Here is a 106,645-nt window from a genome sequence, read left to right as displayed (position 1 = left end):
GACCGCTTGACGGTAACACCCCATGATCGATTACCAAAATATCCGTCGACATAGCCGTCCGGCAACTTCGCAAGCGCGTCTTCGAACGTCGCCGGAATTGATGGAGGTGTTTCTGTGCAGGCGGTCATAGTGCCAGGCATTCGTCGCAGATCCCGCAGCCATCGTAGCCCAATTTTCCCTTTTAAGTGCATGCCCGTCGAAGCTTGTGACGCATTGGCTATCAGTATTTTGAGGAAAAGCTATCAGGTGATCTTCCCCGTTCAACCGGCTGGCGTCCGAGACGTCGTGTTTAGCAAAGCCCCTGTGGCGGCACTTGCATAGGTGGGAACCGCGAGAACAAAGTTGCTGCTGAGAAACTGGTCAGCACCTCCGAACTCCGGCAACAGTCGCAGGTCTTCGTCTTTGATTGCAGCGCGGATCGCATCAAAAATCTTCACAGAGTCGATGAAACGATAGGGGCGGTCCTTTAGAGAACCTATTACCGGAGCAATCGCGCCGGGGATGCCTCTGGAGATTTGTAGTTCCGCCACGAAGCGACAAGCTTCCACCAGAGCGGATTCCCGCTCGCGCCAAGTACGGGCGGCCAGAACCTGCTCAAGTAATGGAGCGAGATCGGATGCGCAGGTTTATAATTTTGTTCGATCTCGTATATATGAGGAGAAGAGACCCTGTGGATGGCGTTTCAAACATGTCAGAATTTAATGCAATTTCTCAAAAACAGCGCAAGGTAGTTTTGCAGCGCAACATGCGTTAGTAGAAAACACCCCATTTGCCTGATCCCCGCTCTTGCGGGGCTTTCTTCTCCGAAGATTGAAAATTTGGGTGGAATGGAACTTTCTTGCATTCACCGTTTTTACTATCCGGATGTGCTGCGCACATTGCAGATCCGTCCTTTCCATACACGCACATTAGCCCCGCCACTGCGGGGCTTTTTTTCAACAGTGCGCTATCGCACGGGAACTAGTGCCACACAAACACCGTTACTTGGCTCGGATCGCGCAGACCCCTGTCTTCAACCGCAACCCCTTGCTTCTACGCGATCCTCCCTCCCCTTTGGCCAGGCCTCACCTAACGGTCGGTCCGGAACCGCGCAGGAACTTTTCCGACGCTTTCTTGTTGAGCGAACAGGATCGCATAGGTGGCCCCATACCGGGGCCGTCCGCTTCCCAAGCTTCTTGCCTGTGCGATCCGTCCTTTCCGATTGCTGCGTTTCGGCGGGGCTCCTCTTTCAGCGTGGAATGACGGAACCTAGCCGGTCCTCTTTTGTTATATCGGCAGGAAAGCACAGGCGTTCCTCCTGTGCGATCCATTAACTTGCCCTGCCTCTGCGGGGCATTTTTTTGATCTGCAGCGAGCACGGCGCTAGCAATCTGCTAATCTTCAGCCAATGCCTCATGGCTGGCAATCTGAACTGCTGGGCATGCCGGCGGCCGGCAGCATCATCGTCCGCCAAGTGATCAGCGATGGCCCTAAAAATAATGGTACGTCATGGAGACGGCTAAGCGAATCTAAGGCGGTATGCGAAGCTTGTGTGCATTGCGCCCCCTGGAGGAACCCCCAAGGAGTGCGCGTGGCGTGCTCATTCACATCAACCGAGTGATCGCCTTGAAAGGACTCGAACCTGTCGCGACGCGGTCAAACAGATTAGATATCTGATTTAGAGATGAAATTCTGAGCGGCTTCGATCAGACGCCAAATCCACCAACTCAATCTCTTCTCGCAACTTTCAGTTATTGCAGTTAACGGCGACGGGTACTATATTGGCGATCCAGGAGATATTGCCATGGCCAGCCAAATCGTTCACTTCGCCGGGCTGTCGGATCGCGATCGTAAGGCAGCTTCACCTCTGCCGAAACTGGGCGCGGGCGACAGGCTGGAACTTCATGTTCGCCATGAAGGCGGGAAGGAACAGACGCTCTCGATACCGCCGTCGGCCGCCGCGGCAGTTGAGGTGCTTTTGGCGCACATGCTACGCGGCGAACGTGTTGCCGTGCTGGCCGAAGACCAAGAACTGAGCCCGACCGAGGTGGCGGCTATTCTCGGCATCTCTCGTCCCCTCGTCGTCCTTCGCATGGATCGGGGCGATCTGCCATTCCGCTACGTAGGCAAACATCGCCGTGCTCTTCTAAAGGATGTACTCGGGCTGAAATCCAGGCTCGACGTCCGTCAAGCGGCGGTCGAGGCGTTTGCCGAAGATACCGAGGACTTGATCCAGACCCATGGCCTCTAAGCCGCCTGTCGCGGTCTATGATGCCTGCGTCCTTTATCCATTTCATCTTCGGAATGTCCTGATCCAGTGCGCCTTTGATGGCCTTGTCGAGGCGCGGTGGACCGACGATATCCATGGCGAATGGATGCGGAATCTCGCTGCCAACACGCCGGCTTTGTCCACGGAACGGCTGGAACTCACGCGTGACCGCATGAAGGCGGTCCTCCCGGAGGCGGACGTGGTGAACTATCGTCCGTTGATCGAAGATCTTAAACTGCCTGACCGCGACGATCGCCATGTACTCGCCGCTGCCATCGCTGGAAAAGCTTCTGTCATCGTCACCTGGAACCTCAAGGATTTCCCGAGGCGAGACCTGCGTCCTTACGGCATAACGGGCAAGTCGCCAGATGATTTCCTGGTTGACCTTCATATCGCGTTTCCCGAGGCGCTTCTTTCGAGTGCCAGACTTGCGCGGCTTAATCTGCGAAAGACAACTCCGACGATTGAGGGGTTCATTCACGCGCTTCAGCAAAATGGGCTGAAGAAATTCGCAACGTTGCTCGGCCAGAACATCAACCGCCTGGGCCGATAAGGATGAACCCGATCAACTTGCCGCAGTCGTCGCTTTCAGTGCTTGAAGCAGTTCTCTCGATGCCATTTCAGGAACTGGGAATGCGGCCGCTCATGCGAACCGCACCCATAATGTCGTCGGTGCGGCGTAACCCTTATTTATGGAACTAGCATGGTTCTCTGGAAGTAAGTTCGAAGCCTTAGCCAATGGCGACCCGCATTTAATGTTTGCGGGCCGCACATGACGACGCGTTATCTCTGGACGCTGGAACGCGAAAGCCGGTCGACCCGCAGCGGCCTCGACACGGTCGAGGAAATCATACCGGTCATTGTGGCCGAGGACGTTCCCGGCGCCATGCTGGCCGCGCAATGAAAAATCCATCACCGCCCTGCCCGTTCCCATCCCCCATCCGGAACGCGCGCTCGGTCTGCCGAAGCGTTCGGACGCACCTCGCACCCCCGCCGTCGATCACTTCGCCCGCCACATCCGCACTAGTTTCGAAAATCTCAAACATCTGATCAAGCGGCACGAACGATCTGTGGTCTGGGGAGCCTAGACGCTAGTTTCCCTGGATCCGCTGTAATATCAGGAAATCAATGAATACTGGAAGCAGTCTTCGGCCCGCTCCGCGATCACCGGATTAGCCCGAGCTCCTCTTCAATGTCGCAACCGGCTTCGCTCGGTTTGCGAATGGTCGAGGATATACCGGCGACGAGTGGCTCATCCCCGCCACGCATTCAAATCAGTCCCGGCTGTTGCAACCGCACGAAAACATCGGTTCAACCCAGAAGCCAAAGGTTTCAGCTGGCTGTTAGACCTCGGTACATCTGGCAGAGAACGGATTTGCGGCGTTGCAATAGTTGATAATGCAGCGCAATATAACTGTCATAATCTGGGCAGTTAGGCGCCATGCGATGAGGATTTGCATCCATAAATCGGATAGGGCACCTGAGCTTACCCTTTTGCTGCGAGAAAGCCTGCCTATACCCGCGGATACCAAGATAGACAAATGGACCACAATAAAGGTTGTCACCGACAGAGAGATGAGGGCAGACCTTTTAATTCAAATCGGCGGGATGGGGCATGTGTTAATTCGACTTAGCGCGAATAGACGAGCTAGCATGGCCGTTGCCGTCGCGTTGTCACGACACTACCGCCGCATAATCCGAACCGGTAAGCCAGCATCCGAGTGCTGAGTTGTACCGAACGAGCTAGAGCCTTCAAGACCGGTTGCGAAGTATCGTCAAACTAGCCTCCTGAGATCAACATGCAGTTCAAGCGCAATGAAATTCACGAGCTGTCGATCTTTCTCGCGATAGTCCAGTACCGTAGCTTTCGGAAAGCGGCGGATCACCTGGAAGTAACGGCTTCCGCCCTGAGCCACAGCATGAAGGCGCTTGAGCAAAGGCTGGGCGTTCGCCTCCTTAATCGAACCAGCCGCAGCGTTGCACCAACCGCCGCCGGAACAGCCCTCGCCGAGAAGATTTCTGCCGGGCTCGAGCTTATCAACTCCGGATTGGAGGACTTGAACGGACATTATCAAGGTGGCGCCGGCAGCATTCGCATCAATGTTCTGAAAGATGCCGCCGTTCTGCTTTTGCGGCCAGCCATCCCGGTGTTCCAGCAGCGCTTCCCGAATGTTGAACTCGAGGTCGCCGTGGATGACCAGTTCGTCGATGTCACCGCGGACGGCTTCGATGCCGGTATCCGGTACAGCGGCACCATCCCGGAAGACATGATCGCAGTTCCTCTCACTCCTCCTTTAAAGTGGGTCGCGGTCGCTGCCCCTGATTATCTCAGAAGTCATGGTCGCCCTGTCATGCCGGAGGACCTCAATTCCCACCACTGCATCCGGATACGGACGGGCCGCGGCCAGATCTACAAGTGGGAATTCGAACGCGGCGATGACCGGCGCGAGATCGACGTTCCCGGAGCGCTGATATCAGGCGAAACCGATCTTGCCATCAATGCGGCTCTGGAAGGCGCCGGGCTGTGCTATTGCCTGGAACGGTTGGCAAGCCCCTACGTTTCCGCAGGCCGTCTGGAAGTCGTTCTTCCCAAATGGGCATCGATAGGCCCGCCGTTTTCGATGTATTATTCCAGCCGGCGGCAGCTTCCCTTCGGCGTCGACGCGCTGATCAAGATCGTTCGCGGCTTGAACGGATTTTAGCGGCTGGTTCCAATCGATGAACCTGGTTCATCGGTTCAGTGATTTCCACTCTATTGATTCATCGCTCTCCCGCGTTGTACCGCTTCCATCGAACCTTCATCAGGAAGCGGACACATCACATGAGCAAGCGGATCATCTTTACCGGCGGCAGCGGCAAGGCCGGCCGCCATGCGGTTCCATATCTGGTGGAAAAGGGACACAAGGTCCGCAACCTCGACCTCGTTCCCTTGAACTGCCCCGGCGTGCAGACGTTGATCACCGATCTCAGCGATAGCGGCCAGACCTTCAATGCCCTGTCGATGCATTTCAGCGGCGAGGGTCTGCAAACGCCGGGCGGACCGGCCAAGGTCGACGCCGTCGTGCATTTCGCCGCTATACCGAGCCTGCTGCTCAAGCCCGACAACCAGACTTTTTCGGTCAATGCGATCTCGACCTACAACGTCATCGAAGCGGCGGTGAAGCTCGGCATTCCCAAGGTGATCATCGCGTCGAGCGAAACGACCTACGGCGTCTGTTTTGCCGAGGGAGACAAGGATTTCCATTCGTTTCCGCTCGAAGAAGACTATGACATCGACCCGATGGACAGCTATGGGCTTTCCAAGGTCGTCAACGAGAAGACGGCCCGCGCCTTTGCGATGCGCAGCGGCATCGACATCTACGCCCTGCGGATCGCCAACGTCATCGAACCGCATGAATACGAGCGTTTTCCGGGTTTCCTTGCCGATCCGCCATCGCGCAAGCGCAACGCCTGGAGCTACATCGATGCCCGCGATCTCGGGCAGATCGTCGATCTTTGCCTGCGGGCCGACGGCCTCGGTTTCCAGGTCTTCAATGCCGTCAACGACACGATCACGGCAAGCGAGCCAACGCGGGGTTTCCTCGGCAAATGGGCGCCGAACACGCCGATCCTCCGGGAGCTCGGCGAATTCGAAGCGCCGCTCTCGAACCGGAAGATCCGGGAGGTTCTCGGTTTCAAGGAAGAACACAACTGGCGGAAATACGTTTCCGGCGCATGATGCAGCGAGCCGCATTTGCGGCACCGCCGATCAACAACTCGGAGGAAAGACCATGAAGACCACAAGACTTGGCAAGACAGGGCTTGAAGTCAGCCGCATCTGCTTCGGCTGCATGTCCTTTGGCAAACAGACGGACGAACGCCCATGGGTTCTCGGGCTCGAAGAGGCGCGGCCACTCTATAAGCGCGCATGGGATGCCGGCATCAATTTCTTCGATACGGCCAATGTCTACGCGCAGGGCACGAGCGAAGAGATCACCGGCGTCCTGCTCAAGGAACTGGCGCCCCGCCAAGAGATCGTGCTGGCGACCAAGGTGTTCGGCCGCATGCGTCCCGGCCCGAACGGCCAGGGTCTTTCCCGCGCCGCGATCCTTACCGAGATCGACAACAGCCTGCGCCGCCTCGGCACCGACTATATCGATCTCTACCAGATCCACCGCTTCGACCCGTTCACCCCCGTCGAAGAAACCATGCAGGCGCTAAACGACGTCGTGCGCGCCTGCAAGGCCCGCTATATCGGCGCATCCTCGATGTGGGCCTGGCAGTTTTCCAAGCTCCAGCATGCAGCCGAGGTCAACGGCTGGACGAAGTTCGTTTCGATGCAGAACCAGGTCAGCCTCACCTATCGCGAGGAAGAACGCGAAATGCTGCCGCTCTGCAGCGATCAGGGTATCGCCGTCCTTCCGTGGAGCCCGCTTGCCGGCGGCAAGCTGACCCGTCCCTGGGGCACCGAGACCAAGCGCGCCACCACCGACCGCTACAACAAGAGCATGTACGAGAAGACCGGCGATCGGGACGTCGTCGAGGCCGTCGAAGCCGTCGCCAAGGCGCGCAAGACGTCCATGGCGCAGGTCGCGATGGCCTGGGTGCTGCAGAAGCCGGTCGTGACCTCGCCGATCGTCGGCGTCAGCAAGATGAGCCATCTCGAAGATGCGATCGCCGCGGTCGACTTCGAACTCACCGGTGATGACGTCAAAGCGCTTGAAGCCCCCTACAAATCGCTGCACGTCGCCGGTTTCTGACGATAGCTCCGCGCGGGTTTTCAGACGCACAGTAACGTTTTGGATTGCGGCATAGGAAGAGATCATGACGAAAGAAGCAATGGTCGCTGGCATCCCGCAGATGGGGTACGGCACATGGAACCGCTCGGCCGATGAAGCCCATCAGGGCGTCATCTGGGCGCTCGAAGCCGGATGCCGCCACATCGACACCGCCCAGGGCTACGGCAACGAGCAGGATGTCGCCCGCGGCATCAGGGACGCCGGCGTGGCGCGCAACGAAATCTTCATCACCACGAAGGTGAAGCCCGACAATTATGGCCCTGGAGCCGTCATGCCGTCGGTCAGGGAAAGCCTGGAAAAGCTCCGCGTCGACCAGGTCGACCTGTTGCTCCTGCACTGGCCGTCGCCGCATAACAAATATCCGCTTGCCGATTATCTCGGCCAGTTCGACGAGGTTTTCGATTCCGGCCTTGCCAGGCAGATTGGCGTCTCGAACTTTACCAAAGCGATGATCGACGAAAGCATCCGCCTGCTCGACAGCCGCACGATCACCACCAACCAGGTGGAGTGCCACGTCTATATGCAGAACCGGCCGATCATCGATTATTGCCAAAACCTCGGTATCGCGGTCACGGCCTATTCGCCGCTCGCGCGCGGCGCCGTCGTCGGCGACCCGGTTCTTGAAGAGATCGGCAAGGCCCGCGGCGCCACCAGCGACCAGATCGCGCTCGCCTTCCTGATCGCCAAGGGGCATGTCGTCATCCCGTCTTCCAGCAAGAGGGGCCGCATCATGCAGAATTTCGAAGCCCGCAAGATTACGCTGACGCCGGCCGAGATCAAACGGATCGAGGGCCTCGAGAAGGGCATGCGACTGGTAAACGGCGATTGGTGCCCCGTTTGGGACGTGTGAAGGCAGTTCGCTGCTCGTTCTTTCACCGCCGTCGACATCGAAATGACAGCCGCCGCTGATGCCGCAGTTGTGTTCAAAGAGGAGATGAATATGGATTATCGCAAGCTCGGTCCCAGCGGGACCGTCGTCACCGCCTATTGCCTCGGCACCATGACCTTCGGCGCGGAGGCCGATGAGGCCGCCTCCCACAAGCTGCTCGACGATTATTTCGCCTGGGGCGGCAATTTCATCGATACCGCCGATGTCTATAGCGCCGGCAAGTCGGAAGAGATCATCGGACGCTGGCTGAAGGCGCGCCCGACCGAGGCCCGCCAGGCGATCGTCGCCACCAAGGGGCGGTTCCCGATGGGCAACGGCCCCAACGATATCGGCCTGTCGCGCCGGCATCTTAGCCAGGCGCTCGACGATTCGCTCCGCCGCCTCGGCCTCGAGCAGATCGACCTTTACCAGATGCATGCCTGGGACGCGCTGACGCCGATCGAGGAAACGCTGCGTTTCCTCGACGATGCGGTTTCCTCCGGCAAGATCGGCTATTACGGCTTCTCCAATTATGTCGGCTGGCATATCGCCAAGGCCTCGGAGATCGCCAAGGCGCGCGGTTATACCCGCCCGGTGACGCTGCAGCCGCAATATAATCTGCTGGTGCGCGACATCGAACTCGAGATCGTCGCGGCCTGCCAGGATGCCGGCATGGGTCTGTTGCCGTGGTCGCCACTCGGCGGCGGCTGGCTGACCGGCAAATACAAGCGCGACGAGATGCCGACCGGAGCCACCCGCCTCGGCGAAAACCCCAATCGCGGCGGCGAATCCTATGCGCCGCGCAATGCGCTGGAGCGAACCTGGGAGATCATCGCTGTCGTCGAGGAGATCGCCAAGGCGCATGGCGTCAGCATGGCGCAGGTGGCGCTCGCCTGGACGGCGGCGCAGCCGGCAATCACCTCCGTCATCCTCGGCGCCCGCACGCCGGAACAGCTCGCCGACAATCTCGGCGCCATGAAGCTCAAACTCTCCGACGACGAGATGGCGAGATTGAACGAGGTGAGCGCTCCTCAGCCGTTCGACTATCCCTACGGCAAGGGCGGCATCAACCAGCGCCATCGCAAGATCGAGGGTGGGCGGTAGTTCGTGGACTGGGACGGTGGCCGAGCCGCCGTCCGGTTTGCCTCGTCACGGCGCCTGTCTCATCGGTCGTCCGCCAAGCCGGCATTTCGATGGAACTCCATCTCGCCGCCACCTTTGTCACGGTTCTTGTCATCGGCATCTGGGCAATCTCCGGCATGCGGAATGCGCCGGCGCGGATCGCGTTGCATGAAGGCAAGGCACCGCTGGTAGCGCTTCCCACCTGGGGCCTAATGCCGTTCTGCGTGATCGGCATCGCGGCCTTTCTCGTCGAAGGTGCCGGCATCGATTGGTCGGCGATCTATATGCGCGATGTGTTTTCGGTCGAGCCCTTCATTGGCGGACTGGGATTGACGCTTTTTACCTTCTGCATGGCGCTGACGCGCCTGTTCGTCGATCCGCTGGTCGATCGGTTTGGCGCGCGGGCCGTCACCACGATGTTGCTTGTTCTTTCGGCGATCGGCATCTGCGCCGTGTCGGGGGCGCCGCATCCCTATGTCGCGCTGGCGGGTTTTGCCTTGATGGGCGCCGGCTGCAGCGCGGTCTACCCTCTCGCCGTTTCGGCGGCGGCCCAACGCACAGATCGCGCGGCGCTCCGGGCTGCCGGCGGAGGTAGCGCTGCGACTGCTCGGAGCGCCGTTTCATCGCCCTCAGAGTTTCTGTTGCTCTATCGCGCTGAAGCGCAATGCCCTTCCATCGGCTTCTGCCAAAGCGTCCATTTCCTTTTCGAGTACATCTCGATCGTCGACGCCGCGCAAGAGGCGACCAGCAAGCACATCGAACCGGCCAGCGGCGATGTCCGCGATAAGAAGTGCAGCTCGAGAAGGGTGGATATCGATGCCGTCGTCGAAGAGCTGCTGGATGGCGGGCAGATAAGTTTTGCCTGCCTCCGAAAACAACTGCTTTTCCGTCATGTCGGTTCGTACGAGCCCGGGGTCGACGGCAAAAGCGCGTATGCCATGAGCGATGGTCGTATCATTGAGACACTCGGTCAGCCGCATGATCGCTGCTTTACTCGATGCGTATCCGGAACCGTGTGGAAAACTATTGCCCGTCCCTCCGCCAACCAGGTTGATGATCCGGCCTCTGCCGCGCGCCAACATTGTCGAACAAGCCGTGCGGGAGGTGTGAAACGTCCCTTGCAAGTTGATTTCCACATCCCGCCACCAGGCAACAGGGTCACACTCCCATATCGGTCCAAAAGCCTGGAAAGAACCGTGATTGTTGACTAACGTATCAACCGGACCGAACTCAGATGCGATCCGGGCAAAAGCGTTTTCGACGGCGCTGTATTGGGTAACGTCGGTCGTCACAGCGATCGCTTGCCCGCCTTCATCTTCAATCAGCGAGGCTGTTTCCTCGATCTCAGTGGCGGTTCGCGCAAGCACTGCGACCTTGGCGCCTTCTCGCGCCTGTCGGAGCGCGATCTCCCGACCGATTCCTCTACCGCCACCGGTGACGACCGCTACGCTGTCCTTAAGCCGGGTCATTTTGTGCTCCTATCTTGTTTAGTGCCGCCGCCACGCAACGGTTCGGCTCGTTGAGCACTATCAGACAAAACCCTTGCTAGTTTCAAGATAGATGATAACGTTTCAATTAAATTGAGTGCCAAGGGCAAAGTCAACGTTTGGGAGGATGTGACATGACCAACAGCAGTGGATTCACGCATGAGATACGTCGCCGCACCCTGCTTGCGGGTGCGGGAAGTGCCGCATTGATGGCTTTGGCGGGTAGCGCCAACGCGCAGGATAGCGTGAGCGGCGAACTTGTGGTGCTGAATTGGCTCGGTGGTTCCGAGCTCGACATGATGCACCAGATCCAGAATGCCTTTACGGCGAAATATCCGAAAGTGACGATCAGGGAAGTTGCCATTACCGGCCAAGGAGACATGCGCGGTGGCATCCGCACGGCACTCATGGGCGGCGAAGTGGTCGATGTTCTCTACAACACCTGGCCGGCCTTCCGGAAGGAACTGCTCGATGCCGGCATGCTGCGGCCGATCGACGACCAATGGAAGTCCTTCGGCTGGGACAGGCTCATCAGCCAATCCTGGAAGGATCTCGGCGCCATAGCTGGCAAGACCTATGGCCTGACCTACACCTTCGGCAACCGCTCCGGCATCTGGTACAAGAAGGAGCACCTTGCCAAGGCGGGCATCACCGAGCCGCCGAGGAGCTGGGACGAGTTCGTCGCCAGCTTTGCGAAGCTAACAAAGGCTGGGTTCGTGGCTCCCGTCGCCATTCCCGGCAAATACTGGGCGCATGCCGAATGGTTCGAAACGCTGCTACTGAGAACGGCAGGCGTCGAGACGGCTTCGAAGCTGGGCGCGCACGAAATTTCGTGGACCGATCCGGCCGTGAAGAATGCGCTTACAAAATATGCCGAAATGTTGACCGCGGGCTGCTGCGGTGCGCCGAACAGCATGCTCGCCAACGACTGGGACGGGGAAGCCGACCAAATCTTCCAGGCGAATTCCAAAAATTACCTGCTGATCGGCATGTGGATGAATAACCGCGCCAAGAACGATTACAAACTCACCGAAGGTAAGGATTACGGTCTCTTCCAGTTCCCCGCCCTCGGCATGGGTCATGACGACACGTCGAGCGTCGATACCAAGGAACTGCTCGTCACGGCAAACGGCCCCAATCCGAAGGCAGCAGACGCCTTCCTCGATTTCTGGACAAGCGCCGAGGCTGCCAACATTCTTGCCAAGAACGGCTATGCATCACCAAGCAGCAATACCGACACGTCGCTCTATGGCGAGACGCAGAAGGTGGCGACATCAGCGGTCGCAAGCTCGAAGCTGCAATTCGTGCTCGGAGATCTCCTGCCCGGCGATCTCGTCGATGAATATCGCGTGCAGCTGCAGAAATTTCTGCAGGATCCCTCGGATGCTAATATCGATAGCGTCCTTGCGGCAATCGAAACCAAGGCCCAGGGTTCCTACTGATGGCTGGCACCTCCGCTTCCCCGGTGCGGGAAGCGGCGGGCGTGATGCAGGTTTCTCCGCTGGCGGTTAGCATTGAAGGCCGCCGGCGTCTGCTCAGGGACACGCCCGCCGCATTGATCTTGATCGCACCTGTCATCGTGCTCTTTGCCGTCGCCGTGGTTTATCCGCTGGTGGAGACTATCCGCTTGAGCTTCTGGGACATACAGGGCCTGCGGAAACCTTCTTTCATCGGCTTTGGCAATTATGTGCGGCTGTTTTCGGACGCCGCCTTTCGCAGCACGCTGCTAACGACCCTGATATTCACGATCGGGACGACGGTGATTTCGGTCTCGATCGGCTGGGCTCTGGCAATGACGTGCGCGTTCGCGCCACGACAGACGCTGCCGTTCCGCGTGATGATCTTTGCCGCCTTCGGTATTTCGGAGGCAGTTTCGGGCTACATGTGGATCGGCATCTACAGGGCCGATGCCGGCGGCCTGCTCAATTCGCTGATCCAGCTTTTCGGGTTTTCCGGCTTCTCGCATGCTTGGCTCGGTGATGCCAATACGGCGCTGTGGGCACTCATCATAGCCGCATCGTGGAGCGGCGTAGGCTTGCCCCTAATGCTGATCTTCGCCGCCATCCAGGCAATCCCGAAATCCGTGCTCGAAGCAGCCTATATGGACGGCGCCAAGCCGCTCTCGACCATGCGCCATATCATGATGCCGCTGTCGATGCCCGGAGTACGTGTCGCGGTCTTCATCAATCTTCTGGGTGCGCTGCGCGCCTTCGACATCATCTACATCCTGACGGGCGGCGGGCCGGTGCGCTCAACCGAGACGGTCGGCTACTTCATGTACCGGGAATCCATGACCCAGTTCAAACTGGGCTATGGCGCCGCAGCGACCGTCATCCTGCTGCTGGCCGTGCTCATCGTCTCGATCCCCGCCATCATCCAGCGAACGGCAGGTGCGAAGTGATCGGCAAGGCTCCCCGCTGGATTGTCATCTTCGTCGGCATCATCGCCTGCATCTGGGTCATCCCGATCGTCGGCATCGTTGTCACTTCCCTGCGTCCTCCCGAGGGCGTTTCGCTTGGCTGGTGGCACTTCGAGCGCTTCGATCTGACCTTCGATGCGTGGCAGCGAGTGTGGGACAAATATCCGCTCTCCCAATCCATGTGGGTGACCATGAAAACGGCGGGGATTGCGACGGCGCTGACGATGCTTTTGACGCCGGCAGCGGCCTACGCCTTTCATTTCCTCATTTTCCCGTTCCGCCGCATCTTGCTGATCATCATCATCAACGCATTCGTGTTGCCGCAGCAGGTTGTCATCATTCCGCTCTTCACGCTGTGGCGCGATCTCGGGCTGATCGACAACGTTCTCTCCGTTCTCATTCCCTATGTCGGGATGTCCTTCGCGTGGTCGATCTTCCTCGTCAAAAATTTCTTCGAGGATTTCCCGCGCGAACTCGTGGAAGCAGCCAAGATTGACGGCTGCGGACCGATTGCGACTTTCCGTCACGTGGTACTGCCGAACAGCCTGTCGCCGATCTTCGCCGTCGGCATCCTGCAGTTCCTCTGGACCTGGAACGCCTTGCTACTGCCGATGCTTTTCCTGCGCAACGACGTACCCCTGCCCGTGCTGCTCGCCCGCATCTCCGGCAGCTACGAGATCAATTGGGACCTGCGCTCGGTGGCGGCGATCATCACGACAATCGTTCCCCTCGTCGTCTTTCTTGTCTTCCAACGTCAGTTCGCCGCCGGCTCTCAAACCCGCACCGGCGCAAAGGAATAGGACCATGCCGAACACCACAAACAAGCCGTTGCGCTACCGCCAGATCCATCTCGACTTCCATACGTCGGAACATATTCCCGGCATCGGCGTCGACTTCGATCCGGATATTTTCGTTTCAACGCTGAAGGCGGCGCATGTCGACTCGATCACGATCTTCGCCAAGTGCCATCACGGCTGGTCCTACTATCCGACCAAGGTCGGCAAGCCGCATCCGCGGCTGGCCCGCCCGGACCTCCTCGGCGACATGGTGAAGGCGCTGTCGGCGGCCGATATCGAAAGCCCGATTTATATATCGGTACAGTGGGACGAGCTGACGGCGCGCGAACATCCCGAATGGCGCGCCATGACCGCGTCGAACCAATACCATCACGACCGTCCGGACGACCCTTCGGCGGGCAAGCAGCTTAGCCCGGCGTGGCATACGCTCTGCCTCAACCATGCCGGCCTACGGAAATACATTCTCGACCAGGCGCGCGAAGTCGCGCAAAGCTATCCCACGCAGGGTCTGTTCTTCGATATCATCCTCACGCCGGATTGTGTATGCCCGGCTTGCATCGAGCGCATGCAGTGCGAGGGCCTCGATCCAGAAAATTCGGCGGACCGGCTGAAGAACGACGAGGCCGTCAACGAACAGTTCCGGCGTGAAACGAGCGAGGCGCTGTTCAAGGAGTTCCCTAATCTCCGCGTCTTCTACAATTGCGGACATATCCACAAGCAGGGCCCGAAGCGCTTTTCCACCTATTCTCATCTCGAGCTCGAAAGCCTGCCCACCGGCGGTTGGGGTTACGATCACTTTCCGTCCAGCGCGCGCTACGCGGCAACGCTCGGCATGGATTTCCTGGCTCATACAGGCAAGTTCCACACCTCGTGGGGCGAGTTCGGCGGTTTCAAGCACCCTGATGCGTTGGAATATGAATGTGCGCAAATGATCGCGCTCGGATCGAAGTGCCTGGTCGGCGACCAGTTGCATCCGAACGGCGCCATCAACCCGGATACTTACGCTTCGATCGCGCCGGCTTATCGACGCGTTGAAAAGCTGGAGCCGTTTCTGGATGGCGCGAAGCAGGTCTCCGAGATCGCTATATTGTCCGCCGAGCACATGAACCCCAAGGGCGCGCGCAATCACCCGAGCGACGATGGCGCGGCACAGATGCTGCAGGAGCTGAAGCGGCCCTTCGACGTGCTCGACAGTTCCGCTCGTTTCGAGGAGTACCGACTGCTGATCCTGCCGGATGAAATCCCGGTCGATGCTGCCCTTGCGGCGCGGCTGAAAGCCTATCTCGCCGGTGGCGGCAAGATCATCGCCTCCTGGCATTCGGGCATCGGCGAAGATGGTGCATTTGCTGTCGATTTCGGCATTGAGCGGCAGGCAACGCCGATCGCGTCCAGACCGAGCTATGTGAAGGCAGGCAAGGACCTTGATCCGTCCATGCCGAAAACGGCCTTCGTTTTCTACGATGAAGCCGAAACCGTCCGCGCGGTCGGCGCAACGGTGCTGGCCGGTATTTACCCCTCCTACTTCAACCGGTCTTACAAACATTTCTGCTCGCACCAGCATGCTCCGGACGATACAGCCGCTGATATGCTTGGCGCTGCCGTGACCGAGCATGGGGGCATCGCCTATATTGCCTACCCGATCTTTCGGCTTTACCGGGCCATTGGCCAGCCGCTTTACAAATATGTTGTTCGAGGGCTTCTCGACCGTCTCGTTCCCGATCCGGCGATGGTTACCGATCTTCCCTCATCCGGCCGGGCAACGCTGACCCGGCAGATTGGGCACAATCGCCACATCCTGCATCTTCTCTACGGACCGCCGCAGATCCGCGGCAAGGACGTTCGTGGCGATGACGGCTCGACACGGGTGATGGAAATGATCGAGGACATCCCGGCGATCGGCCCGGTAAACGCCAGCGTGCGGTTGCCGGCAAAACCGAGGCGCGTTTTCGATGCCATGACCGGAGAGGATCTGGCCTGGGAAGCCGGCGCAGACGGCGCCATTAGCATCACAGTGCCGCGACTGCATATCCACAGCGCCGTGGTGTTCGAAGGCGTCTGATGCAGGTTGAGGTAGGGGAACCGTCGGACATTGCTCTTGCCGCCCGCAACGCTGGTGGGCGGCAGAGCGCTGGGCTATACGACGGAAAAGCGCTTCCCCCGGCGCTATTTCCCCTCAATGAGTGCAGGAGCCCGCTCGACATGCGACAGACGGACCGGACGGCCGGAAAGAGACGCGGAGCCACGATTATCGACGTTGCCAGGGTGGCGGACGTCGCTGTCGGCACCGTGTCGCGCTATCTCAACGGCGAGACGATCCGCCGGTCGAACCGCGAACAGATCGAGCGCGCAATCCAGGATCTGGGCTACCGGCGCAATGCCGCAGCGGCCTCGATCCGTACCGACCTTACCCATATGATCGGCTTCCTGGTGCCGACCTTCGACGAATTCCATGCCCGGATGTTGGAACATCTGGCCAATTCCGTGCGGCAGACCGGACGAGCGCTCTTGACCTACTGTCATGGCGGCGATCCGCGCGTGGTCGCCGAGGCTCTCGATTTCTTTGCCGCGCAACGCGTCGATGCACTGGTCATGGACGGCACGGCTGAGGTCTATGATCGCGTCGACGACCTGATCCATCACGACATTCCGATCATCTTCTACAATAACGACGTGCGTGGGCTCGCGGCGGACCGGGTGATGGTCGAAAATCACCGCGCGAGCTACCGCCTAATCAGCCATTTGATCGATCTCGGCCATACGCGCATCGGCATGCTGACGGGTGACCCGCGCAATTCGTCGGGAATCGAACGCCTGGCCGGATACGAGCAGGCGCTGCGCGACCGGGGCATCGTGGTGGATGCTTCCCTGGCAGTGCGCGGCAACTGGCGCATGGATGGCGGCTACGAGGCGACCAAGCGACTGATGTCGCTGGAAAGCCCACCCACAGCTATTTTCTCCGCCAATTACGGCATGGCGGTCGGGGCGCTCAGCTGGCTGAAGGAGAACGGCCGTCACGTGCCCGACGATATCTCGCTGGCGAGCTTCGACGACGTGGCGATCTTCCGCCTCTATGAGGCCGGCATTACGGCGGTCGCCCAGCCAGTCGCCAGCATTGCCGAGACCATCACCGACATTCTCGTGGAACGCCTGACGGAACCATCAGGAGGGGCGACCCGCAGCGTCGTTCTTGAATGCGACATCATTTTGCGGGGCTCAACGCGACGGATCACCTGACGCGTTCTGCCCGCCAAGCGGTTAAAGGGAGGAAGCTTTGGCCAGCGTAGAATTACACGATATCGACAAGTCCTATGGCAGTTTCGAAGCAATCGAAGGGCTCAATCTAAGCGTTGATGACGGCTCCTTCACTGTCTTTGTCGGCCCTTCCGGCTGCGGGAAATCGACACTGCTGCGTATGATCGCCGGCCTTGAAAAGATCACCGCTGGCGATCTCAAGATTGATGGGCGGCGCATGAACGAGGCCGATCCGATCGAGCGCGGCGTCGCCATGGTCTTCCAGAACTATGCCCTCTATCCGCATATGACGGTCGAGCAGAATATCGGCTTCTCGCTGCGCATGGCCGGCATGAGCAAGGCCGATATCGACAGGAGCGTCGCCGCTGCGGCCGAAACCTTGCAAATCGAACCGCTGCTCAAGCGCAAGCCTGCTCAGCTCTCGGGCGGCCAGCGCCAGCGCGTCGCCATTGGCCGGGCGATCGTGCGCAATCCGGCTGTCTTTCTGTTCGACGAACCGCTGTCGAACCTGGATGCAGAGCTCCGCGTCTCCATGCGTGTCGAGATCGCCAGGCTGCATCGGCGCATCGGCGCCACGATGATCTACGTCACCCATGACCAGACCGAGGCGATGACACTCGCCGACAAGATCGTCGTCATGCGCGCCGGCAAGATCGAGCAGACAGGTACGCCCGATACGCTTTATGCCGACCCCGACAACCTCTTCGTCGCCGGTTTCATCGGCTCGCCGCGCATGAATTTCCTGGATGGCACGCTCGAGCCCAACGGCGTGGTTAGGCTCGATTGCGGCGCTGTCTTCAGGACCGCTCTCTTGCACGGCGCAGGCGACATTCCGATCAAGGCAGGCATTCGGCCCGAGCACTTTACCGGACGCGACGAGACCGGCGGTGCGATCGAGCTCAAGGTCGATGTGGTGGAAAATCTCGGCGGCACCCGTTTCATCTATGGCACGCTGAATTCCGGGCAGGCCGTGATCATAGAGGACCGCTCCGAGACCATCCGCCGTCCGGGGGAAATCGTCACTGCCGGCTTCCCCGCACGAAGGGCCTTGCTCTTCGGTGGGGACGGCGAGCGCATCCGCGGTTCGCGCCCGGAAAACACCCTTCCGGCGGCGTAGCCATGACCGCTCATCTTCTCTGGTACGATACGCCCGCACAGCTGTGGACCGACGCGCTGCCGCTCGGCAACGGCCGGCTCGGCGCCATGGTCTTCGGCGATCCCCTGCGCGAACACCTGCAGATCAACGAATCCACCTTCTGGGCCGGCGGCCCCTATCAGCCCGTCAATCCAGACGCTTTTGATCATCTGGAAACCGTGCGGCAGCTGATTTTCGACGGCCGCTATGCGGACGCCGAGACGCTGGCCGAGAAACATCTGATGGCACGGCCGATCAAGCAGATGTCCTACCAGCCGATCGGCGATCTCCACCTGGAATTCGATCACCGCGAGAGCGTCTCGGGGTATCGGCGTGCGCTCGATCTCGATACCGCCATCGCTACCTCGTCCTACACTGCCGACGGCATCGCCTACCTGCGCGAAGCCTTCGTGTCGCCGGTCGATGGTGTGCTGGTCCTACGCCTCTCGGCCGACCGGAAACGCGCGATCAACTGCCGGATCTCCATCGACAGTCCGCAGCAGGGAGAGATCCGCATAGGCGAGCGATCCCAGCTGAGCTTTTCGGGGAAGGGCAAAGCAGAATCCGGCATTGCCGCCGCTCTCCGGTTCGCCTTCGGCATCCGGCTTATCAACAGCGGTGGAACGGTGAACGCTTCGGGCGGAGGCCTGTCGGTGGAAGGCGCTGACGAGGTTCTGGTCTTTCTCGATGCGGCGACCAGCTTCAAGCGCTACGACGACGTCACGGGACATCCCGAGCGCGATATCGTCGATAGGCTCGAAAGAGCCGCTTCGCGCGACTTCGAATCGTTGCGCGACGACCATATCGAGGAGCATCGGCGGCTGTTTGGCGTATTCGCCATCAATCTCGGATCGACGCCTGCAGCGTCGCTTCCAACCGACCAACGTATCGCTGGATTCGCTGATGGCGATGATCCGGCGCTGGCGGCGCTTTATGTGCAGTTCGGCCGCTATCTGATGATTGCCTCCTCGCGTCCCGGGACACAACCGGCCAATCTGCAGGGCATCTGGAATGCGGAAACCGATCCGCCCTGGGGCAGCAAATACACAGCCAACATTAATCTCCAGATGAACTATTGGCTGCCGGCACCGGCCAATCTGCCCGAGTGCCTCGAGCCGCTCGTCGAAATGGCCGAAGAGCTTGCCGAGACCGGCAAGGCGGTGGCACATGTACACTATCGGGCCCGCGGCTGGGTCATGCATCACAATACCGACCTCTGGCGCGCAACGGGACCGATCGACGGCGCCAAATGGGGCCTCTGGCCAACGGGCGGTATCTGGTTGATGGCCCAGCTGCTGGACGCTTGCGACTACCTTGATGACGCCGAAGCGATGCGACGTCGACTGTTTCCGATCGCCCGGGAGGCGGCGCACTTCCTCTTCGACGTGCTCGTCCCGTTCCCAGGCACGAATTATCTGGTGACGAGCCCCTCGCTTTCACCCGAAAACGCACACCCGTACGGAGCTTCGATTTGCGCCGGTCCGGCGATGGATAGCCAACTCGTCCGTGATTTTTTGGGTCTCCTGCGCCCTCTCGCAGTCTCGATCGGTGGAGAGACCGATCTCGTCGCCGACATCGATCGTGTGCTGCCGCGCCTTGCGCCCGACAGGATCGGCGCGAACGGACAGTTGCAGGAATGGCTCGAAGACTGGGACATGCAGGCGCCGGAGATGCATCATCGCCATGTCTCGCATCTCTACGGCCTCTATCCGAGCTGGCAGATCGACATGGACAGAACCCCGGACCTCGCCGCCGCAGCCCGCCGTTCACTGGAGATCCGCGGGGACGACGCGACGGGGTGGGGCATTGGCTGGCGCATCAACCTTTGGGCGCGGCTGCGTGATGGCAACCATGCCCACAACGTACTGAAACTGCTTCTCACGCCGGAACGAAGCTATAAAAACCTCTTCGACGCTCATCCGCCCTTTCAGATCGACGGAAATTTCGGCGGTGCGGCAGGCATCGTGGAGATGCTCGTGCAGTCGCGCTCGGGGGAAATCCATTTACTCCCCGCGTTGCCGACGGCATGGCCGGCCGGCAGTATCCGTGGCTTGCGGCTGCGCGGCGGCATGCTGCTCGACCTTGACTGGGAGGATGGCAAACCGCTGACGATCAGGCTCACGGCTTCGCGCAATGTCAGTTCGATCCTTCGCTTCGGCCAAACGCGACGCAAAGTCGATCTCGCCGCCGGCGAAAGCTTTTTCGAGGGCGGAAGCGAATTGCGTTAAATCCGTGCGGACGACGGGCTGGCCTGGGCTCGTACGGCACACGGGTTGTCCGATCTGTCGGAGCCGGAGCTTGCGGCTACACGCCGGACGTCGAGATTGTCGAAGACGGTGCTTGCACTCGAGCGCAAGGACCCGAAGGCTGCAGGCGACGCTATGATCGCGTCACGCAGGCACGCGACGGGCTTTTAAGAAAGACGGCCGAGACCATCGTTTAGCGTCAGAAACACGCTTGCTTGAAAGTGATCAGAGCAAATCGCGCCGATGATGAGGTCATAGCTCGCGCGGCGCATCGTTCGCGACAATAGGCAATCGCAGGAGCGGCTTCTCGCCCGGCGAGCATGCGGCCAATCAAATTTGTTACCAGAAGTGAAGTCAGCCAGTTTGCAACCTGCATGAGGTTTTACTGAAATGAAAACATACACGCTTCCACAGACCGACCTCAAAGTGTCGAGTATCATTCTCGGAATGATGCGGATCGCCAATATGAGCAATGGCGAAATCCAGCGATTGGTTGGCAGCGCACGCGATGCCGGTGTGACTTATATCGACTATGCGGACGTTTATGGCGGTGCGCCGCATCGCTGCGAGGCTCGTTTCGGCGACGCGATCTCCCTCACAGCCGCCGAACGTGAGAAGCTTGTCATTCAGAGCAAGGTCGGAATCCGCAAGGGATTTTTCGATTTCTCCACCGAGCATATTCTGGCCTCGGTGGATCAGTCGCTCGCAGCGCTGAAGACCGACTATCTGGACGTGCTTCTGCTGCATCGTCCTGATACGCTTGTCGAACCCGAAGAGGTTGCTGCGGCCTTCGACAAACTTAAATCTGCCGGAAAGGTCCGCCATTTCGGCGTTTCAAACCATACACCTGGCCAGGTCGATCTGCTGAAAACCGCGGTCAAGCAACCGCTCATCGTCAATCAGGTACAGCTTAGCATCACGCATGCGCCGCTGATTGCATCGGGCGTTGCAGCCAATATGGCCGGGCTCGACCAATCGGTCGACCGCGACAACGGTCTCCTCGATTATTCTCGTATCAACGGGATAATGCTACAGGCCTGGTCGCCTTTCCAGAAGGGCTTCTTCAATGGAGTCTTCCTCGGCGATAACGAGAATTTCGCCGATCTGAACGGCGTAATCGACGAACTCGCCAAGGCTTACGGCGTAACGCCGACGGGTATCGCGGTTGCGTGGATCACCCGTCATCCGGCAAAAATCCAAGTCGTGCTCGGCACTACGAAGCCGGAACGTGTCGTCGAAGCCGCGGCCGGCTCTTCTATCTCGATGTCCCGCGAGGAATGGTATCGTCTCTTCCGAGCTGCGGGACATACTCTGCCCTAACCCGCATTCGATGGTGCCTGTCCATTGGAAATTCGATGGCTCCGCCCATGAGTGCGAGTTAAAGCCATAGCAAACATCGCTGGCCAACCGATGGCTTCTTCTCGCAGTCAAGGCAGTCGAAATTTCAGTCAAAGGCCCTGCTTTCCGAGAGAAATTGAAGGCAGGGCGCGATCACACGCTCGAGATTAGACCCCCGTCCACTCGGATCACCGATCCGGTCAGATAGGAGGCGCGGCTGCTTGCCATGAACGCGACAACGTCGGCATATTCCTGCGGTTCGCCATAGCGCCCGACGGGAATCGATGCAGTGCTTGCCGCTGAAATCGCTTCGACGGCCTTCCCTTCGCGCTTCGCCTTCTGTTCGTCTAGGAAAGCGATACGCTGCGTGGCGACACGACCTGGCAAGACGATATTGACGGTCACGCCATCACGACCGACCTCACCCGCCAAGGTTTTCGACCAGCCGAGAAGCGACATGCGCAGCGAATTCGAAAGTCCGAGGTTAGGGATGGGCGCCACAACCCCCGACGATGTCGAGGTGATGATGCGTCCCCACTTCTTTTCACGCATCCTGGGAAGCACGGCATCGGAGATTGCTATGACTGACAGCACCATGCTGTCAAAATATTTGCGCCAGCTCTCGGCGTTCTGACCGGACACCGGCGTGGGCGGTGGGCCGCCGGTGATATTGACAAGAACGTCTACCGAACCGAGCTGCTTGTCGATGGCGGCGAGATTGGGCTCGATCACGCCGAGTTCGGCAAGGTCCCATTGAAGCGCCATCGCTGAGCCGCCAGCCGTGCGGATATCGGTAACCGTCTTTTCCGCTGCTTCCTTGTTGATATCTGCGACCGCGATCCGCGCGCCTTCGACGGCGAGCGTTTTAGCAATTGCCCCGCCAAGCCCGCCGCCGGCGCCCAATACCAGGGCAGTCTTGCCTTTCAATCCGAGATCCATGGTCCGTTTTCCTTCCGTTATTGGCGATCTTCATACGCTGTGATCATCAGCCCGCCATCCAGCCGCCATCGACCATCAGGTTAACGCCGGTCATGTAGCTCGCCATGTCGCTGGCGAGGAAAAGCGCGGCACTCGCGACATCGTGTGGCTCGCCGAGCCGCGGCCAAGGGGTGCGACGGCGCGAATAATCGAGAGCGTCGGGATCGTTGGCGACACCCGGTTTGCCGGTGACGATCTTGCCGGGGGCGATCGCATTGCAAACGATGCCTGCCGCAGCATGGTCGACGGCAATTTGCCGGGTCATCTGCACGACTGCACCCTTGCTGACGCCGTATGGGAAATCACCAGGGCAGGCGACCATGCCGTGCTGCGATGAAATGTTGATGATGCGGCCACGCGTTTCACCCGTCGGCTCCTGCGCCAGAAATTGCTGCGCGGCTCGCTTGCAGCAATAAAAGAACCCGGTGACATTGACGGCGATCACCCTATCCCATTGTTCAGGCGAGGTTTCAAGGAGATTGGTCGAGGTGTAGATCGCTGCATTGTTGACCATGATGTCGAGCCGACCGAACTCTTTCACCGTTTGTGAGACCAGCGCATCGACGTCAGCCCAGTTGGAGATGTCGGTCCTTACGAACATGCCCTCTCCGCCTGCCGCAACGATGCAGGAAAGGGTCGTTTCGCCCCCTTCGATCGGAGCCTCCAAGACGTCGGCGATCACGACGACCGCGCCCTCTTCGGCGTAGCGAAGCGCGATCGCGCGGCCGAGGCCGGAGCTCGCGCCGGTGACAATGGCAATTTTCCTGTCGAGCAAAGGCATCGGCATTCCTTTATGCAGTCCTGCGGACGACTTGGCCGCGACGGGGATTAATAAGCGTTCCGTCTTTGACGATGCGTGCGCCGCGCAGGAAGACGTCGGTCAACCGGCCGGCCGTGCGCCTGCCGTGAAATGGTGAATAGGCGGCACGGGAGGCCTGCTCGGTATTGGTGATAACAGCCGATCGGTCCATATCGACAATTAGAATGTCGGCATCGCTGCCGACGGTAATCGACCCTTTTGAACGTCCAAGTCCGAAGCGACGGGCGGGATTGTAGGCGCAGATCCGCACGAGATCCGTAAGCCCTATTACCTTCTCCGCCACAAGGTCCAGCATCACCGAGAGCAATGTCTGAAGACCCGGCATCCCGCCGGGAATATCTGCGAAAGATCCATAGACTGCCGACTTTTCAGCCGGGCTGTGCGGCGCATGATCCGTCGCCATGATTGTGATCAGGCCCTCAGAGACCGCTCGGCGCAAGGCCGCGACATCGTCGCCGCCGCGAAACGGAGGCGATCCCTTCAGCCGGGCACCTTCCGTCTCGTAGTCGTCGGATGTGAAGGACAGGTTCTGCGGTGTCGTTTCGACGGTGACATCAGCCATGCTCTGAAGACGGCGCCAGGTCTCGACGCCGAGCCTCGAATTGATTTGACGCACATGCACGCGCGCTCCGGTCTCAGCCGCCGCCAGTACGGCGCGTGCGATACCGCCGGCCTCGGCGAGCGGCGGTCTGCTGGCCAGAAATGCCGGAATGCCAACACCTCGCTCACGCAAGCCGGCTCCCTCGAGGATCGACTGGTCGCCGGGGGAAACGCCTATCACCGCGCCGGTACCCGCCAGCCGGCGCAGCATCTCAGTGACAGCATCCAGACTATCGAACCGATAGTCGACGGGTACGTCGGCCGTGAACAGTTCAAGAGAGACCGGCGACAAAGCAAGCAGGTCCTCCAGGCCGTCATAACTCTTCGAAACCACGGCCTGAAAGCCGACATCGACATGAATACCCCCCGCCGCGCTTGCCATCTTATCCGACAATTGCTGTGCAGTGGCCGTCCAGGGATCGTCCGTCGGCATGTCGAGGATGGTCGTCACGCCGCCGAGCGCCGCTGCGTGTGTGCCGCTTTCGAAATCCTCCTTCTGCGTCATTCCCGGTTCGCGCAGATGAACATGCGCATCGACCAGGCCGGGCAGCACCTTTTTGCCGCTCGCATTGATGAAGCCGCGTGCCATGGCGGGCTCGCCAGGCGCAAGGAGGGCCGCGACGCGTCCGTCGAGAATGCCGATATCCGCAGGAAGTTGACCGCTTGCGTTGACGACCATGCCGCCGGTGATCAGCGTGTCGAACATAGTCGCCTCCGCCTCCCCTACCATAGACCCGCGAGCCGCGGCTCTTCGTGCGTGACGACCTCGACAAGGGCCGCCTGCCCGGCCTTGACCTTGTCGAGGGCACGTAGCAACGCGGGGCGCAGCATTTCCGGGTCCGCGACGCATTCCGCGTAACCACCGAGAGCTTCCGCGATCGGCGCGTAACTGCCTGTCACCCGGTTCGCGCCGTATTTCGTGGTGGCGATCGGCATGCTCTTCGCGTAGCCGCCGAGCACGTTGTTGCGCAGCACGATGGTCAAGACAGGCAGATTGCAGCGGACAGCGGTTTCGAAGTCGATGCCGACCATTCCGAATGCGGACTCTCCCATCAGATTGACGACGGTCGCATCGGGGCGAGCAAGCCTGGCTCCCATCGCAAAGCCTAGGCCGCTTCCGAGCTGAGTGGTCTTGCCCCAACCGATGTAGCTGCCGGGTGTGCTTGCCACATAAAATGGGCAGAACTGGTCGCGCGGATTGCCGGCGTCGTGCGTCACGATCGAGGTCTTCGGATCGATCGCCTGCATGATCTCCCAGACGACACGGTAAGGTGAGATCGGCGTGCTGTCCGATGTCAGGAGCGGCATCCATTTTTCCATGAAAGCCGCGCGAACGGCAGCGATCTCCGCCGCCGGCTGCTGACGTTCGCCGAGAGGCAGGTGATCGCGACGGATGAGTGCGATCATCTGTTTCAGGACCGAGGCGGCGTCTGCGACCACACCCTGGGCAATCGCATAGTCCTTGCCGAGATCCGCATCGTCGAGCGTGACATGGAGGATGGTTTTATCTTCGGGAACCGGCAGGATGTAGTAAGAGCGCGTCAGGCTGCTGCCGAGCGCGAACACCACGTCGGCCTTTGCTAGAAAATGGTCGACGGTCGCGGGTCGGGCACGCCCGGCTGTTCCGAGAGCAAGCGGATGGTCTTCCGGAAAAGCGCTCTTGCCGTTCGGTGTCGTCATGACGGGAATGTTCAAGAGTTCGGCAAGCTCGATCAGTTCCGGCGTCGCCGAGGCTGACAGCACTCCCTGCCCCGCGAGAATGACTGGATTTTTGGCGGCCAGCAGGCTTTCGGCCAGATCGACCACCTCACGATCACCGGCCTGCGGTACGCTGCGGCGCGGTCGGCGATGATCCGCCGGCAGAGCATCAAGCCTCTCGGCCAGCAGATCGACAGGCAATTCGAGCAGGACCGGCGCCGGCGGCCCATTCCTGACACGCGATATCGCCGCATGCATGAGCTTGGGCAGATCATCGACCTGCATTGCCGCCTCACACCATTTGGTAATGTGCCGAAAGTTGCGGCGAGATTCGAAATTCGGGGCGACGGCTTCTGATCCGCGCGGGTAGCCGGTCGGCAGGAACAGCATCGGTACGCGGTCGTTGAAAGCCTGGGCAATGCCGGCAAATGCACTTTCGGCTCCTGGGCCATATTGCACAGTGACAACGGCAAGCTCCCTGCCGGCCGTCGCCCGGGCGTAGCCCTCTGCGATATTGACGGCGACGCGTTGCGTCCGTGCGATCAGCGGCGGAATGTCGAGCGCCGCTGAGGCATCGAAAAGCTCGCTTGCTGGAAAGCCAATGATCTGCTTGACGCCTTCCTCCTTCAGGACCCCAGCAACATATTCTGCGCCGCTCATCGTTTTCGCCTCGGCGGGCAAATGGCCATCCGGCAGTGCATGCGTGCCGTCAGCCATGATGATCGATCCAGTAACGGGCTATATCTTCGCGCCGCATGAAGGCCGCACCTGGCGTTTTCTTGACGTGCTCGATCACGTCACGCAGCCCCCAGGCGCGATTGGGCTGGCCCGTCCAGCGGGCGTGCACGCCAATCGTCAGCATACGCCCGCCGGTTTCGTCTGCTTCGCCAATCATGTAGTCGATAGCCGATCGGCAATCCTCGGCAAAATCGCGCGGATTGCTGTAGCCGGGCGCGATCAGATAGCGGCTGTCGTTCAGCGTCTTCGAATAGGGCACGACGAGAAGCTTCGTACCCTCGTGATCGAGGAAATACGGAAGATCGTCGTTGCAGGGGTCCGAATAGTAGAGGAAGCCGCCTTCCCTGACGATCAGGTCACGGGTGTTGACGCTTGGAAAGGATCGACAATTCCAACCCAGCGGCCTTATGCCGGTCAATTTCTCATAAAGGGCGAGTGCTTCGTGAAGCTGCCGCTCCTCCTCATCGCGCGGCATGCCGGAATATTCGCTCCAGCGCAGCCCGTGGCCGAGCAGATCGTGGCCGCGGGCATTCATCCACTCGACGACAGCCGGGTTCCTCTCCAGCGCAACGGCACAGGCCGAGATCGTTACCGGAATATCGTAGCGGTCGAACAGGCGCGCCAGGCGCCAGACGCCGGCGCGACTGCCATATTCGAAATGGGTCTCGGTGCCGAGGTCGCGCAGCGGCGGGCTGCTTGGAATGTTGTACTCGCCCCAGTTGTCGTTTCGTCCGTCTTCAAGCCAGGAATATTCGGCCCCCTCCTCGTAGTTCAGCACGAGGTTGATCGCCAGCTTGACGCCACCTGGCCAGGAGATGACCGGTGGGTTCGGGCCATAGCCGACAAAATCGCGCAATTGGTCTTTTGCAGCAGCGCTCATCACTTTCCCTCGCTCTGATTTTCGTTCTCGACGATCCAGTCCATGTAGTCGTGGAACGACTGCCTGGCGCTGCGTGGCTGCCAGCCCGTGTCGCGCGTGATCCGGGCGATGTCGTAGGCTCCCCACATGCCGTCCTTCAGTGAAACGTCCTGGATGACGTTGGCGGTATCCGCGGGGCTCACCTCGACCTGCAGGGACGGCGCGCGCTCCTTCGCCCAGCCGATGATGTCGCCGATGGTCGAAGTCTCGCCACTGCCGATATTGTAGTGCCGGTAACGGAGGCGCTCTGCGAGAAGCAGCGCGATGATTGCGTCGGCCACATCCGTGGAAGTGACATAGTCGCCGACAGGTTCCAGGCTATTCGGGCGCACCGTCTCCCCTGCAAGCGCCATATGGGCGACGCGGTTTGGAACATGCCGGAAATTGCGGCTGCCGGTGACCCGATCCATCGGCCCATAAACCGATGCAAGCCGGACGGAGGCTGCCGACAGGCCGAAAAGATCTGCGTAGCGGTTGACGACCATCTCTGCTGCAAATTTGGAGATGCCATAGAGTGTCAGCGGTGCAACATAGCCGTCTTCGGGAAGCGGTTCGCCCGTCCAGTCCGGCCCGTGATGACGGTAGACCGAGCCCGAACTGACGAAGACGAGGCGTTGAAAGCCCGGACGCTTTCTCAGCCATTCGAGAATGTGCACGGTGCCCATGAAATTGACATCGACGATCCTGGCGGGATCTTCGGCTTCGGGTTGGCGCTTTGCCTCGGCGGCACTGCCGCGCGAGATGGGGGTGACGGTGGCGCCGTGCACCACGTAGCGGATATCGTGGTCGTCGAGTGTCGCTTCCCATTGAGCAGGTTCGCAAATGTCGGCCATGATCACGGTCAGTCGATCGCGGACCGGCGCAAAATAGCGCTCCGCCATCGCATCAAGGCCGGCGCGATCGAGAATGACAACACGCGCCTTGGCATCGCGTTCGAGCCATTCCCGCGCAAGGACGCTCATGACGAAGCCGGTTCCGCCGGTGACGAGAAGGGTCATTTCAAATCCATCCAAAGATTTTCAATACAGATATCAGCGCGTCGTGTAGCCGCCGTCGGCCAGGAGATCGGTTCCGGTGACGAAGGATGCATCCGACGACAACAAAAAGGCCGTGGCGGCGGCTATTTCCTCCGGTTGTCCGATGCGTCCGAGCAAATGCGCAGGCCCCAGCCCGGCATTGGCCGCCTCGAGATCCGGCCACCGTTGCAGGAGTCGCGGAGTGGCGACAGCGCCGGGCGAAAGGCTGTTGACGCGGATGCCATCCGCCGCATGGTCAACCGCCATAGCCTTGGCGAGATGCACGAGACCGGCCTTTGCAGCACAGTAGGCGACGGCCTTGCCGGTTGCCACGTGAGCAAATTGCGATGCGATGAAGACGACGGAACCGCCGCCACCTTCGATCATGGCCGGGAGCGCGTGTTTGCTGGCAAGGAAGGCACCGGTCAGGATGACACCGATCTCCAGCTGCCATTGCTGCTCGGCAAGATCGATAACCGTACCATCCATCGATGGAGCAGCCGCGTTGTGCACAAGACCGTCGAGGCGACCGAAACGCGCCACTCCAGCCTCCACCGCACGCTTGACCGAGCCGCTCTCGGTAACCTCGCACTGAATGCCCAGTGCCTGCGGGCCAAGCGATTTTGCAAGCGTGTCGGCACTATCGAGCGATTGGTCTGCGCAGATCACGAAGGCTTTCTCGTCGATGCAGCGGCGCGCGATCGCCGCGCCGATGCCGCTTGCTGCGCCGGTCAGAAAGAGCACTTTTCCGTCAAGGCGTGACATCGGCGTGGTCATGATGCGAGAACCTTTGAAGGTCCCTGCTGCGGCGGGAAAGGCCGCTCTCTGGCGATGAATTGGCCACGGCCCGGTTCCGCCAGGATCTTTCCGTTGTCCCAGACGATATCGCCCCGCGAGATCGTCATGATGGGCCAGCCCTTGACGACCTGTCCTTCATAAGGCGTGTAGTCAGTCGCGTGATGCAGGAGCGAGTTGGTGATCGTCGTGCTGCGATCCGGATCCCAGATCGCGATATCGGCGTCTGCGCCTACGGCAATCCTGCCCTTGCGCGGATGAAGACCGAACAGCCGCGCCGGGGCGCCGGCGGTCAGGTCAGCGAATTTCTGCAGCGAGATCAGGCCGCCATTCACGCCAGCAGAAAAGAGCAAAGCGAGCCGTGTCTCGATACCGGGAATACCGTTAGGAATACGGTGGAACGGTGTCCCCGGCCCGCCCGCTATCTTATCCGCATAGTGCCACGGCGAATGGTCCGAAGAAAAAACCTCCAGCGTGCCGTCGAGGATACCGGCCCAGATTGCCGGCTGGTTCGACTTGTCGCGTGGCGGCGGCGTGCAGACGCATTTGGAGCCTGAGAGATCATGGGTGTCGATATCTTCGGCCGAAAGGAAAAGATATTGGGGGCAGGTTTCGGCGTAGATCGGAAGCCCCCGCGCCTTGGCGCGTCGGATTTCTTCGACGGCGCCGCCCGCAGCGACATGGCTGACGAGAATCGGCGTCTCGATCAGCTCCGAAAGGCTGATCGCCCGGAAGGTCGCTTCACGGTCGCCGATCGCCGAATGCGCCTTTTCGTGATAGCGCAGCTCGGTCTTGCGCGAGGCGATGAACTTTTCGGTCAACCAGCGAATGCAGGCATCGTTTTCCGCGTGAACCATGACCATCGCGCCTTGAGCACGCGCAAGGTCGAGCACATTCAACACCTCATAATCGTCGAGCTTCAGCCCGTCATAGGTGAGGTAGATCTTGATCGAAGTGCAGCCCTCGGCAATCAGCTGAGGGATCTCGTCGCGCAACACTCCGGCTGACGGATCGCCGACGATCAGGTGAAAACCATAGTCGATACGCGCTTTCGAATGGGCGCGCTCGTGATAATCCTCGACGATGTCGCGTAGCGACTGGCCACGCATCTGCATGGCGAAAGGCACCACAGTTGTCGTGCCGCCGCACATCGCCGACAGCGTGCCGGTGTTGAAATCGTCCGCTGTCGCCTTCCCTTCCCAGGGCTGCTGATCCATGTGGCAATGGCTATCGACGCCGCCGGGCAGCACGACACACCCCTCGGCCACGACTTCATGTTTCCCCTCGGGCAGATCCGGCCCGAGCGCCGCAATCGCGCCGTCGCGAACGCCGATATCGATCTGCCTGGTTGAATCCGGCAGTACCACACGGCCACGACGGATCACGAGGTCATAAGGCTTGGCGGGCGTCATTCGCTTCCTCCCGAAACAGGGCAAGGTTTGGTGGCGCCGATCGGACGGCGAAAGAGATTGAAGCAGGCAGCGACAGCAACCAGGAACGCCCCGCTCCCGAGCAGAAGGAAGAGTGCCTGCGGTGCAAACAGCTCCATCAGCTGGGCGGCGAGCCCAGGTGTCATGATGTTGCCGATCGAATAAAGGAGCAGCAGGCTACCCGATGCCGAGACCATATGATGGCTGTCGAGCTGTGAGTTAGCGTAAGCGATACCGACCGGATAAATCGTCAGCGCAATTGCGCCATAGGCGAAAAACAGACCGTAGAGAAGCATCTGCGGATAGCTTCCAGGCCAGGCGATTGCTGCGCACAGTCCTGCTCCCGCCAATCCCTGAACGAGAAGTAGAACGCGCCGGTCCATACGATCCGACAACCATCCGACCGGCGCCTGAGCGAGCATGCCGCCCAGGCTGAAGGCGGTTACCAGCGTCACGGCGACCGCCGCGTCGAGATGCACCCGCTCCGCATAGATCGGCGTCATCGTATAGACATTCATATTCGTCATGCCCGCTTGAAAGACGCAGACGACAGCCACCGGTGCGAGAGCGGCGAGCCGCCAAATGCCGTACCGATTCCCGGAGTGGGCGCTACCGGCCTCGACCGCTACTGCCAGCGGCAGGTGCAAGGTGGGCCAAGGTCCATCCACAAAGCGGGCGTAGATCAGTCCAAGCAGGATGACGCCGAGCACGATCTGAAAGAGATGGGGAGAGTCCGCTCCGGCCGCTTCGACAAGCAATTGCGCAAACAGGGTCGCCAGCGACGTCATCAGCATATAGAGCGAGAAATAAGCTCCGCGGTTCTTCTGGTCAGCGTAGAGATTGATCCAGCTTTCGGACACGACGAACAGCGTTGCGATGGAAAAACCGTTTATCAGACGCAGGCAGAACCAGACCGGAGCGGCTTGCGTCAGCATGTAGCCGCAGGCGCCGAAAGCAGCGAGCAATGCGACGGCCAGGAAAGCCCGTTCATGTCCCAGGCGGACAACCATGACGCGAGCTGAGAGGCAGCCGGCAAGGAAGCCTACGGGAAACGCCGTCAGCAACAACTGGACGATGTGGGGATCGATTGTGGGGTCACTAAGGTGCAGAGAAACCGTGGTCGTCAGAAGAGAATTGCCAGTCGCGACGATGCAGATGCTCGCCATGACATGCAGGATTGCACGAAGCCCTGCGGCTTTCCGCCAGAAGTCACCAATCCGATCGGGATCGCGCATCATTATGCCTTTTCGGCGAAAGCAAGGACGGAAGGTCGGGCGGCCAGCTCTGCCTGATCGATGTGGCAGAGAATCTCGTGCGTATCGGACATCTTGCGCAGTGGGGGCGGAGCGGTGTCGCAGATGCTGCCGAGCTTGCGATGGCACCGCGTCGCAAAACGGCAGCCGGCGGGTACGTTGACCGCGCTCGGTGTTTCGCCGGACAGGCGAATACGCTCGCGCGGCGCTTCATCCGGGTGCGGGCTGCGGATCGCCGAGAGAAGTGCTTCGGTATAGGGATGCGCACCCTCACCGAAGACTTCCTCGACGGTTCCCTGCTCCATGATCTTGCCAAGATACATGACCACAACCTTGTCTGCCACGTGACGAACCAGCGCCAGGTCGTGGCTGATGAACAGCATCGTGGCATGCTTTTCCCGTTGAATATCGAGAAGAAGCGTCACGACCGCGGCCTGCACCGAAACGTCGAGTGCCGAGACCGGTTCGTCAGCGACGATGAGCGAAGGTTCGGCCGCAAAGGCGCGTGCGATGGCGATACGCTGCTTCTGACCGCCGGACAGCTGGTTCGGCTTTCTGTCCGCGACGGCTGGAGATAGACGCACCATTTCCAGGAGCTCGCGGACGCGCTGTTCGATCTCCGCCTTTCCTTTGCGGATACCGAATTTCTTGATCGAACGACGAATGGAAAAAGCGGCCGAATGCGAGGGATTGAGGGTACTATCCGGATTTTGAAAGATCATCTGGATCTGTTGCAACAGCGCGCGTGGACGTTCGCTGGCCTGCAGTTCGGCGATGTTCTCGCCAGCCATGCGGATTTCGCCCGACGTCGCCTTGTCGAGACCCGTCACGATGCGCGCCAGCGTGGATTTTCCGCAGCCCGACTCGCCGACCAGCGCCACGATCTCGGCTGTTGCCGCTTCGAAACTGATCGCTTCGTTTGCCTTGACGGTCTTCCGGCGGCCGACGGGGTAGAGACGGTTCACATCAGACAATGTTATCGCCGTCGATCTTGCAATCATCTGTGTCTCGACCGGAGCAACCGTCGCTTCTCCTGCCGAAATTTCGGGCCAGCGGACGCAGCGCACCAGATGCTCTTCCGCCGCCGGCTCCAGAGCAAGGTCCGGACGGTCGCAGAGGCCGGAGACAAAACTCGAACAGCGCGGCCCGAACAGACAGCCCTGCGGCCGTTCCTGCGGCAGCGGGATCGAGCCCGGGATGGCAGCGAGCGTGCGGCTGCGCTTATCGCCGGTAATGTCGGGAATGCAATCGATAAGGCCGCGCGTATACGGATGTTTCGGCCGGCGGAATACTTCTGATGTCGTTCCCTCTTCTACCATCTGGCCGGAATACATGATGCCGAGACGATCGCAGCTTTCCGCGATCAAACCGAGATTGTGCGAGATGAACAGCAGGCTGGTCGAATAGCGTTGGCGCAATTCGGCGATCAGATCGATGACCGCAGCCTCGACAGTCACATCGAGGCCGGTTGTCGGTTCATCGAGCAGCAACAGCGACGGTTTGGCAAGCAATGCCATGGCGATGACCACGCGCTGTTGCTGCCCACCGGAGAGCTGATGCGGATATCGCTTCATCATGTCACCAGGGTCCGGCAAGCGGACGTCGGCAAGCATCGCTTCCGCCATGGCCATCGCGTCTTTCTTGCTGGCGCCCATGTGAAGCAGGGGGACTTCGGCAAGCTGCGCACCGATCGTCTTCACCGGATTGAGCGCACTCATCGGATCCTGGTAGACCATCGCAATCTGCCGCCCGCGGATGGAACGCAGTTCCTTGGGGGAGGCATCGACCAGTTGCTTGCCGTTGAAGCGGATGCTGCCGCCGGCAACAACGCCGGTCGCGCCGAGATAACCCATGATCGCCATGGCCGTCGTGCTCTTGCCGCAGCCCGATTCACCCACGAGACCGTAGCTTTCGCCGGGCATAAGCTTGAACGAGAGATCGGGGATCGCAACCACCGTTTCGCTCCTGCCGCGAAACTCGATGCGCAGGTTCCGAATGTCGAGAACGGGTTCGCGATCGGTCATTGGCGTGATGGACATGGCCGCTCCTTGAAGACTGGACGCGATGATGTTCATGGTTTCCATGCCTCCCGCATGCCGTCGGCGAGCAGGTTGAAGCCGAGGACCAGGCTGACGAGCGCGGCAGACGGGATAAGCGACATGTGTGGCCAGACGTTCAGTACAGTGACACTTTCCTTGACCATGCCACCCCAGTCCGGGTTCGGTGGCGGCAAACCGAGGCCGAGGAAACCGAGGATGCCGATGGTGATGATCGTGTAGCCGATGCGCAGACAGGCATCGACGATCAGCAGGCTGCGGCAGTTCGGCAGCAGTTCGACGATCATGATGTAGAGCGTGCTTTCCGCACGCAGCTTTGCTGCCGCGACATATTCCTGCTGCTTCAGACCCAGCACCAGGCCGCGCGTTATGCGACCGATACCCGGCGCCGAGGCGATCATCGTCGCAATGACGATGTTCAGGACCGACGGTCCGATATTGGCGATCAGGATGACGTAGATAACGAGAACCGGAAATGCCAGGATGATGTCCGAGAAGCGGCTGATCAACACGTCGACCCAGCCCCCATAATAGCCTGCAATCATCCCCATCGTGATGCCGACGATCATGGCAACCGCCACCGACAGCGGCGCAACGGAGAGCACGGTGCGGGCGCCGAAGATCAACCGTGACACCATATCACGACCGAGAATATCGGTTCCCAGCCAGTGGGCAGCGGAAGGATAGGGGTTGCTCATCGCCATGACATCGGAATCCGTCGGCGACGGTAGCGGCAGGACGGGCGCAAGAAGGGCTGCAAGTACCCAGAAGAGAACAAGGCACAGCCCGACGACGGCCGTGCGCGAATGAAAGATGCGCATCCAGTTGGGCCTTGCAGCACGCTTTGGCGGTGCGGCGATCACTCCACTGATATTGCCTCGAACAGCCATGATTTACCTCACCCGGATGCGCGGATCGAGCAGCATGTAGCCAAGGTCGCCAAGCAGCTGCGTGACAACGGCGATGGCGACGGTGATCAATGTAGCGGCCTCGAGCGTTGCGATATCGCCGAACAGACTTGCATCGAGGATCAGGCGGCCGAAGCCCGGATAGGCAAAGACGAGCTCGGTGACGACGACGCCGCTGATCAGGAAGTTAATTTGCAGCAGGAGCACGGTGAACGGCGCGATCATCGCATTCCGCAACGCGTGGCCGAGAACCATGCGGCGCGTGCTCATGCCCTTCAGGATTGCGGTGCGGATATAGGGCCGCTCCATGACGCCGATCATCGAGACCCGGATCATGCGGGCCACATAGCCGAAGTCATAGATGACGAGCACCGCGACGGGCAGGACGAACTGATACGGCACAGCCCAGCCGCCATCGCTGTTGAGCGGACTGGTGCCTGGCAGGATCGGCCAGAGGATCACGAAAAGCGTCACCAGGAAGACGCCTGACGCGAACTCCGGAATAGACGTGAAGGTGATACAGATGACCGATAGCGTCCGGTCGAGCACGCCACCCTCTTTCAACCCCGACAGGATGCCGAAAACGATCGACAGCGGGACGATCAGCAAGAACGCCAGCCCGGCGAGGATCGAGGTATTGCCGAGACGATCCCAGATGACATCGTTGACGGGCAGCTTGTTCAGGGTGGAGTAGCCGAAGTTGCCGAAGTACTGGGCGCCGCGCGGATCCTTGAAGTTTAACCCAGTGGTCGGATCCTGAAGCGGATCGGGAATTGCGCCGACGAGCACACCGAGCCAGCGGCCGTAGCGTACCAGCAGCGGATCATTGGCCTTCAGTTTCTGCGACAGCAGGTCCACCTGCTGCTGGGTAGCGAAAGGACCGAGCGATTTGCGCGCCACGCTGCCGGGAGTGAACTCGCAGACGGCGAAGACGAGAAACGAAGCACAGAGCATCGTCACGACCATCATCGCCAAGCGCTTGAGGAAGAAATTCGCCATAGCCGGAGGAATCCGAATGTCCGAGCCCAGCACCCGACCGCGCGAACGCGGCCAGGCGCCAGCCGGGAGGTTACGCCGAGATCGCGTATTGATGCGCGAAGATGTATTGAGAAGGATGGAGCTCGAAGCCCTTGACCTTCTTGTCCATGACGGTCGAGAAGACGCGCCAGAAGGGCTGAACGATCGGCCCGTCATCCTGCATGATCGCCTCGATCTTCGCCATGACCTTGCTGCGTTCCTTCGGATCGAGGATGCCCTCGGCTTCGGTCAGCAGCTTGTCGAAATCCGCGTTGGAATAATTGGACTCGTTCCAGGCGGCATTCGAACGATAGGCAAGCGACAATGTCATGATTGCCAGCGGCCGGTGGCCCCAGGCAGTCAGGCTGAACGGCGCGGTGGTCCAGACTTCCCAATATTGGGCGCTGGGCAGGGACTTGATGTTGATCTTGACGCCGATGTCCTTGAACTGCTCGGCAAGGACCTGCGCCGTGTTCAGTTCCCAGATCGGATCGGGACGCGTGACCATGTCGAATTCGAAACCATCCGGATAGCCGGCGTCGGCCAAAAGCTTCTTCGCTTTCTCGATGTCGCGGGGGTATTTCGGCAACGCCGCATATTCGGGATGCGAGGGCGCGACGTGATGATCTTCGGCAGGAATACCGGCACCGAGAAGTGCCGTCTGAATGACCTTATCGCGGTCGATCGCATAACGCATCGCCTGGCGCACGCGTTTGTCCTTGAACTGGTCGATATCGGGATGCATGCGGGCGACGACCGTCTGGGTCGTCTCGACCTGATAAACGGCGACATGCGGGAAATTTTTCATCGCATTGATCTGAACGGCATCGGCTTCCGACAGGCCATCGACCTGCTTGGAGGCCATGGCCGCGATACCTGCACCTGGGTTGTCGCCGAGGTCGACATATTCGAACGTGTCGAGATAGGGGCCAGTGCCCCAATAGTCGGTGCGGGCTTTGTACTTGGCACCCTTGCCGACGACATATTCGGTGATAACGAAGGGACCCGTGCCGTTCGCATCCGCACCGAAGGCGCCATTTTCTTCCGGATCGATGATGAACATCGGGTAGTGATAGAGGTGCTCGGGCACGGCAATTTGCGGCGAGGAGCAGTTGAGGCGGACAGTGTGATCGTCGACCTTCTCGATGGCGTTGTCGGCCCAGAGCTTGCTCGACTTCTTGGGATTGCCCTTCTCGTCCTTTTCGCCGGTTTCGTATTCCTGCATGAGATAGCCGGTGAAGAGCCCGAGCATCGACGAGCCGATGGCTGGATCGCAGACGCGCTTCAGGTTCCAGATCACATCGTCGGCCGTCAGCGGCCTGCCCTTGCGCCACTTGACGTCCTTGCGCACGTGCAGGGTCCACGTCTTCAGGTCGTCGCTGACTTCCCATTTTTCCAGTAGATAAGGATGGGTAATGTTGTTGCGATCGGTGAGGGTCAGATATTCGCAGACTTGGCGGATGACGTTCGACTTTTCGGCAAAGTCGGCCAGATGCGGATCCTTGATTTCCATGCAACGCATGCCGATGCGCAGGTTTCCGCCCTTCGGCATTTCGTCGGCCCGGGCGGCGTCGCCCAGCATCGGAACGCCGGCCAAAGAATATGCGGCTGCGGCCGAAACACCAAGAAGCGTCGCTTTTCGCAGAAATTCTCGGCGGCCGATCGAGCCGCTCGACATCTGTTCAACCAGAGTCGGGATATAGGAATGCTGAGACTTGTCCACGGTAGTCATCTCCTAGTTAGCGCTTTAACTGTTCCGAATTTTTGTTGGTCGGACCGGCCGGGAAGACACTCGCCCCAGGCTCGGTCGCAGCGGACTTTTGTCCGTCACCCATCCGTCTTCGTTCAAGTTAAAACGGGATGGACCTCCGCGACATGCGGTGATCCGACATCTTCTCTGCGCGACTCGACATAGTTCATGACAATGGCTCCTCTCGTCGTTGCTCTGCCTTTCGAGTCGCGGCAGGGTTCTCGCGAAACCGCGTGCGGTATGAGCGGCCGAAATGCGAAGCCGACTGATAACCGCAGATTTCGGCGATCTCACCAATCGCCAACTCCGTGTAGATCAGCAGTTCTTTCGCGCGTGTCATGCGAAGCTCTATGTAGAAATTGCTAGGACTCTTGCCGAGATTGGCGTGAAACAGCCGCTCGAGCTGCCGAAGCGAAAGCGCCACGCTGCTGGCGAGATCGGAAATTTCGACCGGATCGCCGAGGCTGGCTTCCATCCGACGAACCACAAAGGCGAGCTTGGCGTTCCGGATGCCGAAACGATCTTCGGGCGACATCCTCTGAACGTCGTCCTGGCGCCGTATCCGCGCGTGGTTGAACTGGTCCGAAATGAGCGCTGCCAACTCCCGACCCTCCACGGCCGAGATGAGGTAAAGCATCATGTCCAATGTGACCGTTCCGCCCGACGAGGTCAGAAAACGTCCGTCGATCGCGAAAATGTCGTCGGTGGCGAGACAGTTCGGAAACTCGCTGCGAAAGCTTGCAAGCGCCTCCCAATGAACGGCACATCGTCGCCCTTCCAACAATCGCGCCTTTGCCAGGAAGAAGACGGCAGTGCTGACTGCTCCAAGCACGCACCCCTCCGAATGGATGCGCCTCAACCATGCAAAGACATTGGCATCATAGGCATCGGCATAATTGATGCCTGCGCAGAGGATGACGATATCGCAGCGCGGCGCCCTGCTGATTGCCGCATCTGCATCGAAGCCCAGTCCGCTGCTGGACTTCACATGGCCGCCATCCGCCGACAGGATGAGCCACTCAAAGGCCTTTCGCTTGGCTAGACGATTGCCCTGCCGCAACGAGTCGAGCGCTGCCGCAAAGGTCATCAGAGGGAAGTCCGGCACCAGGAAGAAGCCTATCCGGATCGGTCGATGCCCCTGTGCCAATTGCTTAAGCGTATAGGTCTGATCCGTCATGGGGCGAACTCCAAACATCCCATTTGCCCCGCATTTGGCGGTCTGCAGCAGCGGCGGACTCGAGCAGCAATCAAACACAAACCCCGACCACTAAGCGTCGCCGCACGGTCTGCCGGATGTCGCCTTGTTCCTCGCCAGCGATGAAGCAACGCACATCACTCGACACAATATGCTGTCGATAGGGGTGGATGGTTGTGTGACACATCCCATCACGATTTGCTACAAAAGTATTGAGACCAATCATAATGCCTGCCAACTGTGGATTCAAAGGTCATCGCCAGATACGAACCGACGCCACTTCTTTTGACCAGCGGGCATTCGGACGCGAGCGCTGGTTAATGTTTCTGTCTGAAAGACAAAAATCCGAGGAACGACTGAGACTTGAACGACCGGAAATCCGATGGTATCAAGCCGTCAAGGGTCCGCAGTTCACCCAGGCATCGCCGTTCTCCGGAACACGCTAAACCTGCTTGATATCGAGATATGGACACCCATCCCGTGCCATGTCGGAAGGGCGATCACCGATGATCCGTCAGGAGCGGCGCGACAGAAGGATAGGTCATGTCCAGAACTCTCATTCCGCTCCAGGTAAGCGACACCTCCACATTCGCGAAAGCGCTCCGCGCGCAACTCGTCGCGCATCAGGGGTTACCTTCCCACCTCCAAATGCTCAACATGGTCGCGAAAGCGGCGGGGCATGGAAACATGCAGGCCCTGCGCGCCAGGGCAGAGCTAAACTCGGCTATCATACGGGTCGATGAAGAAGACATTATTTCCAAACGCCCCGAAGCAGTGGACGAGAAGCACATCGAGCGGGTTGTCCGTTGTTTCGACGACAGCCGAAGCCTGCTGCGCTGGCCCTCCAGACGATCCGATCAGATACTGGTCCTTTGGATCCTATGGTCGCAGATGCCAGCATCTGTCGCAATGTCCGAACGCGATGTGAGCGGGCTGCTTCAGGAAAAGCACCTGTTCGGGGATCACGCACTTCTCAGACGTGAACTCTACGAACTCGGCCTGGTGACACGGACCCGCGATGGCAGCGTTTATCGCCGCGTCGAACAGCCGGTCGCGATGAACCTAGCCTCGGCGCTCCGTCGTCTCGCTTCGCGCTAAAAATCAAGAACCCACCTTAAAGAGCGGCCGGTCAATCCCGGCTGTCATCAGACATGCAAGCAGTTCAAACTGGCAAATTCCTCGACCGCATTCCGTTCGCTAAGGTCGGCGACGGACCAGACCCCATCCTCATTATCAACGGTGGGCAAGGCTTCATGATGCGGCCGGAAACCGCGCGCCTCGCAAACGATGCCAATCGAATGGCCCGGATTATGCCCGATGGACAGCACTTCATCCTCTTGGGCTACAACCCGTTTCCTGACGAACTGTCCGTTCATTGCATCGCAGACGATGTCGCGGCCATCATCAAGACGCAGCTCGGCGCCAGATGCCGTCTTGTTGGTGTTTCATATGGCGCTGTGGTCGCGTCGAATGTTGCGGCGCGGTTCCCCGACCGCGTCGCGAAACTCGCTCTTGTCGCGGGCGCTCCAGCCTTCTCGTCACACGGGAGACTTCTGATAGCCCAACAGGCTGACCTTGCGCGTAAGGGCGAGTTGGTGCAGTTGCTGGCGCAGTTTAACTCTGTCTTCCGTCGGCCGTGGTTCAACCTCCTGCTGAGCCTCCGCATCCGGCTCACGTCGGCGAAGATTAGAGCCAAGCTCTCGTCGCCCGACACAATATGCCGCTACCTCAACGCCATGCTGGATTATGATGCCACCGGACTAAGTTTCGACGGCATTGAAATGCTCGTCGTCGGAGGCAGCAGGGATCAGTTCTTCGGCGAGACCATTCGCTCGTGCAAGGCGCGATACCCGCACGCCTGCGTCGTGATTCTCGAACGGGAGACGCATATGGCTCCGGTGGAGCGCCCTAGCGATGTCAAAGCCGCCATTACGTCATTCATATGATGGCGGCATTATCCGCTTCGGGTGCGGTGTCCGTGCCTTGCATCTCACGGACTCGCGGCCCGATATTCATAGGCGCTGAGGATTAACCCCCATTTCTATTCGATCCTGAGTTTCAGCATCGAACAGGTTGATGCTCTGCGCATCGATGCTGAAGCGAACCTGATCGCATCTGCGACCCTGGAAGCGCGCTTCAGCTCTTGCGACGATCGCGTGGCCGCCAACCAAAGCGGTGACCATCGTGTCCGGACCCGTTGGTTCCACGACGTCTATCACTCCGTGGATCGCGGCATCATCCCTCTCGACAACCTTAAGCTCTTCCGGTCTCACCCCAAGGACACAGTCCCGGGACCCGGCTGCGCTATCTGGTATACTGACAGGCACGATCACCCCACCGCTCTCAAACCGGGAGCCTCCGTCGTCCGAGATCAATTTGCCCCTGATGAAGTTCATCGCCGGAGATCCGATAAAGCCGGCGACGAACATGTTCGCAGGTCGTTCGTAGATCGTCCTGGGATCGGCAAGCTGCTGGACATAGCCGCCTTTCATCACGGCGACTTTGGTCGCCAGTGTCATCGCCTCGATCTGATCGTGAGTCACGTAGACGATGGTCGTGCCGAGGCGTTCGTGCAGCCTTTTTATCTCGGTCCTCATCTCGACGCGCAGCTTCGCGTCGAGATTTGAGAGCGGCTCGTCGAAGAGGAACAGATCCGGGCTGCGGACAATCGCCCGCCCCATGGCAACGCGTTGCCTCTGGCCGCCGGAGAGGTTGGCTGGAAGCCGATCGAGAAGGTGGCTGATCTGCAGCATTTCGGCCGCCTTTTGCACCTCCGCCCTGCGTTGTTGCTCCGGAACACCTCTCATCTCAAGGCCAAAGCCGATGTTTCGCTCAACCGACATTGTCGGATAGAGCGCGTAAGACTGGAACACCATGGCGATGTTACGATCCTTCGGTGGGAGGGCCGTGACCGATCGATCCCCGATCGCAATATCACCGGACGACGGCTCGTCCAGTCCCGCAATGATATTGAGCAAGGTCGACTTGCCGCATCCTGACGGTCCAAGGAGAACGAGAAAGCCACCATCCTCGAGGTCGACGTCTATTCCGTGCAGCACCTTGAGTGCGCCATATGACTTTTGAATATCCCTGATGGACAAGCTCGACATGATCGTCTCCTAACCCTTGACGGCGCCTGCGGTGAGGCCCTGAACCATCGCGCGTTGGACGATCGCAAACAGAATGACGACTGGCAGAATGCTCAGTATGCCGCCCGCAGCAAGAACGCCCCATGGCAACTGAAACTCGCCGACCATCAGTTGCAGACCGACCGGCCAGGTCCTCGATCCCTGTCCGGTCGTCAGCATCAGCGCGAAAATGAACTCGTTCCAGGCGGCGATGGCGATAAACACCGAGCTTGCGACAAGGCCGTTGCGCGCGAGCGGCAAAACGATGCGCACCATGGCACCCAGTCTTGTGGACCCATCGATACGGGCAGCACTTTCCAGCTCCTTGGGGGCCGCGTCGAAGAAGCCTTTGAGCATCCAGACGAACAGCGGCAGCAGGAAGCTGGTATAGGCAAGCGCCAAGCCGAAGCGGCTGTCGACGAGGCCAACTGTCCGCATCATCACAAAGAGCGGAATGATCACCATGACGGCCGGGAACATCCGCACCAGGAGGTAGCTGAGCATCAGTCGGTCGCGGCCCTTGAACGATAGCCGCGAGAATGCATAGGCTGCAAGCGTACCGGTCAGGACGCAGATTGCCACCGTAATCGTCGTCACCACCAGGCTGTTTGTGATCAGCACCGGAAAATTCGACTGCGTCCAGATTGCGCGGTAGTTCTGAAAGGTGATCGTGCGCGGAATGTACTGCATCTGCGACGTCACGATGTCGGCTTCGTTTTTCAAGGACGTCAAAAACATCCAGACGATGGGTCCGAGGCAGAAAGTCGTCATCGTCAAGAGTACAGCATAGGTCAGTATGTCGGCCATGAGGCGGCGACCGCGACTGGTTTTGAACATTGTCATTCTCTCGAGACCCGCGTGAACCTGATGTAGAGGGTTGCAAACACCATCAGGATGACGAACATCACGACCGAGAGTGCCCCGGCGTACCCGAAGTTGAATTCGCGATAGGCGGTTTGGAAGGCGTAGAGCGACAGCACCTGCGTAGCGTTGCCTGGCCCCCCGCCTGTCAGGACGAGCAGCAGATCAGGTGAGTTCACCAGGCTGATCACGCGCAGGATAACGGCCGCGGTGATCACCGTTTTCAGCATCGGCACGGTGATCAGCTGGAACTGCCGAACCGGCCCTGCGCCGTCGACTGCGGCGGCTTTGTAAAGATCCTCAGGGATGCCTTTGAGACCGGCCAGAAACAGCAGCGCGAAGAATGGAAACCCATGCCATGCCTCGACAAGAATAGTCGCGGCCAAGGCTGTGGCCGGATCGGCGAACCATGCCTTGTAGGTGCTCAACACGGCGCTGCGCACCAGCAGATCGTTGATGACGCCCAGACGAGGGTCGAGCAGGAGCGCCCACATGTGTCCTGCGACAACGTTCGGCAAGAAGTAGGGAAGCAGGATCAATACACCAAATAGCTTCGTGCCTGGAACATTGCGGTTCAGCGCGACTGCGGCGATAAAGCCAAGCGTCACCTCGATTGCGATGGCTGCGGCCACCCAGATCGCAGTGTTCTTCAACGATATCCAAAACACGCGGTCCGACATCATCGCGACGTAGTGCTTTGCGCCGACCCAGCCGTTGAGACCCGGTCGGGTGAGACGCATCTCACGAACGCTGATGACGAAGCCATAAAGGGTCGGATAGGCTACCACCAGCAAAAGCAGGATCAGGCTCGGAAACAGCAGGAAATAAACCCAGTAGCGCGTTTCGGACAGGTCGCCGAGGCGGGTAAGTGGGCCACGGTGCAAGGCTGGCTTCATGTTTTCACGGCGGCTTGCCGTCCTCTAGGACGCGACGACTTCGCGTCGCGTCGGCTTCACTACCGAAGAGCGGCTTCAAGACCCTCGATCATACGGTCGACGGCCTGCTCAGGGGTGAGTTGACCTGTCAGAACGGATTGGAACGTTGGATTGACGACATTTTCGGACCAGCCCGCAGCGCCGACGAAACTGTTCGGCAGACGACCGAAGTCAAGCGTCTGCGAAGCGGCCTGATAGATTGGATTGGACTTGATCCGCTCATCTTCAAGAGCTGCCGTTGATGCCGGGAAATAACCTGTCGCTTCCAACAAGGCTATCGCCGCGTCCTTTTCTCCCCAGAAGCTGATCCAGTCCCAGGCGGCATCGATATTGTCGTCCTTCATGATGCCGTTGCCGGCATAGGCAACACGCGCGATATGTGCCTTCGGTCCCGCAGGCATCGGAGCCGTGGCGAACTGCTCTCCCGGCTTCAGGGCGCCCGAGATTTCGATCAGCGATCCGGTATGGTGCCAGATCATCGCTGTCTGGCCAGTTCGGAAACCTTCCATGATCTGCCGATAGCTGTCGTTCGGCGCACTGGGAGGAACGACTTTCTCTTTCAGGAACAGACTTGAATAGAAGGTGATCGCCTCCACCGCAGCAGCCTTGTCGATGGCCGCTTGGCCGTCCTTCACAATTGGCGAGCCAAAGGCCTCCATGACGTCGATGACGTATTTGAACGCCCCCGCCCCCCCGCGCATTCCGAAAGCGTAGCGCCCCTTTGCCGGGTCGGTCAGCTTCCTGCAAGCAGCGACAAATTCATCGAAAGTCTTTGGTGGGCCTGAAAGGCCTGCTTCGTCGAAATAGTCTTTGCGGTAGTACATCCAGTCGACGAAAGCATAGGCCGGGACCGCGTAGATCGCGCCGTCCTGAGACATGCCAGTCCATCGGTTCTCCGGCAGATTGGCTTTTCCCTTCCATCCTTTCACCCGCTCGGTGATGTCGACCAAAGCGCCCATCGCCGTCAGATCGGCAAAGCGTTCCGCAATGACCATTCCGGTGTCCGGCCGGCCGCCGGCCACAACAGCCGACGAAACCTTGGCCATATATTCCGAATTCGGAATGCTCTCTTGTGTGACCGTGATGCCTGGATGGGATTTTCCAAACAGCTCGATGATTTTCACCAGGCCGGCCATTTCCGACTGGCTGGTGAAGTGATGCCAATAGTTGATCGCTGCGGCAGCACTTGCGGAGCGGACACCACTGGCAAGCGCTAGCGCTGCTGTGGCAACAAGGAATTCGCGTTTGGTGATCTGCATCTCTTCATCCTCCCAGATATCAGAATGGCGATCTGATCGATCAGATGGAGATAGCAGCCTTTTGGATGTACGGCAACACCAGAGTTGAACCGAACGATAGCTTGGGATTAAGCCAAGCCGAGATTGCGGTTTATCGCTGCCTGGAAATGGGCTTGAAGCGCCTTCTCGGCCGCGTCGGCGTTTCTGGAAGAGCATGCCTCAAGAATTTCCAGGTGCTCCTTCAATGTTCGAATAAGCATGGGAGGCGTCACCCTTCGCTCCAATCGCAGCAAACGCAGATAGTTGTGCATGCGCCGATATGCGGTGTCGATGAGTGGATTGCGCAAGGCGGCGATGATTTGACCGTGAAGATCGAGCTCGAGAAGGTCCATTTCCGCAATATGGTCAGGCGTTAGACCATCCTTCTCAAGCTTTCGCAAAAGCCTGGAATGCCGGACTTCCAAGCTGTTCATCAAGTCCTCGCCAGCTTCCTCGGCAAACACGCGAATGGCTGAGCGTTCAACGATCGCGCGGAATTGGTACGTCGAGCGCGTTAGCTCAAGGCCAGGCCTGACGAATTGGATGCCGGAGCGAGGATGGATTGTCAGAATGCCTTCGGCTTCGAGCATGCGCAACGCATCGCGAAGCGGCGCAACGGGCACGCTGACAATCTCGGACAGTTCGCTCTGGGAGATAAATGCGCCAACAGGGACCCTTCGTTCAAACAGGCTTTCGAGGATGCGATCATAAGCGAGATCGCTGAGCCGGGGGGCAGCGATCTCCGGTACAGTTGCCTTCGCTTTGCGCACTTGCGATTTCTTCATCCGTCCGATAATACCTCTGATAGATCAGTTATCAATATAAAGCGATCAGAGAGCACGTTCATGCCCCTATCCGGATTTCGTATAACCCGATTTCAATTTGCCCGCGACAGGGTAATCGGTGACAGTCAGGTCCGTGCAGATGACGTCAACGTCGCCGCTCTCGAACTTATCGGCGAAACGGGAAACGTTGGGCTCGGCTTTATTCAAACGCTTTTTCACCCCCTGCCGGATCAAGCAGAGATCGAAGCCGTGTTCAAGCATGAAGCATGGCCCGCGATCGCGGGGCAAGAAGCGATCGGGCTGGTCCACCGCGTCAGCCGCCCGCGAGGTGGTAATCAGCGGGCTTTCTCGCTGCCGTTTCACGAGGCTCTTCAGGTCGCATTGTGGGACCTGGCGGCCAAGGAAGTCGGATTGCCTTTGCATAAGCTGCTAGGAAGCCGCCGTGACCGGGTCCGGGCCTATGCCAGCGGTCTAGACTTTCATCTGAGCGACGAGGCATTCCGCGCGCTGTTCTCGCACGCCGCCTCCCTCGGCTACCAAGCATTCAAGATCAAGGTCGGTCATCCCGACTTCCAGCGGGACATGCGCCGGCTCGACCTGCTCAAAGAGGTTGTTCCCGCCGGATCGCAGATTATGATCGACCCGAATGAAGCCTGGAATTCCAAGGAGGCGCTCGTCAAATTGACGGCGATCCGCGATGCGGGCCATGACCTGCTATGGGTAGAGGATCCTATTCTTCGCCATGACTTCGAAGGGCTGCGGACACTCCGTCACGCCGTAAACTGGACGCAGATCAACAGCGGCGAATATCTCGATGCCAGTGGAAAGCGTCTCCTCATGGAGAACTTCGGAACCGATCTGCTCAACGTTCATGGCCAGGTCACGGACGTCATGCGCATCGGATGGCTGGCTGCCGAGCTTGGCATTCCTGTGAGCTTGGGAAATACCTTTCTGGAAGTGGGCGTTCACATGGCCGCCGCACTTCCGGAAGTCGAGTGGCTCGAATACTCATTCCAGAATTTTGATCACCTTGTGGAGCAGCCGATCTTAATCCGCGATGGATTCGCCTATGCTCCCGGTCGTCCAGGCCATGGTCTCGTTCTTAGCGAAGTTGCTCGTGAGCAGTGGTCGCGCCCGAAGCGACTGGATAGGGCGCAACTTGGTGAACCACCTGAAAATTCACGCCTTCCTTGTTTAAATGGAACATGATGCGCAAGATCGCTGGACCGTGCGATGCGGTAGTGTCTCCTGGCAAAGTTCTGACCTGTGGCGAGCCGTCGGCCGCGCACGATTTGCGAGGGCATCGCACCGGGGCCTCGCCAGCCGTGGGCGATCAATCAGCCTGACTTCGCCGCTCGTTCGGAGGCGACAGGCACTTGCTCCGTGAGATAGCCGGCACCGATGGCGACGTAGAGATCCACATAGTCCTTGGCGACCTGTTGCACGGTGGCCGCAAGGCTTTCCTGGGCATCGGAGACCGACCGCTGCGCCTCCAGGACATCCAGCAATGACGAGGCGCCATCCTTGTAGCTCGTGGTCGAAAGCGCAAGCGACTCCTGTGCCGTCTGCACCTGTCTGCGCAACGGTTCGAGCGTCTGCGTGTCGCGGCGAACGGCCGACAGTGCGTTTTCCACCTCTTCGACCCCGTTCAGCACCGCCTCTTTCCAGGCGAGGTACTGGGTGTTGGCATCGGATTTTTCGATATCGACATTCGCACGCAATTTGCCGCCATCAAAGATCGGCAGGTTGAGCGTCGGTCCGAAGGACCAGCTGGTTAAGGTTCCGCCGCTGGCACCGGATGATTTGACCCAGCTCGGCGAGATCGAACCGGAGAGCGAGATCGATGGATAGACCTGTGCTTCGGCAGCACCGATATCGGCAACGGCCGCCGCCAGCTCGCGTTCAGCCTTGCGGATATCGGGACGGTTGCGGATGAGGTCGGCCGGAATGCCGGCCCGAATGTCGCCGCGGAAAACCGGCTGGCCGGCGCTTTTCTGCAGTTCGCCCATCAGCGAGGCCGCCGGCATCCCGAGCAGCGTGGCAATGTGATGGGCCGATTCGGCAAAACTCTGTTCTAGGCCAGGAATGTCGGACTTTGTCGACTGTACCAGGCCCTCTGCCTGAACGACGTCAAGGCGGGAGGCCCCACCTGCCTTGAGCTGCAGCTGCGTGAGTTCGTAGGTCTGTTGGCGGGATTTCAAATTCGCCCGCGAAAGCGCGATGCGCTGCTGGTAATAGCGAGCGTCGATGTAGCTCTCGACCAGGTCTTTCAGGAAGGTGAGCTTTGCATTGTCGGCCGTTGCATAGGCGGCCTCAAGCGAAGCAATCGCACTCTCCTTGGAGCGGCGGTACTGGCCGAAGAAGTCGAGCAGCCAGGAAAGGCTGGCCTCGCTGCCTGTCGTGTTGGTCGTGCCGATGGTCGTACGCTCAGAACCCTTCTCACCGGACACGGTGTGCGATGCGCCGACATCGAGGCTCGGCAGGCCACCAGCCCCGGCGACCGTTACGTTGGCGGAAGCCGAGTTGATGCTCTCGATAGCCTGCAGCACATCAAGGTTCTCGCTGAGGCCATGAGCCACCAGGCCGTCGAGCTGATTGTCACGATAGGCCGTCCACCAATGCGCCGCCACGACGTCGCCGTTGCTCTTGGTCCCGCCCTCTTGGAATTTGGCAGGAAGCGGTATCTCGGGGGGAACGTGATCCGGGCCGCTGACGCAGCCTGCCAGCAGAAGCGTGACCGCCGATGCGGCGTAGCGGAGCAATGATATTTTCGTGCTGAGCGACGGACTCACTGGCGAGCTTTCTGAACCGGGATCGTGGTTCAGGCTTAACGGCGCCAACGTTAATGGCGGTAAAGACACTGTAAAGTTACGTAAAACCGCGGGGAGCCGGATCAGGCTTGGTCGTCCGCCGAACCATAGGGCTTCGGTTTCCTGGGAAGCTCCAGGGTGATTGCCAGGCCACCCGTATCCGGCAAGGACGCATGCACACGCCCGCCATGGCGTTCGATGGCCTGCCTGGTGATTGCCAGACCCAGACCATATCCGCCTCTTGGCACAGCCTCGTTCCCGCGTGAGAACGGCTGAAAGATCCGTTCGAGTTCGTCCCGCCTGACACCTGGCCCTTGATCGGTGACACAGATTTTGAGGCGCTCGTCCGTCGCCTCGCAAGATACTGATATGCGCGAATGCTCGGCCGTGTACTTGACGGCGTTGCGGACGACGTTTTCGAGCGCCCTGTAGATCAGTTCGCCTTCGACCTCTGCGCGGAAGACACCCTCGACACTGGTCGTGATCGAGACGTCCCGCGCCTGGGCTTCGAATGCCGCATCGCCGAGAATTTCGTTCAGCAGCTCGATGACATCGAGAGTGTGCGTTTTCAACGGCCGGCTGGGTCCCGCCGTCAACCTGGCAAGCGTCAGAACTTCGCCGACCAGAGCATCCAGCCGTTCGACCTCCCGGTCCATGCGGTCCAGCATAGAGCCGAGTTTGGCCGGGCTCTGCCGCAGCACGCCGACGGCGGCCTGCAGGCGGGACAAGGGCGAACGCAGCTCGTGGGAGACATCATGGAATAACCTCTGCTGCGCATCCTGCAGCTCCTGAAGCCGGGCGGCGCTGGAATCGAAGTCATGTGCAAGCGCGGTGACTTCATCCTTGCGTCCGGCCATCTTGTCACCGATGCGGAAGTCGAAGCGGCCATGGGCGAGCGCGCTCAAGCCATCACGCAGATGCACGACGGGACGAATGAGGTACCGGGCGAGTGCACCTGCCGATATCGTGCTCGAAATCAGGATCGTGAGCCAGGGCAAGAACGGGCCGAAGTTCTCGAAGGTGAACGTCGCCTGGGCCGGCAGGGAAATCTGATAGCAAACCCCGTCCTTCTGGACGGGTCTCGTATCGACGGTCTTTGGAACCGCACAGGCATCGGCTTTCGCAGCTTTGGAAATCGTCAGACCAGACGGTAGCGTCTCTTCGCTTGTGCGCACGAAATACGCGGCGGCATCTTCGCCATTTTTGGCGAGCACGTTTGCGGTCAGGTTCAGGGCGATCGCTCGCCGCTCTTCCTCAAGTTCGCGCGCAAAAGGAACCCCCTGGAGAAAATTGACGAGCAGGAATATCACGCCGACTGTCGCCGCCATCGTCAGCCAGATCGTCGTGAAGAATTTCCAGAAAAGTCGGGGCATGGTCAGTCCACGAGAAGTTGATAGCCCTGGCCGCGAACGGACTGGATCCAGGATTGCCCATCCTCTCTCAGTCCGAGCTTCTGACGAACGCTGCTGATATGGACGTCGATCCGCCGATCGAACGGGGTCAACGGCTTGCCGAAGGCCCGCTTCGAAATATCCTGCTTCGACACGAGCTGGCCTGCGCTGCGAGCAAGCACCTCGAGCAGGCGGAATTCCGTGCCGGTCAGTTCCAAGCTTTCGCCGCGCCATTCGGCGATCCTGCTGCCCGGATGGATCACGAGTTTTCCCGCCCTTATCGTGTCGGTCGAAGTACCGGCCGCCGGCTGACCTGCCCGACGGAGGATGGCGCGCAACCTCGCCGCAAGTTCGCCCGGCGAGCATGGCTTCGGCACATAGTCGTCGGCGCCCAGATTGAGACCGGATATCCTGTCGACGTCATCGCCCCTTGCGGTCAGCATCAGGACCGGGACCTGGCTGAGCTTCCTGATCCTCTGCAGAACCTCGATCCCGTTCATCCGAGGCATCATGATGTCGAGCACGATGATATCGACCGTATTGCCGGCAGCCGCCGCAATGGCGGCGCGACCGTCCGTATCGGTGACGACGTCATATCCTTCTTCGACCAGATATTCCTGCAGAAGCGTCGTCAGCTCGGCATCGTCGTCGATGAGGAGAACCTTGTTCATTCGCATTATCCGATATCAATTCCAGCAAGCCATACAGCACAAATACAGTCGCGTAGCCAAGTTTTACCTAACTTAACACTAACTTGACCGCACTTAACGTTCGCCCCGTTACTGATCCTGCCATGACATAACACGCGTTGAAACCGGATTGCCGCGAGGTGACCTGCAATCCTTCGTAGAGTTGGCGCGGATCGGGAAAAGGCATCGATGCCTTCGACCACAAGGAGTGTATCGTTGAGAAAACCGTCCAGACCAGTCGCCGCCGCTTTCGTTGCGGCTGCGCTTCTCTTGCCTCTGCGCAACGCCTTGGCGGAACAGGCCGCTGCGACCGCTCTCACCGTCTCTATGATGACACCGGCGCAGCGGAATTGGCCTGAGACCGTTCCCGCAAGCGGATGGCTTAAACCATGGCAGGAAGCGGTCATCGCCTCGGAAACGAGCGGTCTGCGCATTACCGATGTTCTGGTCGATGTCGGCTCCGTGGTTACGAAGGGGCAGACGCTCGTCCGGCTTTCCCAGGAGAGTGTGCTGGCCGACCTCCGCAAGCAGGAGGCGGCGATCGAGACCGCCAAGGCAAATCTTTCGAAGGCCAAGGCCAACGCCGACCGCGCACGGCAGCTCCGCCCCTCGGGCGCCCTTTCCGACGAAAAGATCGTCGAATATCTGGCCGACGAGCAGACGGCAACGGCCAGCCTTGCATCCGAGCAGGCGGCGCTCGACGGCGAAAAGATCAAGCTTGCGCAGACGACGATCACGGCCGTCGACGACGGCATCGTAACGTCGCGTTCCGCCGACCTCGGCGCTGTCGTCTCTGCGGGCACCGAGCTGTTCCGCATGGTTCGCCAGCAGCGGATCGAATGGCAGGCCGAAGTTTCGGCGCGCTACCTTTCACGCATTTCGGAAGGTTTGAACGTCAAGATCAACGGCCCGGACGACCACGACATCGAAGGCAAGGTGAGACTTGTCGGGCCGTCGGTCAGCACCGATACCAGCCGGGCCATCGTCTATGTCGCGCTTCCGGCTGACGTCCGCCCACGCAGCGGCCTTTATGTAACCGGCAATATCGAACTGCAGACGTCCCCGGCGCTGACCGTTCCCGAAACGGCGATCGTGTTCAGGGACGGGATCAGCTACGTCTTCACCGCCGGCGAGGGCCAGCGGGTGCAAAGGGTTCGGGTGGAAACGGGCCGCCGCAACAATGGCGAGGTGGAAATCGTCTCCGGCATAGATCGTTCATCGAAGGTCGTGACCTCGGGCGGTGCGTTCCTGTCGGACAACGACCTCGTGAAGATCGCGGAGACAAACTGATGAACTTCTCAGCATGGTCGATCCGCAACCCCGTGCCGGCAATATTGCTGTTCGTGATGCTTGCCGTCGGCGGGCTCCTGGCCTTCAAGCAGCTTGCGGTCCAGAACTTCCCCGATATGGATCTCCCGACCATCACCGTCACAGCGACGCTCGACGGTGCGGCGCCGACCCAGCTCGAAACCGAGGTTGCCCGCACCATCGAGGATAGTTTCGCGGCGCTGAGCTATCTCGACCATATCACCACAACCATCACCGACGGCACCGTCTCGATCAAGGTCTCCTTCAAGCTGGAAAAAGACAGCGAAGCAGCCCTGAACGAAGTCCGCAACGCGGTCGACAGCGTCAAGGGCGATCTGCCGGCGCAGATGGAGACTCCCACTGTCACCAAGGTCACGGTGCAGAGCTCGGCGTTGGTCACATATGCCATCCGCTCGACCGCTCTCAACGAGACCGAACTTTCCTGGTTTGTCGACAACGACCTGACCAAGGCGCTGCTATCGGTGCCCGGCGTCGGGCAAGTCAACCGCATAGGCGGGATCGATCGCGAGGTTCATGTGGACCTCGATCCCGCAACGATGGCATCGCTTGGCGTTACCGCGACAACCGTCTCATCACAGCTGAAGGCGGTACAGGCGGATACGTCAGGCGGGCTCGGCGAAATCGGCGGCACCCGCCAGACCTTGCGCACGCTCGGCGCCCTGCCGTCGGTCGAAGCCTTGAAGGCGCTCCGAATCCCGCTGGCCAACGGCCAGCAGGTTCGCCTCGACGACGTCGCATCCGTCACCGATAGTTTTGCCGAGCGGTCCTCGATGGCCTATCTCGACGGCAAACCGGTGATTGCGGTCGAGATCAATCGGTCGAACGGATTTTCGGACAGCGGTGTCGCTGATGACGTCGACAAGGCGATCAAGCAGTTCGCCTCCAAGCATTCCAACGTGCAGATCGAAGATGCCTACAGCACGATCGGGCCGATCATCGAAAATTACGACGGTTCGATGCACATGCTGTACGAGGGCGCGATCCTGGCGATCGTCGTCGTCTGGCTCTTCCTTCGCGACTGGCGTGCGACGATCCTGTCTGCCGTGGCGCTGCCCTTGTCCGTCATACCGACCTTCCTTGTCATGTACCTCTGCGGCTTCAGCCTGAACATGATCACGCTGTTGGCGCTGTCGCTCGTGGTCGGCATCCTCGTCGACGACGCCATCGTCGAGGTCGAAAACATCGCCCGCCATCTGCAGATGGGCAAGCGGCCGATCGACGCCGCTCTCGAGGCCGCCGACGAGATCGGGCTTGCCGTCATCGCAACCACCTTCACGTTGGTCGCCGTCTTCCTGCCGACTGCTTTCATGAGCGGCATCCCGGGACTTCTGTTCCGTCAGTTCGGGATCACCGCCGCCGTCGCCGTCCTCGTCTCGCTCGTCGTCGCACGTCTGCTGACGCCGATGATGGCCGCCTATTTCATGAAGGCCCATCCGGTGGAGCAAAAGGACGGCCGCATCATGCGCGCCTATATGGCGATCGTGAAAGCCGCCATGAACCGCAGGAAAACCACGGTCGCCGTCACCGCCATCGTCGTGGCACTCTCGCTTTCCACCATCCCCTTTTTGAAGTCGGGCTTCCTGCCCACTTCCGACGACGCGCGAGCCCAGATCACGCTCACCCTGCAGCCGGGCGCCACCATCGAGCAGACGGACGCCGCCACCAGGAAAGCCGCCGAAATCGTCGGCAAGCTCACCGACGTAACGCGTGTCTTTTCCTCGGTCGGTTCAGTATCTTCGGGCGGCGGTCCCGACAGCGGCACGACGAGCGATGTCGGATCCGCTACGATCGTCGCCGTATTGTCCCCCATCGGCGAGCGCGATCGCAAGCAGTCGGAAATCGAAAACCACATTCGCCAAGCGCTCTCCGTACTCCCCGGCATGCGTGTGGAGGTCGGCAGCGGTGGGAATGGCACGAAGCTCGATATTACGCTGGCGAGCGACGATGCGAACGTCCTCGACAGCGCAAGCACGGCGCTTGAGGAGCAACTGCGCACGCTGCAAGGCATCGGAGCGGTGACATCGACCGCATCCAGACAGGCGCCCGAGATCCAGATCACGCCCGACTTCGCCCGCGCAGCAGCGCTCGGAGTGACGTCGAGTTCCGTCGCCGAGGCCGTGCGCGTGGCAACCGACGGAGAATATTCCGCCGATCTGCCGAAGCTCAACCTGCCGCAGCGCCAGGTTCCGATCGTCGTGCGCTTCAGCCCGGAAGCCCGCACCAGTCTGGACGACATCAAGAATATGCGGGTGGCGGGAACGAACGGCAATGTCGACCTCGGATCGATCGCCGATATCCGGATCGGCGGCAGCCCGTCGGAGATCGACCGCATCGATCGCATGCGCAATATCACCCTTTCCGTCGAACTCAACGGCCGCATCCTCGGCGACGTCAATCGCGAAGCGCAGGCTCTGCCGGCGCTCCAGCACCTGCCGTCGGGCGTGACTCTCGTCGAACAGGGCGAACTTCAGCGCAGTTCGGAGCTGTTCCAGAGCTTCGGCCTCGCCATGGCGATCGGCGTGTTCTGCATCTATGCCGTTCTCGTCCTGCTCTTCCACGACTTCCTGCAGCCGCTCACCCTTCTGATGGCTCTGCCGCTCTCGCTCGGCGGCGCGCTCGTTCCGCTGGTGGTCACCGGAACCAGCTTCTCGATGGCCGCCGTCATCGGGCTGCTCATGCTGATGGGCGTGGTGACGAAGAATTCTATCCTTCTCATCGAATATGCGATCATGTCGCGCCGCCAGGGCATGTCACGGTTCGATGCCCTCGTAGACGCCTGCCACAAGCGCGCCCGGCCGATCGTCATGACAACCATTGCCATGGCAGCCGGCATGCTTCCCGTCGCTCTCAGCCTGACGGGTGGCGATTCGAGCTTCCGGCAGCCGATGGCGATCGTGGTGATCGGCGGCGTGATGATGTCGACGCTGCTCAGCCTTGTCGTCATCCCTGTCATCTTCACCTTCGTCGACGACCTCAACGAAGCGCTCAAGCGCCTCGTTCACGGGACCGGGCCTGCCCGCGAAGCCGGCGAGGAACCGCATGCCTCGAACGATCACGCAGCAATCGCATTGAAGCCGGAGCTTTCAAAGCGAAGGCGTGTTCAGTGACGAACACTTCCTCCGCAAGCGACTGGCAAAATGACCCCAGGTGAAGGCGATGCCTTTTGATTTTCGTGGCAACCTCTTCGGTCGCGTTCCTCCCCCGGGGACGAGGCCGCGGGACGTAGACCCCCGCAGGCGGCCCCTTGCCGCCTGCGCGTCCTGCCTCCTCCTGGGTAGCTGCCCGGTCATGGACGGCGTGCCTTTGAAGAGGGGGCTCATGTCAGCACGTATCGCTGTTATTCCGATCGCCTTCCTCTTGTGGGCATGCACGCAGATCTGGACAGGGCTTTCAGTGCAGAGGCGGCAGTTAATGTTTCGCTCGCGAGATATGGCGAGATCCGCTCTTATCTCGACGTGCGTTCCGACGAAGCTCAAGAAATTCCCACGACTGGGCGCCCGCCGCAAAGCAGAATAGACGCAATTCTCTGATGATTTCGGGCGGTGAAGCGACCCGCCCATCAGAGATCTCGATGATGCGATCGACTTGGGTGGCGGTCCAAGTCAAGAATCGCCAGTGTGGCGAAGCCTTCGGTTCGAAGCTGCTCGATCGCACGCCGGTTTAGCAATCCGGTCAATTGGTCTGTTTCGGACAGGCGTTCGAGCAGATCGGCTCGTTTTGCGCGGTCTGCTCACGCTTCACGCTTACGAAGCGGTCTGCCATGCCAAGCGTTGTAAAGAAGACTTCAAACATGCAACCGAGATAAAACTGAAGCATGGCGTCGATGGCCGCGCGGGTTAACGCCTATTTAACAACAGCCTTTGCCACCCAAGGCTTTGCGCAGGCGTTGCTTCGTCGTACCCAACACATAGGCGTGGGTCGTATCGAGACTTGCTGTGACTATCGTCGCGCATTTCTTCGTATTCTACTACGGCGTGCTTGCTGACATCACACCTCCCGTAGCGCTAGCGGCATATGCAGCGGCCGGCATGGCGGGCGCCGATCCCTTCAAGACAGGCAACACCGCATTTCGCCTGGGCTTGGGAAAGGTGCTCGTACCTTTCGTGTTTGTGTTCTCGCCATCTCTTCTGCTCGTGACCGCCAACTTCTCCTGGACCAGCTTCACGATCGCCTTTGTGGGGTGCGTGTTGGGCATTACATGCCTCGGATCCGCCCTCTCCGGCTTCTTATTTGTCAGAACCGTCTGGTGGCAGAAAACACTCCTGATTTTAGCCGCGATCCTGCTGGTCGTCCCTGAACTTGTGTCGTCGCTGGTGGGGCTACTTTTTGTCGTGCCTGTCTTGGGCCGGCAGGTCGTTGCGGTCAGCCGGGCGCACGCATAAGAGCTCCGGCAGGAGCGTGAGCGACATGCGTGCGGCAAGCTGACGCGCTAGCTTATCTAAAGAGAAAGGTTTCGACGAAAGACTTCCGCCGCTTGGCAAATTGAGTTGGGATCTGGCCAGGCGGAGGCGTCCAGCCGGGCTGAGTCTGGAGTTTGGTTATCCCTGTAAGCTGTAGCAGCCTCGGACGGCTCCCGTTGAAGTGCGACCTGTTCTCAGGTGATCTCCTGAAGGCACTCTTCTTAAAGTAGCTGTGTAGAGATTTAAGCGCGGTCCTGTGGTCACCCGGCCATTCGTTTGCGGCTCCTCGACAGCGGCGTCTTCGTCGTCGGCCGGGTCAGGATCGAGTTGGAGCGCATCGCGAAGGCCGCCTACCCGTATCCCGGATGACCTCAAAACCCGCCTGGTGCCGTTCACCAGAATGCTGTCTGCGAGTCCGCCAGCTTCAGGCGGAGCTTTCTTTCCAATCTTCCTGGCTCATTTCGTCTTCCTCTTCTTGACTAGATCGTCCTGAAGCTCGATCCATACGGGCGCGTGGTCACTCGTGTGCTCCCAACCGCCAACGTGCTTGTCGACCTCCGCCTTCGTCAGCCGTGTGGCCGCCTCCGAACTCAGGAGAAAGTGGTCGATGCGAAGACCGGCGTCGCGCACGAACGCGTTTCGGAAATAGTCCCAGAACGTGTAGATGCGCTCGTCCGGATGCAGGTGGCGAAGCGCGTCCGTCCAGCCCTGGTCGACAAGCCTTTGATAGGCCCCCCGGACCTCGACCCGGAAGAGGGCGGCGTCGTTCGTCCAGCGTTCGGGTTTGTAGACGTCCAACTCGGTGGGCATGACGTTGTAGTCGCCGACCAGGACGACGGGCACCTCGAGCTCGAGCAGTTCGGCCGCGTGGTCGTGGAGGCGGCGGAACCAGCGGAGCTTGTAGTCGAATTTCTGGCCTGGATAGGGATTACCGTTCGGGAGGTACAGGCAGCCGACTACGATGCCATCGACGATCGCTTCAATATAGCGGCTGTGCTCGTCCTCGGGCTCGCCGGGCAGCCCCTTTCTAGTGAGTTGCGGCTCCCGACCCATGGCGAGGATGGCGACGCCGTTCCAGGACTTCTGGCCCTGCCAGACCGCCCCATAGCCGGCGGCCTCGATCGCTTTGATCGGGAACTTCTCCTGCGGGGCCTTCAGCTCCTGGAGGCAGACGACGTCCGGCCTGGCTTCATCAAGCCACCTCAGCAAGACTTCGAGGCGGCCGTTGACCCCGTTGACGTTGTAGGTCGCGAGTTTCACGGCTCAGTGCCGACTGATTTCAGCCTCGACCTTCGTGCGAGAGTTTCCGGCACTCTTCACAGCCTTCTTGACCGTTTCCTTCGGGACGCCTTCCTTCTTCGCCTCGTAGCGAACCTCGTGATCTTGTCCGCCAGCGACCTTCGCGCGATCCTGAGCACGGCCTCGGGAAGTGGTTGCCATCTTCATTTCTCCTGATGATATCGACGCCTGGGAAACGGACGTCGATTCGAGAAGTTCCCGGAGCGATGAGGGCCCCTCTTCTACCAGTTGACCCTCAAGCCGAGCTTGCCGTTCCACGCGTAGTTGTCTCCATCGAAGGACGTGCTGAAGTTGATGTTCCCATACAGGGACGTGTTGTTCGACACCTGCCTTGTCGCTCCGAGACCGAGCTCGATCCACGTCTCGTCGAGGTTCGACGAGAACGGTACGAACCCATCGGACGAAGAGACTTCCGTCTGTGCTTTCGCGGTGAACTCGTGCCAGACATTCACCCTGCCCCAGACGGTCGCCAGCCGGGCGGGCTCGGTCGCGGTCGCCTCCTCCGCCTGCCATGTCCGGGCGACGCGAGCGCCGATCCGGCCCGCGAGAGAATTCAGGTTGTCGTAGCGGATCTCGGCGGCTCCGTCGTTGAAGTCATCCATACGGATCGTCTGCCATATGATCTGCGCCTGCGGCTCGAGCTGCCAGCCGTCGCCGAGGTCGAAGGGATATCCGCCTTCGAGAGACGCCGCGAAGCCAAAGCCGTCGATGCTCTGGTCGGGAAAGCCGATTTCCGTCGGTCGGTTGGAATGCGTGGTCACGTCGTACCAGGTGCCCTGGAGCACGCCATCGAGATACCAGCCGTTCTTGCCGAACCGGGTCCAGTAGCCGCCGACCGAGAAGGCGCCGAAGTCGTTGTCGCCCGCGTCGCGCGTCGTCGTCAGCAGGTTCTGCGTGACGTCCATCTTGCCATGGCCGTACGCCAGGTACATGCCGGCATGGTCGGTGATCCCGTCCTCCTCGTCTCGGTAGAAGTCCATGCCGCCCTGCATGGCACCGAACCTGTAGTCGAACTCCGGTGCGCCTTCGTAGACGCCGCGAGCGTCTCCGCTGCGATGGCCCCAGTGGCCGATGCCTCGCATCCAGAAGCCGTTGAAGTTCTCGTCCTCGCCTATGTCCGTGCGCCCCTTGAGCTGCTCCTCCTCGCCCACGCGCTCGTGAAGCGTGTCGATGATGTGCCTGCCGTAGATCGCCGCCATCGATGGAACTGCCGCGTAAAGCGAGACTTCCGGGCGATAGATCGGTGTTGGGTCCGGTGGGCCGACGAGTTCGGAACGCAGGTACCAGTTCTCCGGGCCGGTGCCGTCGACACTGCTGCGGAAGAGAAGGTAATCGTATGGTCCCGCGACAGCGGGCGCGGCGAGATGAAACGCCGCCGGATCGCTCACGCCGCCGTTGATCGCGTCGACGACGAGGATGCCGTTGCCGGTCGTCAAGGCTCCGCCGCCCGTCGTGTTGGAGATGATGAGACCACTGGTTCCGGTGGCCGATCCGCCGTCGATGACGAGGCGGTCCGACGGAGAGCCGTCCGTGTCGAGATAGGTGTTCAACCCGATGTTGCCGTCCTCGCCGACGTAGTCGACGACCGTCAGCGTCATGTAGCTGGCGAGCAGCGTGGGATCGCCGGTCGGGGCGGAGAACTGAATCAGACTGGGGTCGTTCAGCAGCGTCGTGAGGTTGGAGCTGCCGGTCATGTTCCAGAGACTACTGTCCTCCAGAACAAGATTGGAGACGCTTCCCGGCGCCGTGAAGGCGGAGCCGGTCACCACGGAGCGAGACAGCGTCACGTTGGCAAGACCGGGAACGACCGGCAGGGCCGCCGGGGGAGTGAACACCGGCGAGGTTTCCAGTCCCTCCGGGTCAGTCACGCCTCCCAAGCCCGCGTCGGGCACGGTCAGTGGCTGGAAGTCGGCGATCGTGCCGACGCTCAGCCATTGCCCGCTCGACGAGACGACGGAGCCGGTCAGCGAGACGATGCCTTCCCCGCCTACCGCGATCGCCGGACCGTCGGCGTTGCTCAGCCGGCTCGCGTCGAAGCGGGCCTCGGAGACAAAGCCGGCCGCGCCGGCGACATATAGCGCGTATGAGTCGCTTCCTCTCGCCTCCACGGAAGTTCGCAGCCCGTTCACAAGGCCCCCGCCCTCGGCGAGAGCCCCGTGCGATGCCGTACCCTCGGTGGTCACGGTGGTGTCGGTAAGATTGATCTCGCTGCCGTTGTCTCTCGAGTGCAGCCCCGACGAACGGTCGCCTTCGGTCAGGATGATCGAGTTTCGAGCGTCGATGCTGGCCGACATGATCGATCGGAGACCGGAGGCGAGGTCGCCATGGGTGGTGAGCAGCGAGTCGTCGAGGATGATGGCCGACCGCGCGGTCAGGAAATGCTCGACCGCCATCGCCCCGTGCGCTCCCGTTCCAAACGTCTCGACGACGATGCCGTCGCCGGCGATGCCTGCAAACAGAGGCCCGGAGTTCTCCACAGTGGAATAGAGGCCGATGCTCGTCGTCCCGAGGGTCGTGATCGAGTTCCCGTTCAGAAGGACAGCGCCGCCGTCGTCGGCGACCGCGCCCATGGCGGTGAAGCCTTCTGTCCTCACCGAGGTTCCGTTCGCTCTCACGATCCCGCCGGGATTGCGGGCTGCGATGCCGTGAGGATAGGAGCTCAGGCGCACGGAGTTTCCCGTAGTAAGGATCGAGCCGCCGTTCAGGGTTATGTCGCCTCCAAGATCGGCGAGGACGCCCATCGCGTTGTCATTCCCTGATGTAAAAATCGCGACGTCGTTGGCGACGACCGTGGCGTTTCCAGCCGTAAGTGCCGGACCGCTCACCCCAGTTGTCGTCAGCGAGCCTCGAGTCATCGTCGCCGTTCCGCCATCTCCGACCCGAAGACCATAGCCGACCGAGCCGGTGCTCCTGACGGTGGTGTCGGTGAGCGCGATGGAAGAACCTGCGCCCTGAACATTGACCGCCGCCCAATTAGCGGAAAACAGGCTGCTGTTCGAAATGGATGCGCTTCCGCCGTCGAACACGAAGGCAGCGTTCGCGCGAGTTCCGGCGACCGATATGGCCGTTCCGGACACCGTGGCCGTCGAACCCGCGTCCTGCACCGAGAGACCATTGCCTCGCTGCCCCGTGGTGTCGACCGCGCTGTTCGTCAGAAGAAGGCTCCCGCCCGACAGGACTCGGGTGGCCGACGAAGGGTCGCTGTCGGCCTGGGAATTGCTGCTGGTGTTGATGGTCGCGCCATCAAGTGCGACGACGCCGCCGTTTTCGGCGCGTGCGGCGCTCGCAAACAAGCCGGAGGTGCCGAGCGTCACGTTCGTACCGTCGATCCGGCTGCCCGATCCGGTCGCGATAAGAGCATGGCTGCCGGTGACGGGCGTCGTGCTTAGATTCTGCACGCCCGTCGTCGTCACCTGCGCGCCGCCACCGATCACGACGTGGCCACCGTCCGCCGCCTGGACGCCGAACGAACCACGGGAGGCGGTCGAGACCGTGCCGCCCATGAGCGTGACGCTGCTTCCTGATCCCGTCGCGGTGACGGCGTGGTTCGCGATGCCGTTGACGGCGCCCCTGGTCGAGATGGCGGAGTTGGTGAAGCTCGCCATGCCACCGTTCTGTGCGAGCACGGCAAGATTGTCGCTGACCGTCGTCGCCCCGGTCCCGAGCGTGATCGTCAGACCGGTGGCGCTGATGTTGCTTCCAAGACCATCGGAAATTACGCCGCGCTGTGCCGTTCCTGCCTGAATCGTAATTATAGTGCTGTTGCTGAGTTCCACTGCAGCTCCGGCCAGCGCCTGCGCACCGACGAAGGACCTGGGCGCGAGACCGGGGCCGAGCTGCACCGTGATACCCTGCGCCGTAATGGTCGAGCCAGCATTTCGGGCCTCCAACCCTGGTACCGCGGTCTGCGATACCGTAATGCTGGAGCCTGCGGTCACAGTGCAGGACGTTCCATCGACGAAGACCGGTCCGGCCGCGCAGGTCTGCGCAGCAGCGCCGTCGGCGTCGAGAGAAAACGCCAGCCCTGCAAAAAGTATCGTCATCGCAACGTGGCGACGGAGTGACATCGACAACCATCGGTGAATGGGCATCGCTTCCCCTCCTATGATTCGCGAAAAGCTTGCCAATCAACACGCAGGGAGGGAAGCATGTAACAGTAACAACTCAGGCTACATCGACCGACGCAACCGCGAACCGCCTTGCGCACGTTGCTAGTCGTCTCGATGGTCATCCTTTCCTATCGATGTCGGGCAGGGTCCAGCTCTTGTCGAAGAACTTCTCCGTTGGTCCGTACCATCGAAAGTAGGCAAACCATCCTCGACCGGGGATCGTCCTGACCCAGTTGACATCGTCCTTCGGCACTTTCGGGCCGAAATGGATGTCGACCGAGCCGTCGGCGTTCTCCTTCAGCTTGTCCTGACTGGAAACGCCGGCCTTCATTGTCTCGGTCTTGATCATCGAGCGGGTCATGACATCGTATAAGGTGACCGCCCAGAATTCCTTGGCGGGGACGTCTGCCGGAACGTGCAGGGTGTAGTTCCTGCCGCCATCCAGCCATGCGCCTGTTTTGTCCTTAGCCGCGCTCATGTATTGCGAGCCAACGCCTGGGATCTTCTTGATCATACCTTCGGCGACGGTGATCGCCTCGAACGTATAGTCGGTTCGTTCGTCGAGCTGGGTGTATCCGGGCGCCTCCTGGGATGGATCGAGTGTCAGCACCCATTCCCAATGGGTTCCAGGGTAGGACGATGCATTCTCAAGGCGCGGGGCCATGCTGAGTGTCTGGGCCATCAAAAATCCGACGTCGGCGGCCTCGGTCAGTATCCTCTTCTGCCTGGCATCGGGCTCGAACGTTTTTCCTTTTTCGATGCCAAGCGGTTTCAGCATAGCGTGGAAGAAGCGGTCGCGATCTTCGACAGGTTCCTTGTCGAGAGCATCTGCTACGAGCTTCCAGTACTCGAAACCTTTTGGCGGGATGGAATTCAACGGGCGACCGCCTGCACGAACGACGCGCGTCTCCGGCGGGTTTTCGGCTTTCAACAACGGGTATGCCTTGATCCTTGCCAGCGTGTCCACCGCCGTCTTGATGTCTCCGTCCTTCACGAAGGCTCGGCCGATGAACATCGTCTGGTTTGTCCTCGACTTCATCGCGAGATAGCCGTCTGGAACGGGGCCGTCGTATCCCGGCGGCAGCAGCAGGAACTTGCCGCCCTTGCCCCTGTCGGGGCCGAACGGTCCGATCTCGACCACCGGGCGCTGCCAGAAGTCGTCGATCACGCCGTAGACGCCTACAGGAGAGTCGATGACGACGGGCCCGTCACGCTGGAGATCCGTAAACACGGCTGCGTAGATCGTCGTATTGTTGCCCGTCAGCGCGCCGACGGCCGGCGTGGTGTAGCCGTCGACAAGACCGACATCGTTGTAATCGACGCCCCAGTCCCGCTTGTTGGCCTGCACGAGCGCTTCCATCGATACGAGCGGCGTAGCCCAGATATAGGCTTGGGTAGCTCGCTGGAAGTCGAGCTCGTCGTATAGCTTGTCGACTGACTTCGCGCTCGGATATCCGCCCTGGAGTTCGATTGGGCCGACATGTGTTTCAATCCGCCCGGTCAGGACGTCCGCGCCAAAGGACCTGGGGGCCGTCGCCCCGACGAGAATCGAGGTCACTCCGACTGCAATAGCAAGGTTTCTCATGTCATTCTCCCCGCGCTATCTGCGCACCTCTTCGAGATCAGGCAGCACCCACGACTTGTCGAAGAGCGCCTTCGTGGGCGCGTAAAACCGGAACATGACTTCGAACTTCCGCTCGGGATCGGTCGGTATCCAGTTCGCCTCCTCCCCTTTCGGTGCCTTCGGGCCGAGGAAGATGTCGACCGAGCCATCCTTGTTCTTCTTGAGATCGGCGATCTGCGACGAACGGCTGGCGCGGTCCATGTTGCGAATGAGCGCATGGGTCTCGCGGTCGTAGGCGGTCAGCGACCAGTATTGCTGGACAGGCACGTCGGCTGGCACGCTCAGGCGATAGGTTTGCGACCCGTCGAAGTCCTGACTGGCCTTGTCCTTGATTGAGATCAGATAGAATTGCCCGGTCCCCAGCCGCTTCAGGCCGACGAAGGCGTAGCTGTAGGCGACGCCGCGCAGATCGACCGGATAGGCTTCGGGTTCGTCATATCCAGCTTGGGCGCTCTTCACGAGTTCGGGGCTGCCCGCGAAGTTCCATCGGCTGTTGTCGTAGAAGGGTATGAGACCGCTATCGTACTTCTCCGCGAGCCATTCCTTGCCCTCCTTCACGCCTGCTTCGAGCTGTTTCGCAACCGCCGGCGTCGGAGAGAATGTTTTGCCCTTTTCGATGCCGAGCGACCGAAGTGGGTCGATCATCGCCCGGTCGCGCGATAGCCACGGTTCGTACTGCACCACCCGGTCGAGCGACTTGAAGAAACTTTCGTCGTACTTGATGGTGGAATCGAAGACGACGCCTTCCGCATCGGTGAAGACCGTTTGCGGAGGGTTCGCGGCCTGCGACAGCGGATAGACCTTCAGTCGCTTGGCGTATTCGACAGACTTGGCAATGTCGGCGTCGCTGTGACTGGCAAGGTTCGATCGCAGAAGCGCGTATCCGCCGAAGGTGTCGGACTGAAGCGGGATGTAGCCGTCCGGGACCTTGTCCTTGTATCCCGGCGGAAGCACAAGATATTTGCCGCCCTTGCCCTGGTCGGCGCCGGACGGGCCAGCGTCCTCGAGGGCCATCTGCCAGACGTTGACGATGTTGCCGTTGATCGAGCCTCCCCCGGCGGGCGGCACCTCGATCACGACGGGACCAACATCCTTGGTGTCGGTGAATGCCATCAGATAGATCGCGTCCGGATTGGGCGTCAGGGTCTGGTTGTGCCAGTCGAGCGGCCGCGACCAGTGGAGGATCTGGTTCACCTTGCCCTTCGTCTTGGTGAGCATCTCCTGGAGCATCAGGTCGTAGTTGACCGCCGGGATGCCCCAGATGACGGCCTCGACGGCGCGCCGTTCGACCGTGCGGGACGCCAGCTCCTCAGGAGTGAACGCCGCGGCGGTGGTTGTAGCGGCCGAAAGCATGAGAAACGCGAAGACCGTTTTACGCATGGGATGCTCCTGAATTGCGTCGGATATCACCGTCCGACCGGCAACTGGAAGTTGACGCCGGCGAAGATCTGCCAGCGAGGCGCACCCGGTCCGTCGTGCCAGACCGTATACTGAGGCTCGACGAAGGCGTTCATCGTCACGCCCTTGTCGAGCTGGAACACCTTGCCGACGCCCGCGCCGACGGGGATGTAGGAGTTGCCGTTCTCGAGATTGAAGTTCCACGTCGCCGACGAACGCAGATACCAGCCGTCCGACAGGTTGATGTTGAGAATCGGCTGGAAGGTCAGAAGGTTCACGTCCTCCCGGTCGTCCACACCGGCGAAGGACGTCTGATAGGTCGCGAGCGCTCCGAGGAGTCCCCACCTTTGAGGCGCGACGACGACGCCCGCCGCTCCGATCTGCCATTTGCCGCTTCCAAGGGACTCGTCCGTGGCGGTGGGAATGACGAGCAACGGGCCGACGCCGAGGGTGACATCCCCATGCTTCGGCAGGATGAAGATGTCCATCAGCGTGAGATCGCCGAGCCCCGTGACATATCCGCTTGGAACGTCGGGGGACGTCGCGATCGGGAGCGTAAAGCGAAGAAGCTGGGGCAGCCCGAACATGTCCGACGGGATGAGACCGCGCAGCAGGAACTGGTTCGCCTCGGGCTCTCCCGGCGTGTCGATGAAGCTCGGAATATAGTAGTCCTGAAGGTTGATGGTGATCTTCGGCGTGAGCGGGTTGTTGGCCTCGTTGACGGCTTCGTGGCCTTCCTGCGCGAGCGCCGGGAGGGCGGCTGTCAGCATCAGGATGCCCGAGGTCAAACAAATCTGAGCGCGCACGAGAGCCTCCCGTTTCCATCGCGCGCATTCGAGCACGAAGGGCCTCGGGCTCACAGATTGTTACAGTAACAAGGCGGCGCCCGGTCCCGGCGACATCAAAATGTAACTGTAACAATCTCGCTTTTTTCGATTGGCCCAGGCGAGAATGGCCGATGCGTATCCGCGCCCTCGCACGCCTCCTGCTCGAAAAGGATCGCCTGCTCGCCATGGACACTCCCAGAGACGCCGCCCATCGCGGACTGCTGAAGCTGATGCTGCGACTGCCGTCTCTGCGCGGCGAGCTTCAACGTCTCTGGCCAGACGACGCCTCGTTCGACGCCCTGTGCGAGGCCTACGAGGACGCGACGGTTACGCTTGACCGCCTCCTGACGTCCCCGAGAGAAGGCGAGGATGAACTGGTAGACGAATATCGCAACTTGTGTCGGGCCCTGGAATCGGACGTCGTAGCGCGGTGCCGCACACGGACAGCGCGATCACGCCCTTAAAAACTTCCCATCTGCCGCTTTATGGTTGCAAGCAAAAGTGCGCCAGCATACATTCGCTACTGCTTATTGGCGGACGGGCGCGAGGTGCGGAATGGCAGCGAACGGCGTGAGCAATGGGGCGCGGGTGGTTTCCGAGGAGGAGGCCCGCGCGGAAGCGGAGCGGCTGCTGGACGATCCACGGCTACACGTATCGGAGCGCCACAGAGCTTTCCTGCGGTACATCGTCGACGCCCGGTTCGAAGGCCGTAGCGACACGATCAAGGCCTATTCGATAGCGATCGACGTCTTCAACAGGCCGGCCTCCTTCGACCCCTCCTCGGATCCCATCGTCCGCATCGAGGCCACCCGTCTGCGGGAATCTCTTCAAAAATACTATGGACAGATTGCCGACGAGCCGGGCGCGCGCCTCGACATCCCGCGCGGGCGCTACGTCCCGGTGTTCGTGGAACGCGATCAGCCGCCCTGCCCCGATGAGGAAGGCGAACTTGAGGAGGCCGGCCTGCCGACGGAGGAGCCGACGCAAGTCGCTTTGCGGCCCGTTAGTGGAAAATGGCGTCATGTCGTTATGGGAGGAGCAGTTCTCCTGGCCGTCTCCTTGGCAGTGGGCCTTGCATATGACGCGGCGAGCCCGAAGCTTCCGGACACGCAGAAGCCCTTCATCGCGCTATCGATGAACGCATCACAACAAGACAAGGCTGCCGGTGAAGCGGTCACGGAAGATCTCGCCGTGTCGCTCGCACGGTTTGGCACCGTCCGTCTGCAGTCCGACGCCGCCGTCTCGAGGTCGTCTCGTGACGAGGTGCAGCAGAGTTTCTACAAGATCAAGATGCGTTACGCCGAAAATGAGAGTTCGGTTTCGTTATGGTGGCAAGTCGCCGACGCCAACAGCGGCGAGGCAGTCTGGACCGACGAAGAGCGACGTCCGGTCGCCGCCGGAACGCGCGAGGAGGCGATGCGCGACCTGGTCTTTTCGGTTTCGCGAAGGCTCGCAAGACCCGCCGGTATCATCAATGCGATCGAGCTTAGACGCAACCTGCCGGCATCAACGATCGGCAACGTGTGTGTCCTCAGAGGCGAGTTCGCAGTCGAGCAACGCGACGCCGCCGGTCTTAAGGCCGCCCGCTCCTGCCTGGCCGCCACGATCGCCGCAGATCCCTCCGACTCCGATGCGATGGCGACGCTTGCGCGCGTCTATGTCTGGATCGGCCGCGCAAGCGGGGACGGCAGTTACTTCGGCCGCGGCCTGGAATTGGCGAACCGGGCAGCGACCCTCTCGCCTTCCTCGCCAAGAGCGGCACTGGCGCAATTGGCGGTGCAGTATCAGCTCGGACAAAACGAGATCTCGATAGCCGCCGGCCGCCGCGGCGTCGCGCTAAACCCTGAAAATGCCGACCTGCTCGCCAAGCTTTCCATGGTGGTTTTCCTTACAGGACATTGGGAAGAGGGCGTGCAGCTTGCGAAACGGGCTGCGGAGGTTGCCGGACAGCCCATACGCGACGCAAGCTTCGTCATGATCCTCGACGAATATCGCCAGGAACGTTACGCGCAAGCAGTGTTTCTTGCACGGCAGGTTCCGGCACCGGACGCGCCGACGACGGTTTTGAAGCTGGCCGCGATCGCTCGCCTCGGCGACCGGCCGGTGACGGAGCTGGAGATCGCCGCAGCCCGGCTGCAGCATCCCGATCTCGAGCGGACGGTCGCCGCGATGTTCTCCGGAGCACGCTACGACAGCAATCTCAGAGACGCGCTGCGCGCAGGCATTTCGGAAGCCGGGCTCAAGATGCCCGAACTCGCCAGCAATGGTGCGATGTAACAGTAACATCCTTGTCCTAAAGGCTGCCCCGATGGCATTCCTTCGACGGGTCCGCAGATGCGGGCGATGACGTCGAAGGGCCGCCATGATGCGCAAGCTGCTTGTCTTCTCAGTCGCCTCCACCTTTCTTGCAGGCAACGTGCTGGCCGATCCCGCGGTCATGACCGCGGCCGTCAATTTGCGCTCGGGACCGGGCACCGGTTTCGCGGCGGTCGGAAGCGTTCCGGAAGGCGCGCGGGTCGACCTCAAGGAATGTGACGCGAGCGGCGCATGGTGCGCGATTGATTTCGGTGGCAAAAGCGGCTTCGTCAGCGGGCGCTATCTCAGCCAAGCTTCAGCCGAAACCCCGACCTGGCCGAAGACGTTCACGACAGATAGTGGGGCGACGCTGACCTTATTCCAGCCGCAGGTGATCGATTGGCCGAACTTTACAAAGCTCGACGCGCTGATCGCCGCGGAGCTGAAGCTCTCGAAGGACTCGCAACCGATCTACGGCGTAATCGGCGTCACGGCGAAGACGGTTGCCGACGACGAGACCGACAACATCGTTCTGACGGACGTCCAGACGACCGCGGTATACTTCTCGACGCTCGACAAGGAACAGCTTTCGAAACTGGCGCTCGGCGTCGGCAGGATCATGCCGACGGATCCGATCATGGTCTCGCAGGACCGCCTTACGGCGAGCCTCGCCGATTATAAGCGGTTGAACGATGTCTCGGGGCTGAAGGCTGATCCGCCGCCGATCTTCACGAGTGAAACCTCCGCCATTCTCGTGCAGACCGACGGCAAGGCGGTGGTTTCTCCGGTCAAGGGCGTGCAGGGCCTCTCCTTCGTCGTCAACACCAACTGGGACATCTTCCAGACCGACGCCGACAAGGCCTTCTATCTCAGGAGCGAGAAGAACTGGCTGACGGCGTCGAGCCTGGACAGCGAATGGACGGAAGCAGATGCGCTGCCGCCCGAGATATCCAGCCTGCCCGACGACGACGCCTGGAAGGACGTGAAGGCCGCCCTGCCCGCGACGAAGTTCGGTGAAAGCGGCGTCTCCAGGGTCTTCTATTCGGACGTGCCGGCCGAACTCCTCTTGTTCGAAGGAAAGCCCGCACTGCAGAAAGTGCCGGGGACGGGACTGGAATGGGCTTCGAACACGACCAGCGACGTCTTCTACCGCCCCTTCGACACGACATGGTACGTGCTGCTTTCCGGCCGCTGGTTCTCGGCGCCTTCGCTCGACGGGCCCTGGACGTTTGCAACGCCGAACCTGCCTGCCGACTTCCAGAACATTCCGCAGGACGCGCCCTACTACGCCGTCCGAGCCTCGGTGCCGGGAACGTCGGAAGGCGCCGAGGCGCGCCTGAAGGCGAGCATCCCTCAGATGGCCCGCGTCGCGACCGACGGAACCGTCAAGGTCGACGTCGCCTACAGCGGCGATCCGAAGTTCGAGACAATCGACGGCACCAGTCTCTCCTATGCGGTGAACTCGAACGAACAGGTCATCAAGGTCGGCGAAAAATATTTCGTGCTGAAGGATGGGGTCTGGTTCGTCGGCGACACGCCGAGCGGACCATTCGAAGTGGCGAAAGCCGTTCCGGACGAAGTCTACAAAATCCCGGCGTCTTCCCCCGTCTACAACGTCACCTATGTCAGGGTCTACGACACGGAGCCTGACGCCGTCTGGTACGGCTATACTGCGGGCTACCTCGGGGCCTATCTCGCATGGGACGCCCTCGTCTGGGGAACCGGATGGGCCTACCGCCCCTGGTGGGACTTCGGCTGGGCGGGCGGTTACTGGCCCTATTATCCCAGGCCCGTCACCTACGGGGTCGGCGCCTTCTACAATCCTGCCTTCGGCACCTTCGGCCGCTACGGCTATGCCTACGGTCCCTATCGTGGCATCGCCGGCGGGGCGGCCTACAATCCTCGCACCGGCACCTACGTCAGAGGCGGCGCCATCTCCGGCCCGGCGGGTTCGCGTGGCTTCGTCGCCGCCTTCAATCCACGCACCGGCAGCGCCTTCGCGGCGCGCGGCGGCACCAACGTCTATGGGTCGTGGGGCACGGCAGCCGTCAAGCACGGTGGCGAGTTCGCCCGCGTCAGCGGCGGTTCGACGGGCAACGCCGCCGGCCTCCACTGGCACAGCTCCTCGGGCGACCGCGGCTTCATCGCCGGCGGCAAGGGTGGCGACATCTATGCGGGACACGACGGCAACGTCTATCGCCGCGAGAACGGCGAATGGCAGAAGCATACGCCGGATGGCTGGGATCCAGTGAACCGTCCGGCCACCGAAGGGCTGAAGAGCCCCGGCGAGCAGTTTGCTTCCAAGCATCAGGAAGCCGCCGACCGCATTCGCCAGAACGCTCCCGAGCGGGCGCAACACATCCAGGACCGGGTGCAGAGCAATCCGGCCGCGAAGGAACGAGTCCAGAACCGGGTGCAGACCCGCCAAAACGCCGCTCCTCGCCGGCAGGTCCGCGAACGAGCGCCCGACAATCTCGGCGTCGACCGCGTCGCTCGGCATGTCGGCAACCAGCGCGATCTGTCGCGAAGCTACGGACGCCGCGACATCGGCCAGTTCGGCGGCGGACGGCAGATCGGCGGCGGTGGAGGCCGGGAATTCAGTGGTTCACGCGGCGGCGGCTTTCACGGCGGCGGCGGTCACTTTCGCAGACGCTGAGCATGCGGGAATCTTCAAACGCGGGAAATTCGATGACCTTTGAATTCGGCAGACGGCTGGCCTTCATCGCAGCGGCGACGTTGTTTCCTTCCCTTGCGATGGCGGCCGAGGGCGGCGCGGGCTTCTATCTGCTTGGCGCGAAGCTTCCCGCAAGTGCGATCACGCCGCCGCCTGGCGTGTTCTTCTCGAACGACATTTACATGTACACGGGCGATCTCGGCGGTGGAAGCGCGCTTCCTTCGGGCGGTCGGCTCGCGGTCGGCGTCGAAGGATCGGCCATCATCGAGGTGCCGACCGTGCTCTGGATCCTTCCGGAGGAGGTTGCCGGTGGTCACCTCGGGCTGTCGCTGACCGTTCCGGTCGGCTGGAAGAATACCGACGCGGACGTGACGTTGGCGGGACCGCGAGGTGGAACGGCGTCAGGATCGATCTCCGATCCGGTCTTCACCGTCGGCGATCCGGTTCTTGGCGCCCTGCTTGGCTGGGAGGCCGGAAACTTCCATTGGCAGACGAGCCTTCTCGTAAACGTTCCGGTCGGTGACTATCAGGACGGCGAGATATCGAACATAGCCTTCCACCACTGGGGCGCCGACGTCTCGGCCGGCGTGACCTGGCTCGATCCGACGGTCGGCCTCGACCTGTCGGCGGTGGTCGGCATGACATTCAATGCCGAGAACCCCGCCACCGACTACCGCACGGGCAACGAGTTCCATGTCGAATGGGCGGCCGTCCAGCACTTCAACGAGCAGTTCGACGCCGGTCTGGTCGGCTACTACTACGACCAGGTGACCGGCGACAGCGGCGCCGGCGCGTCCAGCGATTTCAAGGGGCGCGTCGCGGCCATCGGCGCGACGATCGGCTGGACGTTCAAAGCGGGTGAAGTGCCGATATCGACCCGCATCAAGTATTTCCATGAATTCGCCGCCGAAAACCGCGCAGAGGGAGACGCCATCTATCTGACGGTCTCGATGCCCTTGTCGATCACCAATCCCACCAACATAGCGGCGCAATAGATGAAGCTCCTGAGGCTGACTCATGTCGTTTTGACCGGCTTCCTCCCGGCGCTGGCCGGCTGCGGGCACCCGAGCGGTGTCATGCAGCCGGTTGGGCTTGCGGCGGGAACGAGCGCGACGCAGGTCGACATGCTCGTCGCGACGACCCGGCAGCCGTCGGGCGATTCGGCGACGCTGTTCAACGGCGAACGGAGCCCGAAGCCGTATATGACCGACGTCGCGGTCTCCATTCCAACGAAGCGCGAGCCGGGCACCGTCCAGTGGCCGCAGCGGCTGCCGCCCAATCCCGCCACGGACTTTGCCGTCACGCGGGTGAAGCAGATCGACACCATTCCGGAAGGCCGGGCATGGTTCCGCCAGCACATCGAGGGCGGACATGCGCTGGTCTTCATCCACGGCTTCAACAACAAGTACGAGGATTCGGTCTTCCGCCTCGCCCAGATCGTCCACGACAGCGGCATGCAGGCGACGCCGATCCTCTTCACCTGGCCGTCACGCGCGCAACTCACCGGATACGAATACGACAAGGAGAGCACGAACTATTCGCGCACGGCGCTCGAGCAGTCCCTGCGGGTCCTCGCCGCCGATCCTGATGTGAAGGACATCACCATCCTCGCGCATTCCATGGGAACGTGGCTGGCGATGGAATCGCTGCGGCAGATGGGCATCCGCGACGGCCACGTCAACGCCAAGATACACAACGTCATCCTCGCCTCGCCCGACATCGACATCCAGGTGTTTGCCAAGCAGTACGTCGAAATGGGCGAGCCCAAGCCTAAGTTCACGATCTTCGTGTCCCAGGACGACCGGGCGCTCGCGGCATCGAGCTTCATCACCGGCAACGTCTCGCGGCTGGGCGCGATCGACCCGTCGAAAGAGCCGTATCGCTCGCGACTGGAGAAAGCCGGCATCACGGCCATCGATCTCACGAAGGTCAAGACCGAAGACAGCCTGCACCACGGCAAGTTCGCCGAGAGCCCGGAGATCGTCCAGCTCATCGGCCAAAGGCTGATGACCGGGCAGACGCTGACAGACAGCAACGTCTCTCTTGGTCAGGGCGTCGCCGCCGTCGTGGGCGGGACGGCGCGTACCGTGGGCACGGTTGCGGGCGCGGCCGTCGCCGCCCCGCTGACGATCATCGAACAGCCGGCAAGAAGACAGCAACCGACAGGATCGGACTTGGAAGACAGCCTGAACAACGATCACCAGTCCAAGCCCCTGACGCAATAGCAGGCTTGGGTGGGCGGATTGTTACCCCCGGCTGCCCGCAATGTAACTGTTACAAGCTTACCCCCTCGCCACGCGTGACGCAGTATCGCGGCGCATAGGAACCCGACGAAAACTACGCATTCCGCCTGACAAGCCCTGACGCATTCGCAAGTAGAAAGGAACCTTGTGATGAGTACGCCCATCCATCGAAGACTTCTTGCAGCAACCGCCGCGGTAGTCATGACCATGACCTCGGCGGTCATCGTCGCGCCCGCCTTCGCACAACAGGCGGCGCCCTCGACCACGACGCAACCCGCCGCGACAGAGACCTCGAGGCCTAACATCCTTGTCATCTTCGGCGACGACGTCGGACAGACCAACATCAGCGCCTATTCCTTCGGCGTCGTCGGTTACAAGACGCCGAACATCGACAGCATCGCCAAGTCCGGCATCATGTTCACCGACTACTATGCCGAGAACAGTTGCACGGCGGGCCGCTCGACCTTCATCACCGGCCAGTCATGCCTGCGCACCGGTCTCTGCAAGGTGGGCGCACCCGGTGCTCCGGTCGGGCTGCAGGCCGGCGACATCACGATCGCCCAGGCGCTGAAGCCGCTCGGCTATGCGACCGGCCAGTTCGGCAAAAACCACCTCGGTGACAGGGACGAGTACCTGCCGACGAAGCACGGCTTCGACGAATTCTTCGGCAACCTCTATCATCTGAACGCCGAAGAGGAACCTGAGGCACCCTACTGGCCGAAGGACGACGCCGAGTTTCTGAAGGCTTATTCGCCCCGCGGCGTCATCAAGGCGTCGGCCGACGGCAAGATCGAGGACAGCGGTCCACTGACCAAGAAGCGGATGGAGACCATCGACGACGAGACCAGCGCCGCGGCGATGGATTTCATGGATCGTCAGGTGAAGGCGAAAAAGCCGTTTTTCACCTGGATGAACGCGACCCGCATGCACGTCTTCACGCACGTGCGGGATTCGATGCGTGGCCAGAGCGGCATGCCGGGCAACGAGTATGCCGACGGGATGGTCGAGCACGACCAGATGGTCGGGAAGCTTCTACAGAAGCTGGAGGAACTTGGCGTCGCCGACAACACCATCGTCGTCTACACCACCGACAACGGGCCGAACCAATGGTCCTGGCCAGACGCGGCGACGACGCCGTTCCGCAGCGAGAAGGACACGAACTGGGAAGGCGCGTTCCGCGTCCCGGCCATCGTGAAATGGCCGGGACGCATCCAGCCGGGCCAGGTCTCGAATGAGATGATGTCTGGCCTCGACTGGTTCCCGACGCTGCTTGCGGCCGCCGGTGATCCCGACGTTAAAAGCCGCCTCCTCAGTGGCTGGAAACCCGAGGGAAGCGCCACCAGCTTCCGCAACCACCTCGACGGCTACAACCAGCTCGACTACATCACCGGGAAGACGGACAAGAGCGCCCGCAATGACTTCTACTACTTCGACGACGACGGGGAGCTTGTCGCGATCCGCTACGACGACTGGAAGGTCGTCTTCAAGGAACAGCTCCATCCTGGCGGCTTCATCGTATGGCAGGCCCCGCTCGTGACCTGGAGGGCTCCGAAGCTGTTCAACCTGCGCATGGACCCTTATGAACGGGCCGACGTCGTCTCGGATCAGTATTACGACTGGATGGTCCGCAACGACTACATGCTCGTCAAGGGGCAGCTTAAGAGCGCCGCCTTCCTGGAAACCTTCGTGAAGTATCCGCCGAGCCAGCGCGTCGCCAGCTTCAATATCGAAGGCGTCCGCGATCAGGTCGACAAGGCGATCGACCAGTCCTTCAAGGATCGCGGCATCGAGAAGTAGCACCACATAGGCGCGCCGGATCCCGGCGCGCCTATCCCTCAATCATAGAGAGCGCCATGTCAGCTCGTGAAGACATCCTTCAGCTCGGCACGCGTATCGGCCGTTCGATCATTGGCCAGGAGGCGATGGTCGAACGCCTCCTCCTCGGGCTGCTCGCCAACGGCCATCTGCTGGTCGAAGGCCTGCCAGGTCTTGCAAAGACACGGGCGATCAAGAGCTTGGCAAAGAACCTTGATTCAGAGCTTTCACGCGTTCAATTCACGCCCGACCTTCTCCCGGCCGACATTACCGGCTCCGAGATCTACTTCAGCGAGGGCGGCAAGGGCGAATTCAAGTTCCAACAGGGGCCGATCTTCGCCAATCTCATTCTGGCGGACGAGATCAACCGCGCGCCGGCCAAGGTGCAGTCCGCTCTGCTCGAGGCCATGGAGGAGCGCCAGGTCACCGTTGGCGGCAAGAGCTATCCGCTGCCGCCGCTGTTCATGGTGATGGCGACGCAAAATCCCATCGAGCAGGAGGGCACCTACCCTCTCCCCGAGGCGCAGCTCGACCGCTTCCTGATGCATGTCGAGGTCGGCTATCCGGACGAGGCGTCGGAGGCGTCAATCATGCGGCTCAACCGCAAAGAAGAAAACGAGGCGCATGGCGGCGCGAAGCCGCTGTCGCCGGAAAGGCTGAACCCACAGGCCGTATTCGACGCCCGGAAGGAGATCGGCGCTGTTACCGTTTCCGAACCCGTCGAGAAGTACATGGTGGCGCTCGTCTTCGCCACGCGTTATCCCGACCGCTACGACAAGGATCTCGCAAGGCTGCTGCAGGTGGGTGCCAGCCCTCGCGGTGCAATCGGCATCGACAAGGTTTCGCGATCCTATGCCTGGCTGAAGGGGCGCGATTATGTCACCCCTGATGACGTCAAGGCGATCGTCCACGATGTCTTCCGACACCGGCTGATCCTGTCCTATGAAGCGCACGCGTCGAACACGACGCCGGATCATGTGATCGACCGGATCACCGAGCTCGTCGCGGTATCTTGAGGGAAAGCCATGGCTGCGGGAGATGGCGTCCACGTTTCGACCGAGCAGCTCGTCGCCCTTGAGGCAAGAGCTCGAGACCTGAGCTTCGTACAAAAGGCGCGCAGCCACCAGCAGCTTGCAGGCCGCATGCAGTCGGCGATGCGCGGCCGGGGACTGACGTTCGAGGAGCTTCGCAACTACCTGCCGGGCGACGACATCCGATCCATCGACTGGCGTGTCACGGCGCGCACCACGAAGCCGGTCGTACGCGTCTATTCCGAAGAGAAGGAACGCCCGGCGCTGATCCTCGTCGACCAGCGGATCAACATGTTCTTCGGCAGCAGGCGATCGATGAAATCGGTGACGGCGGCGGAAGCCGCAATGCTTTGCGCCTGGCGGATTCTCGGTTCCGGCGACCGGGTGGGAGGATTCGTCTTCGGCGACGGCGGGACCAGCGAGGTGAAGCCGCATCGCAGTCGCAACGCCGTGATCGCCTTCGCGGACCGCATCGCCGAAAAGAACAAGGAACTGAGGGCCGACGCGGCCTCGACCGCGGCGTCCGGACAACTCGACGCCGTGCTCGAAACCGTCTCGAACATCGCCCATCACGGCCATCTCCTGGTGGTGATCTCAGACTTCGACGGGCATACGGCACGGACCCGAGACCTTCTTCTGCGCCTCTCCTCCCGCAACGACGTGGTCTGCATCCTCGTCTACGATCCCTTCCTTCTGGAACTGCCGGCGTCCGGCGAGATCGTCGTCAGCGCCGGCGGTCCGCAGGCGGAGCTCGCGTTTCGAACGGCGAGCGTTCGGGCCTCGATCGACGCGTTTGCACGCAACCGCGGGCGGGAACTTCGTGCGTGGCAGGCCGAACTTGGTATTCCCATGCTGCCTATTTCGGCTGCCGAAGAGACCGCACCCCAGCTTCGGCGTCTGCTGGAGCAGTCGGCGTGGCGGCAGAGGAGGCGATGATGGAGCCGACGACCAAACCTGACCCGATAACGGAAGCGGCACTGCGGTCGCTGCACGATATAGCGATGCCGGAACCTGTCTCGTGGATGCTACAGACATGGGGATGGGCCGTGCTTCTGGGCGCGATGGTCGCCATGTTAGCGCTGGCCGGGCTCCGATGGCTCCTTCGCTATCGCGCAGACGCTTACAGGCGTGAGGCGCTCGCGCTTCTGGTCGTCATCGAAGAACGCCTTCGGCGACCGGAAACGCGCCGAGACGGCATCCTTGAACTCGGGGAGATCCTGAAGCGTACCGCGTTGGCCGTATGGCCCCGTGCTGAAGTTGCCTCGCTTTCGGCCAACGCCTGGACTCGCTTTCTTGAAGAGCATGATCTCGACGGTGCCGGGCATGCTCTCGAGCGGCTGCTGGACGACTTCGAATACCATGGTTCGGAGGTCGTCGCCGACCTTCCTTCGAACGTCTGCGGCGACCTGGTGGCCGCCGCCCGTAACTGGATCGAGCGTCACCATGTACCAACTTGATCTCCCATGGCTACTGTTGACGCTCCCCGCTCCCCTGCTGGTCTGGTGGCTGCTCCCGCCGCATCGGGAAACGTCCGCGTCGATCAGGCTGCCCTTTTTCACCGAAGTGGCCGAGGCGGCCGGGGTGCGACCGACCGAAGGTTCGGTGATCGCCCGCAGGACATGGCCACGGATCCTGTGCGAAGGAGCCGCGTGGTGCCTCGTGGTGGTGGCGCTCGCCGGTCCTCAATTCGTCGAGCCGCCGATCGAGAAGGTCGAGCCGCAGCGCGACATTCTTCTGGCGCTCGACCTTTCGCAGTCGATGGACACGAAGGATTTCCCCGGCGCGGATGGGAAGCCGCTTGCCCGTGTCGACGCGGTCAAGCAGGTCGTGGCGGACTTCGTCGGCAGGCGGCCCGGCGACCGGATCGGCCTTGTCGCCTTCGGCGATGCCCCCTACCCGCTCGCGCCCTTCACCATGGATCATCCGCTGGTCCAGACGATGATCGCGGACGCCGTTCCGGGGATGGCCGGACCGCGGACGTCGCTCGGGGACGCGTTGGGACTGGCGATCAAGATGTTCGAGAAGACGACCGTTCCGGAGAAGGTGCTGATCGTTCTGACGGACGGCAATGACACGGCCAGCAAGATGCCGCCGCTGAAGGCTGCCGAGATTGCGAAGTCGAAAGGCGTCGTCGTCCATGCCGTCGGTATCGGCGACCCACTAGCGACAGGCGAGGACAAGCTCGACACGGCGACGCTGCAGAAGATCGCGCAGAAGTCCGGCGGTCGATACTTCTTCGGCGGCGACCAGGCGCAGCTCGCATCCATCTACCAGGTGCTCGACCAGATCACTCCGGAAGACCAGAAGAACCTGTCGTGGCGGCCGCGAGCCGAACTGTTTCAATGGCCGCTGCTGGCGGCCGTCGTGCTGCTGGCAGGGTTCCACGCGTCTACCGGCGCAGTCGGCTTCCTTCGCCGAAGAGCCATTTCATGATCGCCGACTTTCACTTCATTCGCCCCTGGCTGTTGCCCCTGCTTTTATTGCCGGCGGTGATATTGTGGCTGGAGTCCCGCTCGGGCGACGTCCGGTCGCAGTGGAAGAGCATGATCGCGCCGCACCTGTTGGACAGCCTGGTCGTCGATGGGTCGGGTGAATCCAGGATCAGTCCGTCTTGGCTGCTCGCCGGAATTCTAGTCGCTGGGATCGTCGGCGCGGCAGGCCCCACGTGGCAGCGCGAACCGCCGCCCTTCGTCGAGGACACGGCGCCTCTCGTCATCGCAGTCGACCTTTCGCAGACGATGGACGCCATCGACGTGACACCGTCGCGGATCGAGCGCGCCAAGCTGAAGATCAAGGACGTGATCGATACGAGACAAGGTGCCCGGACTGCGATCGTCGCCTACGCGGGCACCGCCCATCTCGTCCTGCCACCGACAGAGGACGCCGCCTTGCTCGAAAGTTACTCCGAGGCATTGGCGACGCGGCTGATGCCGAGGCCCGGCAAGGACACGGCAGCCGCCCTGTCGCTCGCGGAAAAGCTCCTCGAAAAGGAAGAAACGTCGGGCACGATCCTGCTGCTGACCGACGGAGTCGAAGACGCGGCTTCGAAGGCGATCGAATTGAATTCGAACGGCATCATCATCCTTGGCGTCGGCACGTCGGCCGGCGGTCCGGTCAAGATGCCCGACGGAGGATTCGTTTCCGACGCTTCCGGATCACGCCTGTTCTCGAAGCTCGACCTAGCCAGCCTGGAGGAAATCGGAAAGGAGACCGGAGCCGACGTCGCGACTGTGACCGACGACGACACGGACGTGCGGTGGATAGCGGAGCGGGTGCGCTCGAACTACGCCCAGAAGCAGGCCAAAGAAGGCGACCGCTGGCACGATCTGGGCTGGTGGCTGGTCGTGCCCATGTCGATCGCCTTGGCGTTGTCCTTCCGCAGCGGATGGGTGGCTCGAACCGGCGTCCTGCTGCTGGCGGTCCATCTGTTCTCGCCAGACAGCGCACGTGCCGACGGTCTGATGGACATGTGGCTGACCCACGACCAGCAGGGCCGGATCGCCTTCGAACGCGGCGAGTTCGACGCCGCTGCTGGGCACTTCGTCGACCCGATGTGGAAAGGCGTCGCCCTTTATCGAGCCGGCAAATTCCGGGAGGCGGTGGACGCGCTTGCCGCCGTGGAGACAGCCGAGAGCTGGTACGATCAGGGCAACGCCTTTCTGCATCTGGGCATGTACGACGAGGCCGTCGCGGCGTACGGCAAGGCGCTTGAGAAGCGGAAGGATTGGGCGGCGGCGCTCGCAAACCTTGCCATCGCGCAGCAGCTCCTCAAGGCCCAGAAGGAAAAGCAGGAAGAACAGTCGGAGCAGCCGAGCGAGGCGCCCGACAGCGTCCAGTTCGACGACAAGGGAAAGCAGGGCAAGGAAGGCACGATCAACGCCGCCGAACAGACCTCCGAGAGGTGGATGAAGAACATCAACGTCAGCCCGGCCGACCTGATGGCGCGCAAATTCTCGATCGAGGCGGGAAGGAAGTCGCAATGAGATTGCTCGTGCTCCTGATCGGTCTGCTGACTTCTACATACGTATTCGCAGCCGAGCCGTTCGGGCGCGCGTCGATCGAAGGCGCCGAAGGCATCGTTCCCGGCCAGCAGGTGCACGTCGTCGTCGACGTGTTCGCGCCGGAATTCTTCACATCGCCACCGCAGTTTCCGCTCTTCGACGTTCCGGACGCTCTCGTGACGATGTCCGACGACCGCACCCAGAACCTGGTTCAGACGATCGACGGCGTTCAGTATTCGGGGATCAGGAGGAGCTACGCGATCGTTCCGGAAAAGGCGGGGTCCTTCCAGCTTCCAGTGGTCGAAATCGATCTCGGCTACTCGTCCAACGGCAATTCGACGAAGGCGATTGTGAAGATCGCCCTTCCCTCCTTCGACGTCGGCGTTTCCTCCAACCAGGCCGCCCCGCCATTCGCCGCGCGCAGCCTGACGATGACGGAGTCCTTCGACAGGGACCCGGCGAGCCTGAAGGTAGGCGACGCTCTGGTGAGGACGGTCGTTATCTTCGCGGAGGACACACAGGCGATGCTGATACCTCCGGTCGCATTCGGAACGACAGCGGGGTTGGCGCGGTACGAAAAGCCGGCGGTACTTGCAGACGACGTCGAGCAGAGAGGGATCGGCCGCAGCGCCGAAACTGGGAGCACGCGGAGCGAGACGGTCGTCTATACTGTCTCCGACACGGGACGCTTTCCACTTCCGGCGATCACCTATCCGTGGTTCGACGTGGACGAGCACGTCCTGTCAGCCGCGACCCTCCCCGTCACTGACGTCGTCGTCGCGCCGGCTGCAGTTGCCGAACGCATCCAGCCTGAGCTTCAACGCGAGAATGCGCCTGCGAGCCGCGTGTGGAGAGGCTGGCTTTTGGTCATCTTGCTATGCGCAATCGATTTGGCGGTCGCCGCTTTCGCCTGGTGGCGGTTACCGGCAATCCGTACCTGGGCGGCACGCGTGCGCCAGCGGCGCAGGAATTCTCCGCGGCGTCGGCTTAGTCGGATTCGAACGATCATTCGAGTAGGTGACGAGCTCGCGGTCTATCGAGGGCTTCAGGACTGGAGCGGTACTCTGGGATATCGAACGGTTTCTGAGTGGGTGGAGGCACAGGCCTGTCCGCGTCTCTCGGCTCAAGTCGCCATCCTCGAACGTCGGCTCTTCAGGTCCCGCGACATGCAGTTGGATCGGGCGGCGCTAGCGTCGGCGATCACCTTGCCGGTGGCCGATGGTCGGCCACCGAAACGCGCCTTGCCCGATCTCAATCCGACGGCGGAAGACGCATTGTTACGCCCATTGTAACGGTAACAAGCTTCCCTCGCCGCGCGCGGGAGCTAAGCTCGGTGAATCAGTTCTGGAGGCAGCGATGGCCTTGGCATTCGAAGACACGACGGAATCCCGGCGCGACGGCCTGATCTGGATTCCCGGCCGCACATTCACGATGGGATCGAATGACCACTATCCGGAAGAGGCCCCGGCGCATCCCGTGACGGTGGACGGTTTCTGGATGGCGGAAACGCCGGTCACCAACAGGCAGTTCAAGGCATTCGTCGAGGCGACGGGACATGTCACCGTCGCAGAGAAAGCTCCCGATCCGAAGGACTATCCCGGTGCGAAGCCTGGGATGCTGAGGGCGGGGTCGCTGGTGTTCACGCAGCCGAAAGCCGTGAACGGCGCCGACATCTCGCAGTGGTGGACATTCAAGTTCGGCGCAACGTGGCGGCGCCCTCTCGGCGGCCTGAGCGATCTGCGCGGCAAGCTCGATCATCCGGTCGTACATGTCGCCTACGCGGACGCCGCTGCCTATGCGGAGTGGGCCGGGCTCGATTTACCGACGGAGGCCGAATGGGAGCTTGCCGCCCGCGGCGGGCTGGATGATGCGGAATATGCATGGGGCGACGAGTTCGCGCCGGGCGGTGTCCCGATGGCAAACACCTGGAGCGGCACGTTCCCTACCCACTCGATGAAGCCGAAAGGCCAAGAACGCACCTCGCCCGTGCGTTCGTTCCCGCCGAATGGGTTCGGCCTCTACGACATGATCGGCAATGTCTGGGAATGGACCAGCGATTACTGGTCGACCCGGCATCCCGAACCGGCGAAACACTCGTGCTGCATTCCGAGCAACCCACGCGGCAGCGACGCCGAGGCGAGCTACGATCCTCGCCAGCCGGAAATCCGGATAGCGCGGCGGGTGCTGAAGGGCGGCTCCCATCTCTGCGCTCCAAACTACTGCAGACGCTACCGTCCTGCCGCCCGCCACGCCGAGGCCGAGGATACGTCCACCAGCCATGTCGGCTTCCGTTGCGTCAGGCGCACCGAAGGAGAAGCGAAATGAGAAAACGTTTCCAGGCCTCCGATACCGTGCTTGCATCATTTCTCGTCGCCGCGCTGCTGGTCGTCACTGGCGTCGTCGGAACGGCCGTGGCGCAGGAGGTCCTGCCGTCCTGGAACGATACCGCGGCAAAGGCCAGGATCATGGACTTCGTCAAGGCAACGACAGCCGAGGGCGGCGAAGGATACGTCGCGCCCGAAGACCGGATCGCGGTCTTCGACAATGACGGCACCCTCTGGTCGGAGCAACCGATTTACTTCCAGTTCGCTTTTATGCTCGACCGCGTGAAGACGCTCGCACCTGAGCACCCCGAATGGAAGGCCAAGGAGCCGTTCAAGTCGGTGCTGGCAGACGATCCGATGGGCGTGATGAAAGGCGGCGAGAAAGGGATCATGGATCTCGCGATGACGACGCATGCCGCGATGACGACAGACCAGTTCTCGAAGATCGTCACCGACTGGTTTGCGAGCGCCAAGCACCCGAAAACCGCAAAGCCCTACGACGAGATGACCTTCGTGCCGATGCGCGAACTCCTCGATTACCTCAGGGCCAACGGCTTCAAGACCTATATCGTCTCCGGCGGCGGCGTCGAGTTCATGCGGCCGATGACAGAGAAGATGTACGGCATCCCGCCGGAACAGGTGGTCGGCAGCACCATCACGACGGAATATGCCACCGTCGGCGACGAGCCCGTGCTCAACAGGCTACCGAAGATCGACTTCGTCGACGATGGCGCCGGCAAGCCTTCCGGCATCAACAAATTCATCGGGCGCAAGCCGATCTTCGTGGCCGGGAATTCCGACGGCGACTACGAGATGCTGCGATGGGTCACCGCCAAGGGTCCGAGCTTTGCGATGATCGTCCATCACACGGATGCGGAACGGGAGGTCGCCTACGATCGAAAGAGCGAAATCGGCAAGCTCGACAAGGCGCTCGACGAAGCGGAGCGCCGCAACTGGCTGGTTGTCGATATGAAAGCGGACTGGAAGAAGGTCTTCTCATTCGAGAAATAGAAGGACATGCGCATGAAATGGATCGGCGGACTCCTCCTGTTCGTGTTGATGTCCGTCGTCGCCACTGCCCAGGAAGCGCCGCGGCCGCAGAAGGTCGACGATCTCGTGCGGTTATTGCAGGATCCCGAGGTCCGGTCATGGCTGGAGAAAGCGCCCAGCCCGACGCTCGCGGCTGCCCAGGAAGCGGATGCCGGGCTGGCAACATGGGAAGCGGCCACCCGGAGCCGGATCGATGGCGCCGTTCAGGCAATCCCAAGGATTCCTGCCGAGGTGGTGGCCGCCGCTGCTCGCACGAGAGAAGATGCGCTGTCCCATGGCCGGTTGCCGGTCTTCGTCGCATTCCTTGGGCTGACGGCGGTCGGAATTTTCGCCGAACGTCTTTTTGTGCGATCAAGACGGCGCACGCAAGGGCTGCAGGAACGCCTGCTGGCAATTGGTATCTTTGCGGTGGCGATGGCCGCCGTCTACTTCGCCTTCGATTGGCCCGCACTCCCACGCATCGTGCTCCTCGTCTCGCTACTGGCGCTCTCGGCATATCGGGCGATCTCGGCGCTGCTCGACACGGCCGTGCTGACAATTTCCGCTCGCAGGCGGACGAAGATCTTCGCAGGCGCAGCAATCGTCGGGATCGCAGCGGCAAGCCTCGGCCGGCCTTTGTCGGTCGACCCCTCGGTGACGGCGGCGATCTCGTTCTGCTTCTCGATCGTTCTTCTCATCTTGGCCGTCGAGGGCGTCGTCTCCTCGTCGGAGAGGCCCCTTCGCATGCGCATCGCGCTCTGCCTTGCCTTCGTGATCATCTGGGCGCTCTGGTGCGTCGGTCTCCGCGGTCTGTTCTGGCTGGGCGTCTACGCAATGACCCTGCCCTCGACGCTTCGGTTCGCCGGTCAGACGGCAGCCGACACGATTCCCTCGGAACCCAATAGCACCAAGCGCGTCCTGCTTGTCCGCGGCAGCCGGGCCGTCGTTGTCGCCGTCGCCGTCGCATGGGTGGCGATCGTGTGGAGGGTCGATCCCAACTCGCTTGTTCACAGCGATCCTGCCGTGGCCTCGGTGGCCTACGGACTTCTGAAGAGCGTCGTCGTCCTGCTGCTCGCCGATCTCGCATGGCATCTGGCGAAGTCGTGGATCGACCGGCGCCTCTCGGTGCAGGCCGAAGCTGGAAACGATCCTTCGCAGGCTGCCCGGCGGGGGCGGCTTCGCACCCTGCTGCCGATCTTCCGGAACGTGCTGGCGGTCATGGTGGCGGTGATCGCCGGGCTGGTCGTGCTCGCGGAGCTCGGCGTCGAGATCGGGCCGCTGATTGCGGGTGCGGGCATCTTCGGTGTGGCGCTGGGCTTTGGATCGCAGACGCTGGTGAAGGACGTCATCAGCGGGGTCTTCTATATGCTCGACGACGCCTTCCGTGTCGGCGAATACATCCAGGCGAAGAGCTACAAGGGGACCGTCGAGGGATTCAGCCTCCGGTCGGTGCGGCTTCGTCATCACCGCGGCCCGGTGTTCACCGTTCCGTTCGGCGAGCTCGGCGCCGTCGAGAACATGAGCCGCGACTGGGTCATCGACAAATTCCGGGTCAATGTCAGCTACGACACCGACATAGAGAAGGCGCGCAAGCTCGCGAAGAAGATCGGCGCCGAGCTGCAGGCCGATCCTGAACTGGGGCCGATGTTTATCCAGCCGCTGAAGATGAAGGGTGTCGAGGAGTTCGGCGATTACGGTATCGTTCTCAGCTTTGCGATGACGACAGTGCCCGGAATGCAAACCTATATCCGGCGCAAGGCCTACGCGAAAATTCGCGAGGCTTTCCAGGCGAACGGCATCGAGTTTGCGACGCCGTCAGTGCAGGTCGGTGGCGACGACAGGGACGGCGCTGCCGCTGCTGCGGCCGCGATCCGCACGCAGCAGGCCAAGGTGGTGGCGGCGGAGGGGTAGAATGGCCAGCGACGACGATCGCCTGCGGATCATGCATGGCGGGCCGTTCTACGAGCTGATGACCCGGCTTGGCATGCGCAAGCGCGGGTGGCGGGCATTCGTCTTCGCAGGCCTGTGCTGGACGATCCCCGTGCTGCTTCTGCTGGCAACCCGCGGCGGTCACGGGGCCGGCCTCTTCCTTCACGACTGGGGAGCGTGGGCAAAGTTCCTGATCGCGCCCGTCCTGCTGACGCTGGCGGAGAAGCCCATCGGCTTCGCCCTCGACGAGTGCGTTTCCATGCTCTTTCGGATTCCGCTCGTGTCGTCGCAGTCCATGCCAGACGCCCGGAAGGCCCTGCGTGACGCAGGCGCTCGAACAGCTGCCGGCTTTCCGGAACTCGTCTGCTTAGGTTTGGCGCTCGCAGCGACGATCTTCAATGCGTCCACGTTCCTTGGCGGATCCGCGCCCCCATGGGCGGTCGGCGACGGAAGCATTTCGATGACAGGCTTCTGGTGCCTGGCAGTCGGCAACACCGTCTACTGGTTCCTGCTGATACGTCTCGTATGGAAGCATGTGATCTGGTGCCTATTCCTGTCGAGCGTCGCAAGGTGCCATCTCCGTCTCGTGGTCACGCATCCCGACGGCCATGGCGGCCTCGGCTTCCTCAGCTATTACCCAGCCGGCTATGGCCTCTTCACGCTTGCGGTGAGTTCCGTCTTCGCGGCCGGCGTCGGTCATGTGATGCAACGGCAGACAGTCACTCCCGGCTTCTTCGCGGCCGTCTGCGTCGCCTGGCTGATCGTTGTCATTATCTACTATTGCGTGCCCTTGTTGGGCGCCGCCCTGCAGGTTTTAAGCCTGAAACGCAAAGCTGTCCTGCATTCTCTGACGAAGGTGACCGACTTCGAGAGATCGAGCGAACGGGCGATCTTGGGGGAAAACGCGCTGCCCGACGAAGCGGAGCCGGAGGCGCGGGAGCTCCACGACGTGAAGCCGATCTATCTCGCGTCGATGAAGACGTCGGCGCTGCTGATCAACAAGGGCAACGTCCTGCCTGTTCTGGTGCCTGCACTGCTGCCGATGCTGGTAGTCGGGGCATCATACCTGCCATATTCGCAGCTCGGTCCGATCGTGAAGAGGCTGTTGCTCCTTTGAATTGGAGAGTTTTGGACGTGGGCTACGAGCGTACCATTGCCGACCGTAGAAGTGGAACACGAGGCCCAAAATCGGGCCGTGCTCGACGATGTCGTTGGTCTCAGGCTGTCATCCGAGTAATTGACGCCGAGGCGCGATACCCCGCCACCGCGGAGAGATCGAAACCTTCCATTTGTAGCCGATCCCGGCCATCACGTCGCAGTCGAGGTCTGCGCCGCCAGCGTCGATCAGCCCCCAGCCCGTGAGATAGACTTCAGGAGTGATGGAATAAACGCCCCGAAAGCCAGCGAGGCCGTCAACTCAGGTCGCTTCGTCGCGCGCGGAAGCGCCGTCAAGCGGCCCCCCCGCTGAAAGCGATGGTCGTCTCCGTCCACGAGAATTTCGCACCGGCGACGACTCCAGATGGCCCTGCTGGTCTTCCAGGACGGTATAGCCGACGCCGAGCATTGCGCTGAACGTTTCCTGCTTCAGATCGACGGTGTCGGCAAAGACGCCGCGCGGGTCGCCAAGTCCGAGGTGATGCGAGCGATATGTCCGTGAGGACGCTAGATCCCCCATACCTCGCCTCGCCTGCGCCCATGAAGCCGAAGTCGATGTGGACCTCCGGCAGTCCGAAGACCGCCGCCGTATCTCCCGAGATTCCCGCAATACAGAAGTAGGGCGAAAAGGAAAGGGGCCACTCATCGGCGGGCTTCTCGACTCCGTACGCCTGCTGGGCGTGATGTTATCGTCCCTGACCCGATGATCAGCCCAGCGACACGACCGAGGGGCAGCCACAACTCGATCTCAACCTCTAGTGAGACAAGGCTCCGAAGAAACGGAAAAGCCATCCATGGGAGGAGGCGCGCCGCTATTCCGACCGACGTCCCTAAGAGGAGGAGTTGGGCCCATTTGAACCGATGTCTCCCGGACAGCATCAAGGTGAAGATCGCATGCAATATTATCGACCGATTGCATGCGAATTGAGCACACCGATATGTGATCGCCGAAATTCGTGCATATCAAGAGCGCCCCGAAGGAGCTCGGTGCGCAATATAGCTTTGAAAGCGCTACGTTTTTCGCAAAAACGGGAACTGGCACGCCCTTTGCATTTGTCTAATCGCACGCACTTGATGTATACGATTTAACCCAAGCCTGAAGGGAACAGAAAATGCGCATTCCACCTCTTATGTCCCGCGACATCAGCCGACGCGGCTTCCTGAAGGCTGGTGCCGCAGGCGTCGCCTTTGCAGCGGCAAATCAATGGTCCAGCGCCTACGCGGACGATCCGAATGTTCTAAACTACCTTTCCTGGCCCGGAAACGCCGATCCGTATCTGATTGCCGACTTTGAGAAAGAGAACAACGTAAAGGTCCGCATCAAGGAATATGTCGGCGGCGACCAGATGCTTGCCGTCATCAACCAGTCGCCTCCTGGCTCGTTCGACGTGGTCCTCGCCGACGCGGAGTACATGCACTTGCTACATGCGTCCGACTTCATCGAACCGCTCGATCCGGACGATTACCCGATCAAGGATTTCTGGCCGGAGTTTCAGAAATTCCCGCTGCACTGGTTCGACGGAAAACTCTACGGCGTCATGACGGACTTCGGCTATCTCGGTCTGTCCTACAATACCAACACATTCAGGCCGGAAGAGATGAAGTCCTACGCGGCAATGTGGGGTGAGAAGGCAAAGGGCAAAGTCGGCTTCTTCGACTGGTATCTGCCTTCAATGGGTTCGATCAGCCTGTCCAACGGCAACCTTCCACCGTTTGATATCTCCGAAGAGAAATTCGAAGCCGTCAAGGAAAAGCTCTTTACCTTGAAGCCCCAGGCCTCCGGCTTCTACACCATCGCCGACATCTTTTCCTCCATGACCAACGGACAAGCCCAGCTCGTGCCGGGTATTGGCGAGTGGATCACGCTTGGCCTGCGGCTGAACGGCGTTCCGGTCGACACGATTATTCCAGATGAAGGTGGCTTGCAGTGGACGGAGTCGCTTTCCATCGTCAAGGGTACACCCAAGAGGGACCTTGCCCGCAAGTTCATCCAGTACACCACCTCCCCGCAGGGCCAGGTGAAGATGGCGACCAAGGTCGACAACAAGAAGTCGATCCCTTCGATCGCCGGCTGGAAGCTCCTCAACGAGACAATGCCGAAGGACGCCGAAATCCTGCGCCTGCAGCTCGATAAGCCGAACGTGATGGACGAATACAAAGCCAAGAAAATCCAATTCCGCCAGCTTCCGACCGAGCAATCGATCGAGGACTGGAACGACGTCTGGAGCGAATTCAAGAGCCTCTAATCCGAACGCCGAGCCTGGAGCACCCTGGGATGACAGACATCGATGCATCAATGCTGAAGGCTGGCGAGGCGGTTGGGCGAGGTTCATTCCGCGCTCGGACGGCTGCTTCGCCAGCGACCATGCCTGCCATTCTGGGGCTCCCTGTACTGCTGTGGCAGATCGTGTTCTTCGCAGCCCCACTCGTGTTCTTGATCGTCGTTACGTTCTGGCGCGTCAGGTCTTTCCGGCTGGAGCCCGACTTCTCGCTGGATAACTGGTCGAGAATATTGTTCTCCACCCCTTTCCAGAGGGCCCTGGTCTACACGGGCGAAGTTGCGGCCACCTGCACCATCCTGACGCTGGTGGTCGCACTTCCCGCCGCCTACACCATTGCCTTCAGGCTCACCCAGAAAATGCGTGATCTTGCGGTCACATTTCTGATCGTACCGGTCTTCTCAAGCTACATGTTGCGCATCTATGCGTGGCAAATCGTCTTGAGCCCCGATGGGGTCATCAACAGCATCGTCAGGCGCGCCGGATTTACCGGCTTGCCTTTGCTGGGCGGTCAGTTCTCGCTTCAGGTCGGCTTGCTGACGCTGACCCTTCCCGTGGCGATCCTGATCCTGGTTCTAGCCTTCTCCGGCGTTGATCGCACGCTGGTCGAGGCGTCCGAGAACCTCGGTTGCCGCCGCAGCAAGGTCATCCTCCATGTCCTACTTCCGTCGATCCGCAACGCAACCTTCCTGGCGGGATCGACGGCCTTCCTGATGTCTTTCGGCGATTACATCAGCCCGTTGTTCATGACCGGCAGCAAGCCGCCGACACTCTCCATCCTGATCGTCGATACCGTCAAGTCGGGATCGCAGTGGCCACGCGCTTCCGTCATCGGTGTCACGATGTTGGCGATCCTGGCGCTTGTATTTCTGGCGGCAGGCTTCCTCGGCCGCGAACGCCAACCCCAGAAGGAAGGCCACTGATGTCCCAGCCGCTCATCACCCGCCTGTCACGCTTCCTGCAATTCGGCCTGATTGGCGCAATCGCCCTCTTTATCGCAACCCCAATGCTGGTCATCGCGGTATTCTCGTTCGATGCCAACCGTTTTCCGACGATCCCCTGGGGCGGCTTCAGCCTGCAATGGCACCAGGCCGTGTTGGCAGACAGCATGATCCGCGACGCCTTCCTCAACAGCCTGATTGTCGGTTTCGGGACTGCGGTCATCGCCACCGTTCTGGGGTTTGCCGCAGCCTATGTCGACTACCGGTACATGTTTCGCGGGAAGACGCTATTTGGGCTGCTCGTGGCTATTCCGCCAGCCGTACCCGTCAGCATAATGGGAATGGCAATGCTTGCGTTCCTGTCACGCATCGGCCTGTTCGGTAGTGTTGAGGCCATCATCGCCTGTCACGTCGCCGTCGCCACGTCCTTTGCAATGGCCATCATCCGGCTTCGCCTTGGCGAATTTTCGCGAGACCTGGAGCCCGCCGCCTGGAATCTCGGCGCGTCACCATTTGCGACGCTTTTCACGGTCGTCCTGCCATTTTGCAAACCGTCTCTGATCGCGTCATTCTTCCTCTCGGCTGCGGTATCCTTCGACGAATTCCTCATTGCCTGGTTCGTCGGGGGCGTCAACGAGACGCTGCCGGTGCGCATCCTCAACCTCCTCCAGGGGCAGGTGAACCCGAAGATCAATGCCATCGGCACCATCGTCCTCATCATCAGCATTGTTCTTGTTCTTGTGGCGCAGCGCTTCATCGGCGTTCGCGCAGGCAAGACCGCTCCCTCCAATCCTTGAAAGGCAGAAGACATGTCGAATGCATTCGTGACCTTGGAAAACCTCGACAAACGCTACGCGACCCACCACGCGGTGAAGGCAATCAACCTCGGCATCCAGGGCGGCGAGTTCATCGCTCTGATGGGGCCATCGGGCTGCGGCAAGTCCACGACCCTTCGGCTCCTGGCAGGACTGGACCAGCCGACCGGCGGCGACATTCGGATCGGTGGGCAAAGCATGCGCGGCATCCCGGCGTTCCAGCGCGACACGCCGATGGTCTGGCAGAGCCTGGCTCTGTTTCCGTTTCTCTCCGTTGTCGAGAACGTGGAGTTTCCACTTCGGATGAAGAAAATCGGCAAGCAGGAACGGCGCAGACGGGCGATGGAATGGCTGGAGCGTCTCGAGTTGGGCAGCATGGCTGAGCGCAACATCGCTCAACTGTCCGGCGGGCAGCGGCAGCGCGTGGCAATAGCACGGTCGTTGGTGACGCAGCCTTCGATACTCCTGCTCGATGAGCCACTCAGTGCGCTCGATGCCCATCTCCGGGTCCGGATGCAGACCGAACTCTCGCGCCTCCACAAGGAACTCGGCATCACCTTCGTGTACGTGACGCATGCGCAGTCGGAAGCCTTTGCTCTGGCCGACCGGATCGTCCTGATGAACGATGGGGCGATACAGCAGACCGGCCGACCACAGGACGTCTACCGCGAACCTGCCAACGCTTTCGTGGCTGAATTCATGGGCATGAACAACATTATCAGCGGGAAAGTGTCTGGACATGACGAAGGCAAGGTAAAGATCGACGGCCCGCTTGGGACGTTCACAGTGCCGACGAAGACAAGTAGTGCCGAGCAGGACAAGGCGAGCTTCGTCATTGCAGCCGATCGCATCAGCCTGTCCTCTTTGCCGACAGGCGGCACCGCGGGAGAAGGCGTGACAGGCAGTGTCATCGGCATCGAATTCGTGGGCTCGACCCAGACGATTTTCTTCGACGTGAAAGGCAAGGAATTCCGCGTCCAGAAACAACAGCACGAGATCGATGCACTCGACCTGACGCCGGGCAAGGAACTGACGTTGAACTGGCAGCCCCAGCATGCCTGGCTTCTGCCCGAAGCAGCATAACAAACATCCAAGGAAGGAGACCCAATGACCTACAATGAAGACTTCATGCAGCGCGCCGTGGAATTGTCGCGCCAGGCGCTGACGAAACCCGGTACCGAGCCTTTCGGTGCGGTCGTCGTTCTAAACGGAAAAATCGTCGGGGAAGGCTTGAACCACTCCCTGGCACACTTCGATCCGACGTCCCATGGTGAAGTCGAAGCAATGCGCGATGCCTGCCGTCGGTTGGAATGCGTCGACCTGACAGGGGCCGATATGTACACCTCCTGCGAACCTTGTGCGATGTGTGTGGCAACCATGGAGGTCGCCGGCATATCACGCCTGTTTTATGCGGCCTCGATGGATCAGGCCGGGAAAGCATTCGAGGGGTTGACGAAGAAGGAACGGCATCCCATCGATGTCGACAAGGTCCGCAAAGCCGCGGGTGCGCTGGTCAACGAACGCTCGATGCCCAGTGCGCAAAGCATGGATAGGGAAGCCACGGATATTCTCAACACGTGGGTGGAAATGAAGAAGGCAGGGAAATGATCACTCGCAATGCACAGAGCGGTGGGACGGCTCGTTCAGTGAACGACCCGACCGCCAAGGGCAAAGGCCCGCCCGCCAATGATGTGGCCGCAGCAGGTCGAACAGCCGCACCCACCTCGCGAACGGAAGCCGTCCAGGACGCTCTTCGCCAGGCGATCATGGAACAGAAATTACAGCCAGGCGCACGTCTGCCCGAAGATGCGATCGGGGAAACGTTCGGAACCAGCCGCACCATTGCACGGGAGGCGCTGGGACGCCTTGCCGTGGAAGGATTGGTTGAATTGAAACCGAACAAGGGCGCTTACGTCGCAAACCCATCGCTGGAGGAAGCTCTTGATACCTTCATGGTTCGCAGAGGCCTCGAATGCACCGTCACTGGGCTGCTTGCCGGAAAGCTGAAACCTGGCGAGATCGACGCGCTGAACAGCTTCATCGAGAAGGAACACGCCGTTTCCGGCGTCGATGATCGGGAATCGATCCGGCTTGCGGGTGAGTTTCATCTGTTGCTTGCGCGGATGACCGGGAACCAGCTTCTCATCCGATATGTCACGGAAGTGGTGTCGCGGTGCTCGTTGATCCTGGCCATGTATGGCCGACCCCATTCGGCCGATTGTGGAGTGGACGAACATCGTCAAATCGTCCAGGCGCTGGTCAATGGTGATGCCTCGCGCGCCAACGAGTTGATGGACCACCATCTCGCGTCGGTCGCAGGAAGAGCCATGCTCGAAGCAAGGCAGGAACGCGACATCCGCGATCTTCTGGCACCCTATGCCGCTCGGATAAAAGGTCTCTGACAATGACAGCACAGATTGCTGAAGCCCCTGCAAACAGCGGGGTGACGTCCTTCGACTTCACGATGCTCAACGCCCGCGAACGCTACAAGCTGATGATAGGAACGATCATCCCTCGTCCGATAGCCCTCGTCACAACCGTCGACGAAAATGGCCGCATCAATGCCGCACCGTTCAGCTTTTTCAATTGCCTGTCGGCCGATCCGCCTATCCTGGCGGTGGGCGTGGAAAACAATCCGGACATGTCCTTCAAGGACACCGGCCATAATATTCGAATGACCGAGGTCTTCACGGTCAACATCGTCTCGGTAGCCATCGCCGAAGCGATGCATACCTGCGCAGCAAAGTACCCTCGCGGCATTGACGAGTTGAAAGAAGCGGGACTGACGGCCATGCCCGGCATGAAGGTCGCATCTCCGTGGATTGCAGAAGCTCCTGCATCGTTCGAATGCCGACGCCACATCACGCTTGAACTTGGCAAGTCACGGCAGATTATCATGGGCGAGATTATCTACGCCCATTATCGCGAAGGTGCGGTCGATGAACGGCTCCATGTTGATCCTGATGTTATCGACGCAGTGGCCCGCCTTGGAGGTGATACCTGCTCCACCATTCGGGACCGTTTTGATATGCTGACGCCGAAGCTTTGAGCGGCCGGTAGGAGGTTAATGCAGCGTGGGTCGAGCACGAGGACAACCTCCCGCCCTGGATCGGTTTGAACTAACGACAAGCTCTTCAAACTGAATATCAATGGAAATTCCTGCTCTTCACCTTCAGCGTGTCGATATGAACGGTCAAAGGGAAGCGAGTGGAGCTGGGAGATGAAATTAGATGGCTAGCGCCTCGCCGTTCTAAGGCCGATCCCCGAAGCCGGGCGGAATGACGTCTGCCCGGCTTTCGCAGAAATCCTGATTTTTGCTACAGGGGCGGCAAGCGGCGTTTGACGGACGTTCCCTTGATGACGGCCGTGCTGGTGACAGCGTGTTCTGAGAGCGCTTCGAGGACGTCGTCCATCTGCTCGATCGTATGGACTACCAGACGACCGAGGAAAGGATCATCGCCGGTGATCTTGTCGCATTCGACAAATTCCGGACGATCCTGAATGAGCCGTTCGACGAGGTGGAGTTTGCCGGGGAGCGGCCGGATGCGCACGATCGCCCTGATCTGGTAGCCGATGGCGCGCGTGTCCACATCGACGGTGAAGCCTCGGATGACGCCGCCGGCTTCAAGCCGGCGAACGCGCTCCGACACACTCGGTGCGGACATGCCGACAAGGCGGGCAAGCTCGCTCATCGACAAGCGGGCATCGGAATCGAGCGCACTAAGAATCTGAGCATCCGTCGCGTCCAAGGTTGATTCCGCAATTTGAAGGTTCTGAGGGGTTTTTGCCTTCGACATAACAGGAAAACTACAGGATTTGCTCTTGCTACTCTATATAAATCGGATGGATCGCATTGCATGATGACGCCAACAGGAGAACATCATGCTGCTCGGCATCATCGCTGGCCTCACCACCTGCGCCCTTTGGGGCCTCACCTTCGTCGCCCCGCGCGCCGTCACGCCGTTCACGGTCTGGGACTTCACGATTGCCCGCTATTGCATCTTCGGCCTGGCCTGCCTGATGCTCATGGCTGATCGACGGTTCCGGCCCATCGGCATTGCTCGCTCGAGACTTCTGATCGGCCTGCTACTCGGCGGCGCAGGATATGTCGGGTATTTCATCAGCGTGGCCTTTGCCGTCCAGCTCGCCGGTGCTGCCGTGCCGCCTGTCATCGTCGGCACCATGCCGGTGTTCCTGGCAATCATCGCCAATATTCGGGATCGCTCTGCGCCATGGCAGGCTCTTGCGCTACCTTTGGTGCTGATCGCGATCGGCGTAGTGATCGTGAATGCCGCGACAGTCAGCGCTGCCGGCGTTGCGGACACGGAGTCAATTTTACTCGGCACCCTCGCCAGCTCAGTGGCGCTGGCGATCTGGATCGCCTATGGTCTGGCGAATGCGGCTGTCATGCGATCGGCAGACGCGCCGGACGGATTTCAATGGACAGGGTTGCAAGGCATCGGCGCGGCAGTCGGAAGCCTTCTCTTGTTGCCCTTGGCCTCGTTCGACCTCGCGGACACGGCTTCCGTTTCAGAAGCCACTCGCTTTGTCGGATGGGCGCTGGTGATGGGGCTGGCCGGTTCGTGGTTTGCGACCTGGTGCTGGGTGATCGCTTCCCGTCGCCTGCCGCTGGCGCTTGCCGCCCAGCTCATCGTTGCCGAAACGGTGTTTGGCCTGACCTATGGTTTCATGTTCGAGGGCCGGCCTCCATCTCCCGCCGAGGCGATCGGAGCGACCATGCAGTTCGTTGGCGTCTGCGCCGCCATCGCAGTTTTCAGCAAGCCGCGTGCGCCGTCCAGCATGTCGCAAAAGTCAATCGCACAAGTTTGACTTCTGCGACGCTAGCTCGCGACTGGCCAGATGTGCAGCGGCCTTCCAAGTTCTCTTGGCTCGGAGACTCGCCTCAGAGCAGGCAGTTATGGGGCGTCGGTGCCTCATACCCGGAGGTAACGCCTCGGATTCTCTTTTGCGACATGAGTCAGTATCAACCGCAAGCAGGACCGCCAGGCGAATGGCCTTACCAACCTTCGCCGCGCTCAATTGCCTCGATGAACTCCTCGAAAGAGCGGCCGAGAACACGCACTTCATTCAGCCAGTTTCCGGCAAAGACGAAGGGAATGGAAATATAGTCGCCCTTGACGAAGCCATAGGCGGTCGGGCCGCCATTCGAACCGATCAGCAGCTGGTCGTCGCGAAATTCGAAGATCTCATAGCCGTCAGCCCCGAAGAGTTCCGCCGCACTCCACAGGACCAGATAACCTTGGCCGACCTCGCCGTTGAAACCGTTGGAGGCGGCAAGGAAGGCCTTGATCTCCGCCGGCAGGATAATCTTCAGTTTCGCCTCGCAGTCCGCGATTTCAGCCGGGCTTGCGCCCGGCAACTGGCAGCCCACCTTCAAATTTCTCCAGCATCAGCAGGCCCATTCGAGCTTCATCTCCTTGAGGTCGATCTGGGCGACACCGTCGCCGAAATTGAAGCCGCCGAAGATCTCCGAGATCTCGATGTAGAAGGGCGAGAAATCGGGATAACCCTGCATCGGAAACATCGTGCCGCCGAGATGGGCGTGCCAGTCCTGAAAGCGCTCCAGCCCCAATGCCTGGCCTTCTTCCGAATAGGCGGCGATATAGCCGCTGAACTCGTTTTCGTGCCTGAATTCGCGCGCTGGCTTTCCGACATTCGGGTCGCCCTCGCGCAAGGTGATCTCGATCGGCCAACCGTAATCGAGCGCTTCTGTTCCCGGCAGGTTCTTCCAGCCCCTCGGAGGCCGTGCTGCCGCCAGAAGCTCGTTGACGGCAAGTCCGCCGGGCGAAAAGACGCTTTTCGCCTGCTGCTCGGCCACCGTTCTCGGCAGGTTGAATTCGCCGCAATAATCGAGCGGCGATTTCGAGAGCCAGCCGGGAACAGGAGCGCCCTCGATGGCCGGCGGTGAGCCGAGCGGTGCTGCAAACTCCTCTTCTGTCAGCCAGAAGAGAGTGTAGTCGTTGTCCATGAATTCCATGTCGAAGCGGCGCGGATCGGCCCGGCGCGCGCCTCCGGTGTCCACATTTCTGCTTGCCGGCGGCGTTTCCCATTGTTCGTCGACGAAGAGCGAGATCGCCACATACTCATCGCCGAGCGTGCGGTATTGCGGCGGCAGTTTCACCGTGAAGGCGTGGCGAAGCGGCATTCCGTTGGTGGTGCTGACCGGCCATCTGCTGGCATCGATGCCCGGCGGGCGGCCATAGCACCAACCGCTATTGGGACGGCGGGCGAGATCGGCAGGATCGGTCATCGTCAGGTCATAGGCCTCGGTGAGGCTGGCATCGGCATACTTATAGGGCCGCTCCGGATAGACCGCCGTCGGATCCGTCAGACTGATGATCCTGACGACATCCTCCCTGATGCCGACGCCGAGCGTCAGCGTATCCGACAGGTCCGTCTTCAGCATGGTCCAGCCATACTTCTCCCGCTCGTCCGAGATGCGCTCGACACCGGGATAAAGCCGATGCAGCTCTTCGGCCGGCATTCCCATCCTGACGCCATGGATAGGGGGAAGTTCGAAGGGGGCGCGGAAATGAACCTCGCCGAGCCTGCCATCGGCGGTAATGCGCGTGCCAAATTCCTCGATATGCAGATGGCCTTCCGCCTGTAGGCTCGGCTCCTTCCAGCTCGTCCCCAAAGCCGCCTTCACCTCCTCCACAGATACACCCGGCTGCATCGTCGCCAATCTCGCATTGTCTATCGGCATGCGCGTCCTCTCTCGCTGACCGTCCCGCGCAAGAGATAGGACGGGTTGGAGACAGGGCAATGAGTAGCGGGGTTGGAGGCTCAGCCTCGCGGGGAAGGCGCCTTGTCGTCTACGGCGAAAGTGGCGAGCCTTTTTTCCGAGGGTAAGATTCCGCTGAACGTGCATAGCCGCAAGAATGTTCAATAGTCGCGATGGAATCGAGGGGTTGCGGCTCTGCGGTATCTGAGCCTCGCCCAGCTAGCCCCTGGACGCGATGCCAAGCTCGACTGTGATGTTTAGGAGGAATGCTAACCTTGAAACGCCTACCCATTCGCTCTAATGAATGGCGAAGGTTGAGCATCGGTCATATTTTGGTGGTACAGGCAGTTCAGGAAATGACGGATTCGGTGCTCTCGGACGGCAATGATCCCCAGCGGCTCCTCGCGGGTGTTATCGAACGATGCTACGGAGAGCTCCGACGCTATGCGCGACGGAAGGTTGGCGACGATGCGTTGGCGGACGAACTTGTCCAAGAGGCTTGTTTACGGCTGGTGGCAACTGGCAACGACCTGCCGTTCAATCCACGAGCCTATCTCTACCGCATACTCTCGAATCTCGTTACTGATCACCATCGCCATCGAGTGCGCCTCCAGAAAAGTTTCATCGACGCTGGCACCCTGGATGCTGCCGATGACCGGCCGGATGCGGAGCGGGAGGTCATCGGCCGGCAGCGACTGGCAATTCTCGCACAGGCCGTTGCGGAACTTCCGCCGCGATGCCGCGAGTGCTTCGTTCTTCGGCGCTTCGAAGGGTTGTCCCACGCCGAAATCGCCAATCGGATGAGGATCAGCACCAGTGCTGTGGAGAAGCACCTGGCAGCGGCAACGGTCCACTGCGCTCGGCGCGTGAAGGCGAATGACTAAATTTGCACCCGCCCTGGGGTTAGGCTCTTCCAGAACGTCTTCTGTTTTAATTGGACTAACTCGTTGTCTCATTATCTCTGGACGTTACAAGGCGAACCGTTGTTCATGACGGATTTCAACGACAAGGAAATGCTGGAACAGGCGGCCGAATGGTTCTTCCGGCGCGATGGCGGCCGTCTCTCGGTAGAGGATGAGGTGGCATTCCGTTCTTGGCTCGCGGCCTCAGATCGACACCGCGCCGCTTATTCAGAAATTGCCGGCACTTGGCAGGACCTTGGAGCGATTCAGCCAACGCCGGCCGTTCTCACGCCGCCTCCGCCTGCGCGTGACTTCCTGCGACCGATCGCTGCCGCCTTCACGTTTCTCTGTCTCCTTGGCCTTGGCACTTACGTCCTCGATGTTCCATCGAGATTGTTTGCCGATGGCTATACGGCAGTTGGCGAATTCCAGGTCCTGGCTTTGCCGGACGGCTCAACAGCCGAAATGAACAGCGGCACGGCTATTACAATTGCGTACTCTTCTGGTGAGCGCAGGATCCACCTTATGAAGGGTGAGGCTGTGTTCACCGTAACCTCCGACCAGCACCGACCTTTCATTGTGGAGTCCGAGGGGGGTGAGGCAACCGCGCTCGGCACAGTATATGGTGTTCGAAACGATGACCGCGGCGGTGTCGTGACGGTAGTCGAAAGCCATGTTGCCGTATCGGGTAAGCCTGCCGGAGCATCCGTCGAGCTCGGCCCCGATGAACGTGTTCGTTACGAAGACGGACACCTTGGTGCCATTGAGAAAGTGGATGCGGCATCCGAAACGGCATGGAGACGGAGGAAACTGATCTTCGTCGATCAGCCGCTCGGCGAGGTTGTCAACGAACTCAACCGCTATCATAAGGGAGTGATAAGAATCGTCGATGAGTCGATCAGCGCGCGACGCGTTAGCGGCGTGTTTGAGACCAATGACATCGTCAAGGTCATTGATGCGCTGGAAAAATCCTTTGGATTCAATGACACGCGGCTGGGAAGTCTCGTGATCTTGATCCATCGCTGATTTTTTGAAATTTCTTGATTTTCTTACTCCGGTTTTTCTCTGGGCAAACGTCTTAGGCGGCGAAATCATCTGATTGCCTATTGTCAGCGGTCAGAGATGTGTCCAGGGGGTCTAAATGAGTTCTCACTTTGCGGCGTCTCGCCGCTCCACGCGCAGGCTGGCGGTATTTCTTGCGACGACGGCATGTTTGCCAGTTCTGACGGTTCCTTTCGTCGACATCGCCGCTGCTCAGGAGCGAGCCGTGGCGGTGCGGTACGAAATTGCAGCCGGGCCTCTACCTCAGGCATTGAACCGGTTCGCAGATGTATCTGGTTTGCAGCTTATCTACGATGCTGCGGCTACACGGTCATTGCGTACAAGTGGCTTCCGTGGAGAAGGCCCAGCGCCGGCGGTGATCGCGAAGCTGCTGTCGGGGACTGGACTAACTTGGCGGTTCACCAGCAGCACTAGCGTGACGATTATCGGCCCGTCGGCGACGGCAAGCGGCGCGACGGGCTCTGACGACACGACAGTCCTAGAGCCAATCATTCTGAGCGGCCGGTCGAGTGAAGATTCCTACAGTTTGGCTTCCAGTACCACTGCCACCCGCATCTCCGCCGATATTCAAAAGACACCACGTTCGGTGAATGTCGTGACACAGCGGCAGATCGCCGACCGAGGTGTCTCCGATCTGGAAGAAGCAATCGCGTATTCGCCAGGTGTTGCCACTGGACTTTACGGTAACGACGATCGCTACGACCAATACGTGATCCGCGGTTTTGAGACTCAGAATGTCGGTACCTATCGAGATGGCATGCCGTTACGCACATTCGGCTGGGCAGCATGGCGCACCGAACCCTTTGGGCTCGAGCGCCTCGATATCCTCCGCGGTCCGACGTCCGATCTCTATGGCTCCAACGAGCCCGGGGGCCTGGTCAATGCCTTAACCAAACGCCCGGACTTCGAACCCAGCAATACGGTATTTGGCCGTCTTTCCAGCTATGGAGGAACGGAGGCCGGCATCGACAGCACCGGGCCGATCGGCGATGACTTCGCCTATCGTTTGGTCGGTGTGGCCAACCGATCAGGCACAAATTATGAGGAAGTCGATCAAGGACGCTTCTACGCTGCGCCATCGTTCACATGGAAGCCGGAAGACACCACCAGCCTCACTCTTTTCGCAGAAATTCAAAGGGACAATGTCGGAGACAGCTGGTCGGTCGTGCCCGAATATGGATCGCGGCGCTACAACCCCCTCGGGCACTTCTCACCGGATACCTACACCGGGCTTCCGGACCACAACACCGTCAGAACCAGGCAGACCACCATTGGCTATGAGTTCGAGCATGAGTTCGAAACGGGCATCACCTTCCGCAGCAAGGCCAGATATGCGGAAAACGACTGGCGGATGCGGACCGCGGTTCCGGCCGCTTTCGTTTCGCTGCCTGCACTGTTTGGCGTGCCTGGAGCAGATCCGAGTGCGGTTGACACCGCGTTGCTCAGCAAGTTCGATCTTGACCAGAAGGCCCACCAGGCGAGTTTTGATAACAATTTATCTTACGAATTCGACTCCGGAGACTTGAGCGGCACCATTGTGGCAGGGTTCGACCATTACCTTGCCCGTTCCGATGTTGACTATGCCCAGGGATATCTGGGAGAGCTTAACCTCTTCACGGGTGATCTGACAAACTTCCTGTCCGGCGCCCTTCCCGCCGATCTGCCTGCCGTTCTGGACAATGACATCGATCAGACCGGCGTTTATCTGACGAGCCGCAGTGAGTTCGAAAACTTCGTTTTCAGTGGCGGCATCCGACATGATTGGGTCACGAGCTCGACAGAAACGAGCGCCGGAAAGATCACATCGGAAGGTCAGGTGACGTCTGGCAGTTTCGGCGTTGCCTGGAATTTCGATGATGCATGGACCATCTATGGCAACGCTGCCTACTCCTTCAACGTTCCACCCGCCGGCATTACGGCAAGCGGCGCTGCCCTCGACATGGAGAAGTCACGTGCCTACGAAATCGGCCTGCGTTATAAGCTGCCGGACGATCGTGGTCACGTAAATGTCGCCCTGTTCGACACAACCAAACTCAACGCGACCTACAACGACCCGTCCGACTTGACTGGAATAACGAAAATCCAGGCAGGCGAGGTTCGCTCAATGGGCGTCGACGTCGATGCGCTTCTTGAGCTCAACTACGGCTTCACGGTTCTTGGCTCCTACACGTATGTGGATGCCGAGGTGACGAAGGATCCGACGCTGCAGGGTAAGAGACCTGCGAGGGCGCCTGTCCACTCGGCCTCCGCGTGGGTCAAATATGACGTGCAGATGCCTGCGCTTGAAGGTCTCAGTCTTGGGGTGGGCATCCGGCATGTCGGCTCATATTTTTCAGATGCCACCAACGCCTATCACATCAGCTCCGCCAACCTTCTCGATGCATCTATCAGCTACCAGCGGGACGACTGGAGTCTGATTCTGGCGGCGCGAAATCTCGCCAACAAGCAGTACGAGGCCGAATGCAATGCCGCCACATTCGCTGCGGCGGTAGGCGCACTGGCGGACTATGCCGGTAGCTGCACCTTCAACGAAGGGCGTCGCGTGATGTTCACGGCGTCGAGGAAGTTCTGAACCAGTGCGCCCCGCGAAGCGAAGACACTGCTGGATGTCAAATTATTCAGGGCGCAGCATGCCGGTTTTGAGCATATTGATAGTGCTGTCGACGCTGTTATTGGCTGCGGGTAGCGCGTGCGCGGAGGATTTCCCGCGCGTAATCGAGCATCGCTACGGTTCTACGGTCGTGACGGCGAAGCCGGTTCGAGTGGTCACAATCAGCTACATCGGGCACGACTTTGCGCTGGCATTGGGGATCAAACCGGTGGGCTTGCGCTACTGGTACGGAAACAACCCCAAGGGTGTCTGGCCTTGGGCAGAGAAAGCTCTCGGAGACGAAGTCCCGGTTGTCTTGAGTGGTCAGGTCGATCTCGAGCGGATCGCTGCGCTGCACCCTGACCTCATTGAGGGCATGTGGTCAGGCATGACCGAGGCTGAATACCGATTTCTATCGAGAATAGCGCCCACCTTGCCACCGGCGGCCGGCGGCGGGGATTACGACATGCCGTGGCAGGAAATGACCAGAGTTTTAGGCTACGCGACGGGTCGCGAAACGGCCGCAAAGGAGATCATTGATCGCCTGGAGGGGAAGTTTGCGGCCGTTCGGGCGGCACATCCCGATTGGCATACGAAGACAGCGGTGATGGCGTCTATACGAGGGCCGGAAACCTTCACGTCGCGCGATGTCAGAAGTCGCTTCCTTACCGCCCTTGGCTTCAGAACGCCAGACGCGGTCGATGCGCTGGCGGTTGGGCGGAGTTTCTATGTGCGCTTGTCTCCTGAAGACCTGACCCCGATCGACACTGAAGTATTGATCTGGCTGAACTCCGAGAAGGGGCGTCCTGAGTTCGCAAGCCAGCCGCTTTATCCCTTTCTACGTGCTGTCAGGACTGGGCATGAGGTCCATGCTGACGTCCTGCTTTCTGCAGCGCTTTCACATTCCAGTCCGCTCAGCCTCGACTATGCGCTTTCGAGCCTCGTTCCGGAGCTTGAGAAGGTGCTGGCACGTACTTCGCCCTCCGCTAGCGCCGGGGGCCAAAACCCATGAAGAGCCGGCCGCTGTTACTCCTCGCGCTACCCATTTTCCTGATATTGATCGGACTGGCACTGTCACTCGGCCCTCGACCTGTCGCGTTCAAAGAGCTGTGGAACGCCCTTGTCGCCCCGGATCTCAACCGGCCCGAAGATGTTGTCATATGGTCGTTGCGAATGCCGCGGCTGGTGGCAGCCTTATTGTGCGGCGCGGCCCTCGGAGCGGCTGGCTCCATCATGCAGACAGTTACCCGAAACCCGTTGGCAGACCCTGGACTGCTCGGAATCAATGCCGGAGCGGCCTTCGGTGTGGTGATCTTCATTGCCGTTGCCGGCGATGCAATAACATTGGCAAGATCGGTGGCGGCCATGGCCGGCGCAACCTCGGGTGCCTTGGCTGTTCTGGCGCTTGGAGCCTTCGCAGGCAGCAGGCCGCACCCCATACGTCTGCTTCTCGCGGGTGCTGCCGTCAGCGCGTTCTTCTTGGCGATTGTGCGCGGCTTCCTTTTGCTGAGCCAGCAAGCGCTCGACACCTATCGTTTCTGGGTCATGGGCGGACTTGACGGGATATCCTTGGAAGCCATCGGCACTTTGTCGCCACTGTTTGCCGCAGGCCTTATCCTCACGGTTGCCGCGGGATTGATGCTGAACGCCTATGTGCTCGGTGAAGACCTCGCCAAGTCTCTCGGGGTCGATATCCGGCTCGCCTATCTACTTGGGCTTGCAGCCGCCGTTTGTCTCTGCTCGACAGTTGTCACGCTGGCAGGTCCTATCGGCTTCGTCGGACTGATCGCGCCACATCTTGCCATGGGACTGGTCGCCGGGGATGAGCGTGTCCGGCTATTGGTGTCGGCCCTTCTCGGGGCCGCCATCCTGTTGACTGCCGATATCGCTGGACGTCTGCTGTTTGCCGGCACGGGCATGCAGGCGGGGGTCATGGTCGCCGTGATCGGAGCGCCTGCTCTGGTTCTGGCAATCCGCCGGGGGCGGGTGGGCGTATGACAAGACCTATTTCTATGATGTGGCGATGCGGCGCGTTTTCCGGGAGGGTCGCCCCCCAGAAGCTTGTCTTCACCGTGCTGACGCTTGCAATCCTCATGGCTGTCTCTGGGCTTGCTCTGTACTTTGGAAACTATCCGCTGACCGCTCCGGAAATATCGACCATTCTCTTTCAGCAAGCGGATGAAACCCCCGATATCGTCATCTGGTATCATCGTCTGCCGCGCCTTCTCGTCGGCATCGGTGCTGGCGCAGCTTTTGGCGTCTCCGGGGCACTGATCCAGGACATGTTGCGCAATCCGTTGGCTTCTCCAGACATCGTCGGATTTAGTTCCGGCGCTGCCACCGGAGCGCTTTTCACCGTTATGCTGACCGGAAGCAGTTTTTGGGTCTTGCCAGGAGCCATGGTTGGCGGCGTGTTGTCCGCAGCGCTCGTTCTCGCGCTCGCCTGGAACAAAGGGCTGTCGTCAGCGCGTCTCGTGCTTACTGGTTTGGCGCTGAGCCTCTTCCTCATGGCTCTCGTCGATATCATGATGGCGCGGCTAGATCTTTTGACCGCAGCGGACATCATGAAATGGCTCGTCGGCGCGTTTCCCAGTCCGGAATGGAGTGACGTAGTCCTGATCTCTGGTGCATTGATCATGCTTGGTCCGTTCGCGCTATGGCAGGGATTTGCACTGAAGAGCCTGGCACTTGGCGATGACGTTGCCACAGGTCTAGGGCTCAACGTCTCGACAACCCGATTGAAAATCCTCTTTCTGTCAGTTGGCCTCACGGCATGCGCCGTCAGTGTAGCCGGGCCCCTGCCGTTCGTCGCCTTCGCCGCCAATCCAATCGCTCGCAGGCTTTCAGCCGCATCGGGTGCGGGCAACGGCTCACCGCTATTGGGAGCCGCGGCGGTCGGGGCGTGCCTGACGGTCATTGCCGATCTTGTCTGCCGTTCTCTCCCTATTGGGGCCGATCTTCCCACCGGGGTCTTCACCGCGATGATCGGAGCCCCGCTGTTGGTGTGGCAACTTACCCTCGAAATCCGCAAGGGAGTGATTTGATGACAACCGCCACCTTTCCACTGTCAGCTGCAGGCCTGAGACTGACGCGGCCGGTCGGCCCCGTGCTCGACGACATCGGTCTTGCTGTGCCAAGGGGAAAGATCAGTGTCATCATCGGTCCCAATGCCTGCGGGAAGTCAACATTACTGCGTTGCCTCGCCCGGCTTTTGCGGCCGGATGGGGGGGAAGTGTTGCTTGAAGGAGACCCCATCGATCGGCAGAAGTCGAAACAGGTCGCAAGGCAGTTGGCGATCCTGCCGCAAAATTCGACCGTCCCGGAATATCTACGCGTATTCGATCTGGTCGCGCGGGGCAGAACTCCATGGCAGTCACCTTTGTCACAATGGTCCCGCGAAGATGCTCTGGCGGTCGACCAAGCCTTGGCGCTCGCCGGTGTGGCGGCGTACTCACTTCGGCCCCTGTCGGAACTGTCCGGCGGACAGCGCCAACGAGCGTTCATTGCGATGATATTGGCGCAGGATGCACCAATCCTCTTGCTCGACGAGCCGACAACTTTCCTGGATCTGCCCCATCAGATCGAGCTTCTGGATCTGGTGCGAAAGCTGAATCGGGAGAGTGGCAAAACGGTCGTCATGGTTCTCCACGACATCAATCTGGCCGCACGTTTCGCCGATCACGTATTTGCACTCAAGGACGGGAAAGTACATCGGGAGGGGGCGCCTTGCGATGTGATTACGGAGGCGACGATGCGGCAGATTTTTGGGCTGGACTGTCTGGTCATACCCGATCCGCTGCACGGTTGTCCGCACGTGATCCCGCGGTGAAAGGGCAAAATGATGTCGATCATGAAGCGGAACCCACATCCTTTCATCGCGCATGCGGTATTTCCCGGCATCGGGTTTGAGATCGTGAAGTCGATTCTTCTAAGCGAGGCACGACAGCAAGGCCTGCCTATATTAGAGGAAAATGGCTGTATTGGTTGCCGCACCGATCTTGGCGAAATCCTCGTTTGCGCAGCATCAGATGGTCTCGAAATGACGGTAACGGCTGCACAGAGCGATACCCTCCAGCTCCTGCGCGACGAGATCGCGGAACATCTATCGGAGGTCGCGCCGGAAATAGCCGGTGTTCTGCGCTGGAAAACAGTAGACGGTGCCGGTGTATCACCGCCGGGTTTCCGTCTCTGTAAGGTCGTCTCGGTCACCCCTCTTGGGTCGGCTTTCCTGCGTGTGCGGCTGTCGGGTCGCGACCTCCAGCCCTTCACCGGGGATGCCATCCACTTTCGGCTTATACATCCACCATGCAGCGGGCCGCCGGCCTGGCCCTATATTGGCAATAACGGCCGGACCCTATGGCCGACAGGCGACGGCGCGCTGCATCGCCCCGTCTACACAGTCCGGAACGCAGATCCGGACGCGAGCTGGATCGAGTTTGATGTGTTTAGGCACCTCGGCGGCCGCACCGGCAAGTGGGCTGAGGCCGCTTCCGCGGATGATGTCGTTGGTATCATGGTGCTTGGCCGAGGAAAGCTGATGCAACGCCTCCAATGGCTGATCGCAGGTGACGAGGCAGCATTTCCGGCAATCGCAAGGTTATTGGAAGCACAGGCAGCGCACATAACGGGCTCTGTTTTTCTTCTTGAAACCGTGCCCGGATCCGCCGAATATCCCATACCAGCTCCGACGGGCGTCAGCCTTACGAGAGTTCGCGTGGATGCGATCGGCGATTGGTCTGCCGTAGTGGCAGCGCTCCCGCGGTTGCCCCACGATCTGCCAAATGTCTGTGTTTGGTTCGCTGCTGGGAAAGATATGGCCGACGACTTCCGGAAGCTCCCCGTGATCCAATCTCTCCGCCTGCCTGATCTCCACATTGCGGCCTACTGGCCATAACCTGCATTGGCAAGACGGCATGCAAGACTGGCTGAGGGAAGGCAAAGCGGTCGAGACCATACAGGAGTATTAGAAGCCGGGAGCAATAGGTAGCCGCCATGGGACCTCCCTTTCCACGCAAATTGTCTGTGGAGGATCTGCAGGCGAGTTCAGAAGGAAACGCACGGCGGCCACTATGGAAAACATCGTGAAGCC

General features: G+C 60.6%; 85 protein-coding genes and 4 pseudogenes. 55 read left to right on the top strand and 34 right to left on the bottom strand.

Features of this window, described 5'->3' with window-relative positions; genetic code table 11:
* Positions 1 to 260: 260 nt before the first annotated feature.
* Positions 261 to 530 carry a hypothetical protein gene (locus HFO71_RS33590; RefSeq protein WP_245007068.1) on the bottom strand — a complete coding sequence of 90 codons (270 nt, stop codon included), beginning with the start codon at positions 528 to 530 and terminating at the stop codon, positions 261 to 263.
* Between the two features lie 1,253 nt (positions 531 to 1,783).
* On the opposite strand from HFO71_RS33590, the gene HFO71_RS33585 reads away from it, so the two are divergent.
* The 10 genes and pseudogenes from HFO71_RS33585 to HFO71_RS33550 form a co-directional block, all read left to right on the top strand.
* Positions 1,784 to 2,230 carry a helix-turn-helix domain-containing protein gene (locus tag HFO71_RS33585; protein WP_077976310.1) on the top strand — a complete coding sequence of 149 codons (447 nt, stop codon included), beginning with the start codon at positions 1,784 to 1,786 and terminating at the stop codon, positions 2,228 to 2,230.
* The gene (locus HFO71_RS33580) at positions 2,220 to 2,801 is read left to right on the top strand and encodes a PIN domain-containing protein (protein ID WP_077976311.1); all 582 of its coding nucleotides are present in this window, start codon (positions 2,220 to 2,222) and stop codon (positions 2,799 to 2,801) included. The genes HFO71_RS33585 and HFO71_RS33580 overlap by 11 nt, the downstream gene beginning before the upstream one ends.
* 219 nt (positions 2,802 to 3,020) lie before the next feature.
* Positions 3,021 to 3,152, top strand: a complete 132-nt coding sequence (locus HFO71_RS36265; protein ID WP_276522920.1) for a hypothetical protein — start codon at positions 3,021 to 3,023, stop codon at positions 3,150 to 3,152.
* A pseudogene (locus HFO71_RS36095) lies at positions 3,145 to 3,336 on the top strand (LysR family transcriptional regulator); the annotation flags it as partial. The gene HFO71_RS36265 and the pseudogene HFO71_RS36095, both read left to right, overlap by 8 nt.
* 711 nt (positions 3,337 to 4,047) lie before the next feature.
* The gene (locus HFO71_RS33575) at positions 4,048 to 4,950 is read left to right on the top strand and encodes a LysR family transcriptional regulator (protein ID WP_011648899.1); all 903 of its coding nucleotides are present in this window, start codon (positions 4,048 to 4,050) and stop codon (positions 4,948 to 4,950) included.
* Positions 4,951 to 5,069: 119 nt separating this feature from the next.
* Positions 5,070 to 5,966, top strand: coding sequence for an NAD-dependent epimerase/dehydratase family protein (locus tag HFO71_RS33570; RefSeq protein ID WP_011648900.1), 897 nt, complete (start codon positions 5,070 to 5,072; stop codon positions 5,964 to 5,966).
* A 52-nt stretch (positions 5,967 to 6,018) separates the two neighbouring features.
* Positions 6,019 to 6,987: an aldo/keto reductase gene (locus tag HFO71_RS33565; RefSeq protein WP_221989018.1), complete on the top strand. Its 969-nt coding sequence runs from the start codon at positions 6,019 to 6,021 to the stop codon at positions 6,985 to 6,987.
* Between the two features lie 64 nt (positions 6,988 to 7,051).
* Positions 7,052 to 7,876 (top strand): aldo/keto reductase, encoded by an 825-nt coding sequence (locus HFO71_RS33560; protein ID WP_221989016.1) that lies wholly within the window; start codon positions 7,052 to 7,054, stop codon positions 7,874 to 7,876.
* Positions 7,877 to 7,966: 90 nt separating this feature from the next.
* Positions 7,967 to 8,998 (top strand): aldo/keto reductase, encoded by a 1,032-nt coding sequence (locus tag HFO71_RS33555; protein ID WP_077980047.1) that lies wholly within the window; start codon positions 7,967 to 7,969, stop codon positions 8,996 to 8,998.
* A 44-nt stretch (positions 8,999 to 9,042) separates the two neighbouring features.
* Positions 9,043 to 9,588: pseudogene (locus HFO71_RS33550) on the top strand (MFS transporter); the annotation flags it as partial.
* Between the two features lie 57 nt (positions 9,589 to 9,645).
* On the opposite strand, the gene HFO71_RS33545 reads toward HFO71_RS33550, so the two are convergent.
* The gene (locus HFO71_RS33545; protein ID WP_086935643.1) at positions 9,646 to 10,485 is read right to left on the bottom strand and encodes an SDR family NAD(P)-dependent oxidoreductase; all 840 of its coding nucleotides are present in this window, start codon (positions 10,483 to 10,485) and stop codon (positions 9,646 to 9,648) included.
* A gap of 152 nt (positions 10,486 to 10,637) precedes the next feature.
* On the opposite strand from HFO71_RS33545, the gene HFO71_RS33540 reads away from it, so the two are divergent.
* From HFO71_RS33540 to HFO71_RS33505, 8 genes are all read left to right on the top strand, one after another.
* Positions 10,638 to 11,945, top strand: coding sequence for an ABC transporter substrate-binding protein (locus HFO71_RS33540; RefSeq protein ID WP_221989014.1), 1,308 nt, complete (start codon positions 10,638 to 10,640; stop codon positions 11,943 to 11,945).
* A complete protein-coding gene (locus HFO71_RS33535; RefSeq protein ID WP_164068332.1) occupies positions 11,945 to 12,904 on the top strand; it encodes a carbohydrate ABC transporter permease in 960 nt (319 codons plus the stop codon). The genes HFO71_RS33540 and HFO71_RS33535 overlap by 1 nt, the downstream gene beginning before the upstream one ends.
* Complete coding sequence (locus tag HFO71_RS33530) at positions 12,901 to 13,722, top strand: carbohydrate ABC transporter permease (RefSeq protein WP_221989012.1); 822 nt, start codon at positions 12,901 to 12,903, stop codon at positions 13,720 to 13,722. The genes HFO71_RS33535 and HFO71_RS33530 overlap by 4 nt, the downstream gene beginning before the upstream one ends.
* A gap of 4 nt (positions 13,723 to 13,726) precedes the next feature.
* Entirely contained in the window at positions 13,727 to 15,778 is a 2,052-nt protein-coding gene (locus tag HFO71_RS33525; RefSeq protein ID WP_221989010.1) for an alpha-L-fucosidase, read from the top strand.
* Between the two features lie 140 nt (positions 15,779 to 15,918).
* A complete protein-coding gene (locus HFO71_RS33520; protein WP_221989008.1) occupies positions 15,919 to 16,953 on the top strand; it encodes a LacI family DNA-binding transcriptional regulator in 1,035 nt (344 codons plus the stop codon).
* A gap of 37 nt (positions 16,954 to 16,990) precedes the next feature.
* A complete protein-coding gene (locus tag HFO71_RS33515; protein WP_221989006.1) occupies positions 16,991 to 18,088 on the top strand; it encodes an ABC transporter ATP-binding protein in 1,098 nt (365 codons plus the stop codon).
* 2 nt (positions 18,089 to 18,090) lie between these two features.
* Positions 18,091 to 20,334: a glycoside hydrolase family 95 protein gene (locus HFO71_RS33510; protein ID WP_221989004.1), complete on the top strand. Its 2,244-nt coding sequence runs from the start codon at positions 18,091 to 18,093 to the stop codon at positions 20,332 to 20,334.
* A 408-nt stretch (positions 20,335 to 20,742) separates the two neighbouring features.
* Positions 20,743 to 21,672 (top strand): aldo/keto reductase, encoded by a 930-nt coding sequence (locus HFO71_RS33505; RefSeq protein WP_221989002.1) that lies wholly within the window; start codon positions 20,743 to 20,745, stop codon positions 21,670 to 21,672.
* A gap of 171 nt (positions 21,673 to 21,843) precedes the next feature.
* Here HFO71_RS33505 and HFO71_RS33500 read toward each other — a convergent pair whose 3' ends face one another.
* The 14 genes from HFO71_RS33500 to HFO71_RS33435 form a co-directional block, all read right to left on the bottom strand.
* A complete protein-coding gene (locus HFO71_RS33500; protein ID WP_221989000.1) occupies positions 21,844 to 22,629 on the bottom strand; it encodes an SDR family oxidoreductase in 786 nt (261 codons plus the stop codon).
* A gap of 46 nt (positions 22,630 to 22,675) precedes the next feature.
* Positions 22,676 to 23,449, bottom strand: a complete 774-nt coding sequence (locus HFO71_RS33495) for an SDR family NAD(P)-dependent oxidoreductase (RefSeq protein WP_221988999.1) — start codon at positions 23,447 to 23,449, stop codon at positions 22,676 to 22,678.
* A gap of 10 nt (positions 23,450 to 23,459) precedes the next feature.
* Complete coding sequence (locus HFO71_RS33490; protein ID WP_245007067.1) at positions 23,460 to 24,794, bottom strand: dihydroorotase; 1,335 nt, start codon at positions 24,792 to 24,794, stop codon at positions 23,460 to 23,462.
* Positions 24,795 to 24,811: 17 nt separating this feature from the next.
* The gene (locus HFO71_RS33485; protein ID WP_221988995.1) at positions 24,812 to 26,503 is read right to left on the bottom strand and encodes a thiamine pyrophosphate-requiring protein; all 1,692 of its coding nucleotides are present in this window, start codon (positions 26,501 to 26,503) and stop codon (positions 24,812 to 24,814) included.
* Complete coding sequence (locus HFO71_RS33480; protein WP_221988993.1) at positions 26,496 to 27,404, bottom strand: allantoinase PuuE; 909 nt, start codon at positions 27,402 to 27,404, stop codon at positions 26,496 to 26,498. Before HFO71_RS33480 ends, HFO71_RS33485 begins: the two co-directional genes overlap by 8 nt.
* Positions 27,404 to 28,441 carry an NAD-dependent epimerase/dehydratase family protein gene (locus HFO71_RS33475; RefSeq protein ID WP_221988991.1) on the bottom strand — a complete coding sequence of 346 codons (1,038 nt, stop codon included), beginning with the start codon at positions 28,439 to 28,441 and terminating at the stop codon, positions 27,404 to 27,406. The genes HFO71_RS33480 and HFO71_RS33475 overlap by 1 nt, the downstream gene beginning before the upstream one ends.
* Before the next feature lie 33 nt (positions 28,442 to 28,474).
* Positions 28,475 to 29,236 (bottom strand): SDR family NAD(P)-dependent oxidoreductase, encoded by a 762-nt coding sequence (locus tag HFO71_RS33470; protein WP_221988989.1) that lies wholly within the window; start codon positions 29,234 to 29,236, stop codon positions 28,475 to 28,477.
* Positions 29,233 to 30,666: a dihydropyrimidinase gene (gene hydA / locus HFO71_RS33465; RefSeq protein ID WP_221988988.1), complete on the bottom strand. Its 1,434-nt coding sequence runs from the start codon at positions 30,664 to 30,666 to the stop codon at positions 29,233 to 29,235. Before hydA ends, HFO71_RS33470 begins: the two co-directional genes overlap by 4 nt.
* Positions 30,663 to 31,922, bottom strand: coding sequence for an MFS transporter (locus HFO71_RS33460; protein WP_221988987.1), 1,260 nt, complete (start codon positions 31,920 to 31,922; stop codon positions 30,663 to 30,665). Before HFO71_RS33460 ends, hydA begins: the two co-directional genes overlap by 4 nt.
* On the bottom strand, positions 31,922 to 33,976 hold the full coding sequence (locus tag HFO71_RS33455) for an ABC transporter ATP-binding protein (RefSeq protein ID WP_245007066.1): 2,055 nt from the start codon (positions 33,974 to 33,976) through the stop codon (positions 31,922 to 31,924). The genes HFO71_RS33460 and HFO71_RS33455 overlap by 1 nt, the downstream gene beginning before the upstream one ends.
* 32 nt (positions 33,977 to 34,008) lie before the next feature.
* Positions 34,009 to 34,884, bottom strand: a complete 876-nt coding sequence (locus HFO71_RS33450) for an ABC transporter permease (RefSeq protein WP_221979147.1) — start codon at positions 34,882 to 34,884, stop codon at positions 34,009 to 34,011.
* Between the two features lie 3 nt (positions 34,885 to 34,887).
* Positions 34,888 to 35,901 (bottom strand): ABC transporter permease, encoded by a 1,014-nt coding sequence (locus HFO71_RS33445; RefSeq protein ID WP_077976335.1) that lies wholly within the window; start codon positions 35,899 to 35,901, stop codon positions 34,888 to 34,890.
* Positions 35,902 to 35,971: 70 nt separating this feature from the next.
* The gene (locus tag HFO71_RS33440; RefSeq protein WP_210283465.1) at positions 35,972 to 37,651 is read right to left on the bottom strand and encodes an ABC transporter substrate-binding protein; all 1,680 of its coding nucleotides are present in this window, start codon (positions 37,649 to 37,651) and stop codon (positions 35,972 to 35,974) included.
* Positions 37,652 to 37,835: 184 nt separating this feature from the next.
* A complete protein-coding gene (locus HFO71_RS33435; protein ID WP_077976337.1) occupies positions 37,836 to 38,846 on the bottom strand; it encodes a GlxA family transcriptional regulator in 1,011 nt (336 codons plus the stop codon).
* Positions 38,847 to 39,407: 561 nt separating this feature from the next.
* Between HFO71_RS33435 and HFO71_RS33430 the strand changes: the two genes are divergently transcribed.
* Positions 39,408 to 39,962, top strand: a complete 555-nt coding sequence (locus HFO71_RS33430; RefSeq protein ID WP_077976338.1) for a DUF2087 domain-containing protein — start codon at positions 39,408 to 39,410, stop codon at positions 39,960 to 39,962.
* Positions 39,963 to 40,015: 53 nt separating this feature from the next.
* Positions 40,016 to 40,810 (top strand): alpha/beta fold hydrolase, encoded by a 795-nt coding sequence (locus HFO71_RS33425; protein WP_221988985.1) that lies wholly within the window; start codon positions 40,016 to 40,018, stop codon positions 40,808 to 40,810.
* A gap of 66 nt (positions 40,811 to 40,876) precedes the next feature.
* Here the strand turns inward: HFO71_RS33425 and HFO71_RS33420 are convergent, their stop codons facing one another.
* The 5 genes from HFO71_RS33420 to HFO71_RS33400 form a co-directional block, all read right to left on the bottom strand.
* Positions 40,877 to 41,974 carry an ABC transporter ATP-binding protein gene (locus HFO71_RS33420; RefSeq protein ID WP_077976340.1) on the bottom strand — a complete coding sequence of 366 codons (1,098 nt, stop codon included), beginning with the start codon at positions 41,972 to 41,974 and terminating at the stop codon, positions 40,877 to 40,879.
* Positions 41,975 to 41,983: 9 nt separating this feature from the next.
* On the bottom strand, positions 41,984 to 42,835 hold the full coding sequence (locus tag HFO71_RS33415) for a carbohydrate ABC transporter permease (protein ID WP_420910168.1): 852 nt from the start codon (positions 42,833 to 42,835) through the stop codon (positions 41,984 to 41,986).
* A complete protein-coding gene (locus HFO71_RS33410) occupies positions 42,832 to 43,749 on the bottom strand; it encodes a carbohydrate ABC transporter permease (RefSeq protein ID WP_221988983.1) in 918 nt (305 codons plus the stop codon). The genes HFO71_RS33415 and HFO71_RS33410 overlap by 4 nt, the downstream gene beginning before the upstream one ends.
* A gap of 59 nt (positions 43,750 to 43,808) precedes the next feature.
* Positions 43,809 to 45,047: an ABC transporter substrate-binding protein gene (locus HFO71_RS33405; protein ID WP_221988982.1), complete on the bottom strand. Its 1,239-nt coding sequence runs from the start codon at positions 45,045 to 45,047 to the stop codon at positions 43,809 to 43,811.
* 107 nt (positions 45,048 to 45,154) lie between these two features.
* Positions 45,155 to 45,850 carry a GntR family transcriptional regulator gene (locus tag HFO71_RS33400; protein ID WP_077976344.1) on the bottom strand — a complete coding sequence of 232 codons (696 nt, stop codon included), beginning with the start codon at positions 45,848 to 45,850 and terminating at the stop codon, positions 45,155 to 45,157.
* Between the two features lie 60 nt (positions 45,851 to 45,910).
* On the opposite strand from HFO71_RS33400, the gene HFO71_RS33395 reads away from it, so the two are divergent.
* The gene (locus HFO71_RS33395) at positions 45,911 to 47,059 is read left to right on the top strand and encodes a mandelate racemase/muconate lactonizing enzyme family protein (RefSeq protein ID WP_077976345.1); all 1,149 of its coding nucleotides are present in this window, start codon (positions 45,911 to 45,913) and stop codon (positions 47,057 to 47,059) included.
* A gap of 128 nt (positions 47,060 to 47,187) precedes the next feature.
* Here the strand turns inward: HFO71_RS33395 and HFO71_RS33390 are convergent, their stop codons facing one another.
* From HFO71_RS33390 to HFO71_RS33380, 3 genes are all read right to left on the bottom strand, one after another.
* Positions 47,188 to 48,642, bottom strand: a complete 1,455-nt coding sequence (locus tag HFO71_RS33390; RefSeq protein ID WP_221988981.1) for an efflux transporter outer membrane subunit — start codon at positions 48,640 to 48,642, stop codon at positions 47,188 to 47,190.
* Positions 48,643 to 48,743: 101 nt separating this feature from the next.
* The gene (locus tag HFO71_RS33385; protein ID WP_077976347.1) at positions 48,744 to 50,033 is read right to left on the bottom strand and encodes a HAMP domain-containing sensor histidine kinase; all 1,290 of its coding nucleotides are present in this window, start codon (positions 50,031 to 50,033) and stop codon (positions 48,744 to 48,746) included.
* Positions 50,034 to 50,035: 2 nt separating this feature from the next.
* Positions 50,036 to 50,722 carry a response regulator gene (locus HFO71_RS33380; RefSeq protein ID WP_221988980.1) on the bottom strand — a complete coding sequence of 229 codons (687 nt, stop codon included), beginning with the start codon at positions 50,720 to 50,722 and terminating at the stop codon, positions 50,036 to 50,038.
* 207 nt (positions 50,723 to 50,929) lie between these two features.
* On the opposite strand from HFO71_RS33380, the gene HFO71_RS33375 reads away from it, so the two are divergent.
* The 3 genes and pseudogenes from HFO71_RS33375 to HFO71_RS33365 form a co-directional block, all read left to right on the top strand.
* Complete coding sequence (locus tag HFO71_RS33375) at positions 50,930 to 52,030, top strand: efflux RND transporter periplasmic adaptor subunit (RefSeq protein WP_221988978.1); 1,101 nt, start codon at positions 50,930 to 50,932, stop codon at positions 52,028 to 52,030.
* Positions 52,030 to 55,176 (top strand): efflux RND transporter permease subunit, encoded by a 3,147-nt coding sequence (locus HFO71_RS33370; RefSeq protein ID WP_221988976.1) that lies wholly within the window; start codon positions 52,030 to 52,032, stop codon positions 55,174 to 55,176. The genes HFO71_RS33375 and HFO71_RS33370 overlap by 1 nt, the downstream gene beginning before the upstream one ends.
* Before the next feature lie 834 nt (positions 55,177 to 56,010).
* A pseudogene (locus HFO71_RS33365) lies at positions 56,011 to 56,451 on the top strand (TRAP transporter large permease subunit); the annotation flags it as partial.
* Between the two features lie 474 nt (positions 56,452 to 56,925).
* Here HFO71_RS33365 and xth read toward each other — a convergent pair.
* The 6 genes from xth to HFO71_RS33335 all read right to left on the bottom strand — a co-directional run bounded on the left by xth (position 56,926) and on the right by HFO71_RS33335 (position 65,669).
* A complete protein-coding gene (gene xth / locus HFO71_RS33360; RefSeq protein ID WP_221988974.1) occupies positions 56,926 to 57,729 on the bottom strand; it encodes an exodeoxyribonuclease III in 804 nt (267 codons plus the stop codon).
* A gap of 3 nt (positions 57,730 to 57,732) precedes the next feature.
* Positions 57,733 to 57,909, bottom strand: a complete 177-nt coding sequence (locus HFO71_RS33355) for a DUF3606 domain-containing protein (RefSeq protein WP_221988972.1) — start codon at positions 57,907 to 57,909, stop codon at positions 57,733 to 57,735.
* Positions 57,910 to 57,989: 80 nt separating this feature from the next.
* The gene (locus HFO71_RS33350) at positions 57,990 to 61,859 is read right to left on the bottom strand and encodes an autotransporter outer membrane beta-barrel domain-containing protein (protein ID WP_221988971.1); all 3,870 of its coding nucleotides are present in this window, start codon (positions 61,857 to 61,859) and stop codon (positions 57,990 to 57,992) included.
* Between the two features lie 136 nt (positions 61,860 to 61,995).
* A complete protein-coding gene (locus HFO71_RS33345; protein ID WP_221988969.1) occupies positions 61,996 to 63,462 on the bottom strand; it encodes a DUF1254 domain-containing protein in 1,467 nt (488 codons plus the stop codon).
* A 15-nt stretch (positions 63,463 to 63,477) separates the two neighbouring features.
* Entirely contained in the window at positions 63,478 to 64,881 is a 1,404-nt protein-coding gene (locus tag HFO71_RS33340) for a DUF1254 domain-containing protein (protein WP_221988967.1), read from the bottom strand.
* 26 nt (positions 64,882 to 64,907) lie between these two features.
* Positions 64,908 to 65,669, bottom strand: coding sequence for a hypothetical protein (locus HFO71_RS33335; RefSeq protein WP_221989019.1), 762 nt, complete (start codon positions 65,667 to 65,669; stop codon positions 64,908 to 64,910).
* A gap of 612 nt (positions 65,670 to 66,281) precedes the next feature.
* Between HFO71_RS33335 and HFO71_RS33330 the strand changes: the two genes are divergently transcribed.
* The 15 genes from HFO71_RS33330 (at position 66,282) to HFO71_RS33260 (ending at position 86,184) form a co-directional block, all read left to right on the top strand.
* Positions 66,282 to 68,003: a hypothetical protein gene (locus HFO71_RS33330; RefSeq protein ID WP_221988965.1), complete on the top strand. Its 1,722-nt coding sequence runs from the start codon at positions 66,282 to 66,284 to the stop codon at positions 68,001 to 68,003.
* Positions 68,004 to 68,088: 85 nt separating this feature from the next.
* Positions 68,089 to 70,677: an SH3 domain-containing protein gene (locus HFO71_RS33325; protein WP_221988963.1), complete on the top strand. Its 2,589-nt coding sequence runs from the start codon at positions 68,089 to 68,091 to the stop codon at positions 70,675 to 70,677.
* Positions 70,678 to 70,709: 32 nt separating this feature from the next.
* Positions 70,710 to 71,690, top strand: a complete 981-nt coding sequence (locus tag HFO71_RS33320; RefSeq protein WP_221988961.1) for a SphA family protein — start codon at positions 70,710 to 70,712, stop codon at positions 71,688 to 71,690.
* Positions 71,691 to 72,920 carry an alpha/beta hydrolase gene (locus tag HFO71_RS33315; RefSeq protein WP_221988959.1) on the top strand — a complete coding sequence of 410 codons (1,230 nt, stop codon included), beginning with the start codon at positions 71,691 to 71,693 and terminating at the stop codon, positions 72,918 to 72,920.
* Positions 72,921 to 73,088: 168 nt separating this feature from the next.
* Positions 73,089 to 74,735, top strand: a complete 1,647-nt coding sequence (locus HFO71_RS33310) for an arylsulfatase (protein ID WP_221988958.1) — start codon at positions 73,089 to 73,091, stop codon at positions 74,733 to 74,735.
* A gap of 56 nt (positions 74,736 to 74,791) precedes the next feature.
* Positions 74,792 to 75,769, top strand: a complete 978-nt coding sequence (locus tag HFO71_RS33305; protein WP_221988957.1) for an AAA family ATPase — start codon at positions 74,792 to 74,794, stop codon at positions 75,767 to 75,769.
* Between the two features lie 9 nt (positions 75,770 to 75,778).
* On the top strand, positions 75,779 to 76,720 hold the full coding sequence (locus tag HFO71_RS33300; RefSeq protein WP_221988956.1) for a DUF58 domain-containing protein: 942 nt from the start codon (positions 75,779 to 75,781) through the stop codon (positions 76,718 to 76,720).
* The gene (locus tag HFO71_RS33295) at positions 76,720 to 77,241 is read left to right on the top strand and encodes a DUF4381 domain-containing protein (RefSeq protein ID WP_221988955.1); all 522 of its coding nucleotides are present in this window, start codon (positions 76,720 to 76,722) and stop codon (positions 77,239 to 77,241) included. Before HFO71_RS33300 ends, HFO71_RS33295 begins: the two co-directional genes overlap by 1 nt.
* Entirely contained in the window at positions 77,228 to 78,217 is a 990-nt protein-coding gene (locus tag HFO71_RS33290) for a vWA domain-containing protein (protein WP_221988954.1), read from the top strand. Before HFO71_RS33295 ends, HFO71_RS33290 begins: the two co-directional genes overlap by 14 nt.
* Complete coding sequence (locus tag HFO71_RS33285; protein ID WP_221988953.1) at positions 78,214 to 79,767, top strand: VWA domain-containing protein; 1,554 nt, start codon at positions 78,214 to 78,216, stop codon at positions 79,765 to 79,767. Before HFO71_RS33290 ends, HFO71_RS33285 begins: the two co-directional genes overlap by 4 nt.
* Positions 79,764 to 81,077 carry a BatD family protein gene (locus HFO71_RS33280; protein ID WP_221988952.1) on the top strand — a complete coding sequence of 438 codons (1,314 nt, stop codon included), beginning with the start codon at positions 79,764 to 79,766 and terminating at the stop codon, positions 81,075 to 81,077. The genes HFO71_RS33285 and HFO71_RS33280 overlap by 4 nt, the downstream gene beginning before the upstream one ends.
* Positions 81,078 to 81,141: 64 nt before the next feature.
* On the top strand, positions 81,142 to 82,110 hold the full coding sequence (locus tag HFO71_RS33275; protein ID WP_221988951.1) for a formylglycine-generating enzyme family protein: 969 nt from the start codon (positions 81,142 to 81,144) through the stop codon (positions 82,108 to 82,110).
* Positions 82,107 to 83,120 (top strand): HAD family hydrolase, encoded by a 1,014-nt coding sequence (locus HFO71_RS33270; RefSeq protein WP_221988950.1) that lies wholly within the window; start codon positions 82,107 to 82,109, stop codon positions 83,118 to 83,120. The genes HFO71_RS33275 and HFO71_RS33270 overlap by 4 nt, the downstream gene beginning before the upstream one ends.
* Before the next feature lie 12 nt (positions 83,121 to 83,132).
* A complete protein-coding gene (locus tag HFO71_RS33265; RefSeq protein ID WP_221988948.1) occupies positions 83,133 to 85,049 on the top strand; it encodes a mechanosensitive ion channel family protein in 1,917 nt (638 codons plus the stop codon).
* Between the two features lies 1 nt (position 85,050).
* Positions 85,051 to 86,184: a hypothetical protein gene (locus tag HFO71_RS33260; RefSeq protein WP_221988946.1), complete on the top strand. Its 1,134-nt coding sequence runs from the start codon at positions 85,051 to 85,053 to the stop codon at positions 86,182 to 86,184.
* Positions 86,185 to 86,232: 48 nt separating this feature from the next.
* Here the strand turns inward: HFO71_RS33260 and HFO71_RS36595 are convergent.
* Positions 86,233 to 86,869, bottom strand: a pseudogene (locus tag HFO71_RS36595) (hypothetical protein); the annotation flags it as partial.
* Positions 86,870 to 87,334: 465 nt separating this feature from the next.
* Between HFO71_RS36595 and HFO71_RS33250 the strand changes: the two are divergent.
* The 7 genes from HFO71_RS33250 (at position 87,335) to HFO71_RS33220 (ending at position 93,306) form a co-directional block, all read left to right on the top strand.
* On the top strand, positions 87,335 to 88,468 hold the full coding sequence (locus HFO71_RS33250; protein WP_221988941.1) for an ABC transporter substrate-binding protein: 1,134 nt from the start codon (positions 87,335 to 87,337) through the stop codon (positions 88,466 to 88,468).
* A 29-nt stretch (positions 88,469 to 88,497) separates the two neighbouring features.
* Positions 88,498 to 89,424, top strand: a complete 927-nt coding sequence (locus tag HFO71_RS33245) for an ABC transporter permease (RefSeq protein ID WP_221988939.1) — start codon at positions 88,498 to 88,500, stop codon at positions 89,422 to 89,424.
* The gene (locus HFO71_RS33240; protein ID WP_221988938.1) at positions 89,424 to 90,239 is read left to right on the top strand and encodes an ABC transporter permease; all 816 of its coding nucleotides are present in this window, start codon (positions 89,424 to 89,426) and stop codon (positions 90,237 to 90,239) included. Before HFO71_RS33245 ends, HFO71_RS33240 begins: the two co-directional genes overlap by 1 nt.
* Before the next feature lie 27 nt (positions 90,240 to 90,266).
* Positions 90,267 to 91,340 (top strand): ABC transporter ATP-binding protein, encoded by a 1,074-nt coding sequence (locus HFO71_RS33235; RefSeq protein WP_338150504.1) that lies wholly within the window; start codon positions 90,267 to 90,269, stop codon positions 91,338 to 91,340.
* Between the two features lie 24 nt (positions 91,341 to 91,364).
* Complete coding sequence (locus HFO71_RS33230; protein ID WP_221988936.1) at positions 91,365 to 91,865, top strand: nucleoside deaminase; 501 nt, start codon at positions 91,365 to 91,367, stop codon at positions 91,863 to 91,865.
* A 158-nt stretch (positions 91,866 to 92,023) separates the two neighbouring features.
* On the top strand, positions 92,024 to 92,659 hold the full coding sequence (locus HFO71_RS33225; RefSeq protein WP_420910169.1) for a GntR family transcriptional regulator: 636 nt from the start codon (positions 92,024 to 92,026) through the stop codon (positions 92,657 to 92,659).
* Positions 92,660 to 92,661: 2 nt separating this feature from the next.
* Positions 92,662 to 93,306 carry a flavin reductase family protein gene (locus HFO71_RS33220; protein WP_221988934.1) on the top strand — a complete coding sequence of 215 codons (645 nt, stop codon included), beginning with the start codon at positions 92,662 to 92,664 and terminating at the stop codon, positions 93,304 to 93,306.
* A gap of 268 nt (positions 93,307 to 93,574) precedes the next feature.
* Here the strand turns inward: HFO71_RS33220 and HFO71_RS33215 are convergent, their stop codons facing one another.
* Positions 93,575 to 94,054, bottom strand: a complete 480-nt coding sequence (locus tag HFO71_RS33215; protein ID WP_221988933.1) for an Lrp/AsnC family transcriptional regulator — start codon at positions 94,052 to 94,054, stop codon at positions 93,575 to 93,577.
* 85 nt (positions 94,055 to 94,139) lie between these two features.
* Here HFO71_RS33215 and HFO71_RS33210 point away from each other — a divergent pair, with 85 nt between their 5' ends.
* Positions 94,140 to 95,087 (top strand): DMT family transporter, encoded by a 948-nt coding sequence (locus tag HFO71_RS33210; RefSeq protein ID WP_221988932.1) that lies wholly within the window; start codon positions 94,140 to 94,142, stop codon positions 95,085 to 95,087.
* A 187-nt stretch (positions 95,088 to 95,274) separates the two neighbouring features.
* Here HFO71_RS33210 and HFO71_RS33205 read toward each other — a convergent pair whose 3' ends face one another.
* Positions 95,275 to 95,649: an SMI1/KNR4 family protein gene (locus HFO71_RS33205; protein ID WP_338150503.1), complete on the bottom strand. Its 375-nt coding sequence runs from the start codon at positions 95,647 to 95,649 to the stop codon at positions 95,275 to 95,277.
* An 18-nt stretch (positions 95,650 to 95,667) separates the two neighbouring features.
* Complete coding sequence (locus tag HFO71_RS33200) at positions 95,668 to 96,984, bottom strand: DUF7256 domain-containing protein (RefSeq protein WP_221988930.1); 1,317 nt, start codon at positions 96,982 to 96,984, stop codon at positions 95,668 to 95,670.
* Positions 96,985 to 97,277: 293 nt separating this feature from the next.
* Between HFO71_RS33200 and HFO71_RS33195 the strand changes: the two genes are divergently transcribed.
* The 8 genes from HFO71_RS33195 (at position 97,278) to HFO71_RS33160 (ending at position 106,450) form a co-directional block, all read left to right on the top strand.
* Positions 97,278 to 97,886 (top strand): RNA polymerase sigma factor, encoded by a 609-nt coding sequence (locus HFO71_RS33195; protein ID WP_221986917.1) that lies wholly within the window; start codon positions 97,278 to 97,280, stop codon positions 97,884 to 97,886.
* Between the two features lie 105 nt (positions 97,887 to 97,991).
* Positions 97,992 to 98,930 (top strand): FecR family protein, encoded by a 939-nt coding sequence (locus HFO71_RS33190; RefSeq protein ID WP_221988929.1) that lies wholly within the window; start codon positions 97,992 to 97,994, stop codon positions 98,928 to 98,930.
* 115 nt (positions 98,931 to 99,045) lie between these two features.
* A complete protein-coding gene (locus tag HFO71_RS33185; protein ID WP_221986915.1) occupies positions 99,046 to 101,538 on the top strand; it encodes a TonB-dependent siderophore receptor in 2,493 nt (830 codons plus the stop codon).
* A gap of 58 nt (positions 101,539 to 101,596) precedes the next feature.
* Positions 101,597 to 102,568 carry an iron-siderophore ABC transporter substrate-binding protein gene (locus HFO71_RS33180; protein WP_221988927.1) on the top strand — a complete coding sequence of 324 codons (972 nt, stop codon included), beginning with the start codon at positions 101,597 to 101,599 and terminating at the stop codon, positions 102,566 to 102,568.
* The gene (locus HFO71_RS33175; RefSeq protein ID WP_221988925.1) at positions 102,565 to 103,554 is read left to right on the top strand and encodes a FecCD family ABC transporter permease; all 990 of its coding nucleotides are present in this window, start codon (positions 102,565 to 102,567) and stop codon (positions 103,552 to 103,554) included. Before HFO71_RS33180 ends, HFO71_RS33175 begins: the two co-directional genes overlap by 4 nt.
* Before the next feature lie 74 nt (positions 103,555 to 103,628).
* Positions 103,629 to 104,600, top strand: a complete 972-nt coding sequence (locus HFO71_RS33170; protein WP_221986912.1) for a FecCD family ABC transporter permease — start codon at positions 103,629 to 103,631, stop codon at positions 104,598 to 104,600.
* The gene (locus HFO71_RS33165; protein WP_221986911.1) at positions 104,600 to 105,385 is read left to right on the top strand and encodes an ABC transporter ATP-binding protein; all 786 of its coding nucleotides are present in this window, start codon (positions 104,600 to 104,602) and stop codon (positions 105,383 to 105,385) included. Before HFO71_RS33170 ends, HFO71_RS33165 begins: the two co-directional genes overlap by 1 nt.
* 12 nt (positions 105,386 to 105,397) lie before the next feature.
* Positions 105,398 to 106,450 (top strand): siderophore-interacting protein, encoded by a 1,053-nt coding sequence (locus HFO71_RS33160; RefSeq protein WP_221988924.1) that lies wholly within the window; start codon positions 105,398 to 105,400, stop codon positions 106,448 to 106,450.
* Positions 106,451 to 106,645 lie beyond the last annotated feature (195 nt).

This window comes from Rhizobium laguerreae (assembly GCF_019778565.1).
Classification (GTDB): Bacteria; Pseudomonadota; Alphaproteobacteria; order Rhizobiales; family Rhizobiaceae; genus Rhizobium; species Rhizobium laguerreae.
The sequence above is the reverse complement of the archived record's forward strand: the minus strand, read 5'-3'. Positions and strand labels throughout refer to the sequence as shown.

Excerpts from the sequence above, each read along its gene's own strand:
- HFO71_RS33585 (WP_077976310.1), top strand. The coding sequence starts at position 1,784 with ATGGCCAGCCAAATCGTTCACTTCGCCGGGCTGTCGGATCGCGATCGT.
- HFO71_RS33580 (WP_077976311.1), top strand. The coding sequence starts at position 2,220 with ATGGCCTCTAAGCCGCCTGTCGCGGTCTATGATGCCTGCGTCCTTTAT.
- HFO71_RS36265 (WP_276522920.1), top strand. The coding sequence starts at position 3,021 with ATGACGACGCGTTATCTCTGGACGCTGGAACGCGAAAGCCGGTCGACC.
- HFO71_RS33575 (WP_011648899.1), top strand. The coding sequence starts at position 4,048 with ATGCAGTTCAAGCGCAATGAAATTCACGAGCTGTCGATCTTTCTCGCG.
- HFO71_RS33570 (WP_011648900.1), top strand. The coding sequence starts at position 5,070 with ATGAGCAAGCGGATCATCTTTACCGGCGGCAGCGGCAAGGCCGGCCGC.
- HFO71_RS33565 (WP_221989018.1), top strand. The coding sequence starts at position 6,019 with ATGAAGACCACAAGACTTGGCAAGACAGGGCTTGAAGTCAGCCGCATC.
- HFO71_RS33560 (WP_221989016.1), top strand. The coding sequence starts at position 7,052 with ATGACGAAAGAAGCAATGGTCGCTGGCATCCCGCAGATGGGGTACGGC.
- HFO71_RS33555 (WP_077980047.1), top strand. The coding sequence starts at position 7,967 with ATGGATTATCGCAAGCTCGGTCCCAGCGGGACCGTCGTCACCGCCTAT.
- HFO71_RS33545 (WP_086935643.1), bottom strand. The coding sequence starts at position 10,485 with ATGACCCGGCTTAAGGACAGCGTAGCGGTCGTCACCGGTGGCGGTAGA.
- HFO71_RS33540 (WP_221989014.1), top strand. The coding sequence starts at position 10,638 with ATGACCAACAGCAGTGGATTCACGCATGAGATACGTCGCCGCACCCTG.
- HFO71_RS33535 (WP_164068332.1), top strand. The coding sequence starts at position 11,945 with ATGGCTGGCACCTCCGCTTCCCCGGTGCGGGAAGCGGCGGGCGTGATG.
- HFO71_RS33525 (WP_221989010.1), top strand. The coding sequence starts at position 13,727 with ATGCCGAACACCACAAACAAGCCGTTGCGCTACCGCCAGATCCATCTC.
- HFO71_RS33520 (WP_221989008.1), top strand. The coding sequence starts at position 15,919 with ATGCGACAGACGGACCGGACGGCCGGAAAGAGACGCGGAGCCACGATT.
- HFO71_RS33510 (WP_221989004.1), top strand. The coding sequence starts at position 18,091 with ATGACCGCTCATCTTCTCTGGTACGATACGCCCGCACAGCTGTGGACC.
- HFO71_RS33505 (WP_221989002.1), top strand. The coding sequence starts at position 20,743 with ATGAAAACATACACGCTTCCACAGACCGACCTCAAAGTGTCGAGTATC.
- HFO71_RS33500 (WP_221989000.1), bottom strand. The coding sequence starts at position 22,629 with ATGGATCTCGGATTGAAAGGCAAGACTGCCCTGGTATTGGGCGCCGGC.
- HFO71_RS33495 (WP_221988999.1), bottom strand. The coding sequence starts at position 23,449 with ATGCCTTTGCTCGACAGGAAAATTGCCATTGTCACCGGCGCGAGCTCC.
- HFO71_RS33490 (WP_245007067.1), bottom strand. The coding sequence starts at position 24,794 with ATGTTCGACACGCTGATCACCGGCGGCATGGTCGTCAACGCAAGCGGT.
- HFO71_RS33485 (WP_221988995.1), bottom strand. The coding sequence starts at position 26,503 with ATGGCTGACGGCACGCATGCACTGCCGGATGGCCATTTGCCCGCCGAG.
- HFO71_RS33480 (WP_221988993.1), bottom strand. The coding sequence starts at position 27,404 with ATGAGCGCTGCTGCAAAAGACCAATTGCGCGATTTTGTCGGCTATGGC.
- HFO71_RS33475 (WP_221988991.1), bottom strand. The coding sequence starts at position 28,441 with ATGACCCTTCTCGTCACCGGCGGAACCGGCTTCGTCATGAGCGTCCTT.
- HFO71_RS33470 (WP_221988989.1), bottom strand. The coding sequence starts at position 29,236 with ATGACCACGCCGATGTCACGCCTTGACGGAAAAGTGCTCTTTCTGACC.
- hydA (WP_221988988.1), bottom strand. The coding sequence starts at position 30,666 with ATGACGCCCGCCAAGCCTTATGACCTCGTGATCCGTCGTGGCCGTGTG.
- HFO71_RS33460 (WP_221988987.1), bottom strand. The coding sequence starts at position 31,922 with ATGATGCGCGATCCCGATCGGATTGGTGACTTCTGGCGGAAAGCCGCA.
- HFO71_RS33455 (WP_245007066.1), bottom strand. The coding sequence starts at position 33,976 with ATGTCCATCACGCCAATGACCGATCGCGAACCCGTTCTCGACATTCGG.
- HFO71_RS33450 (WP_221979147.1), bottom strand. The coding sequence starts at position 34,884 with ATGGCTGTTCGAGGCAATATCAGTGGAGTGATCGCCGCACCGCCAAAG.
- HFO71_RS33445 (WP_077976335.1), bottom strand. The coding sequence starts at position 35,901 with ATGGCGAATTTCTTCCTCAAGCGCTTGGCGATGATGGTCGTGACGATG.
- HFO71_RS33440 (WP_210283465.1), bottom strand. The coding sequence starts at position 37,651 with ATGACTACCGTGGACAAGTCTCAGCATTCCTATATCCCGACTCTGGTT.
- HFO71_RS33435 (WP_077976337.1), bottom strand. The coding sequence starts at position 38,846 with ATGACGGATCAGACCTATACGCTTAAGCAATTGGCACAGGGGCATCGA.
- HFO71_RS33430 (WP_077976338.1), top strand. The coding sequence starts at position 39,408 with ATGTCCAGAACTCTCATTCCGCTCCAGGTAAGCGACACCTCCACATTC.
- HFO71_RS33425 (WP_221988985.1), top strand. The coding sequence starts at position 40,016 with ATGCAAGCAGTTCAAACTGGCAAATTCCTCGACCGCATTCCGTTCGCT.
- HFO71_RS33420 (WP_077976340.1), bottom strand. The coding sequence starts at position 41,974 with ATGTCGAGCTTGTCCATCAGGGATATTCAAAAGTCATATGGCGCACTC.
- HFO71_RS33415 (WP_420910168.1), bottom strand. The coding sequence starts at position 42,835 with ATGACAATGTTCAAAACCAGTCGCGGTCGCCGCCTCATGGCCGACATA.
- HFO71_RS33410 (WP_221988983.1), bottom strand. The coding sequence starts at position 43,749 with ATGAAGCCAGCCTTGCACCGTGGCCCACTTACCCGCCTCGGCGACCTG.
- HFO71_RS33405 (WP_221988982.1), bottom strand. The coding sequence starts at position 45,047 with ATGCAGATCACCAAACGCGAATTCCTTGTTGCCACAGCAGCGCTAGCG.
- HFO71_RS33400 (WP_077976344.1), bottom strand. The coding sequence starts at position 45,850 with ATGAAGAAATCGCAAGTGCGCAAAGCGAAGGCAACTGTACCGGAGATC.
- HFO71_RS33395 (WP_077976345.1), top strand. The coding sequence starts at position 45,911 with ATGCCCCTATCCGGATTTCGTATAACCCGATTTCAATTTGCCCGCGAC.
- HFO71_RS33385 (WP_077976347.1), bottom strand. The coding sequence starts at position 50,033 with ATGCCCCGACTTTTCTGGAAATTCTTCACGACGATCTGGCTGACGATG.
- HFO71_RS33380 (WP_221988980.1), bottom strand. The coding sequence starts at position 50,722 with ATGAACAAGGTTCTCCTCATCGACGACGATGCCGAGCTGACGACGCTT.
- HFO71_RS33375 (WP_221988978.1), top strand. The coding sequence starts at position 50,930 with ATGCCTTCGACCACAAGGAGTGTATCGTTGAGAAAACCGTCCAGACCA.
- HFO71_RS33370 (WP_221988976.1), top strand. The coding sequence starts at position 52,030 with ATGAACTTCTCAGCATGGTCGATCCGCAACCCCGTGCCGGCAATATTG.
- HFO71_RS33355 (WP_221988972.1), bottom strand. The coding sequence starts at position 57,909 with ATGGCAACCACTTCCCGAGGCCGTGCTCAGGATCGCGCGAAGGTCGCT.
- HFO71_RS33350 (WP_221988971.1), bottom strand. The coding sequence starts at position 61,859 with ATGCCCATTCACCGATGGTTGTCGATGTCACTCCGTCGCCACGTTGCG.
- HFO71_RS33345 (WP_221988969.1), bottom strand. The coding sequence starts at position 63,462 with ATGAGAAACCTTGCTATTGCAGTCGGAGTGACCTCGATTCTCGTCGGG.
- HFO71_RS33340 (WP_221988967.1), bottom strand. The coding sequence starts at position 64,881 with ATGCGTAAAACGGTCTTCGCGTTTCTCATGCTTTCGGCCGCTACAACC.
- HFO71_RS33335 (WP_221989019.1), bottom strand. The coding sequence starts at position 65,669 with ATGCTGACAGCCGCCCTCCCGGCGCTCGCGCAGGAAGGCCACGAAGCC.
- HFO71_RS33330 (WP_221988965.1), top strand. The coding sequence starts at position 66,282 with ATGGCAGCGAACGGCGTGAGCAATGGGGCGCGGGTGGTTTCCGAGGAG.
- HFO71_RS33325 (WP_221988963.1), top strand. The coding sequence starts at position 68,089 with ATGATGCGCAAGCTGCTTGTCTTCTCAGTCGCCTCCACCTTTCTTGCA.
- HFO71_RS33320 (WP_221988961.1), top strand. The coding sequence starts at position 70,710 with ATGACCTTTGAATTCGGCAGACGGCTGGCCTTCATCGCAGCGGCGACG.
- HFO71_RS33315 (WP_221988959.1), top strand. The coding sequence starts at position 71,691 with ATGAAGCTCCTGAGGCTGACTCATGTCGTTTTGACCGGCTTCCTCCCG.
- HFO71_RS33310 (WP_221988958.1), top strand. The coding sequence starts at position 73,089 with ATGAGTACGCCCATCCATCGAAGACTTCTTGCAGCAACCGCCGCGGTA.
- HFO71_RS33305 (WP_221988957.1), top strand. The coding sequence starts at position 74,792 with ATGTCAGCTCGTGAAGACATCCTTCAGCTCGGCACGCGTATCGGCCGT.
- HFO71_RS33300 (WP_221988956.1), top strand. The coding sequence starts at position 75,779 with ATGGCTGCGGGAGATGGCGTCCACGTTTCGACCGAGCAGCTCGTCGCC.
- HFO71_RS33295 (WP_221988955.1), top strand. The coding sequence starts at position 76,720 with ATGGAGCCGACGACCAAACCTGACCCGATAACGGAAGCGGCACTGCGG.
- HFO71_RS33290 (WP_221988954.1), top strand. The coding sequence starts at position 77,228 with ATGTACCAACTTGATCTCCCATGGCTACTGTTGACGCTCCCCGCTCCC.
- HFO71_RS33285 (WP_221988953.1), top strand. The coding sequence starts at position 78,214 with ATGATCGCCGACTTTCACTTCATTCGCCCCTGGCTGTTGCCCCTGCTT.
- HFO71_RS33280 (WP_221988952.1), top strand. The coding sequence starts at position 79,764 with ATGAGATTGCTCGTGCTCCTGATCGGTCTGCTGACTTCTACATACGTA.
- HFO71_RS33275 (WP_221988951.1), top strand. The coding sequence starts at position 81,142 with ATGGCCTTGGCATTCGAAGACACGACGGAATCCCGGCGCGACGGCCTG.
- HFO71_RS33270 (WP_221988950.1), top strand. The coding sequence starts at position 82,107 with ATGAGAAAACGTTTCCAGGCCTCCGATACCGTGCTTGCATCATTTCTC.
- HFO71_RS33265 (WP_221988948.1), top strand. The coding sequence starts at position 83,133 with ATGAAATGGATCGGCGGACTCCTCCTGTTCGTGTTGATGTCCGTCGTC.
- HFO71_RS33260 (WP_221988946.1), top strand. The coding sequence starts at position 85,051 with ATGGCCAGCGACGACGATCGCCTGCGGATCATGCATGGCGGGCCGTTC.
- HFO71_RS33250 (WP_221988941.1), top strand. The coding sequence starts at position 87,335 with ATGCGCATTCCACCTCTTATGTCCCGCGACATCAGCCGACGCGGCTTC.
- HFO71_RS33245 (WP_221988939.1), top strand. The coding sequence starts at position 88,498 with ATGACAGACATCGATGCATCAATGCTGAAGGCTGGCGAGGCGGTTGGG.
- HFO71_RS33240 (WP_221988938.1), top strand. The coding sequence starts at position 89,424 with ATGTCCCAGCCGCTCATCACCCGCCTGTCACGCTTCCTGCAATTCGGC.
- HFO71_RS33230 (WP_221988936.1), top strand. The coding sequence starts at position 91,365 with ATGACCTACAATGAAGACTTCATGCAGCGCGCCGTGGAATTGTCGCGC.
- HFO71_RS33225 (WP_420910169.1), top strand. The coding sequence starts at position 92,024 with ATGGAACAGAAATTACAGCCAGGCGCACGTCTGCCCGAAGATGCGATC.
- HFO71_RS33220 (WP_221988934.1), top strand. The coding sequence starts at position 92,662 with ATGACAGCACAGATTGCTGAAGCCCCTGCAAACAGCGGGGTGACGTCC.
- HFO71_RS33215 (WP_221988933.1), bottom strand. The coding sequence starts at position 94,054 with ATGTCGAAGGCAAAAACCCCTCAGAACCTTCAAATTGCGGAATCAACC.
- HFO71_RS33210 (WP_221988932.1), top strand. The coding sequence starts at position 94,140 with ATGCTGCTCGGCATCATCGCTGGCCTCACCACCTGCGCCCTTTGGGGC.
- HFO71_RS33200 (WP_221988930.1), bottom strand. The coding sequence starts at position 96,984 with ATGCCGATAGACAATGCGAGATTGGCGACGATGCAGCCGGGTGTATCT.
- HFO71_RS33190 (WP_221988929.1), top strand. The coding sequence starts at position 97,992 with ATGACGGATTTCAACGACAAGGAAATGCTGGAACAGGCGGCCGAATGG.
- HFO71_RS33185 (WP_221986915.1), top strand. The coding sequence starts at position 99,046 with ATGAGTTCTCACTTTGCGGCGTCTCGCCGCTCCACGCGCAGGCTGGCG.
- HFO71_RS33180 (WP_221988927.1), top strand. The coding sequence starts at position 101,597 with ATGCCGGTTTTGAGCATATTGATAGTGCTGTCGACGCTGTTATTGGCT.
- HFO71_RS33175 (WP_221988925.1), top strand. The coding sequence starts at position 102,565 with ATGAAGAGCCGGCCGCTGTTACTCCTCGCGCTACCCATTTTCCTGATA.
- HFO71_RS33165 (WP_221986911.1), top strand. The coding sequence starts at position 104,600 with ATGACAACCGCCACCTTTCCACTGTCAGCTGCAGGCCTGAGACTGACG.
- HFO71_RS33160 (WP_221988924.1), top strand. The coding sequence starts at position 105,398 with ATGTCGATCATGAAGCGGAACCCACATCCTTTCATCGCGCATGCGGTA.